Genomic DNA, 93826 nt, shown 5'->3' on the forward strand with positions numbered 1-93826 from the left:
CCAGCCGCCGCCACACCCCAAGAGGGAAGAGAACCAGACGGAGCCCACCAACCCACCTCCGCCCCGACAGGCCACCCCCGACACCCGCTCACCGCTGCATCGCCGATACGCCTGAAGCCCAACCGAATACCACCCCGGGGACACCGACCAACCTCAGCCACCAGGCGCCCGCAGAGCGCCCAGCCGGCGCCCGGGGGCGCTACTCCGCCCCTCTGTACCCACCCGCCGCCGTCCTGCACACCACGAAAGTCCTCGCCAGCCTGACAGACGCCCCAAAACCGGTCAAGGAAAAGTTTCTGAGCCTGTGGATAACTCCCCGAGATGGCGTGGTCCACCTGCGAATACTTGGGAAACGGCATACCGCCTTCAAGGACCCGCCCTACCCCTCCACTCCCGTCTTTGTCGCCGCCCACTCGAAGCACAACCGGCAACGACCCCGAAGTCACAGCGACAGCCCCAGCCCCTTCCTACCTCGCGGTCGCCGATCGGTTGAACCCCTACCCGACCGCGCCTCCGCGTCGGCAGGCCACCCCAAACCCTTCCACCTCTTCGTCGCTGCCTCGCCTGAAGCCGGACCGACGACCACCGACAGCCGAATGACCGACCCGCTCAATCTCCGCTTCGCTTTCGCCGGCTCGATTGCAGCCAGGCTTCGCAGCCGAACACCGGCTCGATTTCGGTGGCCGGGAAGGGGGCCGCTGTGCCTCTCCGTATCAGCCAGAGCTCAGGTCGGCGTCCCCTTCTCCGTGAGACGTTCGAATGCCGTCCATGAGCAGGTCGAGCAGTCGAATCGCTTGGGGTTGCTGCGCGGGGGCGCCGGTGACGCTCAGGATTCCGATCAGTCCCGCGGCGATGTCGGCCGCGTTGATGTCGGGCCGGATGTCGCCGACGGCGCGACCGGCGTCAAGGATGGCACTGATGGCGGCGAGGAGTTTCTCTCGAGTCTCGGCAAGCACGATCTGGTCCGATTCGATCATTGCGCGCAGGGTGGCGAGCATGCCGTGCTTGGTGGCCAGCCAGTCCGCGAACAGGTCCATCCACAGACGCAACGCGACGGCGGGAGGGTGTTCGTCGAGCAGATCATGTGCCCCGGTGGTCAATCGCCTGACTTGGTCCTGGTAGACGGCATCGACGAGTGACTCCCGGGTCGGAAAGTGTCGATAGAGCGTCGCGACCCCGACTCCTGCATCGCGCGCGATGGCACGCATCGACGGTTCCGCATCCGCGGTGGCGAACGCACGAGCGGCCGCTGCGAGCAGAGTGCCACGGTTGCGTGCCGCGTCGGCTCGCAATCGCTGTGCGTTCGGCATCCCTTCACCCTCATCCCTATCCGGAACACGTTTCGGTTGTGTTAGTCTAGTCGAGGCAAAAACGGATCACGTTCCGGTTATTCACCTCGTCGCCGAGCCTCCACTGCCGACAACTCAGGGCGCGCGGGCGCTGCCGGACCGGACGCGGCCACGTTGAGCACCCCATCGAACAACGGAGCGATCGATGACCGACCCGATGACTGACACCATGCGCACGGTGCGCTTCCACGAGTACGGCGATCCCGCCGACGTCCTGCGCTTGGAGACCACGCCCATACCGGATCCGGGTCCCGGACGCGTCCGTGTCGTCGTGCACGCGTGCGGACTGGCCCCGGCCGACTGGGCGCTGTGCCGCGGCCTGTTCCCCGGCGAGCTGCCCCGCGGCATCGGCTGCGACGTCTCGGGGACGGTCGACGCGATCGGCGAGGACGTCACCGACACCGCCGTCGGCGAGCTCGTCTTCGGAACGACCGACTGGAAGAACTGTCCCACCGCAGGAGCGGCCGACCGAGCGATCATGGACCGCTGGGTCCGCGTCCCCGAGGGACTCGACCTCGTGCAGGCGGCTGCGCTGCCGATGGCGGTCGATACCGCATATGCGCATCTACACTGGCTGGGGTTCGATCCTGAGAAGACCGTCCTCGTCCACGGCGCCGGAAGCACGATCGGCTTCGCCGCCGTGGAGATCGCGCTGCTCCGCGGGATGCGGGTGATCGCCACCGCCGGCGAGACCTACGCGCAGCGGCTGCGCGATCTCGGCGCCGCCGTCACCTCTTATGGGGACGGCATGGTCGACCGCGTGGCGGCCATCAACCGAGGGCCGGTCGACTTGGTCCTGGACACCGCACCGGTCGGGGGTGCGCTGCCGGATCTCGTTCGGATTGCCGGAGGCGACCCGAAACGCGTACTCACGATCGCCGACTTCGCCGCGGCGGCGGAGCTCGGTGTTCGTGACACCTTCCACGAGGACATGACCCAGCGCGTCGAGCCGCTCCCGGAGTTCGCGCAGCTCGCCGCCGATGGGAGGTTCGCCGTGCCGGTTGCCCGCACGTTTCCCCTCGATCAGTGGAAGGCGGCGCTCGAGATCAGCCAGAGCGGCCACGCCCGCGGCAAGCTCCTGCTCCTGCCCGGTGACTCCGGTCCCGCAGCCCGGTAACCGAAGCGCTCCACCCCGGGCCCATATCGACCGCTATTCGATGACGGCGCTGCGGTGCGTGTGGGCGGGCGGCTGCGGCCAGATTTGAGCGGCCCAGGCTTGGACCTTCTCCCAGTCCTTGCGGTTCGACCAGGACGCGATGACGTCCACCCCCTCATACCAGCCGCCCACCCGCCAGATCATCATGCTGTCGTCGGTGACAACGAGGGCATCTCCCGGATAGAGGTCAACGCACTGCCGGTACTTCCGCCACGGCGTCCTGTAACTGACTCGCCATGGCGTGGCACTGATCAGCGGTATCACCCCCCCGCGCCATGAGGAGGCCGGCAATGAACGTCACCAGCACCATCAGGGCAAGCATGATGTAGCTGAACGGCGGAGCCTCTGTCTCCACCCATATGAACAACGCGATTCCCGTGCTCACCATCCCCAGCAGCGTTGCGATGGCGATGTAGCGGGGCGAATAGCGAATCTTCACGAGAGGGGCGACCATACGTACGATTATCCCCGTCCCGAAACATCCCTGGGCACACCGCAACGACAGCGGGTGCGAAGCCTCCCGACTCCGCACCCGCCTACCCTCACATTTCGGTCTTCGTCGGCCGCAGCCGTCCTTCGTCAGTGGGCGAGTTCGACGTCCACATAGTCTAGGTCCACTGTGCCCGGCCGTGGTTCGTCGAGCTGGTCGGGATCGCTCTTGGCGAGGGTGATCACCGAGGTTCCTTCCGGCAGTTCGACGGTCACCGTCGTGGTGCCGACCATGTCCCGGTACTGGGTCGGCGTGTACGTCACTTCCTGCCATTCGCCGTCGCCGACGCGCAGCAGCTGCCCGGAGGTGATCTGCGCGCGCCGCTCCTCCTCGGTCCCCGCCGTCGAGTAGCCGATGGTGAGTTCGTACGTGCCCGCGGAAGGCACGGTCACCGGCAGGCGCAGGTTGCTGTCCTCGCCTTCGAACCCGCGGACGTAGGCGGCCCCGGAGAAGTAGGCGGCGGAGAAGTTGCCCTCGGACATGTCCACTTCGACCAGTTCGGCGCCGGTCCACTCACCGTCCTCGGCCTGGAGGCGCTCGCTGAACGGCGTCGCCTCAAGGTAGTCGACGCCGATGCCGTCGAGTTCGACCGCGATCCAGTTCCTGCCCTCCCGCAGTTCGACGGAGGTGGAGGCGGTGGCGAACGCAGCGCCGGTCGGCTCGTAGGTGAACTCGGTCCGCTGCCCGTTGACGCGGACGTCGCCGGTCGCAGCCTCGCCCGAGTCGTTGGTGTAGCGGATGGCGAGGTCGTAGGCCCCGGCCACCGGAGCGTCGACGGTGAAGAGCAGCTCGTTCGCCCAGGGGCGGGCTTCGACGTATTCGTTGTCGGAGGCCAGCGGACTGTCCTCGTCGCGCAGCCAGCGGGCCGGGAAGGCGTCCTCGGCCTCGTAGCGGCTGACCGCGCCGGGGAAGTCGGGCGCGTCGCGCTCGGGAGTGATGACCGCGTAATAGGCGTCGGTGGCCTTCAGGCCCTGCACGGGCACGGAGATCGCGCCGTCGTCGAGCCGGTAGGCGCCCTCGAACAGGGCCACCGGCCCTTCGGAGACGCCGTCCGTGCCGGTCCACTCGGTGGTGAAGACCTGCACGTTCGCCTTGCGCCCGAAGCCCCTCAGGGAGTCGAGGCCCTGAACGTCGAGCCGGATGTCGCCCTCGCCGCCGCCGAAGACCACCTTCGCGGTGTTCGTCTCGGCGTCGGCGCTGGCGAAGCCCTCCAGTGCGGGGATCTGCTCGACGCCGGTCATGGCCGTGGCCACGGTGGCGTCGCGGCCGTTGCCCGAGGCGTCGGGCGCGGTGGTGCCCTCGGCCTCGTCGAAGCGGTACCAGGCGACGTCGCCGCCGCCGGTCGTCCCGGCCGGGGAGTCCATGAGGGACTGTACTTCGGTCCCGGACAGGCCGCGGCCGAAGATCTGGAACTCGTCGACGGCGGCGTTGAGCAGCGGGTCGGCCGCGTACTGGGACTCGCCGATCCAGTTCTGGGTGGTCTGTCCCATGTCGCCGGGGCTCAGCGTCATCGCGTCGTTCACGCCGACCGCCTCGCCGTCGACGTACAGGGTCCCCGTGTCGCCGTTCTTGACGACCGCGACGTGCGACCACTGCCCGGTGGGGAGCGTCCCGGCGTCGCTGGCGATCTGCTGGACGGTGTCGCCCACCTTGAGGTCGAAGCGCAGGCCCGCGCCGTCGTTGACGGTGAGGAACATGTTGTTGTCGGTGCCCGTGCCGAAGTCGAAGATCCGCGACCACTGGGTGTTGGCGTCGGGCTTGACCCAAGTGGCGACGGTGAAGTCGCCCAGGCCGCCCACGACGTCGCCGGGGAGCTCCACATAGGTGTTGGGGTCGTCGCCGCCGAGGCCGAGGGCGCCGCCGAAGCCGTCCTGGCCGTCGATGCGGGTGGACGGGGCGGGGACCGGCTCGCCGATCTCGATGTAGCGGCCGGTGTTGGTCGGCGGGGTCACCTCCACCATCTGGCCGGTCATCTGGCCGTACCACTTGAACAGCCAGTAGTTCCCGGTCGGCTGCGGATCGGTGGCCGGGCCGGAGCCGCCGCCGGTGGGCACGAGCAGGTCGGACAGGCGCCCGGGCTTGTGCCAGAAGGCGAGGTTGGCGGTGTCGACGCCCGCGCGTTCCATGCGGGCGATGAAGCGGGTGAGCCAGCCGGGGACGCCCGCGTCGCGCGGGGAGCCGTACTCGTTGATGCTGATGGGGCGCGGCTCGATGCCCAGTTCGGTCTCGAGCCCGCGGTAGAAGGCGACGTGCGATTCGACGTTGAGGCCCTCGACGGGGCCGAGCTCGTGCCAGGAGACGATGTCGGGCACGGTGCCACTGGCGACGGCGTGGGTCATGAACTCGCGCAGCCCGGCCTTGTAATCGCGGTCGTAGCTGGGTCCGATGATGGGCGTGTCGGGGTCGAGTTCGCGGATGAGGCGGTAGGTGCGGTCCCACATCTCGAAGTACGAGCCCCAGTCGTCGTTCCAGGTCCACTGGGGTTCGTTCCAGATCTCGTAGCCGTAGACGTTGTCGGCGCCGGAGTCTTGGACGGCGGTGACCATCTTCTCGACCCCGGCGTACCAGTAGTCGTCGCCCTGCCACTGGTAGGGGAAGGTCGGGAAGATGTCGGGGAGGCGGACGGTCACGGTGGCGCCGTTGCGGGCGGCGGTCTCCCAGACGTCGAGCGTGTCGCCGACGGGTTCGGGTTCGCCGTTGGGCAGATGGGTGGCGCCGGGCGGGGGCTGGGTGAACATCTTGGGGCTGGTGGGCGCGATCCACTCGTCGGGCGGCCAGCCTTCGTCGCCGATGCCGTAGAGCGAGCCCGAGGCGGCGTGGTCGACGTTCTTGAGCGGTTGGGAGACGTCGACGGTGAGGACCGTCGGGTCGATCTGGGGTTCCTCTGCTTCCTCTGCGGCACTGGGGAGCGCGGCCGCGACGGTTGCGGTGGCGGTGATCATGGCGGTCGTGGCAGTGAGTGCGAGGAGTCGCCTTCGCATCATCGTCCTCCGGTGAGGGCCGCGGGGCGGCGCGGCGGGTCGGTTGCCTCAGAAAGATTCCGAAAACGTTTTCGGGGATATTACCGTTAACATCGAGACGGGTCAAGAGATGGGAATGCATCGATTAAGACCGCAGTGCGACCGACGATTCGCCTCGCAGGAGGTGACTCGGGTGCCCTCGACGGCGGTGGGCGGTCAGGCGCTCTCGCGCAGACAGATCGGACCGACCCGATGGTGACGGCGCCGGGCTCCGCCAGACGCTCGCGCGCGGAGCGGATCCAGGAGAGCGGGCCGATCATCTCGACGTCGGACCGCCGGACACTCGCGTGCGGAGCGGATCAGACTCCGGTGACGGTGGTGAGGATGAACACGGAGTCCTCGAGCGCGGTCAGCCCGTGGCGCTCGTGCGGGATGGGCGCGGTCTGGTGCTCGCCGAGCTCGACGTCGCCGCCGGCGGCCGTCAGCCTCACGCGCCCGCGCAGCACCAGGAGGGCGGCGGCGACCGGCGGCTCGTGGTCGTCCAGCTTGAAGCCCTCGGCCATGGCGATGAGGTTCTGCCGCAGCGGACCGTCGTGCAGCAGCTGCTCGCTGCTGCGGCCGTGCCTGGCCTCCTTGGCGGCGCCGAGGTGTTCATCGGCCAATCGAGCGAGATCGTTCACGGCAACTCCTGCATCCGGTGGGTACCAGAGGGTTCCAGATCGGTTCTTCCCGAACCGGAGTATACGGCCGCGGCGTTGGTGCCACGGCGGGTTCGGCGCACTCGGCCCGTGCCGGGGGCCGGAGGTCGGCCCGATGATGATCGGCGTGCGGGCCTCGTCGATGAGCCCGCCTCCCCGGGCCGGAGGTCAGCCCCGGTCGAGGTCGAGCCATTCGGTGGCGGTGAGGCGGAAGACCTCCGGGGCGAGGTCCCCCGCGCCGTCGGGAATCCAGCCGAGGCGGTCGCCCGGGAGGTCCTTGATGTTCTCGAACTCGGCCAGTCCCGGGTGGTGCGGCCAGGCGCCGATGACCACGGCCGCTTCGACACCGCGCCTGGCGAGGGCCTCGAGCGTCAGCGTGGTGTGGTTGAGGGTCCCCAGGCCCGCCCGCGCCACCACGACGGCCGGACAGCCGAGCTCGACGGCGAGATCGCGCACCGTCCAACCGCCCTCGCCGATCTGGACGAGGAGCCCCCCGGCCCCTTCGAGCAGCACCACGTCCGCCGTGCACTCCAGCGCGGCGTCGGCGACCTCGCGGAGCTTCAGCAGCGGTGCCTCGGCCCTCCTGGCGGCGGTGAACGGCGCCAGCGGGTCCGGATAGCGGACGAGGCAGCGCGCGGGGGCGCCGCTGAGGCGGTGCACCGTCGCGGCGTCGTCATCGTCGCCGGTCTGGGCGACCTTGATGACCTCCACGGTGGTGCCCCTCGCCATCAGGTGCGCCGCGATGGCGGCCGTCGTGACGGTCTTGCCGACGCCCGTGTCGGTGCCGGTGACGACCACGGGGCCTTCGAATGCGATCACGGTCGCTCCTCCCTGACGGCCTGGACGGCCTTGTCGAAGTCGGCGGCCTCGACGCCGGTGTTGATCGTAATCCGCAGCCGGGACCGGTGGTCGGGCGTGGAGGGCGGACGGAAGCAGCCGACGGCGACGCCGCGCTCGGCGCAGCGGCGGGCCCAGGCCGCGGCCGCGTGCGCGTCTCCGGCCGGAGGGGAGAGGACTCCGGCGGCGGGGCGCGGCGCGTCCAGTGCCTCGGCGGCGCTGGAGGCGCGGCGGGCGAGTTCGGCGCGGGCGTCGTCGGCGCCTCGGGCGAGCGTGAGCGCCGCGGCGGCACCGGCGATGACGGCGGGCGGCGGCGCGGTGTCGTAGACGAACGGGCGGCTGGTGTCGGTCAGGTGTCGGCGCAGGGCGGCGGGGCCCGCGATGACGCCTCCGGCCGAGCCGAGGGCCTTGGAGAGCGTGGCGGTGACGACCACGCCGGGGTCGCCGCTCAGCCCGGCGGCCGCCACTCCCCCGGCGCCTCGCGGGCCGATCGTGCCGATGGCGTGCGCCTCGTCGACCACGAGCAGCGCGTCGTGGGCGGAGGTCAGGGCGTGGATCTCGCGCAGCGGCGCGGCGTCGCCGAGGACCGAGTAGACCGATTCGATCGCGACGACGGAGGGACGCAGTGTCGACAGTTGGCGTTCGAGGTCGTCGAGGTCGTTGTGCGCGAAGGTGTCCGCTTGGCCGTGCTCGGCGGTATTGCGCTTGGCGGCACTGTGTTTGGCGGCGTCGTGGAGGGAGGCGTGTGCGTGGGCGTCGAGCAGGACGGGGCCGGGCAGGGCCGCGAGCGCGCCGAGGTTCGCCAGGTAGCCCGAGGAGTAGAGGGTCGCGGTCTCGGCGCGGAGGTGGCGGGCGATCGCGTCCTCGAAGGACTCGTGCAGCTCGGTGGTGCCGCGGACGAGCCGCGACCCGCCCGCTCCGAGCCCGTGCTCCTCGAGCGCCGCAACGGCGGCGGCGATGACTCGCGGATGCCTGCTCAGCCCCAGGTAGTCGTTGCCCGCCAGGTCGACCGCCTCGGTCCGGGGCCGGACGGTGCGCGCCAGCCCGGCGCGCTCGCGCAGCGCCGCCTTGCGCTCCAGGCGGTCCCAGAGTTTCATGCGCGCACCTCAGCGGTGCGCACTTCGTCGATGGCCTCGGCGAGCGCGGTCACCAGCAGGTCGGTCTCCGCTTCGGCGAGCGTCAAGGGCGGCATGACGATCACGGTGTCGCCGAGGGGCCGCAGCCATACGCCGCGCCTGCGGGCGGCCTGGCAGACGTCGAAGCCGGTGCGGGCCGAGCGCGGGCGCACCTCGACGCCGATCATCGTGCCGAGCCCGCGGATCTCGGCCACCTGCTCGTGGTCCGCAAGGGGTTCGAGGAGTTTGCGGAGGCGTTCGCCGAGGCGCGCGGCCTGGCCGACCACGTCCTGCTCGGCCATGACGCGGAGGTTGGCCAGCGCGGCGGCGCAGCACAGCGGGTTGCCGGTGTAGGTGTGGCCGTGGAAGAACGTGCGCGGCCCGGTGTCGCCGGGGCGGGCGAGGAAGGCGTCGTAGACGTGTTCGGCGGCGAGCACGGCCGAGAGCGGCAGGTAGCCGCCCGTGATGCCCTTGCCGCAGGTGAGGAGGTCGGGGGCGACGCCGGCGTGCTCGGCGGCCCACATCGTCCCCGTGCGACCGAAGCCGGTGGCGACCTCGTCGAAGATCAGGAGCGCGCCGTGGGCGTCGGCGAGCTCGCGCGCGGCGCGCAGGAAGGACGCGTCGTAGTCGAACATGCCCGCCGCGCCTTGGATCATGGGCTCGACGATGACGGCGCAGACCTCGTCGCCGTGGGCGCGCATGACCGACCGGAGCGCGGCGACGGCTGTGGCGTTGCGGTCCTCGCCGAGGGCGCGGTCGCCCGGCGAGGGGACGCCGACGGTCTCCAGCAGCAGGGGCCGGTAGGTGGCGTGGAAGAGGTCGTGGCCGCCGACGGCGACGGCGCCGAGGGTGTCGCCGTGGTAGGCGTGCTGGAGCCGCACGAACTTGGGGCGCGCGCGGCCGGTCTGGTGTGAGTACTGATAGGCGATCTTGAGGGCGGCCTCGACGGCGGAGGAGCCGTCTCCGGCGTAGAAGACCTTCGTCAGCTCGGGGCCGTCGCCCCGCGGGGCCGAGGCGATGAGGGTCTCGGCGAGTTCGATGCCGGGGGTGTGGGTGGTGCCGAGGAACGTGGTGTGGTCGAGCTTGGCGAGCTGCGCGGTGATCGCGGCGTTGACCTCGGGGTGGCAGTGGCCGAGCGTGGTGGTCCACAGCGAGGAGACGCCGTCGAGATAGCGGCGGCCGTCGACGTCGATCAGCCAGGGGCCCTCGGCCCGCTCGACCACTGTGGGCTCATCGTCGACCCAGGTGGCGTGCTGGGTGAACGGATGCCAGACGGAGGCGGCGTCGCGGGCGACCCAGGAGGTGCTGTTGTGGGAGGCACTGTCGCTGATGGTCATCACCGGTTCCCTCTTATTGGATTCCTACAAAGTTCTTTGGAGGATAGTGGACCGCAGCCGAGAACGTTCCTCAGCCCGAGCGGCGATGCGCGCTGGCACCGCGTCCTTGCGCAGCCGCAGAGGCGCGGTTATATGTTATAAGATATAACCTCCACATTGCTTCCCTCACGAGGGCGCGCTGGTCGATGCAGTGCCAGATCGTCACTCTGCCCTCGCGCTCGCGCGAGCTCGGCTCTTCTTGGGGCGCACCTTGGTCGAGGCTTCAACCGACCGCTCGGTAACTACTCATACCCGTTGGGGCCTAATATGACCGAGACGGGTTGAACGCCGATCCTCCGTCCTGGTTTCTGCACTTTGAACAGACTGGGGCACTTGACAAAAACTGCCGCCACCGTCAGACTAGTGACACTTGCGGCAATCGCGGAGGATTGTCGCTTACCTCCCCCTTCAGGCAGGCTTCTCGAGGAAGGCTTTGTGTCGCAACAGAATTCCGAATCGCCCGATGCCAGTGCGCCCGCTGCTCCAGAAGAGGAACGCAAGCCCACGTTCGGCGACGTCTTCGGCAACCGGGAAGCCGCCGCATTCCTAGCCGCATTCTGCCTCTCCAGCGCCGGCGCCATGCTCAACCGCGTCGCCGTCACCTTCCTGGTCTGGAGCAACACCAACTCCGCCGCCCTCGCCGCCGCCTCCTTCGCCATCAGCTTCGCGCCCTACCTCGGCCTCGCCCAGCTCCTCGGCGCCATCGTGGACCGCTACGCCTACCGCAGCGTGATGATCCTGTGCGACCTCCTGCGCGCGGCCCTGGTGGCGCTGCTGCTCATCCCCGGCATGCCCGTCCCGGTCATGATGATCGTCGTCTTCGCCATCGCCGCCGTCCAGCCGGCCTACTCCGCGGCCCGCACCGCCACCCTCGCCCAGGTCGTCACCGGCGAGGCCCTCCCGGTCGCCATCGCGCTCAACCTCAGCGCCTCGGGCGTCGCCCAGATCATCGGCTACCTCTCCGGCGGCCTGCTCGCCGCCATCGACCCGTACACGGCCCTGGCCATCAACGCCGCCATGTTCACCCTCAGCGCGCTCACGGTGTTCCTGCTCGTCGAGCACCGCCCGTCGGCCAACCGCCACGAGGAGCGCAGGCACGTGCTGGTCGAGACCGGCGCTGGCCTGAAGATGCTGCGCGAGAACCGGGTCCTGCGCACCGTCTCCCTCTCCATGTGGGGGCTGTACGCGCTGGCGGCCGTCCCCGAGGGCGTGGCGGTGCTGTGGGCCGTCCATCTGGGCGGCGGTTCGGTCACGCAGGGAGCGATCATGGCCGTCGACGCGGCCGCCGCCATCGTCGGGCTGCTGCTGTTCACCCGTTTCGTGCGGCCGTCGCTGCGCGACCGGCTGATCCGCCCGCTGGCCTTCGCCGCCCCGCTGGTGCTGGTGACGGCGCTGCTCGATCCGCCGCTGTACGGGGTCGTCCTCATCGCGATCGGGATCGGGCTGTCCACGGCCATCATGGCGCCGCTGAACGGCACGCTCGCCCAGTGCATCCCCGACGGGTGGCGCGGCAGGATCGTCTCTGCGGTGAACGGCGGACTCCAGCTGTGCCAGGGCGCGGCGATCGCCGCGGTCGGGTTCGTGGCCGAGCTGGGCGTGCCGGTGCCGTACGTGGTCGGCGTCTGGGGGCTCCTGGGCCTGGGGATCATGGCGCTGGTGACGCGCAACTGGCCCAGCGCCGAGGAGATCCGGGCCGCGAAGGCCGCCGCCGCGCCGCCGCGACCCGACCCCGTGGCCCGAGACGCCGCCGCCTGACCGGGGACCGCCCCTCCCCCGGAGGACGCCGCTGTTTCGCTCCCTGCCTTGGGAGCTAGGCTCGACTGGTCCTGACCAGGTATCACAGGAGAGCGTTGTGGAACACAGCAAGACCGTCGAGCTGCGCGGGCACCTCATCGACCAGGGCGTCTTCGCCCGCGTCATGGACGATGTCCTCGAGTACTCGGGGGCCTATTCGATCGACCGGTTCGACGTGGGGCGTCACCACACCGACGAGTCCTACGTCCAGCTGACGATCTCGGCCGAGACCCCCGAACTGCTCGAGCGCATCGTCATGCGCCTGCAGACGCACGGGGCGAACCCGCTCGATCCGGGCGTGGCGACGGTCAGGCCGGCCCCGAGCGACGGCGTGTTCCCCGAGGACTTCTACTCGACGACGAACTTCGACACCCGCATCCGACTCAATGGCGCCTGGATCGACGTCGAGAACTCGGAGATGGACTGCGGCATCATCGTCGCGCCCGACCACGGCTCCGCGCGGACCCTGCCGGTCTCGGACGTGCGCGCCGGTGAGCTGGTCGTCTGCGGCGGCGAGGGCGTCAAGGTCCTGCCGCTGCCCGAGCCCGAGCGGGACGACCCGGAGTCCTCGAACTTCGAGTTCATGAACTCGGGCGTCTCCTCGGAGCGCCCGCAGGCCCTCCAGGTGCGCCAGATCGCCGAGCGGATGCGCGAGGTCAAGGCACGCGGCGAGAAGATCCTGTGGGTCGGCGGCCCGGCGATCGTCCACACCGGCGCGGGCAAGGCGCTCGAGGCGCTCATCGACGAGGGGTACGTGGACATCCTCTTCGCGGGCAATGCTCTTGCGGCCCATGACATCGAGTCGTCGCTGTTCGGCACCTCGCTGGGCGTGGACCTCGACAAGGGCCACGGCGTCCCCCACGGCCACGAGCACCACATCCGCGCGATCAACAAGATCCGCGCCTCCGGTTCGATCGCCGACGCGGTGGCCGAGGGCGTGCTGCGCCGCGGCATCATGCATTCGCTGGTCAAGAACGGGAAGCAGTATGTGCTGGTCGGCTCGGTGCGCGACGACGGGCCGCTGCCGGACGTCTACACCGACGTCATCGAGGGCCAGCGGGCCATGCGCTCGCAGCTGCCCGGCGTCGGCTTCGCGATCATGGTGGCGACGATGCTGCACTCGATCGCCACGGGGAACCTGCTGCCGGCCTCGGTGCCGCTGGTGAGCGTCGACATCAACCCGGCGACGGTCACGAAGCTGGCCGACCGCGGTTCGGCGCAGGCGATCGGCGTCATCACCGACATCGGCCTGTTCTGCGAGCAGCTGGCCGGGGAGCTCGTCGTCGGCTACAAGCGGGATTAGCGCCCGGAACGGGCGGACGGCGTTCGTCCGGGGTTCGCGGACGGCCCCTGAAAGTGCTGCGTGACCGGTCCTCTCGCGATGCCGCGAGCGGACCGGTCTTTGGCATCACGCGCTGGTGGTTTATCGTGAACATTGATTGACATTACATCGATACATGTTTATATTTGGTCGGATAGTCAAACAAGGCGTCCCGGCCGCGGTCGGGGGCGAAAGCCGCGGGCGCCGCCGATCGAAAGCAGATCGATGAGGAAGAGCAGACTCCTCGGGCTCTTGAGCGTCGGCGCGGTCACCGCGGCGACCGCAACCTTCGTTCAAGCGACCGCCCATTCGCAGACCCTTGAGCCGGACCAGGCCGAGACCTACACCTGGAGCAACGCCGCCATAGCCGGTGGCGGTTTCGTCCCTGGGATCGTGTTCAACGAGACCGAGGCCGACCTGATCTACGCCCGCACCGACGTCGGCGGCCTCTACCGCTGGCAGGAGGACTCGCAGACCTGGAAGCCCCTGCTCGACTGGGTCGGCTGGGACGACTGGGGCTACACCGGCGTCGTCTCCGTCGCCACCGACCCGGTCGAACCGAATCGCGTCTACGCGGCGGTCGGGACCTACACCAACGACTGGGACCCCAACAACGGCGCCGTCCTCTACTCCGAGGACTACGGCGAGACGTGGGGCGTCGCCGAGCTCCCGTTCAAACAGGGCGGCAACATGCCCGGCCGCGGCATGGGCGAACGGCTCGCCATCGACCCGAGCGACAACTCCACGCTCTACCTCGGCACGCCGAGCGGCAACGGGCTGTGGAAGTCCACCGACTACGGCCGCACCTGGGCCGAGGTCACCAGCTTCCCCGATCCCGGCGACTTCGTCGTCACCCCGGGCGACCCCTACCTCGGTGACGACCAGGGCGTCATCTGGATCGAGTTCGACCCCGACGCCGGGAAGACCTACGTCGGCGTCGCCGACCCCGACAACCCCGTCTACGTCTCCGACGACGACGGCGCCAGCTGGGAGCCCCTGGCCGGAGCGACGCAGATCGGCACCGTCGACGGCTTCCCCAACATCCCCAAGCAGGCCGCCCTCGACGAGGTGAACGACTACCTCTACATCATCACCGCCTGGGACCCCGGCCCCTACAACGGACCGCCGAACGAGGAGGGCACCGAGCGCGGCGGCTCGGTGTGGCGCTACGACACGGCCGCGGGCACGTGGACCGAGATCCACCCCGGCCCCAACGGCACCGACTACCAGGGCTTCGGCTTCGGCGGCCTGACACTCGACCAGCAGAACCCCGGCACTCTGATGGTCTCGAGCATCAACGCCTGGTGGCCCGACGAGACCACCTACCGCTCCACCGACTCCGGCGAGACCTGGACCCAGTCGTGGACGCTGAACGGCTGGCCCGACCGCGTCAACCGCTACGAGATCGACTACTCCTCGGTCGGCTGGCTCGACTGGGGCGTCACCCCCACCGCGCCGGAGCAGAACCCCAAGTGGGGCTGGATGATCGATTCGATGGCGATCGACCCGCACGATTCGGACCGGGTCATGTGGGGCACCGGCGCGACGATCTGGGGCTCGAACGACCTCACCAACTGGGACGCGAACCAGACCTTCCACGTCACGCCGATGGTCCACGGCATCGAGGAGACCTCCGTCCAGGACCTGGCCGCCCCGCCCTCGGGACCGGAGCTGTACAGCGCCCTGGGCGACATCGGCGGCTTCGTCCACACCGACCTCGACGCCGTGCCCGACTCGTTCTACCAGTCGCCCTACCACGTCACCACCACCTCGGTGGACTTCGCCGAGCTCAACCCGGCCGTCGTCGTCCGCGTCGGCAACGGCGACGAGGCGCCGGGCATCGGCATCTCGTCCGACTCGGGCGGCAACTGGTGGGCCGGGCAGGCGCCGAGCGGCGCCACCGCCTCGGGCACCGTGGCCATCACGGCGAACGCCTCGGCGATCGTGTGGTCGCCCGAGGGCCTGGCCCCGCAGCGCTCGACCGACTACGGCTCGTCCTGGACGGCCGTGAGCGGCCTGCCGACCGCCGCGCGGGTGGAGTCCGACCGGGCCGACGCGAGCCGCGTCTACGGCTTCGGCGGCGGGCAGTTCTACTACAGCACCGACGGCGGCGCGAGCTTCACCGCCTCGTCGTACTCGGGCTTCCCGGCCTCAGGCAACGTCCGCTTCGGCGCCGTCCCGGGCCACGCGGGCCACGTGTGGCTCGCGGGCGGGGCCGAGAACGGCGCCTACGGCATGTGGCGCTCGACCGACGGGGGCCAGACGTGGACCGAGGTCTCGGGCTTCGACGCGGCCGACACGGTCGGCTTCGGCGCCACGGCACCGGGCCAGGACTACCCGGCGATCTACGCCAGCGCCTCGTACGGCGGCGAGCGCGGCATCTGGCGCTCGGTCGACGAGGGGGCCACGTGGACGCGGATCAACGACGACGAGCACCAGTGGGGCTGGACCGGTTCGGCCATCACCGGCGACCCGGACGTGTTCGGGCGGGTCTACATCGGCACCAACGGCCGCGGCGTCATCGTCGGCGAGTCGAGCGACTACGTGCCGCCGGACGACCCCACCACCGATGAACCGACCGACGACGAGCCCACCACTGACGAGCCGACGACCGAGGAGCCGACGGACGACCCGCCGACCACGCAGGAGCCGAGCGGCGAGTGCGGCGTCGAGGCGTCGACGACCAACAGCTGGCCGGGCGGCTACCAGGGCAACGTCACGATCACCAACGGCACCGGGGCCACCAGCGGCGGCTGGACCGTCCAGTGGACGTTCGCGGGCGACGACCAGGTGGCGAACCTGTGGGGCGGCTCGTGGACGCAGGAGGGCAACACCGTCACGGTGACGAACGCCGACTGGAACGGCGCGATCGCCGCGGGCGGCTCGGTCGAGATCGGCTACACCGCCTCCGCGAGCGGCACCGCCGGAGTAGTGGAGGCCGCCTGCACGCTGAGCTGATCAATGCGGCGCCGGGGAGTGCGGCCCCGGCGCCGCCTCCGTCCGCCGCCCGCCACCGCGGGCGGCGGACGGACCTCGAACCCACAACTCCATGAGGACCGACCCCGACCGTCCACAACCGCATAAGACCGCATCCAACGAGTGAAAGCAGCGAAATGATACGAACAGTCAGACGCAAGACCGCCGTGCTCGGCACGGCGGCCCTGGCCGCCGCGACCGCACTGGCGTCCTTCGTCCTCGTCAACCAGTCCGCGGGCGCCGAGACGGCGGCTCCGGGCGACGCCTCAGCGGCATCGGACGTCTCAGCGGCATCCGATGTTTCGGCGGCATCCGATGTTTCGGCGGCATCGGATGTTTCGGCGGCACAGTCGTGCGGCGGGGGCGACGCGATCGTGACCGGCAGCCAGTCCTCCGGCTTCACCAGCACCTACCACGGCCAGACCGTCTACCAGGGCGAGTACTACATCACCGCGATCTGGGAGGCGATCGGCGCGCTCGATCCGAACCGCGGCAGCCAGGAGCGGGTCTCGGTCATGGCCAGCGGCTGGATCGGCGACGACAACACCATCGACCTGCCCAGCCACACCGCGTTCGAGGTCTGCGGCACGCTGGACACCGGCTATGCCGCCGGCAAGGGGGCGGTGCAGGCCATCGGGGTGTCCGACGTGTCGGTCCCGTACATGAACATGACGGGAGCCCCCTACTTCGGCATGCGCTTCGCCGACGTCCACGGCCTGCATTTGGGCGACATCGACATGTATCTCAGCGGCGGTCTCGGCATCCGCTTCGAGCGGGACATGCCCGGCAGCACCGACGTGACGATGGACGACATCTACGTCGAAGGAGCCGGGAGCCACGCCGTGGAGACGTGGAACATCGACGGGTTCGACATCGGCAGGGTCACCGCCCGCGACGTCGGCGAATCGGGGCTCCTGATCCAGAACTCCACCGACGGATGGGTCGGCACCGTCGACGGCGACAACGTCGGCTCCGGCACCGGTTACGCGACCTTCCGCATGGCCAACAACAACGGCCAGGAGTCCGACGGCGGCTACGACACCAACATCTGGGTGGACAACGTGATCTCCCGGGGCGGCGGACGCGGGGTCTTCTGCGTCTCCCAGTCCGGCGGCGTGGTCATCGAGCACGTCGACTTGGCCAACAACGGCAACAACTCGATCCTCATCGAGAACTGCTACAACGTCTCGATCCGCAGCGGCACCGTCAACGGCGGCGGCGAAGTCCGCGTCGCCGCTCGCGACGAGTTCCCCAACACTCGCGACGTGTGGATCTACCTGGAGGTGAACAACACCTCGGTGCGTGAATCGCCGTGCGGCGAGAACGTCAACTGGGACATCAGCGGCAACGCGTCGCTGGACATCTGCTGACACGCGCCACTGAAACGTTCCAACCGAAAATATCCTTATTGGAGGTGATTGGTCCGAGATGTCGAACCGGAGCGGCGAGGTTCCTCCCGCGTTGACGATCCCCGTCGCTCCGGCTCCAATTTAATCGTTTCATTCCAATATCCCGATCAACTCGATCAAAGGAATCAAGCCATGACCCGAGTTCTCAAACGGAGACTCACCCTCCTCCTCACCACCCTCACCGCCGCCCTCACCGGCCTCGCCATCGCGTTCTTCGCGGTCCCGCAGGCGAGCGCGGTGGAGACGGGCACCTGGTACAAGATCGTCAGCCGCCACTCCGGCCTGGCCCTCGACGTCCTCGACCGCTCCACCGAGCCCGGCGCCGAGCTCATCCAGTGGAACGACACCGGAGCGCAGAACCAGCAGTTCCGCTTCATCGACTCCGGCGGCGGCTACTACCGCATCCAGGCCCGCCACTCCGGCCTCGTCGTCGAGGTCTTCGAATGGAACGCCGAGAACGGCGCGACCATCGCGCAGTGGAACGACCTGGGCGGCACGAACCAGCAGTGGCAGGTCCAGGAGTCGGGCGGCTACGCCACCTTCGTCAACCGCTTCTCCGGCAAGGCCATGGACGTGTGGGAGTGGTCCACCGAGCCGGGCACCCGCATCTCCCAGTACGACCCCACCGGCGGGGCCAACCAGCAGTTCCAGCTCGTTCCCATCGACGGCGACGGTGACGACGGCGGCGGCGATGACGGCGGTGGAGACGGCAGCGGCTGCGGCTCGGGGAGCCCCGACGCGACCGTGACCGGCTCCAGCGGCAACTACACCGCCAGCAACGGCGGCAGCACCGTCTACTCCGGCGGGGACTACCGGGCCGCGATCCAGGCGGCCGTCGACTCGACCGGCAGCGGCGAGCGGATCTCCGTCATGGCCTCGGGCGGGATCGGCGCGAGCACGATCTCCATCCCGAGCAACCGGACCTTCGAAGGCTGCGGGACGATCGACATCGGATGGCGGGCCGGACACGGGGCGATCGAGTCGCTGGGCACCTCCAACGTGTCGATCCCGTATCTGACCCTGACCGGCTCGGCGTACTTCGCGATGCGCTTCTACGGCAACCACAATCTCCATCTGGGCGACATCAATATGTACCTCAGCGGGGGCCTGGGCATCCGCTTCGAGCGCGACGAGGCCGGGAGCACCGACGTGACGATGGACGACATCTACGTCGAGGGCGCGGGCAGCCACGCGGTCGAGACGTGGAACATCGACGGGTTCGACATCGGGCGGGTCACCGCCCGCAACGTCGGCGAGTCGGGCCTGCTCATCCAGAACTCGACGAACGGCCGGGTCGGCACGGTCGACGGCGACAATGTCGGGGCCGGGACGGGGTATGCGACGTTCCGCATGGCCAACACCAACGGCCAGGAGTCCGACGGCGGCTACGACACCAACATCTACGTCGACAACGTGATCTCGCGCGGCGGCGGCCGGGGCGTCTTCTGCGTCTCGCAGTCCGGCGGCGTGGTCATCGAGCACGTGGATCTGGCGAACAACGGGAACAACTCGATCTTGATCGAGAACTGCTACAACGTCTCGATCCGCAGCGGCACCGTCAACGGCGGCGGCGAAGTCCGCGTCGCGGCCCGCGACGAGTTCGCGAACACGCGCGATGTGTGGATCACCTTGGAGGTGAACAACACCTCCGTCAGGGAGTCGCCGTGCGGCGACAACGTCAACTGGAACATCACCGGCAACGCGTCCCTGAACATCTGCTGATGACGCGATAGGCGAAAAGGGGCCGGGAGGTTCGCCTCCCGGCCCCTTTTCGCACGTGTCGCTCAGGTCAGGTGCCTGGCCAGGTCGGCCGCGCCGATGACGCCCGCCTTCGAGCCGAGCGTCGCGGCCTTGACCTCGGCGACCGGCAGGGCCGCACGCTTGGCCAGCGCGTCGGTGTAGTGCTTGCGGATGGGGTCGAGCAGCACGCTCCCGGCGTCCACGACGCCTCCGGCGATGATGACGACGCCGGGGTCGATGAGCTGCACCAGGTCGGCCACGGAGTTGCCGAGGTAGTAGCCGATGAAGTCGAACGCGGCGAGGGCGACCTCGTCGCCCTGCTTGGCGGCCTCGGTGATCTCCCGGCCGGTGATGGAGTCGGGGTCGTCCCCGGCGAGCTTGAGCAGGATCGAGGCCTTGCCGGGGTCGGCCTTGGCGCCCTCGCGGGCGGACTGGGTGAGCGAGCCGCCGGAGGCGTACTGCTCAAGGCAGCCCTTGCGGCCGCATCCGCACACGCGCCCGTCGGGGACCGAGCGCATGTGGCCGATCTCGGCGGCGACGCCGTGGGTGCCGCGCAGCAGGTTGTCCTTGACGACGATGCCGCCGCCGATGCCGGTGCCGACGGTGTAGAGCACCGAGGAGCGGAAGCCCTTGGCGGCGCCGAAGCGGTGCTCGCCCCAGATGGCGACGTTGGCGTCGTTCTCGACGACGACGGGCAGGTCGACCGCGGCGGCCACCTTGTCGCGCAGCGGCTCGTCCTTCCACGAGAGGTTGGGGGCCAGCATGACCGTGGAGCGGTCGGCGGAGATCCATCCGGCGGCGCCGACGCCGACGGCCTCGATCTCGTGGTCGCCGCGCAGCTCTTCGACGACTTCGGTGACGGCCCGGATGACGCCGGAGGTGTCGTCCGCCGGGGTGGGGCGAAGGGCCGTGGCGAGGACCTTGCCGTCCTCGTCGACGAGTCCGCCGCCGACCTTGGTCCCGCCGATGTCGACCCCGATTGTCAGACTCACTGCTGTCCCTCCAGCGATATAAGAGCGATGCCGTTGGATGCTCCGCGACGCTGCGGGCCACCGACAGACTTTACGCGATGTTAATCGCCTGAGGTGCGCGCCCTTTTTCGCACCTCTTGCGGAAGCCGGGGAGGACATCGGGAGTCGGCGGTTCGGCTTCGGCTCCAATCGAAGGCCCCGAATCGGCCGGTTCGGGGACGCCACCGACGCCCCGGCAGGGAATGACGGCAACTATCATCATGGTTCAGCTCACAATCCGGCCGCACGAGCCCAGTGACCCATCGGTAACCTATGTGTCAGCCGCTTACAACGCCGTAGACCCGGCTACACGAACGGAGCCAGCCCATGCGCGAGTTCGCCGTCCCCCCCGTGGTGACTGTGCCAGACGACGACAACACCCTCACCTCTCTTTGGGACGCCGCCGACAACCACCCGCAGTCGGTGCTGTACGCCCGCACCTTCGACGGCGGGCGCACCTGGCGCGACGTGACCGCCGCCGAGTTCCGCGAGCAGGTGGTGGGCGTGGCCAAGGGCCTGTGCGCGGCCGGGATCCAACCGGGCGACCGGGTGGCGCTGATGTCCCGCACCAGGTACGAGTGGACGCTGTTCGACTACGCGATCTGGGCCTGCGGCGCGGTGACCGTGCCGGTCTACGAGACGTCCTCGGCCGAGCAGGCCGAGTGGATCCTCACCGACTCCGGGGCCGTGGCCGCCGTCGTCGAGACGCCCGAGCACCGCGAGCTCGTCGAGGGGCTGTCCGAGACGGTCAAGGACCTGTGGACGATCGACGAGGGCGCGGTGGAGCGGCTCACCGAGTCCGGCGAGCACGCCGACGCCGACATCGAGGAGCGGCGCGCCTCCCGCAAGGCCGACGACCTGGCCACGATCATCTACACCTCCGGGACCACCGGCCGGTCCAAGGGCTGCATGCTCACCCACCGGAACCTGACGGCGAACATCCGCAACATCATCCCCGAGGTCCCCGACGTGCTGTACGAGGGCGCGCGGATGCTCATGTTCCTGCCGCTGGCGCACGTGCTGGCCAGGATCCTCCAGGTCGCCGGCGTCGAGTCGCGCACCACGATGGCGCACTTCTCCGACCGCTCCAAGCTCGCCGAGATCATGCCGGTGGTCCGGCCGACGACGCTGCTGGCGATCCCGCGCGTGTTCGAGAAGGTCTACAACAGCGCCTACCAGCGGGCCGTCGACGGCGGCAAGGCGAACCTGTTCGCGAGGGCCGCCTCCACCGCCAAGGAGTACAGCCGGGCCCTGGACACCTCGGCGGGCCCGGGCCTGGCGCTCAAGCTGCGCCACCGGCTGTGGGACGTGCTGGTGTACGGGAAGCTGCGGGCCGCGCTCGGCGGCGAGTGCACCTCGGCCGTCTCCGGCGGCGCGGCGCTCGGCAGCGAGCTGGGGCACTTCTTCCGCGGCGTCGGCGTCCAGATCTTCGAGGGCTACGGGCTCACCGAGACCTCCCCGGTGCTCGCGCTCAACATGCAGAACGCGCTCAAGATCGGCTCGGTCGGGCGGCCCATCCCGAGCACCTCGCTGCGCATCGCCGAGGACGGCGAGCTCCAGGCGAAGGGCCCGCAGGTCTTCGACGGGTACTGGAACAACGACGCGGCCACCGCCGAGGTGCTCGACTCGGACGGCTGGTTCTCGACCGGCGACATCGCCGAGATCGACGACGACGGCTATGTGACCATCACCGGCCGCAAGAAGGAGATCATCGTGACCTCGGGGGGCAAGAACGTCGCCCCCGCGCCGCTGGAGAAGGTCATGGACGCCCACCCGCTCATCGCCTACGCGATGGTCGTCGGCGAGGGCCGCCCTTACATCGGGGCGCTCATCTCGGTGGACGGCGAGATGCTCCCGGACTGGCTGGAGCGCCACGGCAAGGACCCGGAGTCCTCGATCGCGGACGTCGCCGAGGACCCCGACCTCCTCGCCGAGCTCCAGGCGCAGGTCGATCTCGCGAACGCGACGGTCTCCCGGGCCGAACAAATCAAGCGATTCCGGGTCATACCGGTAGAGTTGAGCGAAGACGCCGGAGAAATCACCCCCTCAACCAAAGTCAAACGGCACGTGGTCGTGAAAAAATACTCAGACGAGATCAACGCGTTGTACGACAAGCACAGTTAGTGAGGCTGCATGAGCGAGGAGGCGGTCCTGGAGCGGCAGTGGCGCCTACCCGCCGTCGCCCTGCGGGCGGTGCTCTTCGCGCTCGTCGTCGTGTTCGGCTGGGCGGCGGTCGGCTTCGTCGCCGCCGTGACGTGGTGCGGGATCCTCGCGCTGGCGACGCTGCCGGGGATCGTCCTGCCGCGGCACCGCGTGCTCGCTCCGGCCGGGCGATTGGCCGAGGTCGTGGTCGTCGTGCTCGGCACGCTCGCCACCGGGGGGCTCCCCGCCTGGATGCTGCCGTACCTGATCGCCCCGTTCGCCACGGCCGCGTTCGACGCCGCGGCCCCGCCGGGCGAGCAGTCGGAGTGGTACGCCAGGCTGCGCACGTGGGGGCCGCCGGTGCTCTTGGCGGTGGCCGCCGCCGGACTGCTGACCCAGACCCCGCGCCTGTCGGCGTACGAGCGCGGCACCTACGTCACCACCGTCGCCGTCGCGCTGGCCTTCGGCATGGCCTCGGCGGTCGGCGCGTGGTGGCTGCGCCGCTCCAGGCGCAGTGACCTGAGCCACTCGCAGCTGCCGTACGCCGAGGCCGCGGCCCTGCTGACGCAGCTGCGGGTCGTCGCCAGGCAGCTGCCGGGCTCCACGCTCGACCCCGGCGGCATCGCCACCGAACTGGTCGACACGGTCGTGCGCATCCCCGGCGCCGACCGGGCGGCCGTGCTCGCCGCCTCCTCGGGACGGCGGCTCGTCGTCTTGTCCCAGCACGCCGACGAGCGGGTCGACTGGGAGACCTCCCCGCAGATGAACGCGCTGCTGGCCGACGCCTGGGCCGGGCAGAAACCGCAGGCCGGGCAGCTGCCGCTGTCGCGCTCGACCCAGGGTCCGGTGGCGTCGCTGGTGATCCCGCTCGTGGCCGAGGGCCGCACCGTCGGCCTGGTGGCGATCGAGTCGGACGACGCGGCCGCGTTCGGGACCGAGGCCATCACCGCCGCCGAGGAGCAGACCAAGGGCGCCGCGCTGCGCCTGGAGACGGCGCTGCTGTTCGAGGACGTCAGGTCGATGGCGACCACCGAGGAGCGCCAGCGGCTGGCCCGCGAGATCCACGACGGCATCGCCCAGGAGCTCGCGATGCTCGGCTACGGCATCGACAACGCGATGGCGGTCCTGCCCGAGGACGCCGGCGAGGCCGGGACCGAGCTGGAGGACCTGCGCAGCGAGGTCACCAGGCTCGTGACCGAGCTGCGGTTCTCGCTGTTCGAGCTGCGGTCGAACGTCGACCGCCAAGGCGGGCTGGCGTCCGCGATCGCGGACTATGCTCGTACTGTGGGCGCCTCCGCAGGGCTGCGGGTCCACCTGTCGCTCGACGAGGGCGGGGCGCGCCTCCCGGCGAGCACCGAGGCCGAGCTGCTGCGGATCGCTCAGGAGGCGATCACCAACGCCCGCAAGCACGCTCGAGCGGAGAACCTGTGGGTCACCTGCGAAGTGGACCCGCCGTACACGCGAATCGAGGTCACCGACGACGGCCAGGGCCTGGCCGGCGAGGCCTCCGAGGGGCGCTACGGACTGGCGATCATGAGCGAGCGCGCCGAGCGGATCAGGGGCTCGCTGGAGATCCGGCCCCACCAGCCGCACGGCACCACCGTGGCGGTGGTGCTCAACGCCTCCGCCAGGCCGACCCCGAAGTCGGCGCCCGCGCACCCGGCCTCCGAGGAGTGGGCGGCCGCCGACCGCGCGACCTCGACTGAGGAGAGGGCACACCAGTCACCCGACCGTGAGTCCGGAGGTAACCGATGAGGAGAGAGACCAGAGTTGACATCCTTCCCTCCGCAAAGAGAGGGAATACCGACCGGTCGCCTGGTCGGTCTTCCTGCTTCGCGGGCGACTGCCGTTACCCTCCCCTAGGGGACAACGGTCTTACAAGGCCTCCACAGGCTTCACATCCCGCCAGCCCGGCGGTAGGGCCGCAATGCTTGGTTTTCGCGGCACGGCCAGGAACATTGTACAAGAAGGAATCCAATGAACGCTGACGCTCCCGAATCGACTGCCCAGACGACGGTCTTGATCGTCGACGACCACGATCTGATCCGCAAGGGCCTGCGGCACGCCTTCGATCGCGACCCCGAGTTCGAGGTCGTCGGCGAGGCCGACACGGCCGGGGACGCCCTGCGCCTGGCCGCCTCGCTGATGCCCAGCGTCGTCATCATGGATCTGCGACTCCCCGACGGCTCCGGCCTGGACGCGACGCGCAAGCTCCGCAAGGCCCACCCCAACATGGGCATCGTGGTGCTGACGATGTACGCGGGCGACGACCAGCTGTTCGGTGCCCTGGACGCGGGCGCGAGCGCGTTCGTGCCGAAGAGCGCCCCCGCGAACGACGTGGTCTCGGCGGCGAGGCACGCCTCGGCGAACCCGACGGCGTTCAGCGCCGCGGACCTGGCCGAGGCCATGCAGCGGCGCCTGACGCCGACCGGCCCCCAGCTCTCGCCGCGAGAGTCGCAGGTGCTCAAGCTCCTGGCGGACGGCCTGTCGGTGGCCGGGATCGCGAAGCAGCTGTACGTCTCGGAGTCGACGGCGAAGACGCACATCTCGAAGCTCTACGAGAAGCTCGGGGCGGGCAACCGCGCGCAGGCGCTCATGACGGCCTTGAAGCTCGGTCTCCTGGAGGCACCGGACCAGCCGAAGTTCTAGACGGTCTCGCCGTAGAGCATCGCTTCGAGGCGCCCGGCCTGGCGGTCCCATGTCCACTCGCCGCAGGCCCACTCCCGGCTGGCCGCGCCGAACTTCTCGGCCAGCGGCCGGTCGGTGAGCACCTGCGTGAGCCGGGTGGCGATCTCGTCGACGTCCCTGCCGTCGACCACCCAGCCCGACTGGTCGTGCAGCACCGTGTCCGGCGCGCCCCCCGAATCCCCCGCGATGACCGGCAGGCCGGACGCGGCGGCCTCCAGGAAGACCGCGCCCAGTCCTTCGACGTCCAGGCCCCGGCGGCGGGTGCGGCACGGCATCGCGAAGACGTCCCCGGCCGCGAAGTGCCCGGCGAGCTCGCTCTCGGGCACCGCGCCGGTGAACGTCACCGCGTGCTCGACGCGGTGGTGCCGGGCCAGCTCGCGCAGCCGGGTCCCGTAGGGTCCCTGGCCGACGACGAGCAGCCGCACGTCCTCGCCGACCCGGTCGCGCACGCGCGGGAGGGCCGCGATGAGCTTGTCCTGGCCCTTGCGCGGCACCAGCCGCGAGACGCACACGACGACCGGCCGCCCGCCCAGGCCGTGGCGGTCGCGGACTCCGGTGCCGTCGACGCCGGGGTGGAACGTCTCGGTGTCGATCCCGAAGGTCAGCTGCTCGAGCCGGGTCAGGTTCGCCGCGACCGGGGCGAGGCGCCGGTAGGTGTAGCCGCCGAGGTAGGTCATGACGTCGAGCGAGCCCGCGATGCGCCGCAGCGCCTGGCGGGTGCCCGGCATCATCGCCCAGCCGACCTCGTGGCCGTGGGTGAGCGCGATGGCCCGCTCGATGCCGGTGTCGCGCAACAGCCCCGCGGCGAGGAGCCCGAGCGGGGCGGCGGCGCCGAACCAGACGCGGTCGCAGCGGTGCTCGCGGGCGAGGGCGGTGACGGCGCGGGCGACGCGCGGAGTCGGCAGGAGCATCGCGGCCCGGTCGCGGACCACGGTGAACGGCTGGACGGCGTCGAACGCCTCGTGGCCGGGAGAGGAAGAGGTGTAGACGACCAGGTCGTCGGACGGCAGCCGCAGCGCCATGCCGTGCACGAAGGTCTGGATGCCGCCCCTGCGTGGCGGGAAGTCGTTCGTCACCAGCAGCGTTCGGCTCATCATGCCCCCTTCATGACTGCCCTAGTCTGTCATGCCGGGCCGGATCCCCGAAGGAATCCGGCGGGCTCGGTCCGCGGCGTGCGGGCGGGGCGGCCGGTGAGGGCGATGGCACACTGGGGGCCATGACGAGCGGCGAGGACGGTCAAGGGCCCGCGGACCGAGACGAGAGCGAGCCGGCGGTCTTCCTGTCCGAGCCGGTGCGCCGCAAGACCGTCGAGATCGCCGCCGCCGCGATGCCGGGGCTGGCGCCCGCGAAGGTGCCCGCGAAGCTGCGCCGGTTCCTCAAGTTCAACCAGGCCAAGCGCGCCAAGCTGGCCCGCGCCGACATCGCCGCCGAGCTGGCCGGGGGCGATGCGTTCCGCGCCGATCTGGGCGAGGTGCTCGCCGGGGCCGACGCGCCGCTGGTGCGGGCGGTCGCCGACGGCGGGGCCGTCTCGGCGATGGCCGATCCCGCCGAGGTGGCCGCGCTGGCCTACCTGCTGCGTCCCGAGGGCTGGAGGGCGCTGGTGGCGGGCGCGGCCGAGGCCGTCCGCACCGAGCCCGAGGCCGCCGCCGCGGAGGCGCCGGTCGACGAGGAGGCCCGGCGGCGGATCGCCGCGGTCGACAAGGAGAACCAGCGGCTGCGCGGGGCGCTGACCGACCAGCGGTCGGCGGCGGCCCGGCTGCAGGAGGACCTGCGCAAGGCGCGGCGGGAGCTGCGCGAGGCCGAGGAGCGGGCCGCGAAGCTCGCCGGGGACCTGGCCGCCGAGCGCGGCCGCATCAAGCAGGCCGACTCGGAGCGGCGCGCCGAGCGGCGCCGCCTCGAATCCGAGGCGGCGTCGCTGCGCTCGCAGCTCGACGAGCTCCGGCGGGCCGACCGCGAGGCGGACCGGCTCGCCGACTCGCGGCTGTGGCTGCTGATGGAGACGCTCTCGGGCACCGCGACCGGGCTGCGCCGCGAACTCGGGCTCGAACCGGTCGCCGACCGCCCGGCCGACTACGTGGCCGACGAGCGCTGCGCCGAGCCCGAGACGCGGGAGACGGAGGGCTCGCGGGGGCTGGATCAGACCGACCCGCAGCGGCTCGACCACCTGCTGTCGCTGCCGAACCCGCACCTGATCGTCGACGGCTACAACGTCACCATCAGCGCTTGGGGCGACACGCTGACGCTGGAGCAGCAGCGCAACCGGCTCGTCCAGGGGCTGGGAGCCCTTGCGGCGCAGACGAACGCCGAGATCACGGTGGTCTTCGACGGGGCCGATCCGATCTTCGGGGCGAAGCCGAGCGCGCGCGGGGTGCGGGTGCTGTTCAGCGCCAAGGGCGAGATCGCCGACGACGTGGTGGTGGACCTGGCCAGGGTGGAGCCGAAGGGCCGCCCGGTCGTGGTGGTGTCCTCGGACCGGGAGGTCGCCGACCGGGTGCGGCGCCACGACGCCTATTCGGTGCCGTCGCCGATGCTGGTGCGGCGGATCCAGCGCGGCTGAGCGGGGGTTCGGGCTCGCATGCGCGGGGCCGTCACGGGGTCTCGGAGGCCGGTCGGGGCGTCGCCTTGAGCATCACCGAGTCGGCGGCCAGGTCGTGCAGCCCGCGGTGGTAGCGGTGGCCGAAGGCGCTGAGCGCCGGGAGGACCAGCGACAGGAGCACGGCCCGCACCAGGGCGCGCCAGAAGCCGAGGCGGCCGCCGGTGGTGGCCGAGACGCAGGCGATGCGCATGATGGCCATGCCGAGGCTCTGGGAGCCGAAGGTCATGCAGGCGGTGTAGTAGACGATGAACAGGGCGGGGGTCGCGATGCGGACGTCGTCGGGGCCGGGCGGCAGCGTGCCGATCCATTCGAGGAGGTAGACGAGCACCAGGCACGAGACCCAGTCGATCACCAGGGCCGTGAGGCGCTCGCCGAGGCCGGCGAGATCCTGGCCGCCGGTGTCCGTTCCCTCTGCCGCGCCGTCGCTTTCCGTTGTCATGGCGCGAGTCTACGGGCCGCCTCCGGGCGGTGGGATCCAGCGGCCGTGAGCAGTGGGTTCGGTCAACAGATGACGAGTTCACGCATAGCAAGTAACACGCGCGAAACATTTGATTTACGCTGAGGCAACTGACTGCGGATAGCGTTTCGCCTAATACCGCGGTGTCGACAGCGACGTCGGTGCCAGACCGTGGCAAAGCGTGCGAGCCATGGATTTAGCTTCATACCTACCGAGAGGAACACCTTCGTGTTTTCCAGCCCAGAAGAGCTCCTCGGCTACGTCCGCGACAACGACGTGAAGTTCATCGACGTCCGCTTCTGCGACCTGCCCGGCGTCATGCAGCACTTCAACATCCCGGCGGCGTCCTTCGACGCCGACCTGCTGGAGGAGGGCCTCGCGTTCGACGGCTCGTCGATCCGCGGCTTCCAGGAGATCCACGAGTCGGACATGCTCCTGCTGCCCGACGTCGCCACCGCGTTCATCGACCCGTTCCGCGAGCAGAAGACCCTCGCGCTGAACTTCTTCATCCACGACCCGTTCACGCGCGAGGCCTACAGCCGGGACCCGCGCAACATCGCCAAGAAGGCCGAGCAGTACCTGGCCGGGAGCGGCATCGCCGACACCGCTTACTTCGGTGCCGAGGCCGAGTTCTACATCTTCGACTCGATCCGCTTCGACCAGACCGCCAACCAGGCGTTCTACCACATCGACTCGGTCGAGGGCGCGTGGAACACCGGCGCCGAGGAGGCCGGGGGCAACCTCGGTTACAAGCCGCGCCACAAGGGCGGGTACTTCCCGGTCGGCCCCGTCGACCACTTCGCGGACCTGCGCGACCGGATGACGACCAACCTCATCGAGGCCGGCCTGACGATCGAGCGGGCCCACCACGAGGTCGGCACCGGCGGCCAGGCCGAGATCAACTACCGCTTCTCGACGCTGCTGCACTCCGGCGACGACGTCCAGAAGTTCAAGTACATCGTCAAGAACACCGCCACGCAGGCGGGCAAGACGGTGACGTTCATGCCCAAGCCGCTGTTCGGCGACAACGGCTCCGGCATGCACACCCACCAGTCGCTGTGGGCCGCGGGCGAGCCGCTGTTCTACGACGAGACCGGTTACGCGGGCCTGTCGGACACCGCGCGGCACTACATCGGCGGCCTGCTCAAGCACGCCCCGAGCCTCCTGGCGTTCACCAACCCGAGCGTGAACTCCTACCGCCGCCTGGTGCCGGGCTTCGAGGCGCCGGTGAACCTGGTCTACTCGCAGCGCAACCGCTCGGCGTGCACCCGCATCCCGGTGACGGGGTCGAACGCGAAGGCCAAGCGCGTCGAGTTCCGCGTGCCGGACCCGTCGTCGAACCCGTACCTGGCGTTCTCGGCCATGCTCATGGCGGGCCTGGACGGCATCAAGAACAAGATCGAGCCGCCGGCGCCGGTCGACAAGGACCTGTACGAGCTGGGCCCGGAGGAGTACGGCGACATCGCCCAGGTCCCCGGCTCGCTCGACAAGGTGCTCGACAACCTCGAGTCCGACCACGACTTCCTCACCGAGGGCGGCGTGTTCACGCCGGACCTCATCGAGACGTGGATCGAGTACAAGCGGGAGAACGAGATCGACCCGATCCGCCTGCGTCCGACGCCGCACGAGTTCGATCTGTACTACGAGGTCTAGCGGAACTGCTTACCCCCGGAGGGCGCGGCCGGCACATGCCGGCCGCGCCCTTTTGCCGTCTGCTCCCCCGCCGGGGCCCGGCGGTAGGTTTGCCGGGTGCGTTCACGACTCATCCGCGCGATCGGCCCCGAGCTGCTGCGCGACATCGCCGCGCTGGCGGCGGGCATCCTGATCGTCGGCGCCTCGTTCGGCGCGATCGCCACTGCCGAGGGCGTCCCGTGGTGGCAGTCGACGGCGATGTCGGCGCTGGTGTTCGCCGGGGCCTCCCAGTTCGCGACGCTGGGGATCATGACCACCGGCGGCGGGGTGCTCGCCGGGGTGGCGGCCGGGCTGATCCTCAACATGCGGCACATCCCCTACGGCATGGCCGTCGGCGGCCTGTACTGGACGAGCCTGCGCTCCAAGCTCCTCGGCACCCATCTGCTGCTGGACCAGTCGACGGCGTTCGCCCTCGCCGCCGGGGGGGACCGCCGCCGGGCGCGGATCGCGTTCTGGACGGTCGGGGTCGTCATGTTCGCGGTGTGGAACATCGGGACCGTGCTCGGGGCCGTGGCGGGGCGGTTCATCGCCGACCCGGCGGCGCTGGGGCTCGACGCGGCGCTCCCGGTCATCCTGCTGTCCCTGGTGCTGCCCGCCCTGCGCGACAGGGACACGCTGCTGGCCGGGCTCGCGGGCACGGCGATCGCCCTCGTCGCGAGCCTGTTCCTGCCCGCTGGCGTCCCGGTGCTGCTGGCGCTGCTCGGGCTCGCGGTCATGTGGCGCGGCACCGGCTCGAAGAAGCGGGAGGCGGCGTCATGACGATGGTCGCGGCGATCATCGCGCTCGCGGTCGGGACGTTCCTGATCCGGCTCTCCGGGCCGCTGCTGCGCGGGCGGCTCACGCTGTCGGCGCGCACCGAGGCGATCCTCAAGGCGGGAGCGACCGTCGTGCTGCTGGCGCTGACGGTGACCTCGACGCTCATCGTCGATGGCGGCTTCGCCGGGTGGGCGCTGCCCGCCGGAGTCCTGGTGGGCGGGGTCCTGGCGTGGAGGCGGCTGCCGCTGGCGGTGGTCGTCGTCGCGGCGGCGGCCACGACGGCACTGCTGCGTCTCGCTGGCATCGCTTGAGCCGCAACGACACCAGAAGCCACATAAAGAACTGAATAAATGTTTGATGCTCTTCCGGCGACATGCCGCGCGTTTCCACGTGATACTCGGGTGATGGCGTTCCGCATCTGGGAGACGATCGGACGGGATCTGCTGCGCGACACCGCGGCCTACAGCGTCGGCATCGCCGTCGCGGGTGCCGCGTTCGCGGCCATCGCGACCGCCCAGGGACTGCCGTGGTGGATCACCTGGGCCATGTCGCTCTTCGTCTATGCCGGAACGGCGCAGTTCGCCGCGCTCGGCGTCGCCGCGGCGGGCGGCAGCGGCCTGGCGGTCGTCGCCACCGGCCTCATCCTCAACCTCCGCCACATCCCCTACGGGCTCGCCGTCGGGCACCTGTACTGGGACCGGTGGTGGACCCGCATCCTCGGCACGCAGAACCTGCTCGACACCACCACGGCCTTCGCACTGGCCGAAGGGGACGATCAACGCCGGGCGAAGATCGCCTACTGGACGACCGGCACCGGGAACGCCGTGGCGTGGGTGGTCGGGAACTTCGCGGGCATGTTCATCGGCGGCTGGATCGCCGAACCCGAACGGCTCGGCCTGGACGCGGCGCTGCCCGCGATCATCCTGGCGCTGGTGATCCCGAGCCTGAAGGACCGCAGGACGCTGCTGGCGGCCGCGACCGGCGCGGTGATCGCCTTGGCCGCCAGCCCGTTCCTGCCGCCGGGGATGCCGGTGCTGCTGGCGCTCGTCGGGCTGGTCTTCGCGCGGCCGAAGCGCGGACGGGAGGAGGCGGCCACGTGAACTGGATCGAGGTCGCGGTGCTGGCGGTCGGGACGTTCCTCATCCGGCTCTCGGGGCCGCTGCTGCGCGGGCGCATCAGCGTGTCCGAGGAGACCGAGGAGTTCCTCAAGCGCGGCGCGACGGTGGTGCTGGTGGCCTTGGTGGCGACCTCGTCGGTCATGTCCGAGAACCAGTGGGCCGGATGGGCGCTGCCCGCGGGGGTCGCGGTGGGCGGGGTGCTGGCGTGGCGGCGGGCGCCGCTCGCGGTGGTCGTCGTCGCGGCGGCGGCCACGACGGCGCTGCTGCGCCTGGCGGGCATCGAGTGAGGCGACGGCGAACGGGCCGCGCGGCATGGCCGCGCGGCCCTGGTTCGGATCGGACGGAAGCCGGGTCCGCCGCTGGGGTCGGTCAGTCGGCGACCACGCGGCGGCGACGGGCGAGGAGGATCAGCACGGCGGCACCGGCCACGATGGCGGCTGCGGCGACGCCGATCGTCACGGTCATCGGGGAACCGGTGACCGGCAGCTGCGCCACAGGTGTGGACGACTCCGGCGGCGCGGACGACTCGGAGGGCGCGGGGCTCTCCTCATCGCAGCCGGCGGGCATGGCCCAAGAGGCGGTGCCCTCGATCGTGTTCCTCGCGAACTCGACCTGGAACGAGACGTTCAGCTCGCCGCCTTCGGCCTGGAACTCGACGGTCGCGGTCTCACCGGCCGCCAGCTCCTCCGTCCGGGTCTCGCCGTTGACCGTGAAGGTGTAAACGAAGGGGTCGGCGTCGGCGGGGACGGCGAGGTCGAAGGTCAGGCCGTCGCAGGTCTGCTCGTAGGAGCCCCAGGCGCAGGGGGCGTCGGCGTCCCAGGTGACGACATCGACCTCGATGTCGTCGACGGTGACGGTGACGGTGAAGGGCTCGTCCGGGTTCGGGACCAGGAAGTAGTGGCTCAGCGTCGCCCGACCGGGGAGGGTTTCGCTGACGGCGTCGCCCTGGCTGGGGGTGAGGACGATCTCTCGGTCCACGCCGATATCGGCGTGGACCGCCTCGACCAGCAGTCCGGAGCAGTCGCTGGTCCCTCTGGCCGCGCCTATCAGCTCGTCCCCGCCTTCTTCTCCACAGGCTCCGCGCAAGACGACCGGCAGGGACTCCACCAGTTCCTCAGTGTCCGTGCCCTCGTCGTACTCGCCGTCGGCGTCGTTGTCCCAGAAGAGCGTGACGCTCATCGAGGTGTCGGTGGCCGAGCCCGGCAACGTCTGTGTTCCGGTCAGGACCGTGCCGTCGGCCACTGGCGCGCCGACCTGCAGTGCGCCGGTCAGCGTTCCGGACTGGTCGATCTGCAGGACCTCGCCTGTGGCGTCGGCGCTGGGGGCGGTGACGGTCAGCGTCCAGCCGATCTCCCGGTTGCCGTCCACGCACGGGGCCGCATCGAGGCGGAGGGTGGACTCCTCGGCCTGGGCGGCCGACGCGAACGCGACCGCGGCCGCGAGCCCGAGGGCCGCGCTGCCGGTCAGGCTCAGCACCCGTTTCAGGATGGTTTTCATATTTTCTCCTAAACCATGACAGTACTCATGGGATAGTGGGCAAGTGAGTTTTTCGTGGTCGAAGGCAATGGTCCGACCACTCCAGCCACCGTACCAACTGGACACCACCTGGCCGGAAAAAGGATTCGCATATCAGCCGAATGGCGATATCGACGCAATAGCATTGCGCCATTAGAGATAAGAGTGAAGCTCTGAGGTTATTGCGATAATGGCAGCTGGACGTTTTCACGGCCGCGGCCGGTCTACTCGGCGGAGATTCGGAGCGGGAAGGCCCGCCGACCGCGGCGGAAGGCGCCGATCGCGGCGGTCGGCCGCGACGGCGCTGCCGCGCCTCGCGGATCTCGCGGGCATCGACTGAGGCACGAAGAAGGGGCCGCGCAAGCAGGTTGCGCGGCCCCTTCGTCTCAGATCGGCTGGAAGCCTATCCCACAGACAGGATCGGTCTACCAGTCAGCGGCCGCACGGCGGCGGCGCGCGATGAAGAACAGCACGGCTGCGGCGACCACGAGGGCGGCGGCGGCGCTGATCATGATGGTCATCGAGGAACCGGTGGTCGGCAGCTGGGCCACGGGGGTGGTCGAAGCCTCAGAGGTCGGGGGGACCTCTTCCTCGCACTCACCGGGCTTGGTCCAGGGGATCTCGCCGCTGTAGATGTGCTTGTCGTCGTCGGCCTCCTCGGCCTTCCACACCACGGTCAACTCGTCGCCGGAGGCGGTGAAGGTGAAGACCTGGGGCTCGGCGCCCGGGGTGAGGACAGCCTCGACGGCGTCGCCCTCGCTCGGGGTGAGGGTGACAGTGGTCTCAGGCGCGTCGGCGGACACGAAGAGCTCGAACTTGAGGCCATCGCAGGTGTCGTAGACGGTGCCCCACTCGCAGTTGCCGCCGCCGTCCCACTGGTAGGTCTCATACTCCTCGCCGTTGACGAGGACTGTGACGCTCAGGCCTTCTTCGCTCTCGACCGAGAAGTACTGAGTGAATTCCTTGCCGACCTCCGGAGTTCCGGAGACCTCGTCGCCGGTGCTGGGAACGAAGGTGAACTCGGCCAGGGTCTCGCTCTCGTTGATAGCGGTCACGGCCATGCCGGCGCAGTCGCTCCACGAACCAACGGCGACCGAGGGCTCGGGCACCTCGGGGCTCGGGCTCTCAGACGGCTCTACGGTCGTCGGCACTTCCGTGGGCTCACAGCCGCCTTGGGGCTGCGGGACGCTCCAGTCGTTGGTCTGGGTGTCGCCACCGTTCCAAGTCGGCCAGGATGCCGTGATCGAAAGCGTGGCCTGCTGGTCCTCGGAAGTGAGGGTCTGCACGCCTTCGAGCGTCCCGGACCCGGGGGTGGGCAGGGAGGCGCCATCGACGATGTCGCCGGTCAGGGTGCCGTTGTTCTCGACCGAGTCGATGATGCCCTCGGCGTCGCCGGTCCAGTTGGTGGCGTGCCAGGCGACCGTCCAGCCGCCGTCATCGGCGCAGCTGACATCCCAATCGATCTCGACGTGACAGGCCTGAGCGGCCGAGGCGAACACCGTCGCACCGACGAGGCCGAGGCCGATGCCTGCGGCCAAGGTCCTTACCCGCTTGAGGGTACGGTTCATGTTTCTCCTAAGTGATGGCATTTCTCAATGGGGGTAGTTGCAGGGGATTCGCACGGTCGGGGGCAGAAAACCGACCGGCTTAGGCACCTTACCAACTAGACACGTGGCGGCTTGCAGAAAGGTCGCATAACAATCGAGTAACAGACGACCGCAAACCTGCTGTGACGCAAGGGGTCAATGAGCGTCACCGAGGCCGCCCGCGCGGCGCAGCAACTGTCCTTTTTCACGGTAATTGTCGGCCATGGCGGCGGCACCTTCGAATGCGTTCCGTGCTTCCTCGGTGCGTCCCATGCGTTCGAGCATCTCGCCGCGCACGGCGGACACGAGGTGGTAGTCCTTCAACGCTGGCAGGTCGGCGATCTCGTCGACCAGTTCGAGGCCCCGCTCGGGGCCGAAGGCCATCCCGAAGGCCACCGCCCGGTTGAGCGCGACGACCGGCGAGGGCTGGACGGCCAGCAGGCGGGAGTACAGGCCCGCGATCCGCACCCAGTCGGTCTCCTCGGCCTTGGACGCCCGCGCGTGGCAGGCCGCGATCGCGGCCTGGAGCACGTAGGGCCCGGCGTCGTCGCCCCAGGCGCTGGCGCGGTGGAGGGCGGCCTGGCCGCGCCGGATCAGCAGTCCGTCCCACTTGGAGCGGTCCTGTTCGGGCAGCGGCACCGGCTCGCCCTCGGCATCGGTGCGGGCCCGCGAGCGCGAGGCCTGGAAGTCGAGCAGCGCTGCCAGGCCGAGGACCTCGGGCCGGTCGGGCAGCAGGACGGTCAGGCGCTGGGCGAGCCGCATCGCGTCCTGGCACAGCTGCGGCCGCATGAGGTCGTCGCCGCCGGTGGCGGTGTAGCCCTCGTTGAAGATCAGGTAGACGACCTCGAGCACCGCGTCGAGGCGCTCGCCGAACTCGTCGGCCGAGGGCGCCTCGAAGGTCACGCCCGCCTCGGCGAGCCTGCGCTTGGCGCGCACGATGCGCTGGGCGACGGTGGACTCGCCGGTGAGGTAGGCGCGGGCGATCTCGCCGGTGGTGAGGCCCGCGGCCGCCTTGAGGGTCAGCGCGGCGCGCGCCTCGATCGACAGCACCGGGTGGCAGGCGCAGAAGACGACGCGCAGCAGCTCGTCGCCGATGTCGTCGTCCAGTTCGGCCTCGGCCGCGGCGATCGGGTCCTCGGCCTCCCCGGCGGCCTCCAACCGCCGGGCCACCTGCTCGTACTTGCCCTTGAGGTTCTGGTCGCGCCTGATGCGGTCGACCGCGCGGCGCTTGGCGGTGACCATGAGCCAGGCGGCGGGCCGCTCGGGCACGCCTTCGACCGGCCATTGCTCCAGGGCGGCGACGACCGCGTCGGAGGCGAGTTCCTCGGCGAGGCCGACGTCGTTCACGGTGCGGGCGAGGACGGCGATGATCTTGGCGGACTCCAGCCGCCACACTGCCTCGACCGTCCTGTGGACGCCGTCGGTCCGCTCGCCGATCATGCCGCGATGCTACTCCGCGTCGAGGATCCGGCGGACCTCGTGGATGATCTCGAAGCCCGGGGCGTGCACGCGGTGCAGTTCGACCGACTGCCTGGCGACCTCGACGGCCTCCTCCTGGCTGCGGCACTGGACGATGAAGTACCCGCCGACCCATTCCTTGGCCTCGGCGAAGGGCCCGTCGACGACCTTGACCTTGCCGCCGTGCAGGTCGACGCGGGCGGCCCGCTCGGTCGGCTCCAGCCCGGCGGCGTCGACGAGGATGCCGTCGGCGGCGAGCTTGGCGACGAAGGCTCCCATCGCCTCGTGCAGGTCGGAGGGGTCGCCCTCGAAGTCGGCGGGACGGTCGTGGACGACGTTGATGAGGTAGCGCATGGACTTGCTCCTTCGGTTCGTTTCGGCCTTGACACCCCTCAGTCGATCGGCCGGGCGCCGATTCGACGCTCCGGCCGAGAAATCTCGAGAAATTCTTCGAAGGGCTAGAAGTCCTGCGGTTCGACGGCGTTGTCGATGTCCTCCATGGTGAGGTACTCGCTGCCGATCAGCTCCTCTTCCCAGTTGTTCTTGTCGATGCTCACCGGCTCCAGCAGGTACGAGGGCACGAATTTGAAGCCGTTGTTGTACGTGCCGAGGTCGTTGACCTCGGGGTCGTCGCCGTTCACGATGCTCTTGACCATGCCAGAGGCGACCGCCGCGAGGTCGCGGGTGTCCTTGAAGACGGTCTGGGTCTGGCCCAGGTCGTCGCGGATGAACTTGATCGAGAGGGCTTCGGCGTCCTGGCCGGTGATGACCGGGAACTCATCGGTGCCGGGGACGAGTCCGAAGTCTTCGAGCGCGCGAATGACGCCCCGGCTGATGCCGTCGTAGGGGGAGAGCACCGCGTCGAGGTGGCGGTCCTCGTAGAACTCATCGAGCAGCCCGGCCATGCGCTCCATGGCGAGGGGCCCGCTCCAGCGCTCGGTGGCGGTCTGCTCCTGCTCGGTCTGCTCGGAGGGGATCCGGATGATTCCGGAGTAGGTGTAGCGCTCGAGCGTGTCGAGGCCCCCCTGGAAGAAGTACTGGGAATTGCTGTCGTCGGACGAGCCGGAGAAGATCTCGACGTTGAACGGGCCTTCGGCGCCGTCCTCGCTGATGCCGAGCCGGTCGAGGATGTGCTTGGCCTGGAGGACGCCGACCTGGTAGTTGTCGAACGAGGCGTAGTAGTCGACGTCGGGGGTGTCGAGGATGAGGCGGTCGTAGGAGATGATCATCACCCCCTTGTCCTTCGCGTGGGCGAGGACCTCGCCGAGGGAGCGGTTGTCGATCGCGCCGATGATGAGGAACTCGACGCCCTGGTCGACCATCCCCTGGATCTGGGAGATCTGCTTTTCGGGGTCGTCGTCCCCGTATTCGAGGATGGTCTCGTAGCCGGGCTCGTGAAGCTGGTCCTCCAAAAACCCGCCTTCGATGACCCAGCGGTCGGAGGTCTTGGTGGGCATGGCGATGCCGGTGAAGCCGGTGAGGGAGGAGCCGGACTCCTCGCCCCCCGAGCACCCTGCCAATGTGACGGCTGCCATGCCTGCCGATCCGTGCAGTAGGCGGCGGCGACTGAGATGCATGAGGGCGGTACTCCTTCGTACAAAAGGGGTGACAATTCACCAGAAAATTTACACGAACCAATTTTTCTACAAGTGACACATTCCGTGATCTGCCCGTTGCTTGAAAACTGGATGAACGGGTAGGAAACGGCGGCGCCGGGATGGGATCGCGGCACCGTACCCGACGGTAGATCGTCTCGTAGGGGCGCTCCATCCGCCCCCCGCCGCGCTGAGAGGCGCCGCTCGCGGCCGGAGGGCGCGCGGCGACCCCATACGATGGCGCCCATGGGCGATCGATGGGTGGAAGTGGCCGACCGGGTGTGGGTGCGGCGCTGCGAGGAGCTGGACCTGTCGCTCGGGCTGGTCGCGGGCGACGACTGCTGCCTGGTGATCGACACCGGCGTCAGCGCCGACCACGGCTTCGCGTTCGCCACCGCCGTCCGCGAGCTCACGCCGCTGCCGTGGCAGATCGCCTACACGCACGACCACTTCGACCACTGGTTCGGGACCGCCGCGTTCGGCGAGTCGGCGATCTGGGCCGTGGCCGACGGCGCCCGCTTCATCGCCACCGGCGACGAGCAGCGCAAACGCTGGGCCGCGAAGTACCGGCTCGACAGACGCGAGGAGGACGCCAGGGCCATCGGGCGCTCCCGGCTGGTGCCGCCGAACTGCCGCGTCAGCGGAGCGATCGGCCTGGACCTGGGCGGGCGGACCGTGGTGCTGCGCCAGGTGGGGCTCGCGCACTCCGACAACGACATGGTGGTGGAGGTGCCCGACGCGGGCGTGCTGTTCGCCGGGGACCTGGTGGAGAACGGCGCGCCGCCGTCGTACGGCGACGCCTTCCCCTACCACTGGCCGCAGGCCGTGGAGTACCTGCTGAGCTGGCGGCCGCAGACGGTCGTGCCCGGCCACGGCGAGGCGGCCGACTACTGGTGGGCCAGGGGCCAGGTGCGCGAGATGGCCGAGGTGGCGCGGCTGTGCGGCGAGGTGGCCCAGGGCCTGGTGCCCGTTGAGGAGGCCGCCGAGCACGGGCCGTTCGGGCCCGAGACGATGCGCACCGCGATCGAGCGCAGCCGCCTGCTCGCCCCGCCTCCTCCCCCGCCGCCGCTCCCCGAGCCGCCCGCCCAGTCCGACCCCGAGGCGGCCCGGCAGAGCCCGATGGGCAACCCCGCCTTCGACGCGGCCCCGTGGGCGCCGGTCTGCATCTACGACGCGATCGACTACGTCATCGGCCCCGACGGCTCGATCGAGGCCGAATAGGACTGTCGCATCGCTCGCGAGCTTGGTGCATACTGAGGTTCACCCAACGTATTGCCGACCCCCGACCTGACTCACCCGGCGACCACCCTTCACGGGAGCACCAGTGTCCGACGGCGCACACCGCGACTCCGCGCGAACCGACCGACCGCCCCGACCGTCCGAGCGGCGCCGCCGCCTCGACCCGACGGCCACCGCCGTGTGGGCCGGAGCGGCCAGCGCCGCCATCAGCGTCGCCTTCAACGTCCTGAGCATCCAGGCCGAAGGGCTCACCGGCACCGAGCTCGAACGCATCAAGAACCTCGCGATCATCCTGGCGATCCCCGCGTTCGGCGTGACGACGGCGATCCTGTGGGCGCGGCTGTCGCGCTCGCCCACCCGGATCACCGCACTGGTCGACGCCCCGCCGACGCACCGGCCCCGCCCCACGACGCTCCTGTTCATCACGGCGCTCGCGCTCAACCTGCTCGGCGCGTGCTCGGGCATGGTGGCGCTGTTCCAGCCCCAGCTGCTCGACGTGTTCGACCCGCCGTGCGAGGACCCGATCGAGCTGACCGTCGCCGTCCCGCAGGAGGGCGCCGCGGGCTTCACCGACGTCGTCGCGGAGTTCGCGGACGACCAGCTCGACGAGCACGGCTGCCGCACGGTCAGCGTCACCGCCCTCCCCCTCTCCTGGCAGGAGGTCGAAGACGCCTTCGCGGACGACTGGCAGGGGAGGATGCGGCTCTCGCTCGGGATCCGGCCGGACGTGTGGATCGCCGAATCGGCCGCGCAGATCGATTACGCCGGCAGCCTCATGGACGACGACGCGCCGCTGGCGGGCGAACCGGTGCCGATCGGCACCACCCCGCTGGTGCTGGCGGTCCCCCAGGACATCGAGTCGCTGCACACGGCGGCCGAGACGGCGTTCGCATCGCTCATGCAGCCCGACGACAACGCCGTGGTGCGCGCCGACCCCGAGCAGTCGCTCACCGCGCTCTACCACCTCTCGTGGCTCTACGAGCTCAACGCGAACGACGCCGACATCGAGGAGGCGATCACGAGCGGGCTCGAATCGAACGGCATCGGCAAGGTCGGCGACACCGCGCTGCTGTGCCAGCTGTACCACCGCGACGCGGCGACGACGGCCGTGCTCACCACCGAGAGGGCCGTGGCCGTCTACAACGAGGAGGAGATGGGCTCGGACTGCTCGCAGACCGACCGCCCCGACACGCAGCTCGACGCCCTGTACCCCATCGAGGACGTGCACCTGGACTACAGCGCCCTGCACCTCGGCTGGCCCGATCCCGAAGGGGCGGATCCGGCCGTCGAGGCCGACCGCGACCGCGCCGCCGAGGACTTCATCGACTGGCTCACCGCGCCGGACGGGCAGGCGTCGCTGGCGGACACGGGCATCCGCACCGATGCCGCCGAGACGCTGCTGGCCCGCGCTGGCGGCGTCAACACTGACGCGGCGCAGGAGGCCCACGTCCTCGACTCCGGTGCGCTGCCGGGTCTCGAAGCGCGCTTCAGCGAGGCCCGGATGCCCGTCCAGGTCCTGCTGGCGGTCGACAACTCCGCGGCGATGAGCCAGGCCGTCGGCACCGGGCAGGCCGAGGACGGCGAAGACCGGACCCTCGCCGACGTCGCCTTGGCGGGAGCCCAGGCGGCACTGGACGAGTTCGAGGACGACGACGAGTTCGGGGTGTGGAGCTTCCCCACCGGCGAGGGCGATCCGGAGCCGGACCGCCTGCTGGAGATCGGGCCCGCCGACGAGGTCCATCGGACGCAGGCGGTGACGACGCTCGCCGCGCTGACACCGGAGGGCGACACCCCGCTGTACCACACGATCGCCGAAGGCGTGAGCGTCCTGGAGGGAGCCGACGACGAGCGGACCCAGCCGGTCATGGTGGTCATCACCGGCGGCGAGGACGACGACCCGGCCCACGACACCGGCGTCGAGGCGCTCACCGCCCGGCTCAACGAGGCCGGCGTGCGCCTGTACGTCGTCACCGTCGCGGGCGCCACCTGCGAGACCACCGGTCTCGACGAGGTGGCGGAGGCGTCGCTCGGCCGGTGCGAGAGCGTCCAGGCCGGCTCGCTGGAGGCGACGTTCGCCGGAGTGTTCGACGAGATCTGGGGCGGCGACGATGCGTAGGCGCATCGGGATCGGCCCCGCCCGCGCGGGGTACAGGCGGCGGGAGCTCCTCGGCGGCCTGCTCTCGGCGGCGGGCGCGGGCGCCGCCGCCGCGCTCGGCGTCCAGGGGTATGTGCACCGCGAACGCGAGTTGGAGGACCTTCCCGAGGGCTACCGGCTGGGCATCCTCGCGGGCGTGGACGAGAGCTCCGGCGCGCAGCGCGAGATGCTGGTGCGCCAGTGGAACCGGCTGCACGAGCACCACCAGGCCGAGATCCGCGACCTGCCGCCCAACGCCGACCTCCAGTACAACGGCATGCACGCCGCGCTCCAGGCCCGCGACACCGACGTCGACCTGGTCGCCGTCGACATCGCCTGGATCGCGGAGTTCGCCGAGCAGGGCTACCTCAGGCGGCTCGAGCACCTGGCCGACGACGGCTTCCTCCGCGCGCCGTTCCAGGCGGGGGTCATCGGGGGCGACGTGTACGCGCTGCCGTTCAACTCCGATGTGGGGCTGCTCTACTACCGCAGGGACCTCCTGGACGAGGACGACGAGCCGTCGCGGTGGGGCTGGGAGGAGTTCGCCGAGCGGGCCGAGGCGCTCACGGACGCCCTCGTGGGTTCGAGCGCCCACCCCGGCCTGGAGGGCGGCATCGCCATGCAGCTCGCCCCGTACGAGGGCTTCACCGTCAACGTGTGGGAGGTGCTGCTGTCCAACGGCGCCGAGCCGGTGCGCGAGGACCTCATCCAGATCGCCGACGACCCGCTCACCGTCCCCGCGCTGAACCGGCTCCAGGGCATGGTCAACCGGGGCACGGTCCTGCGCGATTCGCTCGCGTTCGACGAAGCGGGGTCGCTGACGGCCTTCCTGGAGGGCCGGACGGTCTTCCTGCGCCACTGGCCGCGCGCCTACCACCAGCTGCTGGCGAGCACCGCCGACCTGGACGTCGGCGTCGCGCCCATGCCGGGCAGGGGGGTGCTCGGCGGGCAGAGCCTGGCGGTGGCCGCTTCCTCGCGGTTCCCCGTCGTGTCCCAGGCCTTGGCGGAGTTCCTCACCGGCGACCGCAGCCAGCAGCTGCTGTTCGAGCGCGGCGGCTTCGCCGCCACGCGCCCCGAACCGTACGAGGACGCCGATCTGCGCAACGACGCCTACGGGCCTCCGGCGAAGGCGGGCGGCGGATCCGGCGGTGCGGCGCCCGCGGTCGGGTTCCCCATCGAGGACGTCGCGGTGCTCGAGGGCGGCCTGCGGGACGCCGGGCTCCGGCCCGCCGTCGACCACTACAAGCGCTTCAGCGAGGTCTTCAGCGACTACCTCCACGGCATCCTGTCCAACGGCGAGGAGGTCGACGCCGAGCGGCTCCAGACGGATCTGGAGCAGGCCGTCGAGGGGAAGTGACCGGCTGGTCTAGGAGAACCCGGCGATCGCGTGCGGGACGTAGCACTCCTCCAGGCGCATGACGTCCTCGTCGTCGAGTTCGAGGTCGATCGCGGCGAGCGCGTCCACCAGGTGGCCGGGCTTGGTGACGCCGACGATCGGGGCCGTCACGGCCGGGTTGCGCATCGCCCAGGCCAGCGCGATCTGGGCGCGCGGGACGCCGCGGTCGGCGGCGACGGCGCCGAGCCGCTCGACGACCTTCCGGTCGGACTCCTCGGCGCCCTCGTAGAGGGCCGCCCCGCGGAGGTCCTCGGTCAAGCGGGCGGTGACCTCGTCGGGGTCGCGGGCGAGGCGGCCGCGCGCGAGCGGGCTCCACGGGAGCACGCCGATGCTCTGGTCGAGGCACAGCGGCAGCATCTCCCGCTCCTCTTCGCGGTTGAGGAGGTTGTAGTGGTCCTGCATGGTCACGAAGCGGGTCCAGCCGTGCAGGTCGGCGGTGAACAGGGCCTTGGCGAACTGCCAGGCGTACATCGAGGAGGCGCCGATGTAGCGGGCCTTGCCGGCCTTGACCACGTCGTGGAGGGCCTCCATGGTCTCCTCGATCGGGGTGGCCGGGTCCCAGCGGTGGATCTGGTAGAGGTCGACGTAGTCGGTGCCGAGGCGGCGGAGGCTGTTGTCGATCTCGTTCATGATGGCCTTGCGGGAGAGGCCGGCGCCGTTGGGGCCGGAATGCATCCTGCTGAAGACCTTGGTGGCGATGACGACCTCGTCGCGGCGGGCCATGTCGGCCAGGGCGCGCCCGGTGATCTCCTCGCTGAGGCCTTGGGAGTAGACGTTGGCGGTGTCGAAGAAGTTGATGCCGGCCTCGAGCGCGTCGCGGATGACGCCGCGGCTGGCGTCCTCGTCGAGGGTCCAGCTGTGGCCCCCGTCCGGGCCGCCGAAGCTCATGCATCCCAGGCAGATGCGGGACACCTGGGTGCCTGTGTTGCCGAGTCGGGTGTATCGCATGGTCTGGCCTCCATCGGTCGTGGTGTTCGTGTCGCGGTCGGCAGGGCTGGGGTTACCCCGATCGGGGCTAGAGGAACGGCTGGTCGTCGAATGCGGTGTGGAGTTTGCGCAGCAGGGCGTCGAGTGTCCGGCGCTCGTCGGCGCTCAAGACCGAGAGCGCCTCGTCTTGGACGACGAGTCCGGCGCGGACGGCCGATTCGATGGCCGCTCGGCCTCGGTCGGTCATCTTGACCTTGAGGCCGCGGCGGTCGTCGGGGTCGGGGAGCCGCTCGATGTACCCGGCGCTCTCGAGCTTATCGAGGCGGCCGGTGAGGCCGCCCGAGGAGAGCATGAGAGTGGCGCCGATCTGCTTGGGCGAGAGGATGAACGGTTCGCCGGAGCGGCGGATGCTGGCCAGGACGTCGAATTCGCCGCGGCCGAGGGCGTACTCGCCGTGGGCGCGGCCGAGCATGGCGCGGAGCTTCTGGGAGACGCGGTGGACGCGCCCGAAGAGGGCCATGGACTCGAGTTCGAGGTCGGGCAGCTCGCGGTGCCACTGCTCGACGATGCGGTCGACCGCGTCTGGTTCAGCCATGGGGACATTCTCGCTCACCGCCCGAAGCGCCGCAGAGGTACCTCGCAGTGAAGTAAATCAACCTCAAGTATCTTGACGAAAACTATCTTAGCTCTAAGATAATTAAGTACAAGCTACTTGGAGGCGTGCCATGAACACCCGCACCCGCGACATCGCCCTGACCGCGCTGGCTCCGGTCATGTGGGGCACCACGTACCTGGTGACCAGTGAATTCCTACCGCCCGACCGGCCCATGCTCACCTCGATGCTCCGGGCGCTCCCGGCCGGGCTGCTGCTCATCCTCATAGCCCGGCGGCTCCCCCGCGGCGCGTGGTGGTGGAAGTCAGCCGTGATCGGCACGCTCAACATCGCCGTGTTCTTCGCGATGCTGTTCCTGGCCGCCTACCGGCTGCCGGGCGGGGTCGCGGCCGTGGCCAGTGCCGCCGGACCGCTCACGACGGCCGGGGCGACGATCCTCATCCTCCACCAGAAGGTGCGGCTGCGGACGTGGCTGCTCGGCATCGCCGGAGTCGGGGGCGTCGCGATGGTGGTGCTGACGGCCGAGGCACGACTCGACCTGATCGGCGCCCTCGCCGGGATCGGCGGGGTCGTCTCGATGTCGACGGCGGTGGTGCTGACGAAGCGGTGGGGGCTGCCGCCGCAGGCCGGACCGGCGGCGCTGGCCGGGTGGCAGCTGACCGCGGGCGGCCTGCTGCTGGTCCCGGCGGCCTTCATTCTCGAAGGCGGCCTGCCGGAGTTCACCTCGGTGAACGTCGCCGGATACGTGTACCTGGGGCTGGTGAACACGGCGCTGGGCTACTGGCTGTGGTTCCGCGGCATCGGAAGGCTCTCGGTGGTGCCGTTGAGCTTCCTGGGCCTGTTCTCGCCGCTGACGGCGGCGACCCTCGGCTGGCTGGCGCTGGGCGAGACGTTCACCGCGTGGCAGACCGCCGGGTTCGCCGTGGCGCTGGCGGCGACCCTCACGAGCCAGCTGCCCGCGCGCCGGAAGGCCGCACTGCCGATCGAGGAACCGAAACCCGAACTCACCCGAGTCTGAAAGGAAACGAGAACATGCGCATAGCGGTATTCGGAGCCGGAGGAAGCGTCGGCAGCAGAACGGTCGCCGAGGCGGCGGCCAGAGGCCACAAGGTGCTGGCCATCGCCAGGAAGCGGCTCGCCGGACTCCCCGGCAACGCCGAGACGCGGATCGGCGACGTGACCGACACGGCGGCGGTGGAGCGGCTGAGCGGGGAAGCGGACGTCGTGATCAGCGCCGTGCGCCCTCCGCAGGGGCTGGAGCACCAGCAGGCCGCGGCCACGAAGACGCTGCTCGACGGGGTGGCGCCGACCGGGACCAGGCTCTTGATCGTCGGCGGAGCGGCGACGCTGCGGGTGCCCGACACGGGCGGGCTCGTGATGGACGATCCGCGCTACGTGCAGGCCCCGTGGCGGGCGATCGCCGCGGCGGGCGCGGAGCAGCACGAGGTGTGCAGAGGCGAGAAGCGGGTGGACTGGGTGTACGTGAGCCCGTCGGCGAACCTGGTTCCCGGAGAGCGCACCGGCCGGTACCGGATCGGCGGCGACGAACTCCTGACAGACGAGCAGGGCGACTCGCGGATATCGGTGGAAGACCTGGCGGTCGCCCTCATCGACGAGGCGGAATCCCCAAGGCACCACCGAACCCGCTTCACGGTCGCCGCCGCCTGATCCGAGCCGCCGGCGACCCGTCGTCGAAGCGCTCGCGGGCGCTTCGACGACGTTCTACGTTGTCGCGAACGGTTCGATCCGGCGCAGTTCCACTGCCAGCCGCTCCCGCTCGGTTTCGAGGTCGAAGCGGTCTTGGAGGTTGAGCCAGAACCGATCCGACATCCCGAAATAGCGAGCGAGCCGAAGCGCGGTGTCGGCGGTGATCGATCGCTTCCCGTGCACGATCGCATTGATGCGGGGAACCGGCACTCCGATGGCGTGCGCGAGCTTGTACTGCGAGATGCCCATGGGATCCAGGAACTCCTCGAGCAGGATCGCTCCGGGATGGATCGGTGGTAGCAGTTCCTCAGCCATCGCGCTCCCGTTCATGGATCAGTGCGAGTCGGATCAATCCAGCGGACTTCGCTGAAACCAGCGAATCCGGTATCGGCACTGGCAATGGTCAGGCCATGCTCGATCGCCAACGCCACCAGGTGCGCATCCGGCACCAGTTTCACGGTGGGTCTCTCAGTTCGCATGATGCGCTCCAGAACGTTCCGGTGCCCCGGGCCCGGAGTGGGAACCCAGGCCCCCGAGCTGTCCAGCCATCGGTCAACCTGGTCCCAAGCCTTCTCCGAGGTGAGCGGCCTGCGGAATATCCGGGGGTTGGTCATGATGCGCATGAATCCCACCAGGTTCTCCCACGGGAGTCCCACGGTTTTGCCACGGCCGTTCAGCTGTCCGTCGAGCCAATCGAGCGTGGCCTTATGCCTCTCGTGGTCCGCATTGACCGCATAGACCAAGATGTTCACATCGACCAGGAACACTACTTGTGGTCCTCGCCCTCCGCGAGGGCGAGCATCTCAGCAGTGCTCGCCTGGTACGGCAAGAGCTCTCCACCGAGGTCTCTCGGGATGGTCCGCGCCCGATCCTGCTCTTGGCGGCGGTCCGGGCCGTCATAGGCGTCCAGGCCGATACTCAGGATCTCGTTGATCGCTTCTTTGAAGGTCATGTGCCGCTCCGCTCGGAGGCCCTCGATTCGGACCGCGAGACTGTCTTCAATGGTTACCGTTGTACGCATGCATCAATCCTTACATTAATTGATGATTTGATGCTACCGAATCGAGGACCATGAGCGAACGCGACACGCTGGGTCAGACCATCTTCTTCTTGTAGGCGCGCATCGCGAGCGGGGCCGTGACCGCGAAGATCACCACTGCCCAGATGGCCGTCCACATCAGCGGTTCGGCTATCGGGCCGCTGGAGAGCAGGCCGCGCATGGCGTCGGCCAGGTGCGTCACCGGGTTGACGTCAGCCCAGGCTCCGAGGAAGCCCGGCATCGTCGAGGTGTCCACGAACGCGCTGGAGGTGAACGTCAGCGGCATGATCACCACGAAGGAGTAGATCTGCACCTTCTCCTCCGAGTCGGCCAGCACGCCCATCAGGACCGAGACCCAGGAGATCGCCAGCGCGAACACCACGATCACCACCGTCGCCAGCAGCGCCCCGCTCAGGCTGCGCAGCTCGAAGCCCATGAGCACGCCGAGGATCAGCATGACCGCCACGGACCACACCTGCTTGAACAGGTCGGCGAAGATCTTCCCCGCCAGGGGCGCCGAGCGCGCGATCGGCAGCGACCGGAAGCGGTCGTACACGCCCTTGCGCAGGTCGGCGTTGATGCCGGTCCCGGTGTACATGGTCAGGAAGATCGCGTTCTGCGCGATGAGGCCGCCCAGCACGTACTGCAGGTAGTCCGTCGTCGACCCGGCCATCTGCCCGCCGAAGACGTACACGAACAGCAGCAGGAACATGACCGGGCTCAAGGACAGGTCCACGAGCTCGAACGGGTTGTGCTTGATGCGGACCATCTGCCGCCAGGCCATCGAGAGGGTCTGGCTCATGGTCGCGCCCAGGCCCGGCCGGCCGGTGACGCCGGACGGGGTGTCGAGAGTCGCAGCCGTCATCGGTCGGTCTCGCTTTCGGTCTCGTTGTCTTCGGCCCGGTGGCCGGTCAAGGTCAGGAACACCTCGTCGAGGCTCGAGAGCCCGAGGTGGAACTCGGTGAGGCCGATGCCCCGCTCGCGCAGGTCCGCGGCGAGCACCGGCATGATCGCGTCGTCGTTGACCCCGACGGTGACCGCCCCGGCCTCGACGAGCGGCTCGAGGTCGCCGAACCGCTCGGCGACGAGCGCGCCGACCGCTTCGAGCTGGGCCGGGTCCTCGGGCTGGATGCGCAGGGTCTGGCCGCCGATCTTGGCCTTGAGCTGGGTGGGCGTGCCGGTGGCGATGACGGTGCCGTGGTCGATGACCGCGATGTCGTCGGCCAGCTGGTCGGCCTCCTCCAGGTACTGGGTGGTCAGCAGGACGGTGGTGCCGTCGGCGACGAGGCTGCGGACGAGGCCCCACAGCTCGCCGCGCGCCCGCGGGTCGAGCCCGGTCGTCGGTTCGTCGAGGAAGAGGATGCGGGGCCGCCCCACCAGGCTCGCGGCCAGGTCGAGGCGGCGTCGCATGCCGCCGGAGTAGGCCTTGGCGGCCTTGTCGGCGGCGTCGGAGAGGTTGAACTCGGCGAGCAGCTCGCGGGCGCGCGCCTTGGCGTCGCGCGTGGGCATGCCGAGCAGGCGTCCGATGAAGCGCAGGTTCTCCTCGCCGGTGAGCAGCTCGTCGACGCCGGCGAACTGGCCGGTCAGTCCGATGAGGGTGCGCACGTGCGGGGCGTCGCGCACGATGTCGAAGCCGCCGACGCGGGCGGTTCCGGCGGTGGGCTCGGAGAGGGTGGCGAGCATCCGGACGATCGTGGTCTTCCCAGCCCCGTTGGGGCCGAGGACGCCGAGGACCGTGCCGGCCCTGGCGTTGAGGTCGACGCGGTCGACGGCGATCAGGTCGCCGAAGTTCTTCGTCAGCCCCTCGGTTTCAATGGCGTTGTCATGCGACACGTCGTCCTCCTTGCTGGATGCGTTCGCAGTGTCGGTTCGCTGGAATGGGTTCGGGTTTCCACAGTCATCACACCATAATGATGTCATTGTGACAAGTATCTGACGTCATGGAATTGACGTGCGGCGCATCAGCGCCGGATCGATTGCGGTTCGATCATGCACTCCGGGTCCGACAAGGTGCGAACGATTTGTTCGGGGCGCCTAGGACACCGAGGTCACAGGGATTGCAGCAGCCTGCGGACGCGCTTCTCGCTGACCTGGTAGCGGGTGCCGAGCTGCTGGGCGAAGAAGCTGACGCGCAGCTCCTCGATCATCCAGCGCAGCTCCTGGCCTTCGGCGGTCCGCATGGCCGCCGGGCGGGCGCGCGCCAGCGCGTCGCGCTCGGCCTGGAGAGCGTGGACGACGTCCATCTTGGCCTTGTCCCCCGCGATGTCGTCCTTGACGCGCCTGGCGCGGTAGACGATGCCCTTGACGTAGCGGGTCAGGTCGTCCAGGCGCCACCAGCCGGTCGCGCCCACGAACCCGTCGGCGCCGACCAGGCTCTCGAGCTGGGCGCGCATGTCGCTCATGGCCGCGAGCATCGAGAAGTCGAACTTGCCTTCGAGCAGGCGGGACGCCTCGCGGGCCTCGGTCAGGACCGCGGCCGCCTTGCGCGCCACCGCGGGCGACTCGCCGGCCACCTCGGGGCGGGCGCGCTTCAGCAGCGCCTCGAAGCCGTCGCGGTCCCAGGCCGGCCCGCCGCCTTCGATGAGGACCTTGTCGAGCACCACGCGGACGCAGTCGTCCAAGAGCGCGCCGACGGACTTGTAGGGCCCGGTGGCGAGGACGAGCTGCTCATTGCGGGTGAGGGCCTCCTTGAGGTGCGGGTCGGGGACGTTCAGCCTGAGAAGGCGCCTGGTCCCGGCCCACATGTTCGCCGACTGCGCGCCGACGTCGGCGAAGGCCTTGACGCCGACGCTCTTGCCCTCGTCGAACAGGGCCGGGTAGGCCTTGGCGACGTAGCCGCGGCGCGGGGTCTCCTGGACCTTCGGCAGCGCATCGAAGTCCCATGTGGTCAATCCGGTGCGTTCGAGCTCCGGGGCGGCCTCGGCGGCGGCCTCCTGCGTCCTGGGGGCCAGCTGCCGCTGGAGCGCGCCGAGCTCCTTGCCTTGTGCGAGGACCGAACCGTCCTCGTCCTTGACCTGGAACGTCATGAGCAGGTGGCCGGGGATCTTGGTGAGGTCGAAGGCGTCCTCGGGGACGTTCACGCCGGTCATGGCGCGGAGCATGTCGGCCAGCGCGGCGGTCATGGGACGGGCCTCGGAGGCGTCCATGCGGGCGACGGCGGCCGCCGCGAAGTCGGGGGCCGGCACGAAGTTGCGGCGCAGGCTCTTGGGCAGGCTCTTGATGAGCGACTCGGCGAACTCGGCCCGCAGGCCGGGCACCTGCCAGGTGAAGGCGTCCTCGTTCAGCTGCTGGAGCGCGTCGAGCGGGACCTCGACGGTGACGCCGTCGCCCGCCGAGCCGGGCTCGAACTCGTAGTCGAGTTCGAGGTCGACACCTTCGGAGGTCCACATCTCGGGGTAGGCGTCGGCGCTGAGGTCCTCGGCGCGGTCGCCGAGGAGCAGGGCCTCGTCGAAGTCGAGCCGGTGCTTGTCCTTCTGCTTCTTCCACCAGGAGTCGAAGTGGCGCCCCGAGACGATGTCGGCGGGCAGGCGCTCGTCGTAGAAGTCGAACAGGGTCTGCTCGTCGGCGAGCAGGCCGCGCTGCCTGACGCGGTTCTCCAGGTCCTCGACTGCGGCGATCTTGTCGCGGTTGCGCCCGAAGAAGGGGTGGTGGGTCTCCCACTCGCCTTGGACGAGGGCGTGGCGGATGAACAGCTCGCGGCTCGTCGCCTGGTCGATGCGACCGAAGTTGACCTGGCGGCGCGGCACGATCGGGACGCCGTAGAGGGTGACGCGCTCGAAGGCGAGGACGGCCCCGGACTTCTTGGACCAGTGGGGTTCTGAGTAAGTGCGCTTGACGAGGTGCTCGGCGAGCGGCTCGACCCATTCGGGCTCGATCTTGGCGCAGATGCGGCCCCACAGCCGCGAGGTCTCGACCAGTTCCCCGGCGACGACCCACCGCGGCTGCTTTTTGAAGAGTCCCGAGCCGGGGAAGATCGCGAACTTGGCGTTCCGGCCGCCGAGGTATTCGCGCTTGTCGGCCTCTTTGACGCCGATGTGGGAGAGGAGTCCGGACAGGAGCGCGGTGTGGATGCGGCGGTTGTCCGGGGAGGGCGTCGTCGGAGCGGTGGAGATCTTGAGGCTCTTGAGGACGCCGGTGATCTGACGTACCAGGTCCTGCCATTCGCGGATGCGCAGGTAATGCAGGTACTCCTGTTTGCACATCCGCCGGAAGGCGCTGGAGGAGCGGGCGCGCCGCTCGTCTTCGAGGTACTTCCACAGGTTGAGGAAGGCGGCGAAGTCGGATTCGGGGTCGTTGAAGCGGGCGTGGGCCTGGTCGGACTGGGCCTTCTTGTCGGCCGGGCGCTCCCGCGGGTCCTGGATGGACAGGGCGGCGGCGATGACGGCGACCTCGTGGACGCAGCCCTCCTCCTTGGCCTGGAGGATCATGCGGGCCAGGCGCGGGTCGATCGGCAATCGCGAGATCTCCCGGCCCGTCTTCGTCAGGCGCCGCTCGCCGCCGCGCAGGTCCTCGAGCGCGCCGAGCTCGACGAGGAGGTCGGTGCCGTCCTTGATGTTGCGGGCGTCGGGGGCGTCGACGAACGGGAAGTCCTCGACCCTGCCGAGCTTCGCGGCGGCCATGAGGAGGATGACGCTGGCGAGGTTGGTGCGCAGGATCTCCGCGTCGGTGAACTCCGGCCTGGAGGTGAAGTCCTCTTCGGAGTAGAGGCGGATGCAGACGCCCTCGGCGACGCGGCCGCAGCGCCCGGCGCGCTGGTTGGCGCTGGCCTGGCTGATGCGCTCGATCGGCAGGCGCTGGACCTTGGTGCGGGCCGAGTAGCGGGAGATGCGCGCGTGGCCGCCGTCGATGACGTAGCGGATGCCCGGGACGGTCAGGGACGTCTCGGCGACGTTGGTGGACAGGACGATGCGCCTGCCGGTGTGGGAGGAGAACACGCGGTGCTGCTCGGCGGCCGAGAGGCGGGCGTAGAGCGGGACGATCTCGGTGTGGCGCAGCTTCGCCTTCTCCAGGGCGTCGGCGGTGTCGCGGATCTCCTGCTCGCCGGAGAGGAAGACGAGGATGTCGCCGTCGCCCTCGCGGCCGAGCTCGTTGACGGCGTCGAGGATGCCGTCGGTCTGGTCGCGCTGCTCCTCCTCGTCGACGAGGGGCCGATAGCGGACCTCGACGGGGTAGGTGCGGCCGGAGACCTCCAGGATCGGGGCGGGACCCTCATCGCTCTTGAAATGCTGCGCGAAGCGCTCGGGGTCGATGGTCGCGGAGGTGACGATGACCTTGAGGTCGGGGCGCCTCGGCAGGATCTGCTTGAGGCAGCCGAGGATGAAGTCGATGTTGAGGCTGCGCTCGTGGGCCTCGTCGATGATGATCGTGTCGTAGGCGCTCAGGAGCCGGTCGCGCTGGAGCTCGGTGAGCAGGATGCCGTCGGTCATGAGCTTGACGAAGCTGGAGTCCGAGACCTGGTCGGTGAAGCGGACCTTCCAGCCGACGGCCTCGCCCAGCGGCGAGCCGAGCTCCTCGGCGATGCGCTCGGCGACAGCGCGGGCGGCGATCCGGCGGGGCTGGGTGTGCCCGATCATGCCGCGCACGCCGCGGCCGAGTTCGAGGCAGATCTTGGGGATCTGCGTGGTCTTGCCCGAGCCGGTCTCGCCGGCGATGACGACGACCTGGTGGTCCCTGATGGCCTCGGCGATGTCGTCGCGGCGCTGCGAGACGGGCAGCTCGTCGGGGTAGACGATCTTGGGCAGGCTCGCGGCCCGCGCGGCGAGGGCGGCCTCCTTCGCCTCGACGTCGGCTTCGAGGGCGTCGAACGCGGCCTTGCGCTCGGGGCCGTCGAGCTCGCGGGCCTCGCGCAGGCGCCTGCGCAGCGCACGCTGGTCGGCCGTGCGCAGGGCGAAGACGCGCTCGCGCAGGCTGGTACGGGATTTCGAGGTGCTGCTGGGCATGACGATCGTCAAGGATACGCGGGCGCCCGGCTCCCGTGCCACGGGTTTTCCAGTGGCCGGGCCGCCGGGCCGTCAGTCCTCGGCGCTGATCCCCTTTCCTCGTTCGAGGCGGATGCGGCGGGTCAGGCCGAGCCCGTCGAGGAAGGCCTCGTCGTGGCTGACGACGATCAGGGCCCCCTGGTAGGCGGTCAGGGCCTGCTGGAGCTGGCGGGTCGAGGTCATGTCGAGGTTGTTGGTCGGCTCGTCGAGCAGCAGCAGGTGCGGGGCGGGCCGCGCCGAGAGCACGGTCGCCAGCGCCACGCGCAGCCGCTCGCCTCCCGAGAGCGTCCCGACCTTGTGGAAGACGGTGTCGCCGCGCAGCAGGAAGCGGGCGAGCCGGGTCCGCAGCAGGCTCGGATCGGTCTCGGGCGAGCGGGAGCGGACGCTGTCCAGGACGCTCGACGCGTCGTCGAGGAACTCCAGCCGCTGGGTCAGGAAGCCGTACGGGACGCGCGCGGCCTCGGCGACGGCGCGCAGCAGCGTGGTCTTGCCCGCGCCGTTGTCGCCGGTCAGCGCGATCCGCTCGGGCCCGCGGACGTGGAGGTCGACGCCCTCGCCGTACAGGTCCCCTTCCTTGAGGCCCTCGATGAGGGCGATCTCGCGGTGCGGGCTGACGGAGGTCTCGGGCAGGTCGACGCTGATGCTCGCGTCGTCGCGGACCTCGGACCTGGCGGCCTCGAACTCCTCTTTGGCCTCGGCGACGTCCTCGGCCATCGCGGTCTTGACGCGCCCGGACGTGGTCTCGCCCTGGTTCTTCTTGGCGTTGCGGATGATCGCGGGCGCGTTGGCGTACTTCTTCTTCCCCGCCTTCTCGCGGCGGGCCAGTTTGGTCTGCATCTCGATGAACTCGCGCTTCTGGCGGTTGAGCTCGGCCTTGGCGTCGCGCACGGCCCGCTCGGCGGCCTCCTGCTCGACGGCGATGGCCCGCTCGTAGGCGGCGTAGTTCCCTTCGAAGGTGCGGATGCGCCCGGCGTACAGCTCGGCGACGGCGTCGACCCCGTCGAGCAGCGCCCGGTCGTGGCTGACGACGAGCAGCGTGCCGGGGAAGCGGCGGATGGCCTCGTAGAGCCGGGCCCGGGCCGAGCCGTCGAGGTTGTTCGAGGGCTCGTCGAGCAGCAGCACGTCGGGTCGCTGCACGAGCCGCCCGGCGAGGCCGACGAGCATGGACTCGCCGCCGGAGAGCGTCGCGACGGTCCTGTCGAGTCCGATGTGGTCGAGTCCGAGCTCGTCGAGCGTGACGCGGGAGCGGCCCTGGAAGTCCCAGTCGTCGCCGATGACGGCGAAGTGGGCCTCGTCGGCGTCGCCGGACTCGATGGCCTCCAGGGCGCGCTGCTTGGCGGTGATGCCGAGCAGGTCGGCGACGGTGTCGCCGAGGCGCAGCGGCAGGTCCTGGGGCAGGTAGGCGACGATTCCCGAGACGGTGACGCCGCCGGTGTCCGGTGCGAGCCGCCCGGCGATGAGGCGCAGCAGCGTGGACTTGCCGGTGCCGTTGTCGCCGACGAGGGCGGTGTGGCCACCTGCGAAGACGGCGTCGACCCCGTCGAAGACGCGGTCGCCGTCGGGCCAGGAGAAGCCGAGTCTGTTGACGGTGATGAAGGAGGTCATGCGGGGATTCCTCTCGGATTCGATGCGGACGGGATCGAATGAGAGACATCGCGCCGATGACCGGATTGCCGGGACGCGGGATTTCAGCAGCAGCCGAGTGGCTCCCTGAAGATCGCAGACCGCCCGCTCGTGTGGGGACCGGAGCCGCATGGCGGCTCGACGGCCTCGCCGAGAGCGTGGCGCGATGTCTGTGATCTACAGCTTCAAGGGAGTTCCTGACGTCGACTGCAAGGACCGGATCGATGGTAGCGGCTCGGGCGGGCGCCGTCAATGATGTCGAGAGGCGGCGTCGGACACACCGCCCCTCGGATCGGGGTCAGCAGGTGCCGACCTGTTCCCAGACGCCCCAGTCGCCGGTGGTGCCGGGCTCCTCGCCCTGCGTCCACCACTTGGCGCGCCATTCGGCGCCGTTGTGCGTCACGGTGTCGCCGCCGTTGTAGACGGCGCTGGAGCTCCAGGCCGCGGCGGTGCAGTCGCCGGCGGGCGGCGGATCGTCGTCGCCGCCTCCGCCGTCGTTGCCACCGCCGCCGAACTGGACGTCGATGCACGAGTAGAAGGCGTTGGCGGTGTCGGAGATCGTCCACACCGCCAGGATGATGTGGTGGCCGGACTTGCTCGGCAGGTTGACGTTGTGGGTGACCGACCAGGGGGGCCGGGCGCCGCCGTCGTAGTCGGTGTAGATCGGCGCGGACTCCAGGGCCGCGCGGGTCAGCGGCTGGTTCTCGTTCCAGCCGTCGCGGGTGATGAAGTACTCCCACTTGTCGGTGGCGTGGGCGGCCTTGATCGTCCAGGTGAACGTGCGCGAGCCGGGAGAGACGTTCGTGGCGGGCCAGTCGCCGCCCCGCGGGTCGTCGAGTTCGGAGAATCGGCTGTTGCCGCCGGCGCAGATCGATCCGTCGGCGGGCCCGGCGGCGGGGAAGCCCTTGGGGCCCTCGACGCTCTGCGGCTCCCATTGGATCGCACCGCAGTCGGAGACGGCGCCGCTGGCGCAGTTCGCCGCCCTGCTGGGCGGGTCGGAGATGTAGGCGTGGCCCCAGGCCGGGCTCGCCATCGTCGCCGACAGGACCGCTGCGGCGAAGACGCTGAGCACTGCCAAAAGGCGTTTGGTTCGGCGCATCTGTCGCTCCTCTCAGGGGGTATTGGAGGCGGTGGCCTGCGGAACCTTATTGGCCACCTTATTAACTAAAAACTAAGCTAACAGTTTTTGAACACCCCGCACAAGGGGCATGATCCATCAATTGCCGTCAATACCAAGAAAACCGGTCGCATCCGTGGCGGATGCGACCGGTGAGGCCGGCGAAGTCAGTCCGAATGGGACTCGATCGCGGTCGGGCGCGGGTTCACCGCGCCGCACGACCGACTCGCGGCGAGGGGCCGACCGGTCGATCGGCCCCTGCGGCCGGGTCAGTCCTCGTCGGGCTCCTCGGGATGGGTCATCAGCGTGATCGCCGAGACGACCATGCCCCCGAAGATGATCGCGATGGCGATGACCATCATCGTGATGGCGGTGGCGTTCATTTGGCGGTCCCCTCTCTGACCTGCTCGTCCTCTTCGGATATGAGCACCGGCGCCGGGCGCTTGCGCAAGATGAGCGCCATGATGACCCCGAAGGCGATGGCGCCGATCGCGATCGCCCAGCCGGTGACCTGGTTGGCCGCGTACAGGGCGAGCGGGTCCTCCGGGTCGTTCGGATCGGCGGCGAGCAGGTCGCGGATGTTGAAGAAGAGGATGGCCGCGAGCATGATCGGCGTGATGACGCCCAGGCAGACCATCCAGATCGGTCCGATCTTGAACGTGGAGGTGGCGTTGGCGTTGTCGCGCAGCTCCTTCCACTTCCACAGCACCCACACCACGGCGACGATGCTCACCGGGGCGGCCACGGCGATGCCGTAGTTGTTGATGTAGTTGTCGGTGACGTCGAGCAGGTTCAGGCCCGCCGTGGTCGGCAGCAGCGCGGTCGACACGATCGCGATGCCGCCGCCGACGAACAGCGTGGACTTCACGCGGCTGACGCCGAAGCGGTCCTCCACCGCGGCGACCGGCACCTGGATGATGCTGATCAGCGAGGTCCAGCCGGCCAGCACGAGCGAGCCGAAGAACAGGATGCCGAACAGGCCGGGGGCGAACGGCAGGGTGTTGATGATGGCCGGGAAGGCGATGAACGCCAGGCCGACGCCGGTATCCGAGAGCTCGGCGATCGGGACGCCCGATTGGAGCGACATGAAGCCGAGCACCGAGAACACGCCGATGCCGCACAGGATCTCGAACGAGGAGTTCGAGAAGCCGACGGTGAACGCCGAGGTGGTGATGTCCGACTTGCGTTTGAGGTAGGAGGCGTAGGTGACCATGATGCCGAAGCCGATCGACAGCGAGAAGAAGATCTGGCCGTAGGCGGCGAGCCAGACCCGCGGGTCGGCCACGGCGTCCCAGTCGGGGGTGAAGAAGGTGTTCAGGCCCTGGGCCGCGCCGTCCAGGGTCAGGGCCTGGACCACCAGGACGCCGAACATGACCACCAGCAGCGGGATGAAGATCTTGTTGGCCAGTTCGATGCCCTTGCGCACGCCTGCGCCGATGATGAGCAGCGTGGCGGCCCAGATGACGATCATGACGATGCCGATCTTCGGCAGCCAGGCGCTGAAGTCGTACATCTCGCCGGCCTGCAGGAAGTCCTCGATGAGGAACGCACCCGGGTCCTCGCCCCACTGCTGCGTCAGCGAGAAGTAGCCGTACCAGCAGGCCCAGGCGATGATCGCCGCGTAGTAGACCGAGATGACGATGGAGATCGCCACCTGCCACCAGCCGATCGCCTCGGCGCTCTTGTTCATCCGGCGGTAGGCCACCGGGGCCGAGCCGCGGTATTTGCGGCCGATGGTGAACTCCATGATGAGCAGCGGGATCCCCGCTGTCAGCAGCGCCACCAGATAGGGCACGAGAAAGGCGCCGCCGCCGCTTTCGTAGGCGACGCCGGGGAAGCGCCAGATGTTGCCGAGTCCGACTGCCGACCCGATGGCCGCCAGGATGAACCCGATCCTGGTCCCCCAGTTCTCTCTTGTCATATTGATCCGCTCCAGTCACATACTGTGAAGGCACTCACATTTCGCTTTACGGTATCTGTCCCGATAAAGCATGGTCAAGGCACCGTTATAAGCGTGTTATAAGTCTCCGCTCGCCGAAAGGCCGCCGCGCCCGATTCGGGCAGGACGACCCGCCCCGTTGTGAATCGGCACCGGAAGCGGGTCCGACCGCAGACGATCGGACGCGGCGGCGGTATGCTTTTCTGTTGCGTCCTTGAAATCCGAACACGCCGTACATCCAGAACCCGTGCGTCCTATTCACAGACGTTCATCCCGTTCCGCACCTGAGGAGATCTGTGTCCGCTCCCATGATTCCCGCGATCGACACCGAGCAATCGCGCCTCGACAGGCTGTACTCCCGGCTCGACGAGATCCGCGAGTCGGCCGACACCCGGCTCGACGAGTCGCGGCGCAAGCACGTGGAGAATGAGCAGGAGCTCTCGCAGCGGGACGTCGAGACCCACTTCCACCGCCGCCGCATCGCCCAGCTCGACGCCGTCGAGGACGGCCTGTGCTTCGGCCGCCTCGACTACGCCGACTCGGACCGCCCCATGTACCTCGGGCGCATCGGGCTCCACGACGAAGGCGGCGAGCAGCTCCTCGTCGACTGGCGCTCGGAGGCCGGCAGGCGCTTCTACCTGGCCACCGCCGCCTCCCCCGCCGGGGTGCGGCGCCGCCGCCACCTCCACACCAAGGGCCGGCGCATCGCCTCGATCAACGACGAGGTCCTCGACCTCGACGCCGCCGACGGCTCCGGTTCCACGATCGGCTCCGAGGGCGCCCTCATGGCCGCGCTCGACGCCGCCCGCACCGGCCGCATGCGCGACATCGTCGCCACCATCCAGGCCGAGCAGGACCGCATCATCCGAGCGCCCCTCGAAGGCGTCATGGTCGTCGACGGCGCGCCGGGCACCGGCAAGACCGCCGTCGCCCTCCACCGCGCCGCCTACCTCCTCTACGAGCACCGCGAGCAGCTCCAGCGCCGCGGCGTGCTCATCATCGGCCCCGGCAAGCAGTTCCTGCGCTACATCTCCGAGGTCCTCCCCGGCCTGGCCGAGACCGACGTGCTGCTGCGCACCCCCGGCCAGCTGTTCCCCGGCATCGACCCCGACCGGCCCGAGTCCGAGGCCGCCGCCGCGGTCAAGGGCCGCGCCGTCATGGCCGGGGTCATCGCCAGCGCCGTCGCCGACCGCCAGATCGTGCCCCGCGAGCCGCAGCCGGTCGAATACGAGGGCCACACGCTGTGGCTGCGTCCCGAGAAGATCACCTCCGCCCGCGACGCCGCCCGCGAGACGGGCCTGGCGCACAACGAGGCCCGCGAGACCTTCCACAAGAGGGTCATCGCCGACCTCGCGATGCAGTACGCCGACATCATCGGCGAGGACCCGCTCGGCGGGGAGAACCTCCTCGGCCTCGAAGACCGCGCCACGTTCGCCGCCGAGATCGCCACCGACCCGGTCATCCGCGGCGAGATCGAGCAGCTGTGGCCCGAGCTGACGCCCACCGAGCTCCTGGAGGACCTCTTCGCCTCCCCCGCGCTGCTGGCCTCGGCCGCCGCCGCGTTGCGGAAGGAGGAGCGCCGCCTGCTCCGGCGCGAGCCGGGCGGCTGGAGCGAGGCCGACATCGCGCTGCTCGACGAGGCCGCCGAGCACCTCGGCGAGGTCGAGCGCGAGCGCGGCACCGGCGGCCTCGACGCCGAGCAGATCGCCTACGCCGAGGACGTCCTGTCGATCGCCTCGGGCTCGGCCTCCTTCGACTTCGAGGACGAGGAGTCGGAGATCCTCCAGGCCACCGACGTGATCGACGCGGCCTGGCTCGGCGAGCGCCAGGTGGACCAGCGGTTCGTCTCGGTGGCCGAGCGGGCCGCCGCCGACCGGCGCTGGATCTTCGGGCACGTCATCGTCGACGAGGCACAGGAGCTGTCGCCGATGGTGTGGCGCGCGCTGCTGCGCCGCTGCGTCGCCCGGTCCTTCACCGTCGCCGGGGACCTCGCGCAGTCGGGGAACGCCGCGGCGCCGCACAGCTGGGCCGAGGTCTTCGACGCCTCGGAGCTGGCCTGGAGGGCCGAGCAGCTCACCGTCTCCTACCGCACCCCTGCCGAGATCATGGCCGTGGCCACGAGGGTGCTCGACGCCATCGACGTCGAGGCGCCGCGGCCGCGGTCGGTGCGGGCCTCGGGCAGCGAGCCGTGGCTGGAGATCGTCCCCGAGCGGTTGGCCGAGCGGGTGGCCGAACTGGCCGCCGCGGAGGCGCGGGCCGCCGGTGACGGGAGCGTGGCCATCGTCACCACTCCCGAGCTCGCCGCCGAGCTGGCGTGGATCGACACCGCGTCGGTGCTCACGGTCAAACAGGCCAAGGGCCTCGAGTTCGACAGCGTCATCGTCGTCGACCCCGACGCCATCGCGGGCGCGAACCTGAGGAACCTCTACGTCGCGCTCACCCGCGCCACCAAGCGACTGGGCATTGTGGCCCCCGACAAGCCGGTATTTCCCGGCGCCGAGGTCCTGTAGGAGTCGCTGCCACCTCATACACTGGTGATCACGGCTGGATCGGACGGAAAGGGCGCGGGTTGACGACGACTACTGGAGACCTCACCGGAGCGCTCGTCGACGGGCGGTACCGGCTCCAGCGGCTGATCGCGAACGGCGGCATGGCCTCGGTGTACGAGGCGCACGACGAGCGGCTCGACCGCACCGTCGCAGTGAAGACGATCACGGCCTCCGGCGTCGCCGGGTTCGACCTCGAGGCGTTCACGCATGAGGCGCGCACGATAGCGCGATTGTCGCACCCGAACGTCGTGGCCGTCTTCGACCAGGGCGTCCACGAAGGACTGCCCTACGTCGTCATGGAGTACGTCGCGGGCACCACGCTGCGCGACCTGCTCAACCGCAGGCGTCGTCTGCGCATCGAGGAGGCCGTCGAGCTGTGCGGCCAGATCCTCGACGGGCTCCAGGCCGCGCACGACGCCGGGCTCGTCCACCGCGACATCAAGCCCGAGAACATCCTGCTCAAGAACGGCGGGCGCGGCGACCGGGTCAAGGTCGTCGACTTCGGCCTCGCCGAGGCCGTCCACGGCGAGGGCAGGAGGGGCGGGCCGCTGCTGGCCACCGCCGCGTACGTCGCGCCCGAGCTGGTGCGGGGGCGGCCCGCGAGCCCGGCCAGCGACGTGTACTCGACCGCGATCCTGCTCTACGAGCTGCTGACCGGCGAGGTGCCGTTCGACGGGCCGGACCCGGGGCAGGTGGCCCAGCGGCACCTCGCCGAGGACGTCCCCTCGCCGCGGCTCATCGCCCAAGACGTGCCCGAAGGCTTGGCGCAGCTGGTGATGCTGGCAGCGAGCCGCGACCCGGCCGCGCGCCCGGTGGACGCCGGGGCGTTCGCGCGGCGGTTGAACGCGGTCGACGCCAGGCCGGTGGCCATGGCCGCCGGGCAGCCGCCGCGCCCGACGCGGGCCGTGCAGACCACGATGGTCGTGCCGCAGGGGCCGAACCGGCGCTCGTGGAAGGCCCTGGTCACGCTCATCGCGATCGTGGCGGTCCTGGCGGCCGTGGCACTGGCGGGGTGGTGGATCGGCGTCGGCCGCTACACCTCGGCGCCGTCCCTGCTGGACCAGGACAAGTCGTCGGTGGTCGCGTTCGCCGAGGAGCACGGCTTCGAGGTCGAGTTCGCCGACAGTGCTTACAGCGAGAGCGTGCCGAAGGACCAGGTGCTCACGCAGGATCCCGGTGTGGGCGAACGCATCCGCTCGGGCGGCACCATCACGGTGGTGCTGTCGCTGGGGCCCGAGCGGTACGAGGTCCCCGAGCTGGCTGGCGTGGACGAGGACGAGGCGCTGGCGGCGCTCGACGAGTTCGGCGCCGAGGTGACCGTGGAACGCGACTACAGCACCGAGTACGGCAAGGGTGAGGTCGTCTCGACCTCGCCGCCCGCGGGCGATGAGGTCAAGCCCGGGGCCGCGATCACGGTGCTCGTCTCTGAGGGACCCCCGCCGCTGACGGTGCCGGACCTGGTCGGGATGGACGAGGACGAGGCCGAGGAGAAGCTGGAGGCCGAGGGCCTCGACGTGGGCGACGTGAGCGAGCGCTACAGCGACACGATCCCCGAGGGCGCGGTCATCGAGCACAGTCCGGCGGCGGGCGACCCGGCCGCGCCCGAGGACGAGGTGGACCTGGTGATCAGCGAGGGCCCCCAGCCGATCGAGGTCCCCGACGTGGTCGGCATGAACGTCGACGACGCCAAGGCCCTGCTCGAAGACCTGGGCTTCAAGGTCAAGACCGGCCAGATCTGGTTCACCGGGACGGTCTTCGACCAGTCGAAGGACCCGGGCGAGGAGATCCCGAAGGGATCGGAGATCTGGCTGTGGGCCCGCTGAGCGGACCCGTCCGCCGCTGAGCCCACGGGGCACGGCGGTGCCCGATCCGCGCCGATCACGGCGCGAGTCCCGCCGGGTTCGGGGCCTCGGAGGCAGACTCGGGAGCGAACTCGCAATCCGGCATATCTTATAGGCTATACCTTATAAGTCGAACTCTTCAACTTACAAAATATATCCTATAAGATATAAGCAACATTGCCCTATCGCGATATAGGCTATAACCTATATCGGTTTTAGGCGGCGGCCTTGAGTTCGGCCATGGTGAACAGGGCTTGCAATTCGATGCCGTTGTCGGCCAGCCTCTTCGGGCCGCCCGATTCGCGGTCGATGACGCATACGGCCTGTTCGACCGTCGCGCCGCGGCGCCGCAGTTCGGCCACCGCGTCCAGCACCGCGCCGCCCGAGGTGACGACGTCCTCCACGATGAACAGGCGCCTGCCCTCGACCTCGCCGCCCTCGGCGAGCCTGCACGTGCCGTAGGTCTTGGCCTCCTTGCGCACGAACAGCGCGGGCACGCCGGTCACCTGCGAGAGCATGACCGCCAGCGGGATCCCGCCCGTCTCCAGCCCCGCCAGCGCGTCGACCCCGTGGGCGGGGACGAGCGGCGCCAGCGCCTCGGCGATGCGCCGCAGCATGACCGGGTCGGACTCGAACAGGTACTTGTCGAAGTACTCGTGCGCGACCACCCCCGAGCGGAGCGTGAACTCGCCGGTCAGGTGGGAACGGCGGAAGATGTCGTGGGCAAGCGAGGTATCCGTGCTCATGGGCTCCACCCTGCCATGTCCCCCACCGCGTCAGCGGGCGACGTGCGCGCCGAGCGGGGCGCGCCTCATTCGAAGAGCCCGTTGAACCAGTCGGTGAACCATTCGAAGGGGCTGAAGTCGAAGTCGAGCCAGTCCCACGTCAGCTGGTTGAGGTAGCTCAAGCCGACCACGAACAGGAACGCTCCGGTCAGCAGGTGGGTGAGTCTGGCAGTGCGCCGCTTGACGCCGAGCATCCGGCCCCAGAACATCCCGCCGAGGACGCGGATGAGGAAGAACAGCCCCACCGCGACGCCCAGGACCAACAGGTAGCCGATGGCCTGGTCCCCCAGGTTGTCCATGCCCTCCTGGACGGTCCACATCAGCCACATGATCAGCGAGAACAGCCCGCCGATGATGCTGAGCTCAAGGCCCTTGGACAGGCTGCCGGGCGGGCCGAGCAGCGGCTGCTGCGGCTCGTCGCGGTCGTGCTCGTCCCGGTCGAGGCGGCGGCGATGGCGGTCCCCGTCGTGCTCCTCGGGCGGGTCGCCCGCCAGCCGCAGGCGCGGGAGCTGCCCGTCGCCGTTGCGGCCCGAGTGTCCGGCCCTGCCGCGCACGTAGTCGCCGCTGCCCTGCTCGGGGACGCGAACGCGACCGGCGATCGGCTTGTCGGCGCCGCGATCGGCGACCGGCCTGTCGGGGGCGCGGCCGTCCGCGAAGTCCATGCCCGACTCCATGACCCTGGTGCCCCCCGCCGCGGCGGAGGGCGACGGCGCGGGGGTCGCCACCGGCATCGTCGGCGCGCTGATCCGGCCGCCGAGGATCCTGGTGGCCGCCGTGGCGCCCGGGCCTTCGCCGTTGGAGCGGCCCCAATCGACGCCGAGGTCGGGCACGTTGGACTGGCCGACGACGGTGGCCAGCTCGGTGATCCAGCGCGAGAGCTCGTCGGTGCGGGGCCGGTTGTCGGGGTTGTCGTCCAGCGGCGCGGTGAGCAGCTCGCGCAGGCGCGGGTTGGATTCGAGGACGGGGTGGCGGCGCAGCCGCGCCCACGGCACCGACTGCGTCTCGCCGGGCGAGTCGGTGCGGGCGCTGGCGCCGGTGACGAGGTAGAACGCGATCGAGCCGAAGCCGTGGACGTCGTAGGCGGGGCCGACGCGGCCCTCGTGGGCCTCTGGGCCGGCGGTCTCGCGCGTGTAGGCGATGGTGGTGAGGTGCGCCGGGGTGTGGTAGCGGGCGCCGGTGAAGTCGATGACCTTGGCCGAGCCGTCCGGGCCGATGATGACGTTCGCGGGCTTGAGGTCCATGTGCAGCACCGGGTGGGCGCCCTGCGGCGGGGAGTGCATGGCGAGCATGACGTTGACCACGGACTGGAGGGTGCGGGAGGCGTCGACGCGGCCGATGCGCTGGGCCAGCAGCTGGCGCAGGTCGTGGCCGGGAAGGTATTCGAGGACCTGGAACGGGACGGGCTCGCCGGTGGCCGGCTGGCTCGGGTGGTGCGGCATGCGCCCGTAGAAGGCGTCGATGCGGCGGCAGATCGACCCGACGTTGCGGCTGTGGAGGTCCATGAGGACCGCGTCGCCCTTGTCCCAGGAGCGGTACTGCCGCTCGCGCTCCTCGCCGGGGTTGAGGCGGAAGACCTTGACGGTCAGGGGCGTGGAGGAGATCCCCGCGGACATGCGCACGGCCTGGTAGACGTCGGCCTGGCCGCCCGAGCCGAGCATGCCCGTCAGCCGGTAGCTCTGCTCTGATCCCGGTAGTGGATCGGCCGGGCCGCAGACGAGGTCAACGGTGGCGTTCGTCATTGGGCGCGGTTCCTTCACGAATGGATTGCTGTCGCCCTAGCGTAACGCCTGGAACCCACCGCGCGCGGACCGTGCGGGAGTGCTGTTCCCATAGTCTCAACGGGCAACCGGCCGGCGTTTCGCCTTGTGTTCAAAGGTAAGGCGGGTTGCGGGACGGCTGCGGCCGCGCGTCGGCGGCGCGGCCGGTTTACCGTTCCGGGACCGTCTTGCGGCGCACTCGTGCCTTTGCGGGGCAGTGTCGCTTTCGCCCGCTCGTTCACAGTGCGCGGAAGGCGGTCATTCACACGCTATATTATATAGCCTATATTTTATAGTCTATATAATCGCTGTGCGTCCGCGGATGCTAGCGGCTGCCGCCCCACGGGGTGTCGCCCTGCGGCGAGGAGGTCGGCGTGATGCCGCCGCCCGAGGGCTGCGCGCCGAAGTTCGGCCCTGAAGGCTGGCCGTAGGAGCTGGCGGGCGGCGCGGGGGCGCGGTCGTTACCGATCGGCTCGAAGGCGCTGCCGGGGCGCGGCGGCTGCGGCTGGGCCGGAGGCTGCTCGACGACGCGGTCATAGGTGCCCGCCATCGGTGCGGGGGCCGCGCCGTTCCCGCGGCCCCGGTTGAGCGACCACAGCGCGGGCGAGAAGGCGATGCTGAGGACGCCGAAGCCCACGACCCAGGTCCCCACGAACGCCTCCTCGTAGTCGGTGCCGCCGAAGTCGAGGTAGGTCATCAAGAAGGTGACGGCCATGAACAGCAGGGCGGCCAGCAGGCAGAGCACCTGGAAGATCTGAAGCAATACGCGAAAACCCTTAGACATGCATTGACGCTACCAACACGTGTCCAATAACTCCATATTGCAATGAATGATTTCGCGGACTGTTCGCTTCGGCATGCGCGAAGGCCCGGGCGGGTCCGCCCGGGCCTTCACTGTCGTCTTCGCCGCTTACGGCAGTTCGGGGAGGACGCGGGTCCGCTCGTATTCGGCGAGCTGGTCGATGCGGCGCTGGTGGCGCTCGGCGCCCGAGAACGACTCGTCGACGAACGCGTCGACGAGGCTCGTCGCCTCCTCCAGGCTGTGCATCCGGCCGCCGATGGCGATCACGTTCGCGTCGTTGTGCTGGCGGCCGAGCTTGGCCGTCTCGACGCTCCAGGCCAGCACGGCGCGGGCGCCTTCGACCTTGTTGGCCGCGATCTGCTCGCCGTTGCCCGAGCCGCCGACGACGACGCCGAGGCTGCCGGGGTCGGCCACGACCTTGGCGGCGGCGTTGAGGCAGTACGGCGGGTAGTCGTCCTCGGCGTCGTACACGAACGGCCCCACGTCGACGACGTCGAAGCCGCGGCCGCTCAGATGCTTCACCAGGTGGTCTTTGAGCTCAAGACCGGCGTGGTCGGAACCGAGATAGATGCGCACGGGTACCTACCCTATCGTTTCGGGAGCTCGGCGATGGTGAGCCCCGCGCGGGCCTTGGGCACGAACCAGGTCGACTTGCGGGGCATCTTGAGCCGCTGGAGGTTCACGTCGATGAAGTCCTCGACCGTGACCGGCGCGATGAGGATCGCCAGATCGGCCTTGCCCGCGTCGACCTGCTCGGCCAGCCACGAGGCCGGGTAGTCGCCGCCGACGTAGGTGATGCGCTTGTCGCCCGCCTCCCAGCCGAGCAGGCCGCCGAAGACCTCCTGCTCGACGCGGGTGTGGTCGAGCCGGTCCACGACGCTGCCCTCCGTGCCGCCGAAGGCGATCTCCCAGGTGCGGCCCTGGCCGTAGACGACGACGGTGCCGCCCTCGGCGGGCGTCTCGGGCGGGCCGTCGACCTCGGTGACGTCCGCGCCGATCTGGCCGATCTGCTCGACCAGCTGCGAGGCCGAGCCGGGCAGGCCCGCCACGAGGCGGTGGTAGGGGCGGATGGTGACCGACTGCGGGGTGGTGACGACCGCGAGGAAGCGGTCGAGCCCGCCGACCTGCGCGGCCAGCGAGCGGTGGTTGCCGTCGGCGACGATGAGGTCGCCGTCCCCGGCCAGTTCGGCCAGGGCGAGACCGGCGTCGCCGCCGATCGCCCAGATCTCGTGGGTCCGCCCCGCCTCGTCGACGTCGGAGGCGACCGGTTCGCCCGCCTCCGCGACGGCCTCGGCCACGGCGGCGTGGAGCTCGTCGCCGCGGCTGGACTGGAGCAGCAGGACGGGGCTGAGGAGGTGCCGCAGCCGCTGGTTGAGCTCGTTGCGCTGCCTGACCTTCTCGACGAAGACGTCCTCGTTGCGGATGACCTTGCCCGGCTCGTCGGCCGCCGAGGAGATCTCGGCGGTGTCGACCATGCAGAACACCCCGTATGCCGTTGGTGCAGCGTTTGCACCGGTTCGGGCGGTGGTGGGCGACGGGTGGGCTTCCTCTCCTCCGCTGATGCGGTAGGCCACGGCGACGTCGCCGAAGGAGGCGAATCGCCCGGCCTCCTTCAGGGCGGCGAGCCGCTCGGCCGCGGCCGGGAGGGCCTGCTCGAAGGTCAGCCCCGCGGCCACCGCCTCGGGCGCGTGGGCGGGCATCTCGACGCCCAGGACGCTCGCGGGATTCGCCTCGATGATTCGGGTGATCTCGGTCTCGTCGGGGAACTCGTCGTAGTTCTTCGCGCCGGTCTCTCCGGTGGAGAGCCAGGCTTGCTCTATCGGGTGTGCTGCACTCACGCCGACAGCGTAATAGAGCAGGACGTCCAGGCCGCAGCCGCAGAGCGGACTCCCGAGATGTGACACACTTCTTTCAGATCCGATCCTGAAGACTGGAGGCATTGTGGCGGCAACGCACATTCTCACGCGAGACGAGGCCCGGCGCCGCGCCGAGCTGCTGAGCGTCGACTCCTACACCGTGGAGCTCGACCTGACGGGGCACACCGAAGGCGACACCTTCTCCTCCCGTACGTCGGTGGCGTTCTCCTGCACCGAACCCGGTGCCGAGACGTTCATCGAGATCGCCGCCGAGCGCATCGAGGACGCGTACCTCAACGGCGAGCCGGTCGACATCTCGGTCTTCGACCCCAAGGCCGGACTCAAGGTCGCGAACCTCGCCGCCGAGAACACGCTCGTCGTCAACGCCGTCTGCGCCTACTCGACCGACGGCCAGGGCCTGCACCGCATGACCGACCCGGTCGACAAGGAGACCTACCTCTACTCGCAGTTCGAGGTGGCCGACGCCCAGCGCGTCTACGCCTGCTTCGACCAGCCCGACCTCAAGGCGAGCTTCACCTTCCAGGTCCGCACCCCGGAGCACTGGAAGGTCATCTCGAACATGCCGCCGGTCAGTGAGACCGTCGTCGAGGCGCTCGGGATGAAGGTGACGCTGTTCGAGACCTCGCCGCGGATGAGCCCGTACGTCACCGCGATCTGCGCCGGTCCCTACGTCGGCGTGCACGAGACGCACGACGGCATCGACCTGGGCGTCTACTGCCGCCAGTCCATGAAGGACCACCTTGACCCCGAAGGCGTCTTCGAGGTCACCCGCCAGGGCTTCGACCACTTCCACTCCAAGTTCGGCGTGCGCTACCCGCTGCCGAAGTACGACCAGGTCTTCGCCCCGGAGTACAACTTCGGCGCGATGGAGAACTTCGGCTGCATCACCATCGCCGAGGCCTCGTTCCTGTTCCGCAGCCAGGTCACCGACTTCGAGCTGGAGCAGCGCGCCAACGTGATCCTCCACGAGATGGCGCACATGTGGTTCGGCGACCTGGTGACCATGCGCTGGTGGGACGACCTGTGGCTCAACGAGTCCTTCGCGGAGTGGGCCAGCCACTGGGCCAACGTCGAGGCCACCCGCTTCGACGGCGCGTGGACGACGTTCCTGTCGGCCCGCAAGAACTGGGGCTACGGCCAGGACCAGCAGCCGACCACGCACCCGGTGTACACCGAGATGCCCGACACCGAGTCGGTGCAGGCCAACTTCGACGGCATCACCTACGCCAAGGGCGCCTCGATCCTCAAGCAGCTGGTGGCCTACGTCGGCATCGACCCGTTCCTGGAGGGCCTGCGCTCCTACTTCCAGAAGCACGCCTTCGGCAACGCGGTCTTCTCCGACCTGCTCACCGAGCTGGAGGCGGCCTGCGGCAAGCCGCTCAAGGACTTCGCCGACACGTGGCTGCGCACCGCGGGCGTCTCGACGCTGCGCCCGGAGATCGAAGTCGACGCCGAAGGGAACTACGCGCGCGTCGCGGTGCTCCAGGAGGTCCCCGCCGAGCGCCCGACGACCCGCACGCACCGGATCGCCGTCGGCCTGTACGACCTGAAGGACGGCAGCCTCGTGCGGCGCGAGCGCGTCGAGGCCGACGTGACCGGCGGTTCCACCGCGATCGCCGAGCTGGCCGGGGTCAAGCAGCCCGACCTGCTGCTGCTCAACGACGACGACCTCACCTACGCGAAGCTGCGCCTCGACGAGCGCTCGCTGGCGACGGCCATCGAGCACACCTCGGCGCTGGACGACTCGCTGCCGCGTGCGTTGATCTGGTCGGCGGCCTGGGACATGCTCCGCGACGCCGAGCTGCCCGCCCGCCGCTTCGTGGCGCTCGGCGCGGCCAGCCTGACGACGGAGACCGACATCAACATCGTCACCGTCGCCCAGCGGCAGGTCGCCGCGTCGCTGGCCTACGCCGACCCCGAGGCCCGTGCCGGGCTGCGCGAGCAGTGGGCGCAGGCCGCGAAGGCGGCGATGGAGGCCGCCGAGGCCGGCAGCGACATGCAGCGCTCGTGGGCCAAGGCGTACGCCTCGGCGTCGCGCTCGGAGGCCGATCTGGCGCGCGTCGCGGGCTGGCTCGAAGGCGAGGCGGTGCCAGGCGGCCTGGCCGTCGACGCGGACCTGCGCTGGGCCCTGCTGACCGGCCTGGTCGCCACCGGCGCGGTCGGTGAAGACGCGATCGACCGCGAGCTCGAGCGCGACGACACCGCCGACGGCAAGCGCCTGTCGTTCATCGCCCGCGCGGCGGTGCCGACCGCCGAGGCGAAGGAGCGCGCCTGGGAGCGGATCGTCGACCCGGGCACCGAGAACTACATCCGCCGCTCCTCGATGCTGGGCTTCTCCCCGCTCGACCAGGCCGACCTGCTGCGCCCCTACCTCGGGCGCTACCTGGAGGCGGTGCCGGAGCTGTGGGAGAAGCTGGGCGCCCAGCAGGCCGTGGAGTTCTCGCGGATGGCCTTCCCCTCGCCGCTGATCGAGCCCGCCACCGTCGAAGCCCTCGACGCGTGGCTCGACGCCGACCGCCCCGCACCGGTCGAGCGCGGCGTGGCCGAGGCCCGCGCCGACGTGTCCCGCGCGCTCGCGGGCCGGGCCTGCGACAGGGCCAACGCTTAACCGCGCAGGCAAGCGACTCGGGGCTTCGGGATCACCGTCCCGGAGCCCCGAGCGCTGTTCGGGCCATTGGTAAGCTCTGGCCAACTCGCCCCCACGCCCCGTTTCCGAAGGAGAGAGCAGCCTTGTCCGCGCTTCTGCCGGTCGCCGTCCTCAGCGCCACACTGGTCGCGTTGTTCGGGATCGTCCTGCCCCTGCTGCTGCTCGGTCCCGTCATGGCCTCGCGCGCCCGCCCGCAGCCGCAGCAGCTGCTGTTCGCCGTCGTGCTGCTCATACCGACGATCGCGATCGGATCGGTGTTCCTGGCGTGGTGGGCGGTCTCGTGGCTGGAGAGCGCCGACGCGCCTTCGCCGGTGCTGATCGGGGTCGCACTGGTGGTGGCGGCCACGGTGGGGCTGCTGGTGCCGCTGCGGGTGCCCACCGGCACGGGCGGCCCGTTCTGGCTCAAGCCGCTGCTCGGCCTCAGCGCCGGGATCCTGGTGCCGGTCGCGATCATGGAGAGCATCACGCTCGGCCTGCACGAGGTCGCCGCCGCCGCGATCGGCGTGATCGTCCTGGCCGTGCTCGTCATCGTGTTCCGGGTGATCGCCAAGCCGCTGGCCGCGAGGCGCCAGGCCAAGCGGCTGCGCGCCTCGGTCGAGCGGTTCGGGGGCCAGCTGGTCGACGTCGCCGACGAGGCGTGGCACCTGGTCGACGCCAGGGGCGACGCGAACCGGATCCTGCTGCGCTACAACGGCGTGGAGGACGGCAAGAAGCTCGGTGCCGCGCTGCTGCTCAAGCGGGACATGGAGTGGGTGCCGGTCGCCAAGGAGAACGAGTCGGCGGTCTTCGAGCTGGCGCGGAGCCTGAACGGCCACCCGACCGAGGCGGTCCTGGAGCAGCGCCAGCTGGGTACGCCCGCGACGCTGACGCTCAGGATTCCGGGCACGACCGTCCTGTCCATCAGAGAGGGCGTCGCCGATTCGCTGTCGTGGGTCGAGTTCATCGGCAAGCTGGAGCTGACCGACGCCGACAAGCTGCTGGAGCGGCAGCTGCAGGACGAGCACTGAGCAGACGGCGACGGCGCCGACCGAGATCACCTCTCGGTCGGCGCCCTCGTCGTTCAGTCAGGCGCTCGCGGCCGTCTCGGCCAGCATCCGCAGGCCGGTGATGATGCCGCCGGACAGCTGCCCGGCGCCGAACGCGGCCTCCATGGAGAACACCACCAGGGCCGCCGAGCGGTCCGGGATCTTCTCCTTGGCGAGCTTGCCGGTCACGATCTGGAGCTGGCGCTGCTCGGGCGAGACCGCGATGAGGACCGACATATCGGGGTCCCTCAGGCGCTCGTGCATGGACTCGGCGGCGCCGCGCACCGGGTCGTGCAGCGGGCCGACGTAGACGCTGTAGTGCAGGCCGCCGCCTTCGCGCTCGGCCGCCGTCAGGGCCTCGTCGAGGTGCAGCAGCTCCCTCGTGTCGAACGGGCCTTCGAGGACGGCGGGGCGCACCTCCTCCGGGCTCTGGTCGGTCCGGGGCTGGTGCGCCGCGATGCTACCACTGGCCATGCGAGCCTCCCTTGGGTCCGCTGGTGATCGGCTCGCCGCTGTCGTCCGACGCGGCGGAGCGGGATTCGAGCTGGGCCGCCGCTCCCGGACGCACGTCCGAGTCGACCGCGCCATCGCGGGCGACGAACCAGACCGGCTTGAAGTCGTACGGCTCGCCGGGGCGGTAGCGGGACTGCGGGCGCGGGTGCCGCAGGAAGATCACGGCGTATACCGCGACCACAACCAGGATCGGGGCGCCGAAGAGTATCAGCAGCTCCTGGAAGACCGTCATGTTGCTCCCCTAAGTCAGGTACAGGGTGACCTCGGCCCTCAGACTAATCCAATTACGCCTCTCAGATCGCCGCAGGTGGTGACGAGGTGCGACCGATCGCACCCGGCCGTGATCCGGGCGGGCGCGGGAAGGGGACGGCGCTAAGGCCGGTTCGAGAACTCCGGGCACGGGGTGGTATCCGGGAGCCCGCCAACGCGGCGAGCGGGTGAACGGGCCGTACACCGTCCGGTCCGCCGAACACCGCCGTAGGCCACCGACGGCGCTGTCGGCGGCCTGCGGCCGTTCCTAGCGTCTGCGCGCGAGTTCGTGGTGGCGGCGGGGCAGCCACGCCTCCCACGCCGGGTCCGGGCGGCGCTGCCCGCGGAACCCGCGCAGCTGCCAGCCCGAGGGCTGCCTCGGGGCGCGCGGGAGCCTCCAGCCGAGCTCGGCCAGCGTGCGGTCGCTCTTGCGGTGGTTGCAGGGGGCGCAGGCGGCGACGACGTTGTCCCACGTGTGGGTGCCGCCCTTCGAGCGGGGGACGACGTGGTCGATCGTCTCGGCCGCCGAACCGCAGTACACGCAGCGCCAGTCGTCGCGGACGAACACGCCGCGCCGGGAGGGGCTGGTGCCGACCTGTCTGGGGATGGCGACGTACCTGTTCAGGCGGACGACGGCGGGGATCGGGATGTTCATCGTCTCGCTGTGGAGAAAACCGTCGCCAGGCGTGACGGTCTCGGCTTTGCGTGTGAGCAGCAACACCGCCGCTCGCTTCACCGGGACCACGCACAGCGGCTCATAGCTCTGGTTGAGGACGAGGGCGGAGCCCAGCGTGGCGGCATTGTGGGAGAAGAGGGCCGGATGAGCACCTGGGGCAGGCTCATCGCCGTCAAGCGCACTCCTATGTCGAGGACCTATCACGGTGCTGTACCTCCAAGCCATCGGTCTCGTCAAGTTTGACGTAAATCTCAAGAAATTGCACCCCGGTTCTGTGGGATCTTTGGCGACGGGCGAATATCGTCTGGTCGAACACCCGCCGACTGATTCGAACGGGGCGGCGGGACTCCAACGAAACGCCGGGCGACAGAGGCGCAGAAGGAAGAACGTGGAACTGCTTGCCGCTACCGAGGAATCCCCCTGCGAGACGGGGTTCAACGCCTGCTCACTGCTGTGGCGCATGACCGAGAGCAAGGGCTTCGCCACCGACGGCGGCGCGGTCATCGACACGGTCTTCGAGATCCTGATCATCGTCGTCGCGGCGCTCTTGCTGCGCTGGCTGATCAACCGCTTCATCGCCAGGATCATCAAGCAGGTCACCAGCGTCAAGCGGCCGCAGTCGATCGCCGAGCTGAACAGCCTGCTCAGCTCCTCCAAGAGCCGCCGCGAGGAGATCGTCGGCGACCGGACCCAGCAGCGGGCCGCGACCCTCACCAGCGTGCTCCAGCACATCAACGGCATCGTCATCATGAGCGTGGCGTTCATGATGATCCTGAGCGTCTTCAACGTGAACCTGGCGCCGATCCTCGCCAGCGCGGGCATCGCGGGCATCGCGATCGGCTTCGGCGCGCAGAACCTGGTGCAGGACTACCTGGCGGGCATCTTCATCCTCCTTGAGGACCAGTACGGCGTCGGCGACATCGTCGACGTGGGCGACGCCTCGGGGACCGTCGAGGACATGGGCTTGCGGGTCACCACGATCAGGGCCCTGGACGGGACACTGTGGTACGTGCGCAACGGGCAGATCCTGCGGGTCGGCAACTCGAGCCAGAGCTGGGCGTACGTCGTGGTGGACACGCCGCTGCCGCCGACGGTCGACGTCGACGAGGCCGGTCGCATCATGACCGAGGTCGCCGCCGCGTTCGCCCAGGACGAGGAGTGGCGCGATCACGTGATCGAGGAGCCGGAGTACGTCGGGGTCGTCGAGATGACCATCGACCAGACCAAGTTCAGGCTCGGCGTGAAGACCACGAGCGACCAGCAGTGGGCCGCGGGCCGCGAGCTGCGCAGGCGGATCAGCGAGGCGTTCAAGGACGCCGGGATCTCGATGACCGGCGGTCGCGTGTACGTCCCGCGGAGCAGTGGCGGGGCCGCCGCCCAGTAGCGTCCGAAGTGATTTTCGGCGCACTCGGTGTGACGCGTATCGGATAGTGTTCCCTTGCGGTCCTGCGGTTGGCACGATGGATAGATGTCGACCTCCAACAGCCCGCACAGCGTCGTCTCGCTCTCACCAGTCGGCCGGCCCGCGCCCACCCAGTCCTTCTATGAGGCGGTGGGCGGTGAAGCGACGTTCAAACGGCTGACCGACGCCTTTTACGCGCATGTCGCCGAGGACGAGATCATGCGTCCGATGTACCCCGAAGAGGACCTGGCTCCGGCGGCCCGGCGGCTCAAGATGTTCCTGGAGCAGTACTGGGGCGGCCCGCACACGTACTCGGAGGAGCGGGGCCACCCGCGCCTGAGGATGCGCCATGCGCCGTACGTGATCGGCGAGCGCGAGCGGGACGCGTGGCTGCGCTGCATGCGCGCCGCGATGGACGAGGTGGCGCTGCCCGAGGAGTACGACAAGGTCATGTGGGAGTACATGGAGCGCGCGGCGGACTTCATGAGGAACTCATGAAGCATGGGCACAGCATGAGGAACTCATGAAGCATGGGCACAGCATGAGGAACTCATGAAGCATGGGCACAGCATGCGGAACGCATGAAGCGTGGGCACAGCATGCGGAACGCATGACAAGGACACAGCATGAGGAACGCCTGAAACCGGGCCACAGCGTGCGGAGCGCCTGAAACGGCGTCCCACCGCGCAGACCTTTCAAGAACTCCTGAACCGCACGCTCAGCGCGCCGAATCCCTGAACCGCAGCAGCCACGGCGCCCAGCGGCACCAATACATACGATGGGGCGGGCCGCTTGCGGCCCGCCCCGGATGCTTGTGCTCGCTTACAGCAGTTCGCCCTCGAGCCATTCCACGAAGGTGCCCGAGATCGCGGTGCCGCAGTCGATGAGCTCTTCGAGCAGCGCCAGGGTGATGCCGGGGCGGACGGGGATCTGGATCTCGCCGAACACGGGCAGCGAGCCCGAGTCCGTGGGTTCACCGAGGTAGGCCTTGAGGAAGCGCCGGGTGCGGTTCCACTCGTTCATCGCCGCGTACCCGCGCTCGGCCCACTCCCCCGGCACGGTTTGGTAGGCGCGGGCGCGCAGCACCAGGATGTCGGCGTCGGGGCCCTCGGCGCGCACCTGCACGATGTGCCGCTCCCACAGCGCCACGACGCCGCCGTTCTCGTCCACCAGGTAGCGGATGTCGAGGTTCTTCAGCGCCGAGACGATGCGCTCGGAGTCGAGCGGCATGACCTCGTCGCGGTGGCTCTGGGCGATCTCCTCGAGGTCGGAGATGAAGTCGGGGTCGATCTCCTCGAGGTCGCGCTTGATGAGGTGCCAGCGGTCGACCTCGGAGATCTGCTCTTCGCCGGGACCGAACTCGAGCTGGCCCACGTGGCCGTGCGCGTATTCGTCGATCTCGGGGACGGGCAGGTCGGAGGAGTCGTGCCGCTCGGTCCGGGGGCTCGGGACCGGGTTGGGCTGGTTGCCGCGGGCCTGGGCGCGCTCGGCCGAACCACCGAGTTCGGTGTCGGCGTCCGCGACCTGCTCGGCTACCGCCTCGTTCTCGGCATCGCGTTTTTTATTGCTGCGCCACCACGCCATATTCTCGTCCGCCTTCCCACCCAAAATGCGAATCGCTTAGCCGTACATGGGTTTTATGTTGGCATTCCTAGTTGGCTGAACTTAGCCGGATTTGCGCTGCTTCGCGCATTGCCAAGTTACGCCCTGCCACGCTGAGCAGCCTAGGACTTGGGACCGACAATGCACAACCGTCAGGCATTCCTGCCCAAAAGTATGAACCTCGGTGCATGTGTTCGCAGCCCAGCGGCGATGACTGTCACGTGTCTCATACGTCGGGGCGATGACCTGCCTGGTTATGGCGCCGATCGTCGGATTTCCGTCAGAGGACGTCACCCGTCAGAGCAGGGGCAGGCCGCGCTCGCGGTCCCAGACGCCGCCGTGGGCGGCCGCGAGACCGACCCTGCGCCCCGCTCTGAGGACTCTGACGGGGTTTTCACCGAGGAACCCCATCCGCATCAGGGCCACCACCAGTCGCAGCTCTACGGCGTACTGAGCGCCTTCGTGCTCGACGCGGAGCGTCACGTGGTCGAGCAGGGCGTCGCGCAGGCGCCGGTCGCCGGTGCCCTGCCCGCGCCGCTGCCGCAGCGCGTCGGCGGCCTGGCGGTCGATGGCGGCGATGTCGGCGGCGGGCACGGTCTCGACGGCCTCCCACGGCGGCTGCGGCAGCCGCCCGCGCCATTCGGACGCGGGCCGGGCCTGAACGCGGCCCTCGCTGAGGTCTCCGGCGCGGTAGACGGCCTCGTCGAGGCCCCCCGCGAGGTCGCGCACGGCGAGCACGCCGATCGGCAGCATGGCCCACAGGCGGCCGCCTTGGGCGCGCAGGAGCGCGTTCGCGTCGAGCCTGGCCACGCGCGAGGCGAACGCCGCGTCGTCCGTCGCTAGTCCGTCCATCGCGCCAGGAACGCCCGTTCGGGCGCGGTGAGGCGGCGGGGCCGCTCCTCGACGGTGTCGAAGGGGACCATGACAGTCTTGGCCCGCAGGGCGAGCTTGTCGTTCGCGAACAGCTCGTAGGCGAGGGTGAACGAGGCGTTGCCCGTCCGCTCCACCCACAGCTCGACGCGGACGTCGGCCGGGACCGTGACGGGCAGCAGGAAGTCGACCTCGTGGCGTGCGACCACGATGCCCTGCCTGAACCCGTCGATCCCGGCGGCCTCGGCGGCGGTGAACATCATCGCCACGCGCGCCTCTTCGAGCAGCACCATGTACTTGTTGTTGTTCACGTGCCCGAAGGCGTCCATGTCCGACCAGCGCAGAGCCACGTCGGTCGTGAAGCGGGCCATGTCAGTCCCTGGTGAGCTTGCGGTGGGTGACGCGGTGCGGCTTGGCCGCGTCGGGGCCGAGGCGCTCGAGCTTGTTCTTCTCGTAGGAGTCGAAGTTGCCCTCGAACCAGAACCACTGCGGCTCGCCGTTCTCGTCGGTGCCCTCCCACGCGAGGATGTGGGTGGCGACGTGGTCGAGGAAGGCCCGGTCGTGGCTGATGACCACGGCGCAGCCGGGGAAGTCCAGCAGGGCGCTCTCGAGGCTGGAGAGCGTCTCGACGTCGAGGTCGTTGGTGGGCTCGTCGAGCAGCAGCACGTTGCCGCCCTCCTTGAGGGTGAGCGCCAGGTTGAGCCGGTTGCGCTCGCCGCCGGAGAGGACCTTGGTGGGCTTCTGCTGGTCGGGGCCCTTGAAGCCGAACGCGGCGAGGTAGGCGCGGCTGGGCATCTCGACCTTGCCGACCATGAGGTAGTCCAGGCCGTCGGAGACGACCTCCCAGACGGACTTGTCGCCGTCGAGGCCGGCCCGGTTCTGGTCGACGTACGAGATCTGGACGGTGCCGCCGATGTTGACCTCGCCCGAGTCGGGCTTCTCGAGGCCGACGATGGTCTTGAACAGGGTCGTCTTGCCGACGCCGTTGGGGCCGATGATGCCGATGATGCCGCCTCGCGGCAGGCTGAAGTTCAGGCCGTTGATGAGCGTCTCGCCGTCGAAGCCCTTGTGCAGGTCCTTGACCTCGATGACGGTGCTGCCGAGGCGCGGGCCCGGCGGGATCTGGATCTCCTCGAAGTCGAGCTTGCGGGTCTTCTCGGCTTCGGCGGCCATCTCCTCGTAGCGGCCGAGGCGGGCCTTGGACTTGGTCTGGCGGCCCTTGGCGTTGGAGCGGACCCATTCGAGCTCGTCCTGGAGGCGCTTGCGCAGTTTGGCGTCCTTGCGGCCCTCCACGGCCATGCGCTCGGCCTTCTTCTCCAGGTAGGTGGAGTAGTTGCCCTCGTAGGGGTAGGTGCGGCCGCGGTCGAGTTCGAGGATCCACTCGGCGACGTTGTCGAGGAAGTACCGGTCGTGGGTGATGGCGATGACGGCACCGGAGTAGGCGGCCAGGTGGCGTTCGAGCCACAGCACCGACTCGGCGTCGAGGTGGTTGGTGGGCTCGTCGAGCAGCAGCAGGTCGGGCTCCTCGAGCAGGAGCTTGCACAGCGCGACGCGGCGCCGCTCGCCGCCTGAGAGGGTGGTCACGGCCCAGTCGCCGGGCGGGCAGCGCAGGGCGTCCATGGCCTGCTCGAGCTTGGAGTCGAGCTCCCAGGCGTTCGCGGCGTCGAGCTCTTCTTGGAGGCGTCCCATCTCCTCCATGAGCTCGTCGGTGTAGTCGGTGGCCATCTCGGCGGCGACGGCGTTGAAGCGGTCGAGTTTCGCCTGGATGGGGGCGACGGCCTCCTGGACGTTCTCCATGACCGTCTTGGACTCGTTCAGCGGCGGTTCCTGGGCGAGCATGCCGACGGTGGCGCCGGCGGCGAGGCGGGCCTCGCCGTTGGAGACCTGGTCCTGCCCGGCCATGATGCGCAGCAGGCTCGACTTGCCGGCGCCGTTGGGCCCGACCACGCCGATCTTGGCGCCGGGGAGGAAGTACAGGGTGACGTCGTCGAGCACGACCTTGTCGCCGTGCGCCTTCCGCGCCTTTTCCATGGAGTAAATGAACTGCGCCACATTGATCCTTCGCGTCACTCGGAACTGACCGACCTCAATGATGTCAAGTCCCTGCGCTTGCCGCCATTCGGCCCGCCCCGGTTGCGACCGCGTCACGGACCGCCGGGGCCGGGCGGCCGGTAATCTTGTGTAAAGGAGGGACTACAAATTGAGCAACGCATCCTTCATTGTCGTAGCCAACCGCCTCCCCGTCGACTCCGTGGTCGACGACGAGGGAAATCGAACCTGGCGCCGATCCCCTGGCGGCCTCGTCACCGCCCTCGAACCAGTTCTCCGCGCCAACCAGGGCACGTGGATCGGCTGGGCCGGCCAGACCGGCGCCGCTCCCGAGCCGTTCGAGGCCGACGGCATCACGCTGCTGCCGATCGAGCTCAGCGCCGATGAGATCGCCCGCTACTACGAGGGCTTCTCGAACGCCTCGATCTGGCCGCTCTATCACGACGCGGTGCAGCCTCGCGTCTTCCGCCGCTCGTGGTGGAAGTCGTATTACGAGGTCAACACGCGTTTCGCCGAGGTGTGCGCCGCCGAGGCCGCGCCCGGGGCCGTGGTGTGGATCCAGGACTACCAGCTCCAACTCGTCCCCGCGATGCTGCGGGAGCGCCGTCCCGACCTGCGCATCGGCTTCTTCCTGCACATCCCCTTCCCGCCGGTCGAGCTGTTCATGCAGCTGCCACATCGCATGGAGATCCTCAAGGGCCTGCTGGGGGCCGACCTGGTGGGCTTCCAGCGGCCCCTGGCCGCCCAGAACTTCCTCGCGCTCACCCGCCACCTGCTCGGCTACCGTCCCCGCGGCCACTACGTCACCGTCGACGACCGCCTGGTCAGGGCCGACGCGTTCCCCATCTCGATCGACACCGCCGCGTACGAGGAGGTCGCGAACACCGAGCGGGCGCGGCACCGGGCCAAGGAGATCCGCGCCGAGCTGGGCGAGCCGGACACGGTCATCCTCGGCGTCGACCGGCTGGACTACACCAAGGGCATCGAGACGCGCCTCAAGGCGTTCCGGGAGCTGTTGGAAGACGGGCGCTTCCGCGTGCCGAAGACGGTGATGGTGCAGGTGGCCACGCCGAGCCGCGAGCGCGTCGAGCAGTACCGGGTGCTGCGCGACAAGGTCGAGCGTGAAGTCGGTCGCATCAACGGCGAATTCGGCCAGGTGGGCCTTCCGGCGGTCCACTACCTCCACCAATCGTTTGACAGGTACGAGCTCGCGGCGCTGTACCAGGCCGCCGACGTGATGGCTGTCACACCCATCCGCGACGGCATGAATCTCGTCGCAAAGGAGTACGTGGCCAGCCAGATCGAGAACCACGGCGCGCTCGTACTCAGCGAGTTCGCCGGTGCCGCAGGCGATCTGCGTCAGGCGTTCCTGGTGAACCCGCACGATTTGACCGATCTGAAAGACGGATTTGTGACAGCGGCGGAATCGTCTCCGGACGATAAGATGAAAAGAATGCGCGCGATGAGGCGCTACCTGCGCAAGCACGACGTAAGCCGTTGGGCCCGCAGTTTCCTCACAGCGCTAGGCGTTCCGGAGCGCAGCGCAGCGTACAATCCGGGCAGCCCACCCGCCGCTGACGCGGCTGAAGGCACGTAGGCACAAGCCTCATTTCGCAACTGACCGGTGTTGGAGATACGCCAAGATGACCGCACCAAGCCCAGAGGGACCCGGCCCTGAAGGACTGAGTTCCTCCGACGAGCTTCGCTCGGCCCTCGCTCAACTCGCCCGCGTCCCGCAGCTGTTGATCGCCTGCGACTACGACGGCACCCTCGCCCCCATCGTCACCGACCCCTCGCAGGCCAAACCGATCCCCGAATCGGTGACGGCGCTGCGGACGCTCGCGAACCTGCCGCAGACGAAGGTGGCGGTCATCTCCGGTCGCGCACTGCGGGACCTCGCGGCGCTCTCGCGCCTGCCCTCCGAGATCCATCTGGTGGGCTCGCACGGCTCCGAGTTCGACATCGGGTTCACCCGGGCGCTCTCGAGCGAGGACCAGCGGCGCCGTGACAAGCTCGTGGCCGAGCTCACGGCGATCGCCGAGCGCTACGAGGGCACCCGGGTCGAACCGAAGCCCGCCGGCGCGGCCCTGCACACGCGCGAGGCCGCGGAGGCGGACGCGACCGAGGCCGTCGAGGAGGTCCGCGAGGGCCCGTCCACTTGGGATGGCGTGCAGACCACCGAGGGCAAGGCCGTCATCGACCTGTCGGTGGTGACCACCCACAAGGGCGACGCCCTCGACAAGCTGCGCCACCAGCTGGGCGCCTCGGCGGTGCTCTTCCTCGGCGACGACGTCACCGACGAGAACGCCTTCGCGCATCTCCACGGCCCGGACATCGGCGTCCGGGTGGGGCCGGGCTCCACCCGGGCGGCCTTCCGCATCGGCGACCCCGAGGACGTCGCGAGGCTCCTGGCGCACCTCGTCGACATCCGCCGCAGCTGGCTCCAGGGCGAGTCGGCCCAGCTCATCGAACGCCACTCGATGCTGGCCGACGGCGCCAACCACGCGCTGCTGGCCCCCGACGGGCGACTGACGTGGATGTGCCACCCGCGCCCCGACTCCGCCTCGGTCTTCGCCGACCTCCTCGGCGGCGAGCACGCCGGGCACTTCACCGTCCAGCCGATCAACGCGGGCATCCCGCTGGGCCAGCGCTACGTCGCGGGCACGATGACCGTCGAGACGCGCTGGCCGGGCCTGACGGTCACCGACTGGCTCGACTCGACGCTGCGCCGCAGGGGCGACTTCAACGCCACCGTCCTGGTGCGCGAGATCACCGGCGAAGTCCCCATCAAGATCACCTTCGCGCCGCGCCCGGAGTTCGGGCAGCTGCCCGTGCAGCTCCAGCCGGTGGCCGACGACGGCCTCAAGGTCCTTGGCGCCAACGAGCCGATCACCCTGCGCTCGCCGGGCGTGGAGTGGCAGATCGAGCACGACGGCCAGCACGCGCTGGCCACCGCCGCGGTCGACCTGGCCGCGATCGGCGGCTCGCTGATCTTGGAGATGCGCGCCGGCATCGACGACCTCGGCGAGTGGAAGCCGCCGGTCCACGTCAGGCGGCGCACCACCGAGGCCGGATGGCGCAACTGGTCGGACTCGCTGAAGCTGCCCAGCATCGAACCCGAGGCGGTCTCGCGTTCGGCGCTGACACTGCGGGCCCTGTGCTACCAGCCCACCGGCGCGATCCTCGCCGCCGGGACCACCTCGCTCCCCGAAGAGCTCGGCGGGGTCCGCAACTGGGACTACCGGTTCTGCTGGATCCGCGACGCGGCGATGACCGCGCACGCGCTGGTCGACATCGGCTCCCTCCAAGAGGCCGAGGCCTACTTCGAGTGGGTCTCCAGCATCATCGAGCGCACCGCGGGCCACCCCGAGCGGCTCGCGCCCCTCTACGACATCGAAGGCGTCGCGCCCTCCCCCGAGGCCATCATCGAGACCCTCCCCGGGTACGCCGGAGCCCGGCCGGTGCGCATCAACAACGCCGCCTCCAGCCAGGTCCAGCTCGACGTCTTCGGGCCCGTCGCGATGCTCGTCGAGGCCGTCGCCCAGCGTCGGGGCCACCTCTCGGAGTTCGAGCAGTCCGTCCTGACCTCCATGGTCGAGGCGGTCGAGAAGCGCTGGCACGAGCCCGACCACGGCATCTGGGAGGCCCGCCAGGCACCGAGGCACCACGTCTACTCCAAGGTGATGTGCTGGGTGACCGTCGACCGGGCGCTCAAGGTCGCCGAGCAGTTCGGCATGGAGTACGGCCCCACCTGGCCCGAGCTCCGCGACTCGATCGCCAAGAACGTCCTCGAACTGGGCTGGAACGACGAGGTCGGCGCCTACACCGCCGCCTACGGCGACGACGACCTCGACGCCGCCTCGCTATGGGTGGGCCTGTCCGGCCTCCTGGCCGCCGACGACCCGCGGTACCTCAAGACGGTCCTCAGGATCGAGGCCGGACTGCGCAGCGGCCCGACCGTTTACCGCTATCACCGCGACGACGGCCTGCCGGGCACCGAGGGCGGGTTCATCCTGTGCGCCGCCTGGCTCGCCGAGGCGTACCTCCAGGTGGGCCGTCGCACCGACGCCGAGGAGCTGTTCGAGCAGATCCTCGCCTGCGCGGGGCCGACCGGCCTGCTGCCCGAGCAGTGGGACCCGATCGCCGAACGCGGCCTTGGAAACCACCCGCAGGCGTACTCGCATCTCGGCATGATCCGCGTGGCCAACCTGCTCAACGGCCAGAACGGTCACGTGTAGACGCAGCGGCTAATCTGTTGGGGACGACCCTCCGGGCACTGCCCCGCACCGTCCTGACCGTCCCCGACAGAAAGCCTCCGCCTTGAGCTCCCCCACTCCGGCAATCCCCGGCTACCGCGACTTCGAGATGGTCGCGCACGGGTCGACCGCGTTCGTCTACCGCGCCGTCCAGGAGCGCCTCGACCGCACCGTCGCGGTCAAGGTCCTGCTCGTCGACGACGAGATGACCACCGCCGACTCGGTCGAGAAGGAGCTCGAGGCCACCGTCGCGGTCTCCAACCACCCCCACATCGTCTCGATCATCGACACCGGCACCAGCGAGGACGGCCGCCCGTACATCGTCATGGAGTACTGCGACGGCGGCTCGTACTCGGCGATCCTCAAGGCGGGCGGCCCGCTGCCGGTCGACGACGTCATCGACGTGGGCGTCAAGATCGGCCTGGCGCTCCAGGCGGCGCACTCGGCCGACATCCTGCACCGCGACGTCAAGCCGCAGAACCTCCTGCGCGGCCAGTACGGCCCGGCCCTGGCCGACTTCGGGATCGCCCGCGCCCCGGCGGCGCTGTCGGCGACCGAGGCGATCGACAAGCTCACGCCGCTGCACGCCTCGCCCGAGGCGCTGCTGCGGCAGGCGCAGACTCCGGCCAGCGACCTGTTCAGCCTGGCCTCGACCATGTGGCACCTGCTGGCGGGCTTCGCGCCGTTCGCCAACCCCGAGGGCGGCACCGACCCCGACACGCACCGCGCCCGCGTCACCTCCGAGGCGCCGCCGCCGAAGATCCCGCGCGAGGACCTCCCCGAATGGCTCGAAGACCTGCTGGTGCGGGCCCTCTCGCGGGACCCGAACCGGCGGCCCGAGTCGTGCCAGGCGTTCGCCGAGGAGCTCCAGCGCGGCATGTACGGCTCGGCGGGCGGCGTCGGCAAGGCCCAGGCGCCCTCGCGCATCGCCGACGTCAGCAACGAGGAGACGGTCTTCCGGCCCGAGGGCCCGCCGCCCTCGCAGCGGGCGCCGCTCGACCCGTTCGCGCCGGTCGGCCCGCCGCCGGGCCCCGACTCGGCCTACACGCTCGGCTCGGGCGCCACCGGCGGGCGCACCGACGGCTACGCCTCGCAACTGGGGCACGCGGTCGATCCGCGCTACGTCTCCCAGCTCGACGGCTCGGCGCCGGTGAGCAGTGTGCCGCAGGCTCAGGCGAGCGCGCCGCCGATTTCGGCCGCACCGCATTCAGTGCCGCCGCAGGCACCGGTGAGCATGCGCCCGCCGATGACGCCGTGGATGCACCAGCAGGCGCCGGCGCCCGCGCCGCAGCAGCAGCCGCCGGTGTTCGCCCCGCCGGTCATCACCCGCGACAACGAGAAGCGGCCCTCGTCCCGGGCGCTGAAGGCACCGAAGGCGCCGAAGCCTCACGATGAGCGCAGCCTGAAGCCGTACGTGATCCTCGGCTCGGTGATCACGGTGGTGCTCGCACTGGTCATGGTCGGGTGGCTGTGGCTCATCTCCCCGAACGGGGACGCCGGCGATCTCGACCCGGCCGACCTCGACGGCGAGGGCGCGCCGAAGAACGTCGCGATCGACTCGTGGGTCGACGGGCAGATCGCGCTGAGCTGGGAGGCCCCCACCGAGGAGGCGGACCTGGAGTACTTCGTGACGGCGACGCGCGTCGGCGACGACATGGCCGAACCGCTCGGCGAGCCGACCACCGACACCGAGTTCACGGCGGGCGGGCTGAGCCCGGCGGAGGACTACTGCTTCCGGGTGACCGCGGTGTGGGCCGTGGACAACGTGCCGACATCCGACCCGGTGTGCACCGACGACGAATAGACGACGGCGCTCGGCCGGGACGCCCGCGAAGGGCACCGCGGCCGGGCGCATTCGAGCCGCAACGAAAAAGCTCCACGCCTCGCTTCGCGCGAGGGTGGAGCTTTCGTCCGATCGGGGCTCAGGCGGCCGCTTCGGCGGTCTCGCCGAACGCGCCGGCCTCTTCGAGGCTCTTCAGCGTGGTGTCCCAGCCCTGCTCGGCCGGGAAGTCGGCCGCGAAGGTCTCGATCTCGGCCTTGATCTTCTCGCCGTGACCGGCCTCGTTCAGGGCCTTGACGGCCTCGGCGAAGGCTTCGGACCCGGTGGCGAGGTGCAGGTTGCGCCCGTCGGTCAGGTTGCGCAGGTACACGTGCTTGCCGTTGTTGAGCGGGATCAGGTACTTGAATTCCCCGAGGACGCTGAGTCCGCCCGCAGCGCCCTTCTGTCCGGCCTTGACGGAAGCGCGTGCGGTTTTGGAAGTGTTGGCTGCCACGCCGGTCTCCTCACCATGTCGTGTAAGTCGAGTCTTCGGCCAGACACAGGAAGCAGACCGGAAGGGGGTACTGAACCTGGGTTGGACCACAAAAGAAAACCGACACTATGCCGGTCAAGCGCAAGTGTAGCTCAGCGGAGTCCCGCGCCGACTAGCACACGGACCAGGCGTGATGCAGTGAACTCGTTGAAAAAGTGAGCGCCTGGAGCGGTTTAAGCCTAGCGCGATGCTTTCGAAGCTGTCAGTATGTAAGTGAGCGGAATAGCGTCCCGGGTTCGAGTTCATCCCTCACTTGACCCGGTCGATACCCGTTGGGCGGCTTCATGTCGCTTTCAATTGACCACAAGGAGTGAGCCAGTACTCAGATACGCCGATTCCCAAGGAGGTGCGCGATGCAGACACGCGGCGTGATCTACATCCACTCCAGCCCGCCGGCGGTGTGCCCGCACGTCGAGTGGGCGATCGGGCGTGTCCTGGGTTCGGCGACGGTCAAGCTCGGCTGGGCGCCGCAGGAGGCCGAGCGCGGCACGATGCGCGCCGAGCGGGCCTGGACGGCCGAGCCGGGCGTCGGCGCCGAGATCGCGAAGGCGTTGGCGCAGTGGCCGATGCTGCGGTTCGAGGTCACCGAGGACCCGAGCGCGGGCGTCGACGGCGAGCGGATCATGCACGTGCCCGGCAGGGGCGTGTACCGCGCGGCGATGAGCGCGGGCGGCGGGATCATGATCGCCGAGGACCGCATCCGGGCGCTGCTGGCGACGACCACGAGCGCCGAGGCGCTGCGGGGCGGACTGGACCAGCTGCTGGGCCTGGAGTGGGACCGCGAGCTGAGCCCCTACCGTCAGGCGGCGGGCGGCGACGAGCAGTCCTGGCTCTCCCAGGTCAGCTAGCGGCCGTGCGGCAGCAAACCGCGTGCCCGCTCCCTGCGTTGTCGGCCCCACGGCCGTTTCACAGCGGCTCAGCGGAATCGTCGTCTCCCCGCCCGCTGCGGCACGGCCATTGCGCCACCGCTTCCCGGTCCGGTAGTCGATGCCGACACGCTTCGACGCTGGTGAGCCCCTGGTCCATGAGACGGAAGTATGCTTCCCGTTCACGAACCAGGGGCTTAGAGCTCGACCGCTGCCGGTCCTCCCGGATCTCGAAAGCCATCGCAATCCCTTATGGAACAAGGTGCTGCAACGACCACCAGGACCCAGGGTTCGCGCGGAGGCCGGTCGTTCGCATCAGCGCCGCGTCGGTCGGGACGCTGCGGAGGAAGGGCATCGGTCGGCCCGGCCCTTTCGCCGCACCGCCGCCGCATGCGGGCGGCGGGCCGATTCGCCCATCGCGACAGGCGGCTCAGCTCAGTCGAGCGCGAGATTGCTGAAGTCCGGGCCCTTGGTGCGGGTGCGCTTGAGCTCGTAGAAGCCGGGGGTCGTCGTCACCGCGTAGACGCCGTCCCACAGCTTCGCCGCCGCCTCGCCCTGGGGGGCCGGGGTGACGACCGGTCCGAACAGGCCGACCTGCCGCCCCTCGTCGTTCTCCACGGCCACCACCGGGGTGCCGACGTCGGTGCCCACCAGGTCGATGCCGCGCCGGTGCGAGGCCCTGAGCGCCTCGTCCCACTGCTCGGTCTTGCCGGCCTCGGCCAGTTCGGCGGGCAGGCCGGCCTTCTCCAGGGCCGCCGGGATGTACTCCTCTGAGTCCTTCGAGCGGCGCAGGTGGATCTGGTTGCCCAGGGCGGTGTAGAGCCGCCCGAGCGCCTCGTTGTCGTACTGCTCGGCCACGGCCGTCGCGACGCGCACCGCCGGGAGCGTCCCCGGCATCATCTCGGCGTACTCCTCGGGGAGCTCGTCGAGCCGGGGCTCGTTGAGCACGTAGAGGCTCATGACGTTCCATCTGATGTGGAGGTCGCGGAGCTTCGACGCCTCGATGATCCAGCGGGAGGTCATCCACGCCCAGGGGCACGCGGGGTCGAACCAGAAGTCCACGGTCTTGGTTTCAGCCATGGCGACCAGACTACGCCGCGCCCTCGGCGGTGATCCGGTTCGACGAAGTCGATCATGAAATCCCGGTATACCGGATAAACTCGCCGTTGATGCTGGTTAAAACACGACATGATGACAATTCGGTACATCCGCTCGCCACTGCGGCGGGCCTGCCCACCGGCGTCGAGGTGCTCACGCTCGCCGACCTCCGCAGCAGCACCGACGCCGCGCTGCTCGCCCGTCCGCTGCGCTCGGACAAGCACCACCTGCTGACGCTCACCTCGGGGTCGCTGCGCCACGCGGTCGACTTCACCGAGTACGGCCTGCGCTCGGGCAACTGGCTGTGGGCGCGCCCGGGCCAAGTGCAGCAGTGGGGCGGCCTCGAAGGCGCGGAGGGGACCCTCGTGATCTTCGAGGGCGGGTTCCTGGACCCGGACACCGCGATCGGAGCGGGTTCGGAGGACCCGCACGCGCCGGTGATGCGCGTGCCCGACGCCGAGGAGCACCCGATCCTGCGCGTCGCGGCCAGCCAGCTCCAATGGGAGTTCGGCGCCACCGAGTCCCTGCCGCTGGGCATCCGGCTCCAGATCCTGCGCCACCTGCTCGCCGTCCTGGTGCTGCGCGTGGCGTGCCTGCCCGATCCGAGCGGCCCGGTGCGCGAGCCGGGCGAGGTCTACGCGGCGTTCCGCGACGCCGTGGAGCGCGACTTCGCCAACTCCAGGCGCCTGAACGACTACGCCGCGGCGCTCGCGTACTCCCCCCGCACGCTGTCGCGGGCGACGCTGGCGGCCTCGGGGGTGGGCGCCAAGGAGTTCATCGACCGCCGGGTCGTCTTGGAGGCCAAGCGGATGCTCGCCTGCTCGGATGAGGCCGCGGCGCGCATCGGGGCGCGGCTGGGGTTCTCGAGCGCCACGAACTTCAACAAGTTCTTCCACCAGCGCACCGGGACGACGCCGATCGCCTTCCGGACCGCGGTCCGCGGTCCGGTGGCGCAGCGAAAGGACGAGTCCTAGGCGGCGGCGAACACCGTCTCGGGCTTGGCGAGGTCGCCGTGCTCGACCATGACGGCGAGCAGCTCACCGGATTCGCCGAGGACGGCGTAGCGGCCCTCGATCGCGGCGGCGGGCAGGGGCCTGCCGTACGAGAGGGCCTTGGCCTCGGCTTCGGTGGCGGTGCGGGTCGGCATGAGGCGGGCCGCGGCCTCGCCCATCGGCAGCGTCCCCAGTGGCCGGCCGTGCTCGCTCCGGTCGGCGAGCTCGTCGATCGTGGCGGCGGCGTCGAGGCCGAAGCCGCCGACGCGGGTGCGGCGCAGCGCGGTGAGGTGGCCGCCGACGCCGAGGGCCTCGCCGAGGTCGCGGGCGATGGCGCGGATGTAGGTGCCCGAGGAGCAGGAGACGTCGATGTCGACGTCGAGGAACTCGCCGCGGTCGATCCGGCCGATGTCGATGGCGGCGATGGTGACGCGCCTGGGTTTGAGTTCGACGGTCTCGCCTTCGCGCACGCGCTTGTAGGCGCGCTTCCCGTCGATCTTGACGGCGCTGACGGCGCTGGGCACCTGGTCGATCTCGCCGACCTGCGCGGCCAGCGCCTCGCGCACGGCCGCGTCGGTGACGGCCGAGGCGTCGGCGGTCGCGGTGACCTCGCCTTCGGCGTCGTCGGTGACGGTGGCCTGGCCGAGCCGGATCGTGGCGGTGTAGGCCTTGTCGAGGCCGGAGACGTAGGTGAGCAGTTTGGTGGCCTTGCCGACGGCGATGACGAGCACGCCGGTGGCCATGGGGTCGAGCGTGCCGCCGTGGCCGACCTTGCGGGTGCCGCAGATGCGGCGCATGCGCGAGACCGCCCCGTGGGAGGTGATGCCCTGCGGCTTGTCGACGACGATGAGGCCCGGCTGTGGTGAGGTCACGGTCGTACAGGCTAACCGTGGCGATCGGCGCGGCGGCCTCGGGTGGCTATTGGCGGCGGTCGAGCGACTCCTGGAGGGCGCGCAGCGCCTCGGCCTTCTCTTCATCCCATTTACTGGGACACTGTTGCCGCTTGCGGACGGTGACTCTTCTAGTCCTCATCCTGCACACCTTAACGAACGTTCAAGATCATTGCAGCAGGCAATCCATATGATGAGACGGATTTCTTCAGGCGCGCTCGGCGCCGGTGACGGCCCACGCACCGGACTTCATGCGCCACAGGATGAGTGCGAGCCGCACCAGCACCGACACGGCGAGCGCGGCCCAGATGCCGGTCAGGCCCCAGCCGAACACCAGCGTGAGCCACGTCAGCGGCAGGCCCGAGAAGATCGCTGCCAACGTCATGTTGCGCATGAACCGCAGATCGCCCGCGCCGATGAGGACGCCGTCCAACGCGAAGACCACGCCGGCCAGCGGAAGCATCACCACCAGCCACGGCCACACGGAGCGGAGCTGATCGTGGACCGCCGCATCGTCGGTGAACAGGCGCGGCAGCAGCGGGAGCGCGGCGAGCACGATCAGCATGAACACGGTGCCGTAGCCGAGGCCGACCCAGGTGACGCGCCTGGCCGAGGCCCGGGCGGCGGCGGGGCGGTCGGCCCCCAGGTCGGCGCCTATGAGCGCCTGCGCGGCGATCGCCACGGCGTCCAATGCCAGCGCCGCGAAGAACCACAGCTGCATGCCGATCTGGTGCGCGCCGAGGGCGGCGGTGCCGACGCGCGCCGCGACGGCCGTCGCGGAGAAGGAACTGATCTGGAACGCGCTGCCGCGCAGGATGAGGTCGCGGTTGGCCACGAGCTGCTTGGACATGAGCGGCCAGTCGACGCGCAGGCTCACCCGCTCGCGGCGCAGCGCGGCGAGGAACAGCGAGCCCGCGATGGCCTGGGCGACGACGTTGGCCCACGCCGAGCCGACCAGGCCGAGCCCGACCGGATAGACCAGGATCGGGGCCAGGGCGGCCGAGACCAGGAATGAGAAGGTCACGAACCACATGGGTCGCCTGGTGTCCTGCACCGCGCGCATCCAGCCCTGGCCCGCGCCCGCGAGCAGGAGGAAGGGCGCGCCGAGGATCGCGATGCGCAGCCATTCGGCGGCGGCCCCGGCGACGGCCGGGGAGTCGCCCATCGCGGCGGTCAGGGTCCCGGCGAAGAGCTCGACGAGGACGATCATGACCAGGCCCGCGGCGAGGGCGATCCAACTGCCCTGCACGCCTTCGGCGACGGCCCCCGCCCGGTCGTCGGCACCGAAGCGCCGCGCGGCGCGGGCGGTGGTGCCATAGGCGAGGACCGCCCCGATGAACGGGGCAAGGCCCATGAGGGTCCCGCCCAGCGCGAGGCCGGCCAGCGGGACCGCGCCGAGGTGGCCGACGACCGCCGTGTCGATCAGGAGGTAGATCGGCTCAGCGGCGAGCACGACGAGCGCGGGCAGCGCGAGCGAGGCGATCCGGCGGTACGAGGCCGGGCCTTCGGCGGCGCCCAGCTCGGCCTCGGCGCTCATGAGGTCGTGCTCTCGCCCTCGTCCTCTTCGTCCTCGCGGTACGGGTTCGGATCACCCGCGTAGCGCGCGCCCTCGGCGAGCCGGTGGACCTCCGCGTCGGACTGCGCGGCCTGCGCCAGCAGCGACTCGATCCGGTGGGCGTGCTCGGGGACCGTGTCGGCCACGAACGACAGCGACGGCGAATGCCGCATGCCGAGGGCCCGTCCGACGGTGGAGCGCAGGTGCCCGGTGGCCCGCTCCAGCGCCACCGCCGACGACTTCACCTGGTCCTCGTCGCCGAGCACCGTGTAGAAGATCGTCGCCTCGCGCAGGTCGGGCGTCATACGGGCGTCGGTGATGGTGACCATGCCGACGCGCGGGTCCTTGAGCCTGCGCACCGCCTGCGCGGTCAGCTCCATCACCCGCTTGGCCACCTGGGCCTGCTTTGCCGCGTCTGCCATGTCGATTCCTGCTTCCTGCTACTCGTCTTCGGGGCCGAACAGGCGCCGGCGGGCGCTGAGCAGCTCCACTTCCGGGCGGCCTGAGACGTGCTGCTCGCACGCGTTGAGAATTTCCTGGACATGGAGGTTATCCCCCGCCACGGCGGCTACCCCGATCGTGGAACGGCCGTGGAGCTCCTGATCGCCGACCTCGGACACCGCCACGTCGAACTTCCGCAGGGCGGCCACGATCGGGCGCACATACGAGCGCTTGGCCTTGAGCGAGCGGGAGTCGTCGGGGAGGAGGAGGTCGAATTCAACGCATCCGGTGAACACCGCTCTAGATTACGCGGCGCGGACCCCAACTCCCAAGATCTTTTCCCCGCGTCCCGCTGCGGCCGACGGTGACAGCCGCCGCAGTAACGGCATTGGAGGAACGCGCGGGCCATGAGTTCGGTCCGCTGGGGCTCGGGCCGTGCATCGGCCCCGTCCGGAACCGTCCGTTTCGCGATGTGAATCACATACGCCTGAGACCATGACGGTGGAGGGCAGGCAGACAGGGAGGAACGATGTCGACACCCCAAGGCGGCTGGGAGCAGCAGTACAACGAGCCGACGCGGCGCTATCCGGCAGTGCCGCCCGAACCGGACGAGCATCCGGCCGTGGACGCCGGGAAGCTGTGGGCGGGCGGCTTCGGCACGGCCGTGGTGGCCGCACTGGCGGCGCTCGTGGGCATCCTGCTGGTGCGCGGGGTGCTGGGGATCGACCTCCTCTCGCCCTCGGAGGCCGGCGCCTACGGCGACGCCTCGACCACGACCTACGCGTTCGGCGCGTTCGCGGTCGCCATCGTGGCCACCGGCATGCTGCACCTGTTGCTGCTGCTGTTGCCGCGGCCGATGAGCTTCTTCAACTGGATCATGGTCCTGGCCACCGTCGTGGCGGTCCTCATCCCGTTCACCGTCGGGGCCGAACTCGCCTCGCAGATCGCCACCGGCGCGATCAACCTGGTCATCGGGATCTGCATCACGAGCCTGCTCGGCTCGGTCGGCGCCATCGCGACCCGCGAGCGGCGGAGGTAGGGCTGGCCCTACCCTCGAGAAGCCAGCTCACCTGCTGTCCGCACCCGCCCCCGCTCTCTAGATTTGACACATGCGCAGAACACTCCGGCAATTGGCGATCGACACCGCCTACAACCTTTCGTCGTTCCCCATTGCTTTGCCCGCCTTCATCATCAGCGTCGTCGGCTTCGCTCTCGGCATCGGCACCGCGATCATCTGGATCGGCGTGCCGATCATGGCCACGACGCTGCTCACCATGCGGGGCATGGCCGCCGCCGGGCGTGCCCAGATCCCGTTCGTCATCCGCCGCGAAGTCACCAGGCCCCGGTACAAGCGGGCGAAGCCCGGCAGCTCAGCGCTGCGGCGCTTCCTGACCGTGCTCACCGACGGCCAGTCGTGGCTGAACCTGCTGTGGGCCGTGACGATCCTCCCGGTCGCGATCGCCGGCTTCGCCGTCTCCATCGCCTGGTGGGCGGCCTCGCTGGCGACGCTGACCTGGCCGCTGTACGGGTGGATCATCTGGCAGGCGACCGGCGCGGAGGACAACGGCCCCGCCATCGCCGCCAGGTGGCTCGGTTTGGGCGACTCCTACTTCGCCGCGGCGGGCCTGACGCTTCTGGCCGGCGTGATCGTGGCGGCCGCGCTGCCGTGGGTGGTGCGCAGCCTCGCCCTGGCGCAGGCCTGGATCGGCAAGGGGATGCTCACCTCCCTGAGCACCCTGCACGAGCGCATCGACGAGCTCGCCGAGTCCCGCGACGCGGCCACCTCGGCCGAGGCCGACGCGCTGCGGCGCATCGAGCGCGACATCCACGACGGGCCGCAGCAGCGGCTGGTGAGCCTCGGCATGGAACTGGCCCGCGTCAGGCGCCAGATGGCGGCCAATCCCGAAGCGGCCCAGCAGACCTTGGACGAGGCGATCGCGCAGACTCGCGACACCATCGACGAGCTGCGGGCGCTCTCGCGGGGCATCGCCCCGCCGATCCTGACCGACCGCGGCCTGGAGGCGGCGCTGGCGGCATTGGCGGCGCGCTCGATGGTCCCGGTCGACCTGGACACGTCCGTGCGCGGGCGCTACCGGTCCACCGTGGAGAACACCGTGTACTTCGTGGTGGCCGAGGCGCTGACCAACATCTCCAAGCACTCGCAGGCGACGCAGGCGTCGGTGTCCGTGGACGACTGGGGCGATAGGCTGGTCGTCTCGGTCGGCGACAACGGCGTCGGGGGCGCGCACGTCTCGAAGGGGCACGGGCTCTCGGGCCTGACCGACCGCATCAAAGCCGCCGAGGGCGAGTGGACCATCGACTCGCCCGAGGGCGGGCCGACAGTGATCGTTGCGGAGGTTCCGTGCGCTTGAGGCGCGTCTCCTCCGCTCTGCGGGCGAGTGGAGTGACGGGTGCGGGTAGTAGTGGCCGATGACGCGGTCCTGATCCGGGCGGGGATCGTGAAGCTCCTCGAAGAGTTCGACTGCGAAGTGGTCGCCACGGTCGGCGACGGCGACGCCCTCGTGGAGGCCGTCGCCGAGCACCGGCCGGACGTGTCGGTGGTCGACGTGCGGATGCCGCCGTCCTTCACCGACGAGGGCCTGCGGGCCGCGACCAGGGCGAGGGAGCGGGTGCCGGGTTCGCCGATGCTCATCCTCTCGCAGTACGTCGAGGTGTCGTACGCCGACGACCTGCTGGCCGACGCTCGGGGCGCGGTCGGTTACCTCTTGAAGGACCGGGTCATCGACGTGGAGGACTTCATGGACTCGCTGCGCCGGGTTGCGGGCGGCGGGACGGTGTTCGATCCCGAGGTGGTGTCGCAGCTGATGGTGCGCAGGAGAAGTGACGACCCGGTAGCGTCGTTGACGCCGCGCGAGCGCGAGGTGCTGGAGCTGATGGCCGAGGGCCATTCGAACCGGGCGATCGGCAAGAAGCTGTTCATCTCCGATGGGGCGGTGGAGAAGCACATCCGCAACATCTTCACAAAGCTGGAGCTGCGCAGCGAGGACGGCGACCACCACCGCAGAGTGAAGGCGGTCCTGGCCTACCTGCGGTCATAAGGCCCGCCAGGAAGTTATCCACAGGTCCCGCAGGCCACCGTCGGGAGTTATCCACAGGCCCAGAAACTTTTCCTTGACCGGTTTTCGGCCCTCTGTCAGGCTGGCGAGGACTTTCGTGGTGTGCAGGACGGCGGCGGGTGGGTACAGAGGGGCGGAGTAGCGCCCCG

80 protein-coding genes and 1 pseudogene are annotated in these 93826 nt (G+C 69.8%); 34 read left to right on the forward strand and 47 right to left on the reverse strand.

Annotation, left to right across the window (positions count from 1 at the left end):
- Positions 1–713 precede the first annotated feature (713 nt).
- Positions 714–1310, reverse strand: coding sequence for a TetR/AcrR family transcriptional regulator (locus tag H613_RS26885; protein ID WP_051393398.1), 597 nt, complete (start codon positions 1308–1310; stop codon positions 714–716).
- 184 nt (positions 1311–1494) lie between these two features.
- Here H613_RS26885 and H613_RS0115360 point away from each other — a divergent pair, with 184 nt between their 5' ends.
- Positions 1495–2466: an NADP-dependent oxidoreductase gene (locus tag H613_RS0115360; protein WP_026924499.1), complete on the forward strand. Its 972-nt coding sequence runs from the start codon at positions 1495–1497 to the stop codon at positions 2464–2466.
- Positions 2467–2499: 33 nt separating this feature from the next.
- Here the strand turns inward: H613_RS0115360 and H613_RS30965 are convergent, their stop codons facing one another.
- The 7 genes from H613_RS30965 to bioA form a co-directional block, all read right to left on the reverse strand.
- Positions 2500–2652: a hypothetical protein gene (locus H613_RS30965; protein WP_156926061.1), complete on the reverse strand. Its 153-nt coding sequence runs from the start codon at positions 2650–2652 to the stop codon at positions 2500–2502.
- 40 nt (positions 2653–2692) lie between these two features.
- Positions 2693–2959, reverse strand: coding sequence for a hypothetical protein (locus H613_RS0115370; protein ID WP_026924500.1), 267 nt, complete (start codon positions 2957–2959; stop codon positions 2693–2695).
- 125 nt (positions 2960–3084) lie between these two features.
- A complete protein-coding gene (locus H613_RS29345; RefSeq protein WP_156926062.1) occupies positions 3085–5979 on the reverse strand; it encodes a LamG-like jellyroll fold domain-containing protein in 2895 nt (964 codons plus the stop codon).
- A 335-nt stretch (positions 5980–6314) separates the two neighbouring features.
- Positions 6315–6635 carry a cupin domain-containing protein gene (locus tag H613_RS0115380; RefSeq protein ID WP_026924501.1) on the reverse strand — a complete coding sequence of 107 codons (321 nt, stop codon included), beginning with the start codon at positions 6633–6635 and terminating at the stop codon, positions 6315–6317.
- A 186-nt stretch (positions 6636–6821) separates the two neighbouring features.
- Positions 6822–7472, reverse strand: coding sequence for a dethiobiotin synthase (bioD, locus tag H613_RS26895; protein WP_035738263.1), 651 nt, complete (start codon positions 7470–7472; stop codon positions 6822–6824).
- Entirely contained in the window at positions 7469–8587 is a 1119-nt protein-coding gene (locus H613_RS0115390; protein ID WP_026924502.1) for an aminotransferase class I/II-fold pyridoxal phosphate-dependent enzyme, read from the reverse strand. The genes bioD and H613_RS0115390 overlap by 4 nt, the downstream gene beginning before the upstream one ends.
- Positions 8584–9942 carry an adenosylmethionine--8-amino-7-oxononanoate transaminase gene (bioA, locus tag H613_RS26900; protein WP_035738264.1) on the reverse strand — a complete coding sequence of 453 codons (1359 nt, stop codon included), beginning with the start codon at positions 9940–9942 and terminating at the stop codon, positions 8584–8586. Before bioA ends, H613_RS0115390 begins: the two co-directional genes overlap by 4 nt.
- A gap of 474 nt (positions 9943–10416) precedes the next feature.
- Here bioA and H613_RS26905 point away from each other — a divergent pair, with 474 nt between their 5' ends.
- The 5 genes from H613_RS26905 to H613_RS0115420 all read left to right on the forward strand — a co-directional run bounded on the left by H613_RS26905 (position 10417) and on the right by H613_RS0115420 (position 19203).
- Entirely contained in the window at positions 10417–11736 is a 1320-nt protein-coding gene (locus H613_RS26905) for an MFS transporter (RefSeq protein ID WP_051393400.1), read from the forward strand.
- A gap of 97 nt (positions 11737–11833) precedes the next feature.
- On the forward strand, positions 11834–13078 hold the full coding sequence (locus H613_RS0115405) for an ornithine cyclodeaminase, nickel-pincer nucleotide-dependent (protein ID WP_026924503.1): 1245 nt from the start codon (positions 11834–11836) through the stop codon (positions 13076–13078).
- A gap of 243 nt (positions 13079–13321) precedes the next feature.
- The gene (locus H613_RS26910; protein ID WP_051393401.1) at positions 13322–16054 is read left to right on the forward strand and encodes a cellulose binding domain-containing protein; all 2733 of its coding nucleotides are present in this window, start codon (positions 13322–13324) and stop codon (positions 16052–16054) included.
- A gap of 155 nt (positions 16055–16209) precedes the next feature.
- Entirely contained in the window at positions 16210–17442 is a 1233-nt protein-coding gene (locus tag H613_RS26915) for a hypothetical protein (RefSeq protein ID WP_035738265.1), read from the forward strand.
- A gap of 171 nt (positions 17443–17613) precedes the next feature.
- Entirely contained in the window at positions 17614–19203 is a 1590-nt protein-coding gene (locus H613_RS0115420) for an RICIN domain-containing protein (RefSeq protein WP_026924504.1), read from the forward strand.
- 62 nt (positions 19204–19265) lie between these two features.
- Here H613_RS0115420 and H613_RS0115425 read toward each other — a convergent pair whose 3' ends face one another.
- Positions 19266–20213, reverse strand: a complete 948-nt coding sequence (locus tag H613_RS0115425) for an ROK family glucokinase (RefSeq protein ID WP_026924505.1) — start codon at positions 20211–20213, stop codon at positions 19266–19268.
- A gap of 345 nt (positions 20214–20558) precedes the next feature.
- Between H613_RS0115425 and H613_RS0115430 the strand changes: the two genes are divergently transcribed.
- From H613_RS0115430 to H613_RS0115440, 3 genes are all read left to right on the forward strand, one after another.
- Positions 20559–22355 carry an AMP-dependent synthetase/ligase gene (locus tag H613_RS0115430; RefSeq protein ID WP_026924506.1) on the forward strand — a complete coding sequence of 599 codons (1797 nt, stop codon included), beginning with the start codon at positions 20559–20561 and terminating at the stop codon, positions 22353–22355.
- Positions 22356–22364: 9 nt separating this feature from the next.
- Positions 22365–24128, forward strand: a complete 1764-nt coding sequence (locus H613_RS26920) for a sensor histidine kinase (RefSeq protein WP_084546664.1) — start codon at positions 22365–22367, stop codon at positions 24126–24128.
- Positions 24129–24350: 222 nt separating this feature from the next.
- Positions 24351–25022, forward strand: a complete 672-nt coding sequence (locus tag H613_RS0115440; RefSeq protein ID WP_026924507.1) for a response regulator transcription factor — start codon at positions 24351–24353, stop codon at positions 25020–25022.
- On the opposite strand, the gene H613_RS0115445 is transcribed toward H613_RS0115440, so the two are convergent.
- A complete protein-coding gene (locus H613_RS0115445; RefSeq protein WP_026924508.1) occupies positions 25019–26155 on the reverse strand; it encodes a glycosyltransferase in 1137 nt (378 codons plus the stop codon). The two genes, H613_RS0115440 and H613_RS0115445, sit on opposite strands and share 4 nt — an antisense overlap.
- A 122-nt stretch (positions 26156–26277) precedes the next feature.
- On the opposite strand from H613_RS0115445, the gene H613_RS26925 reads away from it, so the two are divergent.
- Positions 26278–27618 carry an NYN domain-containing protein gene (locus tag H613_RS26925; RefSeq protein ID WP_035738266.1) on the forward strand — a complete coding sequence of 447 codons (1341 nt, stop codon included), beginning with the start codon at positions 26278–26280 and terminating at the stop codon, positions 27616–27618.
- 31 nt (positions 27619–27649) lie between these two features.
- On the opposite strand, the gene H613_RS26930 is transcribed toward H613_RS26925, so the two are convergent.
- Positions 27650–28096 (reverse strand): RDD family protein, encoded by a 447-nt coding sequence (locus H613_RS26930; protein WP_051393402.1) that lies wholly within the window; start codon positions 28094–28096, stop codon positions 27650–27652.
- A 246-nt stretch (positions 28097–28342) separates the two neighbouring features.
- Here H613_RS26930 and glnA point away from each other — a divergent pair, with 246 nt between their 5' ends.
- The 5 genes from glnA (at position 28343) to H613_RS0115485 (ending at position 31967) form a co-directional block, all read left to right on the forward strand.
- Positions 28343–29767 carry a type I glutamate--ammonia ligase gene (gene glnA / locus H613_RS0115465; protein WP_026924509.1) on the forward strand — a complete coding sequence of 475 codons (1425 nt, stop codon included), beginning with the start codon at positions 28343–28345 and terminating at the stop codon, positions 29765–29767.
- 96 nt (positions 29768–29863) lie between these two features.
- Positions 29864–30565: an AzlC family ABC transporter permease gene (locus tag H613_RS26935; RefSeq protein WP_051393403.1), complete on the forward strand. Its 702-nt coding sequence runs from the start codon at positions 29864–29866 to the stop codon at positions 30563–30565.
- The gene (locus H613_RS0115475; RefSeq protein WP_026924510.1) at positions 30562–30873 is read left to right on the forward strand and encodes an AzlD domain-containing protein; all 312 of its coding nucleotides are present in this window, start codon (positions 30562–30564) and stop codon (positions 30871–30873) included. Before H613_RS26935 ends, H613_RS0115475 begins: the two co-directional genes overlap by 4 nt.
- Before the next feature lie 93 nt (positions 30874–30966).
- A complete protein-coding gene (locus H613_RS0115480) occupies positions 30967–31662 on the forward strand; it encodes an AzlC family ABC transporter permease (RefSeq protein WP_035738267.1) in 696 nt (231 codons plus the stop codon).
- Positions 31659–31967, forward strand: a complete 309-nt coding sequence (locus tag H613_RS0115485; protein ID WP_026924512.1) for an AzlD domain-containing protein — start codon at positions 31659–31661, stop codon at positions 31965–31967. The genes H613_RS0115480 and H613_RS0115485 overlap by 4 nt, the downstream gene beginning before the upstream one ends.
- 82 nt (positions 31968–32049) lie before the next feature.
- Here H613_RS0115485 and H613_RS0115490 read toward each other — a convergent pair whose 3' ends face one another.
- From H613_RS0115490 to H613_RS0115510, 5 genes are all read right to left on the reverse strand, one after another.
- Positions 32050–33177: a hypothetical protein gene (locus H613_RS0115490; protein WP_026924513.1), complete on the reverse strand. Its 1128-nt coding sequence runs from the start codon at positions 33175–33177 to the stop codon at positions 32050–32052.
- Between the two features lie 443 nt (positions 33178–33620).
- Positions 33621–34763: an LPXTG cell wall anchor domain-containing protein gene (locus H613_RS0115495; protein WP_169732011.1), complete on the reverse strand. Its 1143-nt coding sequence runs from the start codon at positions 34761–34763 to the stop codon at positions 33621–33623.
- A 174-nt stretch (positions 34764–34937) separates the two neighbouring features.
- Positions 34938–36221 carry an RNA polymerase sigma factor gene (locus H613_RS0115500; protein WP_026924515.1) on the reverse strand — a complete coding sequence of 428 codons (1284 nt, stop codon included), beginning with the start codon at positions 36219–36221 and terminating at the stop codon, positions 34938–34940.
- 9 nt (positions 36222–36230) lie between these two features.
- Positions 36231–36593 carry a YciI family protein gene (locus tag H613_RS0115505; RefSeq protein ID WP_026924516.1) on the reverse strand — a complete coding sequence of 121 codons (363 nt, stop codon included), beginning with the start codon at positions 36591–36593 and terminating at the stop codon, positions 36231–36233.
- A gap of 104 nt (positions 36594–36697) precedes the next feature.
- A complete protein-coding gene (locus tag H613_RS0115510; RefSeq protein ID WP_051393404.1) occupies positions 36698–37774 on the reverse strand; it encodes a substrate-binding domain-containing protein in 1077 nt (358 codons plus the stop codon).
- Between the two features lie 306 nt (positions 37775–38080).
- On the opposite strand from H613_RS0115510, the gene H613_RS30175 reads away from it, so the two are divergent.
- The 3 genes from H613_RS30175 (at position 38081) to H613_RS0115525 (ending at position 42564) form a co-directional block, all read left to right on the forward strand.
- Positions 38081–39055 (forward strand): MBL fold metallo-hydrolase, encoded by a 975-nt coding sequence (locus H613_RS30175; RefSeq protein WP_084546666.1) that lies wholly within the window; start codon positions 38081–38083, stop codon positions 39053–39055.
- 103 nt (positions 39056–39158) lie between these two features.
- The gene (locus H613_RS0115520) at positions 39159–41189 is read left to right on the forward strand and encodes a substrate-binding domain-containing protein (protein ID WP_026924518.1); all 2031 of its coding nucleotides are present in this window, start codon (positions 39159–39161) and stop codon (positions 41187–41189) included.
- Positions 41182–42564: an extracellular solute-binding protein gene (locus tag H613_RS0115525; protein WP_026924519.1), complete on the forward strand. Its 1383-nt coding sequence runs from the start codon at positions 41182–41184 to the stop codon at positions 42562–42564. Before H613_RS0115520 ends, H613_RS0115525 begins: the two co-directional genes overlap by 8 nt.
- A 9-nt stretch (positions 42565–42573) precedes the next feature.
- Here the strand turns inward: H613_RS0115525 and H613_RS0115530 are convergent, their stop codons facing one another.
- On the reverse strand, positions 42574–43551 hold the full coding sequence (locus H613_RS0115530) for an aldo/keto reductase (RefSeq protein ID WP_026924520.1): 978 nt from the start codon (positions 43549–43551) through the stop codon (positions 42574–42576).
- Between the two features lie 67 nt (positions 43552–43618).
- Positions 43619–44125: a MarR family winged helix-turn-helix transcriptional regulator gene (locus H613_RS0115535; RefSeq protein WP_026924521.1), complete on the reverse strand. Its 507-nt coding sequence runs from the start codon at positions 44123–44125 to the stop codon at positions 43619–43621.
- A 130-nt stretch (positions 44126–44255) separates the two neighbouring features.
- On the opposite strand from H613_RS0115535, the gene H613_RS26945 reads away from it, so the two are divergent.
- Together H613_RS26945 and H613_RS0115545 are read left to right on the forward strand one after the other, a co-directional pair.
- A complete protein-coding gene (locus tag H613_RS26945; protein ID WP_035738269.1) occupies positions 44256–45161 on the forward strand; it encodes an EamA family transporter in 906 nt (301 codons plus the stop codon).
- Positions 45162–45175: 14 nt separating this feature from the next.
- Positions 45176–45811: an NAD(P)-dependent oxidoreductase gene (locus H613_RS0115545; protein WP_026924522.1), complete on the forward strand. Its 636-nt coding sequence runs from the start codon at positions 45176–45178 to the stop codon at positions 45809–45811.
- A gap of 54 nt (positions 45812–45865) precedes the next feature.
- Here the strand turns inward: H613_RS0115545 and H613_RS0115550 are convergent, their stop codons facing one another.
- From H613_RS0115550 to H613_RS0115595, 10 genes are all read right to left on the reverse strand, one after another.
- Complete coding sequence (locus H613_RS0115550) at positions 45866–46165, reverse strand: HigA family addiction module antitoxin (RefSeq protein WP_026924523.1); 300 nt, start codon at positions 46163–46165, stop codon at positions 45866–45868.
- An 11-nt stretch (positions 46166–46176) separates the two neighbouring features.
- Positions 46177–46617, reverse strand: a complete 441-nt coding sequence (locus H613_RS0115555) for a type II toxin-antitoxin system VapC family toxin (RefSeq protein ID WP_026924524.1) — start codon at positions 46615–46617, stop codon at positions 46177–46179.
- Positions 46617–46802 carry a hypothetical protein gene (locus tag H613_RS26950; protein WP_156926063.1) on the reverse strand — a complete coding sequence of 62 codons (186 nt, stop codon included), beginning with the start codon at positions 46800–46802 and terminating at the stop codon, positions 46617–46619. Before H613_RS26950 ends, H613_RS0115555 begins: the two co-directional genes overlap by 1 nt.
- Positions 46803–46944: 142 nt before the next feature.
- Positions 46945–47754, reverse strand: a complete 810-nt coding sequence (locus H613_RS0115565; RefSeq protein WP_026924525.1) for an ABC transporter permease — start codon at positions 47752–47754, stop codon at positions 46945–46947.
- Entirely contained in the window at positions 47751–48722 is a 972-nt protein-coding gene (locus H613_RS0115570; RefSeq protein ID WP_026924526.1) for a daunorubicin resistance protein DrrA family ABC transporter ATP-binding protein, read from the reverse strand. Before H613_RS0115570 ends, H613_RS0115565 begins: the two co-directional genes overlap by 4 nt.
- A gap of 215 nt (positions 48723–48937) precedes the next feature.
- Positions 48938–52828: an ATP-dependent RNA helicase HrpA gene (gene hrpA, locus H613_RS0115575; protein WP_026924527.1), complete on the reverse strand. Its 3891-nt coding sequence runs from the start codon at positions 52826–52828 to the stop codon at positions 48938–48940.
- A 72-nt stretch (positions 52829–52900) separates the two neighbouring features.
- Positions 52901–54472 (reverse strand): ABC-F family ATP-binding cassette domain-containing protein, encoded by a 1572-nt coding sequence (locus H613_RS0115580; protein WP_026924528.1) that lies wholly within the window; start codon positions 54470–54472, stop codon positions 52901–52903.
- A 316-nt stretch (positions 54473–54788) separates the two neighbouring features.
- Positions 54789–55589 carry a lytic polysaccharide monooxygenase gene (locus H613_RS0115585; RefSeq protein WP_026924529.1) on the reverse strand — a complete coding sequence of 267 codons (801 nt, stop codon included), beginning with the start codon at positions 55587–55589 and terminating at the stop codon, positions 54789–54791.
- A 287-nt stretch (positions 55590–55876) separates the two neighbouring features.
- A complete protein-coding gene (locus tag H613_RS30180) occupies positions 55877–55990 on the reverse strand; it encodes a methionine/alanine import family NSS transporter small subunit (RefSeq protein ID WP_084546668.1) in 114 nt (37 codons plus the stop codon).
- Positions 55987–57528 carry a sodium-dependent transporter gene (locus tag H613_RS0115595; RefSeq protein WP_026924530.1) on the reverse strand — a complete coding sequence of 514 codons (1542 nt, stop codon included), beginning with the start codon at positions 57526–57528 and terminating at the stop codon, positions 55987–55989. Before H613_RS0115595 ends, H613_RS30180 begins: the two co-directional genes overlap by 4 nt.
- A 326-nt stretch (positions 57529–57854) precedes the next feature.
- Between H613_RS0115595 and H613_RS0115600 the strand changes: the two genes are divergently transcribed.
- Positions 57855–60056, forward strand: a complete 2202-nt coding sequence (locus tag H613_RS0115600; RefSeq protein WP_035738271.1) for an ATP-binding domain-containing protein — start codon at positions 57855–57857, stop codon at positions 60054–60056.
- Positions 60057–60115: 59 nt separating this feature from the next.
- Positions 60116–61918: a Stk1 family PASTA domain-containing Ser/Thr kinase gene (locus H613_RS0115605; protein ID WP_026924532.1), complete on the forward strand. Its 1803-nt coding sequence runs from the start codon at positions 60116–60118 to the stop codon at positions 61916–61918.
- Between the two features lie 233 nt (positions 61919–62151).
- On the opposite strand, the gene pyrE is transcribed toward H613_RS0115605, so the two are convergent.
- The 5 genes from pyrE to H613_RS0115630 all read right to left on the reverse strand — a co-directional run bounded on the left by pyrE (position 62152) and on the right by H613_RS0115630 (position 67118).
- Positions 62152–62682 (reverse strand): orotate phosphoribosyltransferase, encoded by a 531-nt coding sequence (gene pyrE / locus H613_RS0115610; protein WP_026924533.1) that lies wholly within the window; start codon positions 62680–62682, stop codon positions 62152–62154.
- Positions 62683–62747: 65 nt separating this feature from the next.
- Positions 62748–64460: a serine/threonine protein kinase gene (locus H613_RS0115615; protein ID WP_026924534.1), complete on the reverse strand. Its 1713-nt coding sequence runs from the start codon at positions 64458–64460 to the stop codon at positions 62748–62750.
- Positions 64461–64803: 343 nt separating this feature from the next.
- Positions 64804–65262, reverse strand: a complete 459-nt coding sequence (locus tag H613_RS0115620; protein ID WP_156926064.1) for a hypothetical protein — start codon at positions 65260–65262, stop codon at positions 64804–64806.
- A gap of 126 nt (positions 65263–65388) precedes the next feature.
- On the reverse strand, positions 65389–65856 hold the full coding sequence (locus H613_RS0115625; RefSeq protein ID WP_026924536.1) for a ribose-5-phosphate isomerase: 468 nt from the start codon (positions 65854–65856) through the stop codon (positions 65389–65391).
- Between the two features lie 11 nt (positions 65857–65867).
- Positions 65868–67118 (reverse strand): DUF1015 family protein, encoded by a 1251-nt coding sequence (locus H613_RS0115630; protein WP_026924537.1) that lies wholly within the window; start codon positions 67116–67118, stop codon positions 65868–65870.
- Between the two features lie 103 nt (positions 67119–67221).
- On the opposite strand from H613_RS0115630, the gene pepN reads away from it, so the two are divergent.
- The gene (gene pepN, locus H613_RS0115635) at positions 67222–69765 is read left to right on the forward strand and encodes an aminopeptidase N (RefSeq protein WP_026924538.1); all 2544 of its coding nucleotides are present in this window, start codon (positions 67222–67224) and stop codon (positions 69763–69765) included.
- A gap of 122 nt (positions 69766–69887) precedes the next feature.
- Positions 69888–70811 (forward strand): hypothetical protein, encoded by a 924-nt coding sequence (locus H613_RS0115640; protein ID WP_026924539.1) that lies wholly within the window; start codon positions 69888–69890, stop codon positions 70809–70811.
- 57 nt (positions 70812–70868) lie between these two features.
- Here the strand turns inward: H613_RS0115640 and H613_RS0115645 are convergent, their stop codons facing one another.
- The 3 genes from H613_RS0115645 to H613_RS32170 form a co-directional block, all read right to left on the reverse strand.
- Positions 70869–71303, reverse strand: coding sequence for a DUF5130 family protein (locus tag H613_RS0115645; RefSeq protein WP_026924540.1), 435 nt, complete (start codon positions 71301–71303; stop codon positions 70869–70871).
- Complete coding sequence (ctaJ, locus tag H613_RS26955) at positions 71290–71574, reverse strand: aa3-type cytochrome oxidase subunit CtaJ (RefSeq protein ID WP_035738272.1); 285 nt, start codon at positions 71572–71574, stop codon at positions 71290–71292. The genes H613_RS0115645 and ctaJ overlap by 14 nt, the downstream gene beginning before the upstream one ends.
- Positions 71575–71859: 285 nt before the next feature.
- Positions 71860–72381 (reverse strand): HNH endonuclease, encoded by a 522-nt coding sequence (locus H613_RS32170; RefSeq protein WP_026924541.1) that lies wholly within the window; start codon positions 72379–72381, stop codon positions 71860–71862.
- A gap of 274 nt (positions 72382–72655) precedes the next feature.
- On the opposite strand from H613_RS32170, the gene H613_RS26960 reads away from it, so the two are divergent.
- Both H613_RS26960 and H613_RS0115665 read left to right on the forward strand, forming a co-directional pair.
- Positions 72656–73651 carry a mechanosensitive ion channel family protein gene (locus H613_RS26960; protein ID WP_051393405.1) on the forward strand — a complete coding sequence of 332 codons (996 nt, stop codon included), beginning with the start codon at positions 72656–72658 and terminating at the stop codon, positions 73649–73651.
- Between the two features lie 84 nt (positions 73652–73735).
- Positions 73736–74167, forward strand: coding sequence for a globin (locus H613_RS0115665; protein ID WP_026924542.1), 432 nt, complete (start codon positions 73736–73738; stop codon positions 74165–74167).
- 324 nt (positions 74168–74491) lie between these two features.
- On the opposite strand, the gene H613_RS31735 is transcribed toward H613_RS0115665, so the two are convergent.
- The 4 genes from H613_RS31735 to ettA form a co-directional block, all read right to left on the reverse strand.
- Positions 74492–75253 carry a type III secretion system chaperone family protein gene (locus H613_RS31735; protein WP_211234848.1) on the reverse strand — a complete coding sequence of 254 codons (762 nt, stop codon included), beginning with the start codon at positions 75251–75253 and terminating at the stop codon, positions 74492–74494.
- 315 nt (positions 75254–75568) lie between these two features.
- Positions 75569–76123, reverse strand: a complete 555-nt coding sequence (locus H613_RS0115675; protein WP_026924544.1) for a DUF8185 domain-containing protein — start codon at positions 76121–76123, stop codon at positions 75569–75571.
- The gene (locus tag H613_RS0115680; protein ID WP_026924545.1) at positions 76111–76512 is read right to left on the reverse strand and encodes an acyl-CoA thioesterase; all 402 of its coding nucleotides are present in this window, start codon (positions 76510–76512) and stop codon (positions 76111–76113) included. The genes H613_RS0115675 and H613_RS0115680 overlap by 13 nt, the downstream gene beginning before the upstream one ends.
- A 1-nt stretch (position 76513) precedes the next feature.
- Positions 76514–78193, reverse strand: a complete 1680-nt coding sequence (gene ettA, locus H613_RS0115685) for an energy-dependent translational throttle protein EttA (protein WP_026924546.1) — start codon at positions 78191–78193, stop codon at positions 76514–76516.
- A 148-nt stretch (positions 78194–78341) separates the two neighbouring features.
- Between ettA and H613_RS26965 the strand changes: the two genes are divergently transcribed.
- From H613_RS26965 to H613_RS0115700, 3 genes are all read left to right on the forward strand, one after another.
- Complete coding sequence (locus tag H613_RS26965; protein WP_051393406.1) at positions 78342–79787, forward strand: alpha,alpha-trehalose-phosphate synthase (UDP-forming); 1446 nt, start codon at positions 78342–78344, stop codon at positions 79785–79787.
- Positions 79788–79833: 46 nt separating this feature from the next.
- The gene (otsB, locus tag H613_RS0115695) at positions 79834–82428 is read left to right on the forward strand and encodes a trehalose-phosphatase (RefSeq protein ID WP_026924547.1); all 2595 of its coding nucleotides are present in this window, start codon (positions 79834–79836) and stop codon (positions 82426–82428) included.
- Positions 82429–82510: 82 nt separating this feature from the next.
- Positions 82511–84250 carry a protein kinase domain-containing protein gene (locus tag H613_RS0115700; protein ID WP_156926065.1) on the forward strand — a complete coding sequence of 580 codons (1740 nt, stop codon included), beginning with the start codon at positions 82511–82513 and terminating at the stop codon, positions 84248–84250.
- Positions 84251–84368: 118 nt separating this feature from the next.
- Here H613_RS0115700 and H613_RS0115705 read toward each other — a convergent pair whose 3' ends face one another.
- Positions 84369–84719: a hypothetical protein gene (locus H613_RS0115705; RefSeq protein ID WP_026924549.1), complete on the reverse strand. Its 351-nt coding sequence runs from the start codon at positions 84717–84719 to the stop codon at positions 84369–84371.
- Positions 84720–85111: 392 nt separating this feature from the next.
- Between H613_RS0115705 and H613_RS0115710 the strand changes: the two genes are divergently transcribed.
- Positions 85112–85606 carry a DUF3145 domain-containing protein gene (locus tag H613_RS0115710; RefSeq protein WP_026924550.1) on the forward strand — a complete coding sequence of 165 codons (495 nt, stop codon included), beginning with the start codon at positions 85112–85114 and terminating at the stop codon, positions 85604–85606.
- A 90-nt stretch (positions 85607–85696) separates the two neighbouring features.
- Here H613_RS0115710 and H613_RS32900 read toward each other — a convergent pair.
- Positions 85697–85865: pseudogene (locus H613_RS32900) on the reverse strand (IS30 family transposase); the annotation flags it as partial.
- Between the two features lie 194 nt (positions 85866–86059).
- Positions 86060–86704 carry a mycothiol-dependent nitroreductase Rv2466c family protein gene (locus H613_RS0115715; RefSeq protein ID WP_026924551.1) on the reverse strand — a complete coding sequence of 215 codons (645 nt, stop codon included), beginning with the start codon at positions 86702–86704 and terminating at the stop codon, positions 86060–86062.
- An 89-nt stretch (positions 86705–86793) separates the two neighbouring features.
- Here H613_RS0115715 and H613_RS0115720 point away from each other — a divergent pair, with 89 nt between their 5' ends.
- Positions 86794–87696 (forward strand): helix-turn-helix domain-containing protein, encoded by a 903-nt coding sequence (locus H613_RS0115720; RefSeq protein WP_026924552.1) that lies wholly within the window; start codon positions 86794–86796, stop codon positions 87694–87696.
- Here H613_RS0115720 and truB read toward each other — a convergent pair.
- The 4 genes from truB to H613_RS0115740 all read right to left on the reverse strand — a co-directional run bounded on the left by truB (position 87693) and on the right by H613_RS0115740 (position 90896).
- Positions 87693–88586: a tRNA pseudouridine(55) synthase TruB gene (gene truB / locus H613_RS0115725; protein ID WP_026924553.1), complete on the reverse strand. Its 894-nt coding sequence runs from the start codon at positions 88584–88586 to the stop codon at positions 87693–87695. The genes H613_RS0115720 and truB overlap by 4 nt on opposite strands.
- Before the next feature lie 226 nt (positions 88587–88812).
- Positions 88813–90141, reverse strand: coding sequence for an MATE family efflux transporter (locus tag H613_RS0115730; protein ID WP_051393407.1), 1329 nt, complete (start codon positions 90139–90141; stop codon positions 88813–88815).
- Positions 90138–90581, reverse strand: coding sequence for a 30S ribosome-binding factor RbfA (gene rbfA, locus H613_RS0115735; protein WP_026924555.1), 444 nt, complete (start codon positions 90579–90581; stop codon positions 90138–90140). The genes H613_RS0115730 and rbfA overlap by 4 nt, the downstream gene beginning before the upstream one ends.
- An 18-nt stretch (positions 90582–90599) precedes the next feature.
- Complete coding sequence (locus H613_RS0115740) at positions 90600–90896, reverse strand: DUF503 domain-containing protein (protein WP_026924556.1); 297 nt, start codon at positions 90894–90896, stop codon at positions 90600–90602.
- A gap of 233 nt (positions 90897–91129) precedes the next feature.
- On the opposite strand from H613_RS0115740, the gene H613_RS0115745 reads away from it, so the two are divergent.
- The 3 genes from H613_RS0115745 to H613_RS0115755 all read left to right on the forward strand — a co-directional run bounded on the left by H613_RS0115745 (position 91130) and on the right by H613_RS0115755 (position 93659).
- Positions 91130–91639, forward strand: coding sequence for a DUF6069 family protein (locus H613_RS0115745; RefSeq protein ID WP_026924557.1), 510 nt, complete (start codon positions 91130–91132; stop codon positions 91637–91639).
- A 70-nt stretch (positions 91640–91709) separates the two neighbouring features.
- Entirely contained in the window at positions 91710–92972 is a 1263-nt protein-coding gene (locus tag H613_RS0115750; RefSeq protein ID WP_026924558.1) for a sensor histidine kinase, read from the forward strand.
- Positions 92973–93011: 39 nt separating this feature from the next.
- Positions 93012–93659, forward strand: a complete 648-nt coding sequence (locus tag H613_RS0115755; protein WP_026924559.1) for a LuxR C-terminal-related transcriptional regulator — start codon at positions 93012–93014, stop codon at positions 93657–93659.
- The last annotated feature ends 167 nt before the right edge of the window (positions 93660–93826 follow it).

It is taken from the genome of Glycomyces arizonensis DSM 44726 (assembly GCF_000482705.1).
Classification (GTDB): domain Bacteria; phylum Actinomycetota; class Actinomycetes; order Mycobacteriales; family Micromonosporaceae; genus Glycomyces; species Glycomyces arizonensis.

What these genes read in the sequence shown, in the direction of transcription:
- H613_RS26885 (WP_051393398.1), bottom strand. Translation starts at nt 1,310, where the DNA reads ATGCCGAACGCACAGCGATTGCGAGCCGACGCGGCACGCAACCGTGGC.
- H613_RS0115360 (WP_026924499.1), top strand. Translation starts at nt 1,495, where the DNA reads ATGACCGACCCGATGACTGACACCATGCGCACGGTGCGCTTCCACGAG.
- H613_RS30965 (WP_156926061.1), bottom strand. Translation starts at nt 2,652, where the DNA reads ATGATGATCTGGCGGGTGGGCGGCTGGTATGAGGGGGTGGACGTCATC.
- H613_RS0115370 (WP_026924500.1), bottom strand. Translation starts at nt 2,959, where the DNA reads ATGGTCGCCCCTCTCGTGAAGATTCGCTATTCGCCCCGCTACATCGCC.
- H613_RS29345 (WP_156926062.1), bottom strand. Translation starts at nt 5,979, where the DNA reads ATGATGCGAAGGCGACTCCTCGCACTCACTGCCACGACCGCCATGATC.
- H613_RS0115390 (WP_026924502.1), bottom strand. Translation starts at nt 8,587, where the DNA reads ATGAAACTCTGGGACCGCCTGGAGCGCAAGGCGGCGCTGCGCGAGCGC.
- bioA (WP_035738264.1), bottom strand. Translation starts at nt 9,942, where the DNA reads ATGACCATCAGCGACAGTGCCTCCCACAACAGCACCTCCTGGGTCGCC.
- H613_RS26910 (WP_051393401.1), top strand. Translation starts at nt 13,322, where the DNA reads ATGAGGAAGAGCAGACTCCTCGGGCTCTTGAGCGTCGGCGCGGTCACC.
- H613_RS26915 (WP_035738265.1), top strand. Translation starts at nt 16,210, where the DNA reads ATGATACGAACAGTCAGACGCAAGACCGCCGTGCTCGGCACGGCGGCC.
- H613_RS0115420 (WP_026924504.1), top strand. Translation starts at nt 17,614, where the DNA reads ATGACCCGAGTTCTCAAACGGAGACTCACCCTCCTCCTCACCACCCTC.
- H613_RS0115430 (WP_026924506.1), top strand. Translation starts at nt 20,559, where the DNA reads ATGCGCGAGTTCGCCGTCCCCCCCGTGGTGACTGTGCCAGACGACGAC.
- H613_RS26920 (WP_084546664.1), top strand. Translation starts at nt 22,365, where the DNA reads ATGAGCGAGGAGGCGGTCCTGGAGCGGCAGTGGCGCCTACCCGCCGTC.
- H613_RS0115440 (WP_026924507.1), top strand. Translation starts at nt 24,351, where the DNA reads ATGAACGCTGACGCTCCCGAATCGACTGCCCAGACGACGGTCTTGATC.
- H613_RS0115445 (WP_026924508.1), bottom strand. Translation starts at nt 26,155, where the DNA reads ATGAGCCGAACGCTGCTGGTGACGAACGACTTCCCGCCACGCAGGGGC.
- H613_RS26925 (WP_035738266.1), top strand. Translation starts at nt 26,278, where the DNA reads ATGACGAGCGGCGAGGACGGTCAAGGGCCCGCGGACCGAGACGAGAGC.
- H613_RS26930 (WP_051393402.1), bottom strand. Translation starts at nt 28,096, where the DNA reads ATGACAACGGAAAGCGACGGCGCGGCAGAGGGAACGGACACCGGCGGC.
- H613_RS0115475 (WP_026924510.1), top strand. Translation starts at nt 30,562, where the DNA reads ATGACGATGGTCGCGGCGATCATCGCGCTCGCGGTCGGGACGTTCCTG.
- H613_RS0115480 (WP_035738267.1), top strand. Translation starts at nt 30,967, where the DNA reads ATGGCGTTCCGCATCTGGGAGACGATCGGACGGGATCTGCTGCGCGAC.
- H613_RS0115490 (WP_026924513.1), bottom strand. Translation starts at nt 33,177, where the DNA reads ATGAAAACCATCCTGAAACGGGTGCTGAGCCTGACCGGCAGCGCGGCC.
- H613_RS0115495 (WP_169732011.1), bottom strand. Translation starts at nt 34,763, where the DNA reads ATGAACCGTACCCTCAAGCGGGTAAGGACCTTGGCCGCAGGCATCGGC.
- H613_RS0115500 (WP_026924515.1), bottom strand. Translation starts at nt 36,221, where the DNA reads ATGATCGGCGAGCGGACCGACGGCGTCCACAGGACGGTCGAGGCAGTG.
- H613_RS0115505 (WP_026924516.1), bottom strand. Translation starts at nt 36,593, where the DNA reads ATGCGCTACCTCATCAACGTCGTCCACGACCGTCCCGCCGACTTCGAG.
- H613_RS0115510 (WP_051393404.1), bottom strand. Translation starts at nt 37,774, where the DNA reads ATGGCAGCCGTCACATTGGCAGGGTGCTCGGGGGGCGAGGAGTCCGGC.
- H613_RS30175 (WP_084546666.1), top strand. Translation starts at nt 38,081, where the DNA reads ATGGGCGATCGATGGGTGGAAGTGGCCGACCGGGTGTGGGTGCGGCGC.
- H613_RS0115525 (WP_026924519.1), top strand. Translation starts at nt 41,182, where the DNA reads ATGCGTAGGCGCATCGGGATCGGCCCCGCCCGCGCGGGGTACAGGCGG.
- H613_RS0115530 (WP_026924520.1), bottom strand. Translation starts at nt 43,551, where the DNA reads ATGCGATACACCCGACTCGGCAACACAGGCACCCAGGTGTCCCGCATC.
- H613_RS0115535 (WP_026924521.1), bottom strand. Translation starts at nt 44,125, where the DNA reads ATGGCTGAACCAGACGCGGTCGACCGCATCGTCGAGCAGTGGCACCGC.
- H613_RS26945 (WP_035738269.1), top strand. Translation starts at nt 44,256, where the DNA reads ATGAACACCCGCACCCGCGACATCGCCCTGACCGCGCTGGCTCCGGTC.
- H613_RS0115545 (WP_026924522.1), top strand. Translation starts at nt 45,176, where the DNA reads ATGCGCATAGCGGTATTCGGAGCCGGAGGAAGCGTCGGCAGCAGAACG.
- H613_RS0115550 (WP_026924523.1), bottom strand. Translation starts at nt 46,165, where the DNA reads ATGGCTGAGGAACTGCTACCACCGATCCATCCCGGAGCGATCCTGCTC.
- H613_RS26950 (WP_156926063.1), bottom strand. Translation starts at nt 46,802, where the DNA reads ATGACCTTCAAAGAAGCGATCAACGAGATCCTGAGTATCGGCCTGGAC.
- H613_RS0115565 (WP_026924525.1), bottom strand. Translation starts at nt 47,754, where the DNA reads ATGACGGCTGCGACTCTCGACACCCCGTCCGGCGTCACCGGCCGGCCG.
- hrpA (WP_026924527.1), bottom strand. Translation starts at nt 52,828, where the DNA reads ATGCCCAGCAGCACCTCGAAATCCCGTACCAGCCTGCGCGAGCGCGTC.
- H613_RS0115580 (WP_026924528.1), bottom strand. Translation starts at nt 54,472, where the DNA reads ATGACCTCCTTCATCACCGTCAACAGACTCGGCTTCTCCTGGCCCGAC.
- H613_RS0115585 (WP_026924529.1), bottom strand. Translation starts at nt 55,589, where the DNA reads ATGCGCCGAACCAAACGCCTTTTGGCAGTGCTCAGCGTCTTCGCCGCA.
- H613_RS30180 (WP_084546668.1), bottom strand. Translation starts at nt 55,990, where the DNA reads ATGAACGCCACCGCCATCACGATGATGGTCATCGCCATCGCGATCATC.
- H613_RS0115595 (WP_026924530.1), bottom strand. Translation starts at nt 57,528, where the DNA reads ATGACAAGAGAGAACTGGGGGACCAGGATCGGGTTCATCCTGGCGGCC.
- H613_RS0115600 (WP_035738271.1), top strand. Translation starts at nt 57,855, where the DNA reads ATGATTCCCGCGATCGACACCGAGCAATCGCGCCTCGACAGGCTGTAC.
- pyrE (WP_026924533.1), bottom strand. Translation starts at nt 62,682, where the DNA reads ATGAGCACGGATACCTCGCTTGCCCACGACATCTTCCGCCGTTCCCAC.
- H613_RS0115615 (WP_026924534.1), bottom strand. Translation starts at nt 64,460, where the DNA reads ATGACGAACGCCACCGTTGACCTCGTCTGCGGCCCGGCCGATCCACTA.
- H613_RS0115620 (WP_156926064.1), bottom strand. Translation starts at nt 65,262, where the DNA reads ATGTCTAAGGGTTTTCGCGTATTGCTTCAGATCTTCCAGGTGCTCTGC.
- H613_RS0115645 (WP_026924540.1), bottom strand. Translation starts at nt 71,303, where the DNA reads ATGGCCAGTGGTAGCATCGCGGCGCACCAGCCCCGGACCGACCAGAGC.
- ctaJ (WP_035738272.1), bottom strand. Translation starts at nt 71,574, where the DNA reads ATGACGGTCTTCCAGGAGCTGCTGATACTCTTCGGCGCCCCGATCCTG.
- H613_RS0115665 (WP_026924542.1), top strand. Translation starts at nt 73,736, where the DNA reads ATGTCGACCTCCAACAGCCCGCACAGCGTCGTCTCGCTCTCACCAGTC.
- H613_RS31735 (WP_211234848.1), bottom strand. Translation starts at nt 75,253, where the DNA reads ATGGCGTGGTGGCGCAGCAATAAAAAACGCGATGCCGAGAACGAGGCG.
- H613_RS0115675 (WP_026924544.1), bottom strand. Translation starts at nt 76,123, where the DNA reads ATGGACGGACTAGCGACGGACGACGCGGCGTTCGCCTCGCGCGTGGCC.
- H613_RS0115680 (WP_026924545.1), bottom strand. Translation starts at nt 76,512, where the DNA reads ATGGCCCGCTTCACGACCGACGTGGCTCTGCGCTGGTCGGACATGGAC.
- otsB (WP_026924547.1), top strand. Translation starts at nt 79,834, where the DNA reads ATGACCGCACCAAGCCCAGAGGGACCCGGCCCTGAAGGACTGAGTTCC.
- H613_RS0115710 (WP_026924550.1), top strand. Translation starts at nt 85,112, where the DNA reads ATGCAGACACGCGGCGTGATCTACATCCACTCCAGCCCGCCGGCGGTG.
- H613_RS0115715 (WP_026924551.1), bottom strand. Translation starts at nt 86,704, where the DNA reads ATGGCTGAAACCAAGACCGTGGACTTCTGGTTCGACCCCGCGTGCCCC.
- H613_RS0115720 (WP_026924552.1), top strand. Translation starts at nt 86,794, where the DNA reads ATGCTGGTTAAAACACGACATGATGACAATTCGGTACATCCGCTCGCC.
- H613_RS0115730 (WP_051393407.1), bottom strand. Translation starts at nt 90,141, where the DNA reads ATGAGCGCCGAGGCCGAGCTGGGCGCCGCCGAAGGCCCGGCCTCGTAC.
- rbfA (WP_026924555.1), bottom strand. Translation starts at nt 90,581, where the DNA reads ATGGCAGACGCGGCAAAGCAGGCCCAGGTGGCCAAGCGGGTGATGGAG.
- H613_RS0115745 (WP_026924557.1), top strand. Translation starts at nt 91,130, where the DNA reads ATGTCGACACCCCAAGGCGGCTGGGAGCAGCAGTACAACGAGCCGACG.
- H613_RS0115750 (WP_026924558.1), top strand. Translation starts at nt 91,710, where the DNA reads ATGCGCAGAACACTCCGGCAATTGGCGATCGACACCGCCTACAACCTT.